Raw genomic sequence first — 100,236 nt, 5'->3', positions numbered from 1 at the left:
TGGTAGGCTTATTTGTTATGCCTTCAAGTACGATATTCAGACAACACACCAGATTAAACGCCGCAACTAATAAAACAACAAAAAAGATCTCCCACACAAGGAGATCTCCAAAGGATAGAAACTATCCTTCAACACCATTTGACAAACTTCCGATTATTTTTCGTCGCTCTTAAGCACACCGCCAACACTGTAACGGTTCGTTTCCATTTCACTCAGAATCACATGAACGTGTTCTGCGGGGGCCCCGGTGTTTTTCACAACGGCTGCGGTAACGTCTTCTACCAGGCCCTTTAATTGATCTTGAGAGCGGCCGGCAATTAAATGAATATCTACAATTGGCATCCTATAATTCCTCCATTTGCTTCGAATGGCAAAAGTATACCTTAAATCATTTCCCCCTGCAATGCCTTGATGTTTCATTAAACGTGTCAGAACCGTTTGTGGATCAAAGATGATACAATAATCGGAGTAACCTTTAACTGTGAATAGGAGATTTTAAAATGATACCTTACAAAACCTTTTCCGCCTGTACCAGTATGATTGTTGGCAAAAAAGCCAGCATCGACGGCTCAATCATGATTGCCAGAAATGAAGACAGCAAGTCTTCCTGGCCGAAAAATTACGTTATCCACGACTATCAGAAATTTGATAAGGCCCCTGTTTTTTCATCTAAAGACAACGGCTTCAAGCTAACCCTCCCGAAAGTGCGTTTTAAGTATTCCGCCACCCCTGAATGGACCGACAAATTCGGTGTGTTTGAAGAGAATGGTTTTAATGAGTTCGGTGTTGCGATGAGCGCGACCGAAAGTACTTATACCAATCAACTGGCTTTGGGTGCTGATCCACTTAACGAAGATGGTATCGGCGAAGAGACCATGATTACCGTTGTTCTTCCCTACGTTAAAACCGCGCGTCAGGGTATTGCCCGTTTGGGACAAATTGTGGAATATTTCGGGACGTCTGAATCCAACGGTATCTTATTTGCCGACAAGAACGAAGCTTGGTATATGGAAACCGGTGGCGTCCACAACTGGGTCGCTCAACGAATTCCGGATGACGCTTACGCCGTGATTGCCAACCAGAGTGCCATTCAAGAAGTCGACTTTGACGATCCGGACAACTTCATGTGGTCACCAAAAATTCGCCAGTTTGTCCTCGAAAATCACTTGAATCCGGATCCAACCGGTGAAACCTTCAACTTCCGTAAAATCTTTGGTACGGCTGACCTGTCGGATACGGTTTATAACACGCCGCGAGTGTGGTACGGCTTAAAAATGTTCTCACCAGAATTGAATTTTGCGCCCACCAGCCAGGAAATGCCGTTTATCAATCATGCTAACCGTAAGCTGAGCCTTTTCGATGTGGAAGACTTCTTAAGCTCCCATTATCAAGGCACCCCATTTGACCCCATTGGTGAGGGATCTGAGCACGATAAGCATCTCTATCGACCAATTAGTCTCGCTAAGACTCAGGAGGCTCACATCCTCCAAATTCGGCCAAATATGCCAACTCCTGCTGCCGGGATTCAATGGTTGGCAATGGGCGTTGCCGCACAAAGCAGCTTCGTACCGTTTTATGCCGGCGCAAACACGACACCCAAAGCCTATCAGAACGCTTCAGGCAACTATGCACCCGACCAAGCTTACTGGACCTATAAACTCGCTGGTGTTTTGGTGGACCCACACTACGTCAAATTTGGACCCAAGTTAAATGATACCAAATCAAAGCTGCGGGTTAATTTCCAACAAGCTGTCCAAAAAACTGATGCATCAATTCAAGGCTTATCCAACGTCGAACTCAGCAATTACCTGACTAAAGTCAACTTTGCCAATGCTAAGATGGGCTTAGATGCGTACAACCACTTGATTAGCGACATCATTACCAATTCAACTGATTTGTCACCAATTAATTTCACCCAGGATATGAATCTCTAGCCGCCATCGAATGATAGATTAAAAAAATACTGAATACTAAAACGAAGCTGACCCACACTTTTAAGTTTGTGAGCCAGCTTCGTTTTGTTTTTTGAGTTATTTAATTTAATAATGTTCCCGAGTGAATGAACCTGGAACATCCTGACTGGCTTTGACAACCAGTTTGGTCAATAAGTCCTCAGTGGCCTTCATGACGTGATCGGCCGTTCGGGCATTGGCCTGTCCAAGTGCCCGAACAACGTGTGAACCGGAAGCTTCTTTTTCGGCCATCTGCTTATCCACTTGGGCAATTCGTTCATGGGCATAACCCATTTCCTCAAGCTGATAGTCCTCAATGTCTTGCATCAAAGCCTGATAATGATCAGCTGCAATGAGTGAAATCAGTCGGTTTGCCCAATAAGCGTTGTGACTGTCCAAGGTCTCCGTCGTATCACGGTAACAATCCGGCGTGTTGACAACGTTGGTAAAGAACGGCGTCAAAGTATTAAATGGATTGGAAGCAAATGTCAGCCACTGGACAGCTGAATAAGCTGAAGGAATTCCTGGACGTAACTGCAAAATTGACAGTTCCTGGTTACGGTTGATGCCAATTGGGCGATATGGCACCGTCTTATAATCGGCTCCAGGGGCAAATGGATCATAGGGTGTGTCTTGATAATGGGAACTTAGAACATATTTGATATCTTCAATCGTAATCCTACGGTTAGCGTGACAAATAAACGGCAAGTTGTTGCTCATTGGCGTCTTGTCCTTGACTGACTCAGGATCGAAATATCGTTGCCCATACCAAGCCCGTGGCGTATTGTAATGACGATCCAGTTGGGTGTCTGAGCCAAAGACCTTTGTGAAATTGAAGTGAGTGGTTGGGTTGAGATGATGTTGCTGAGCAAATTTGCGGAGATCTTTTGAGAACATGAAGCTGTCCGGATCATCAAAATCAATCTCTTGAATCTCCGTCTGGTTTGGGGCAATGACATAGGCATCATCGGGAATCCGTTGGGCAACCCAGTGATGACCGCCGGCAGTTTCTATGTACCAAATTTCATTAACATCTGAGAACAGGATGCCATTGGATTCGTATGTGCCAAACTTCTCAAGGAGTTTACCAACTCGTTGAACTCCCTCTCGAGCAGAGTTAATGTATGGCAGCGTAATGGTCAACAGATCTTCTTCGCCAAGGCCATTCTTTTCAAATGGGTCAGCCCCGATCACCCGAGAATTGGTTGTAATAGTCTCTGTGGCACTCATTGCCACATTATGGGCATTGATGCCGGCTTCACCCCAAACACCATTGTCAGGGACAGCATCGGGCACTGAGGTATATCTCAGTGGATTGTCTGGCAGTTTAACAGTAAATTTGGTTAATTTTGATTGATAATTCCGTGGCTGGTCCTCTGGTTCAACAACCACAAACTTCTTTGGATTGACGGCATCCCCGGCATCTTCATTTCTAGCAATGATGGTTGACCCGTCATAGCTGGCCTTCTTGCCGACTAGAATCGTTGTACAACTACTGTGTTTTGATGAAAACATTTTAAAGCCTCCCCTTATCTTTTTATCAACTTGATTTTACACCCTTTTGTGCATTGTGGAACAAAAGACCGTTGGATGCAAAATTGGGGATTCTAGGGTGACTGGCTTTTGTGACGGGTAGTTTTTAGTGGAAGGATTGATGATGTGACAGATTTATCAACGATTAGGGTGTTGTCCGTTTCATTTGGCGTTTGAAGTGAGCGCCAACGACCTAGGAGCCTACTGCTGAAATGAGGAGCGTCCAACGATGAACAAACTGTTTCTGGAATTCATTCACAATTGCTTTTACAGGGTTCGAACGGTTGGTTTATTTTCCGCTCCCTTCGGCCTTTGAGCTGAGCTCCGGGTCCTAAACGGGGCTCGTCGCATGCTTATTTTTGTGCCGGTTCCTCATAGTCGCCGTTTGGACAAACAACTTGTGTGCCGCTCTTTACCCGCTTTTCAACTAAGAAGTGGCCATCCTTTGGGCAATCTCTGCCGATTGGCTTATCCCACGAAACAAAATCACAGTCCGGGTATCTTGAACAGCCGTAGAAAATCCGGTTCTTCCTTGACTTGCGTTCAATGACCTGTCCCTTATGACACTTCGGACAAATGACACCGATTTCCTTGACGATTGCCATGGTATTTCGGCAGTCGGGGAATCTTGAACAGGCATAAAATTTACCATAACGGCCCATTTTGATCACCATTGGGGCGCCACAGATTTCACAATTGATTCCTGCTGGTTCGTCTTTAATTTGGACCTTTTCCATGTTTTTAGTGGCAGCATCCACCTCGTTGGAAAATGGCTTATAGAACGTATCAACTAGCTTGATCCAGTTCTCCTTACCCTCTTCAACTTGATCCAGTTTGCCTTCCAGATTAGCGGTAAAGTCGATGTTAACAACGTCTGGGAAATATTCGACGATAATCTTGTTGACAATCTCCCCTAATTCGGTTGGCTCGAAGCGGCGTCCAACCTCCTTAACGTAATATCGACGCTGGATGGTATCGATCGTTGGTGAGTAAGTTGATGGCCGGCCCACGCCCTTTTCTTCAAGCGCTTTAATCAGCGTGGCTTCACTGTAACGTGCCGGTGGCTGCGTAAAATGTTGGTCTGGATTGTTCTTAACCAACTTAACAACGTCGCCATTCTCCAAGTCGGGTAACAAGTTGTCTTTTTCTTTACTGTCACCGTAAACCTTCAAGAAACCATCAAACTTCATCTTGGAACCGTTGGCCTTGAATACAACGTTATTTTGTTCAATTGTCACTGCCATGGTGTCCATAATTGCCGGCGTCATTTGACTGGCAAGAAATCTCGACCAAACCATTTGGTAAAGCCTGAATTGATCGCGGGTCAAATATTTCTTTAAACTTGCCGGCGTTCTGAAGACAGAGGTTGGTCGGATCGCCTCATGAGCATCTTGAGCCCCTTCAGGAAGCTTTCCTTTAATTGGTTTGGTTGCGGCATACTCGACGCCGTATTTTTCGTGCAAAAATTGAGAAGCTTCATGTTTAGCGATGACTGAGATTCGCGTTGAATCAGTCCGCATATAGGTAATCAGGCCTTGACTGCCCTCTTTACCAATATTAATCCCTTCATACAGCTGTTGAGCAGCCATCATCGTTTTTCGTGTTCTAAAGTTGAGCTTCCGGTTGGCTTCCTGCTGCATTGTACTAGTAGTAAACGGTGGCTGTGGCTGACGTTTGCGCTCACGCCGGGTCACTTTGGTAATGTCAAAATCACCCTTTGGATCCAGTTGCTGAAGAATCTTTTGAACCGCTTCATTATTTGGCAGTTCCTTCTTCTTGCCGTTCAAACCATAAAAAGAGGCTTTGAATTTACTGCGACCCTTTTTGAATTCCGAATCAATTGACCAATATTCTTCTGGCGTAAAGTCCTTGATGGCTTTTTCTCGTTCAATAATCAGCCAAAGGGCAATCGATTGGACTCGTCCAGCACTCAGGCCCTTCTTAACCTTCTGCCAGAGAAGCGGGGAAATTGAGTACCCCACCAAGCGGTCTAAAATTCGTCGGGCCTGCTGAGCGTCAACCAAGTTCATATCGATATTCCTGGGATGCTTGAACGACTCTTTAACGGCATCCTTGGTAATTTCATTAAATACCACGCGGTTATCTTCGTTTGGATCTAAATCCAAAATGTGCTGCAGATGCCAGGCAATCGATTCCCCTTCACGATCCGGATCGGCTGCCAGATAGACTTTCTTGGCTTTTTTGGCAGCTGACCGTAATTCTTTAATCGTGTCACCTTTACCCCGAATGGAAATATAATGGGGTTCATAATCATGGTCGATGTCGACACCCATCTTACTCTTAGGTAGATCACGGACGTGTCCTTTGCTGGCGATCACCTTATATGATCGGCCAAGATATTTTTCAATGGTCTTGGCTTTAGCAGGTGATTCAACAATGACGAGATTTTTTCTAGGCGATTTTCGCTTAGTTTTTGATTTTGCTTTGGCTTTTGGTTTTGCTTTTGTAGAAGTTGCCATATTTTCTCCCCTCAAAACTGCTTATTTTTAATTATATTATTGTAGGAATTTTTATTACAAACCTACCACATCATATTGCAGGAATTTTAAAGTGTCAACTCACGGCGCTTAAATACCTAGATGAAAGTAGTCTTCCAAAATATCTTCTTCACTTAAAACTGGCTTAGCTCCGGCAGCAATTAATTCGTTAGTCCCAACAGAAACTGGCATCGTAATGGGTCCGGGGACGGCTAAAACATTCCGATTGTTCTGCAGGGCCAAATTCGCCGTGATCAAACTTCCTGAGTGTTGTTTGGCCTCTGTAACCAGCACACTTTGCACGAGGCCGGCAATAATCCGGTTGCGCTCGGGAAAATGGTTGCGGTAGCCCTTGGTCTGATTTGGGTATTCACTGATCAGCAAATGATGAGCAGCAATTTGAGCTTGTAGTTCCTGATTGGCATAAGGATAACAAATGTCCAACCCGGTTCCAATCACCGCAATCGTCCTGCCATGGTTGGCAATCACACATTGGTGAGCCAACGTGTCGACTCCATTAGCCAGCCCCGACACAATAGCCATTGTATTGGAAACTCTTCCAGGAATCAAATTTTTTAAAACTTCCACAGAATATGACGTGCAGTCTCTTGCACCAACAATTCCCAAGAGTGGTCGTTTCAAAAGTGACAATTCACCACGGTAAAACAAAATTAACGGCGGGGCAAAAGATTCTCGCAGTTGAAGTGGATAATCGCTATCCACAATACTCAACCACTGTTCGCCGTCCACTAATTGCCTCACCCGATTTTCATCTTGCATTAACTGTTGGTAACTCGTTTTAAAGTTAGCCGCATTTTTGGCATTGAGTTGGGCAATTGTTGCCAGCAAGTTGGCAGTGGGCAGCTGGTCTTCTCGCCAAACAACCTGGTCAACCCAGGTAACAATTTTTGACTTGCCAATGATCCCAATTCCCTTACATAAATGTATTCGTAACAAAAAATCTCTTAAAAGCATTGTCATCATCCTTTTAAGAGTATCTACGATAAATATATTTATTTCTTGCTAAATTTGTCAACCGGAGAAAAGGTCATTCGATGAATCGGGGTGGGCCCCAACGCCTTGAGAGCAGCTAAATGCTTGGCAGTCCCATAGCCGGCATTATGCACGAAGTCATATTCCGGGTACTGCTTGGCATATTCGTCCATCAAATGGTCTCGATAAACTTTCGCAACAATGCTGGCTGCCGAAACACTGATACTCTTGGCGTCCCCTTTGATGAGCCGGGTTTGGCGAATTGGCACCGCAATCTGCATGGCATCAACGATGATTTCATCCGGCTGTGGGGTTAAAGAGGCAACGGCTTGTTTCATGGCCACTCGAGTCGCTTGGTAAATGTTTAATTCATCAATCCCATGGTTGTCAACTAACCCAATCCCTACACTGATTGCTTGAGCTTGAATTTTTGGTGCCAACTCAGCACGAATCCTCGGCGTCAACTGCTTGGAGTCGTTGACGGCCACCAAATCGAAATCCTGCGGTAAAATGACGGCTGCCGCCACTACCGGACCTGCCAGGGGGCCTCTACCAACCTCATCCACGCCGGCAACGTATTGTAATCCCTGATGCCAAAAAGAACGTTCATATTTAAAACGGGCTTCAAATTCAGCAAGTGCCTTTGCATGCTTATGTAATCGATTGGCCGTCGACTGAATCGCCAATTGAACCCCCTTTCGCGGATCCGCCTTTAACCCAACCAGCCTTGGATCGTCAAGATCAGTCATTTGGGCTAAGACCCGCTTAACCTCTTTAATCGTTCGCTTTGTCATCTGCCATCACCATTTCAGGATCATCCAAGGTAAACCGACCAATTTTACCAGCACGGAAATCCTGAATGATCCGATTGGAGCCACGTTCATAGTCATCGCGCATGCCAACCTTTTTGGTAATCTGTAAGAGCAGATCAACATCTGAAAGGCTTAAATCGTCATCATTCAAATGGTAACGCACTTTGAGCCCTTCTGGATGGAGCTGCCTAATCTGCTTTAAACCAAATAACGCAATGTCATCACTGGCAAAAACGCTCTCTTTAATTGCACCGGTAAATGCCAGCTTGTCAGCAACTTCCTGACTGGAAAATTTTGGCCACAGAATCCCTGGCGTATCCAGTAATTCCAACTTGTCGGTAGATTTAAGCCACTGCTGGCCCTTGGTTACGCCGGGACGATTACCAACCTGGGCAGCTCGACGGTTGACCAATCGGTTCAAAACAGTTGATTTACCAACATTAGGAACGCCAACACTAATGGCTCTGATTGGCCGCTTCTTCATGCCTTTATCCTGCTCTCGCTGTAATTTGTCCCGTAGGATCGGTGAAATCACGGAAATCAAATTATTAATGCCAAATTTAGTCTTGGCATCAATTGCAATGGCCGGCTGATTGTGTGCAGCAAAGTACTGCAGCCAAGCATTGGTCAATTGTGGATCAGCTAAATCCCGTTTGGTCATAATATAAAGGTGTGGCTTGTCGGCACTAATCCGCCGAATTTCTGGATTTTGAGAAGTCAGCGGAATTCTGGCGTCAATCACTTCAAATACAACGTCAACTAAAGAAAGATTTTCTTCAAACTGACGAATTGCTTTTGCCATATGTCCTGGGAACCATTGAATTGTTACTGGCATTATTTCACTTCCTAAAAACTTTCTTGATATTTTTTCCACACGGCGTCAAAAATTTCCATAGCGGGAAGGTAAGTTGCATTTTCTTCTAGATACTTGGATAATTCGTCAAATTCATCTTCCTGTTTGGGAAATGACTGGTCATAAAATGCGTTGTTGGCAAACTCGGCTTCCGGATCAGTGCTTCCCGGATTTCGTTTGGTCATTAAGTACTGGTAGAACGTTTTGTGCATATTAGTCCTCCTTGTCAGTGGTTGGCAAAAGAATTTCAAAGGCGAATTTTCCCTGGCCGTTCATATCAATCGTTCTTGCCCGATAATTAATCCCCTTGTTACCATTCATGTGAATAATATCAAGTTTGATGGTTTTATCTTTTGGATCAAGCTGAACCCACTTAGGCAACTTATAATGCTGTTTGACATACATCAAAACAAAACTGATCGGTACGGGAAACTTTCCCACCGCCAGTTTGTTGGCATGGAGCTCGATGTTACCATTCGGCATCACCTTGGGGTCAAAAGTCAGTGAATAATCGACATTGGATCCCAACAAGGCCAATGATCCGTATACAATTCCTTCGTTGGCAACCTCAAAATGATATTGTGAGGGGCGCCCCTTCTGCAGCTTATCCAAATAATAACTAGACAGCTGATTAAGTTGGGTCTTATTAATAGTTGCGGAAATTGGCTCGGTCTGGTTGGTCAATTTCTGATCCACTGACTTATTCGTTGACGACGATAACGAAACCGCCAAAAACATACCAGCCACTAAAACAACCAGTAGGCCGATTAAAGACATGAAAGCAATCTTCCAAGGGTTACGTTGTTTCGCCTGTTTGGGGGCTTTTCTCATAATGGATCACTCCTCTTTCAACCAGGATATATGTGCGGCCATTTGCTCATACAACCGATTAGTCATAATTTGATACCCCTTCAAGTTTGGATGGAAATGGTCGTCATTTGAGAGATATTTATTTGACTGAGCGGGTTGGCCACTCAACAGCTGCTCAATGTCAGCAGGAGAATCATGATTTTCGGCAATAATGCTGGCAGCCGCCTTTTCTTCCAAAGTTTTTCTGGATTTGGCGGTGGTAAATTGACCATCCGTCAGCTGTTTGTTAATCGACACAAAATACATGCCGTGCTGTTGTTGAATCACCTTATTTGTGATCTGGTTCGTATTGCTGACTGTGTCGTTAATATAGCTGACCTGAGGGAAATAGACGTAGACCGGATTGTAAATGCCAAAAACAAAGATGGGTGCCCGCCTGTTCAGATGACGGATGTTTCGAAATAAACGGGTGACTCGGGTCTGATAGGTTTGGCAATAGCCTGTTAATTTTTGATCCAACTGGTGTTTGCTCAAACCGACAACATTAGCCTTCCAAAATTTCAGCAGATCGTTCCCACCAGACGTGATGGTGATCATATCGGCTTCCCGCAAGCTGTGCGCCAGCCGTTTGGAATAAACCACCCGATGATTAATTTGATCGGTTGTTTCTCCTGAAATCCCATAGTTGGCAGTCGACAGGTGAACGTTGGGATTTGTTTGAGTGACTTTTTGCCGGATCAGATGCGTATAGCCACCTTTGTTGGTCGGGTCACCAACACCTTGGGTCAGTGAATCACCCACTGCGGTTAATTTAACTTCCCTTGGCAACGATTCTTTGGCCGAGTTGAAATAACGGTAGCCCACAAATGCAGCTGCCCCAATGACAATCAGTGAGGTTAATACGATAATCCAGCGAAAATGATGCTGAGTTATTTTGACTCACAGAATCAACCTCTCAAATGGCTATCAACTCTAAAAGGGGTGACAACAAAACATCCGCTTTGTCTCGCCCCTTTTAGTAATATTTTAGATCTGCAATTACTTGGGATCGCTGTAATAAATTAACGCAAATGCCCCTTTGCCAGTATGGGTGGAAATCGTCGGCGACGTCACCCGCTCAAGAAATGAAGCGTCAGGAAACTCAGTTTTAAGCTTTTGAACTGTGTCCTTCAAAACAGCAGTCTCAGTTACGTATGAAATGCCAATCGACTTAATCGCAGCAGCGTTCTTCATTTCATCAATGATACCATTGAAAAACTTTTTAAGGGATTTATCGCCACGACCTTTAGAAATAATTTTAAGTTTACCATCACTCACCTGAAGCCCCAGTTTGATGTTTAAAAAGTTGGTAATTGCCCCGGCAATTGGGTGCAAGCGTCCACCCTTAACGATGTTGTCCAAAGTCATCACACACAAATAAAGCTTGGTATTATTGCGAACCTGATTGACTCTATCTAAAATGGCGTCCATATCTGCGCCATCCTGTGCCAGTTTGGCAGCTTCGAGCACTTGAAAGCCCAAACCGCGGTCAGTACTTTGGCTGTCAACAACCGTCACATCGGATTTACTGATAGTGGCTGCCTGTTCAGCTGCATGAACGGTGCCACTAATGGCTGCCAGCATATTCAAACAGAGAATTTGACTACCGTCTTCACCCAATCGATCAAATGTTTCGACAAATTTACCAACTGGTGGCTGGCTGGTCTTCGGCAGATCGTGAGCCGCCAGCATTTGAGGAACAAAGGTTTCATTTGTAATCGTATCACGGTCAACATACACCGTATCGTCAATCATCACAGTTAATGGAACAATTGTAATTCCGTATTGTTTGAGTTCTTCATCTGTCAGTTGGGCGGATGAATCCGTCACAATTTTTACTTTTGCCATTTACGCCACTCGTTTCTTTACAAAATTAATCATTCATTGATTGTCCAACCACAATTATATCAAAGTTCTGCCAAAGATTCATAATCATTTATGACCGGAGAATTTCCGATCGAAAACCTCAAAGGTGTGTGGATATTGATTCTTGGCATCGACAACTCCAGCCACTGATTTGCTTCGTTCAAACAGCGAGTAATCAATGGTGGGCATGTAAGTGTCACCGGTAAATTCTGCTTCAATCTTCGTTCGATAAAGACGGTCGACTTTGGAACGCAACTGTGCAAATAGATTGGCCCCACCGGTCACGATGTACTGCTTGTCAGGATTTTGATCAATCAGCTGGCACAATCGTTCAATTGATGATACCACCTTAACCCCAGCCGGGAAATCAGTTTGGTGTGACACCACTACATTCTCACGGCCAGGCAGCGGTCGATTGTAGCTGCGGAAAGTCTTTGATCCGGAAATAATTGTGTTGCCCATCGTTGTTTGTTTGAAGTAATGCATGTCGTCAGGCAAATGCCAAGGTAATTGTCCGTTCGCACCAATCAAACCATTGGCATCCTCTGCCCAAATAAATGCTAACATCAACTGCCTCCTAAACTGCAACCGGGGCTTTAATAACTGGGTATGGGTCATAATTTTTGACCTTGATATCAGCCATTTCAAATTCATCTAAATGTTTCTTTTCCGGATTCAACCACAATTCGGGTGCCTGACGGGGGTTGCGAGAGAGCAGTTCCTCGACTTGATCGATATGGTTGAGATAAATGTGGGCATCCCCAAAGGTATGAACAAAGTCGCCCACTTCCAAGCCGCATTCTCTGGCAATCATGGAAGTCAAAAGCGCATAACTGGCAATGTTATACGGAACGCCAAGGAAGATATCCCCTGAACGTTGATACAGCTGGCAGCTTAACTTGCCATCGTTGACATAGAACTGAAATAAGGTATGGCAAGGAGGTAACGCCATGGTTGGCACGTCCTCGGGATTCCATGCTGAAACGATCATTCGCCTTGAATCGGGGTGAGTTTTGATCAGATCAATCACATTTTGAATTTGGTCAATTGTCCCACCAGTCGACGTCTTCCAAGCACGCCATTGACTGCCGTAAACCAGACCTAAATCACCATATTTTTTGGCAAAATCATCGTCATTAATAATCCGATCACAAAAAAGCTTCTTTTGTTCCTGATAAACTTTGTTAAACTCAGGATCTTTTTGAGCTCGGTGAGAAAAGTCGGTCATATCAGGACCGGTATAGTCATTGGAGGCAACAAATTTTTCAAAAGCCCATTCATCCCAAATGTGATTCTTATGCTTCAATAAAAATTGAATATTGGTGTCGCCCTTTAAGAACCATAAGAGTTCACTTTTGATTAACCCAAACGGCACTTTCTTAGTGGTTAATAAGGGAAAACCCTTTGATAAATCAAATCGCATCTGGTAGCCAAAGGTGCTGATGGTTCCGGTATGAGTCCGATCAGTCTTTTTATGGCCATTTTCCAAAACGTAACGTGCAAGATCTAAATAGGCATCTTCTAACATGGCAATTCTCCTTTTTCAGAACGGGACTGGTTTGATTATTCTGCGTACTCGCTCAAATATTCCCAACGCTTCATTTTTTTATCGGCTTCTTCAGACAACTGATCCTTCTGTTCTTGAAGGTCAGCCAACTTGTCGTAATCAGAGCCGTTATTTTGCATCTGCTTGTCAATGTCTTCAACTTGAGACTCAAGTTTTTCAATTTCATCTTCGATATGATCGTACTCAATTTTTTCAGAATAGGTCAGCTTTTTCTTAGTTTTGGCTGCTGAACCAGTTGTCTCCTGACTTGAATTTGCCGAATTCGATTGCGTGTTGCTTGCCTTGACAGCCGATTTTGGCGTCTTTTTGATTGATGCCAGGTAATCGGTGAACCGGCCGCGATGTTCTTCAATCACGCCATTCCCTTTAAAAATCAACAATCGATCGGCAACCTTATCCAAGAAGTAGCGGTCATGTGAAACCGTGATAACGGTGCCCTGGAATTTAGAAATGTAGTCCTCTAAGACCGTCAAAGTCGCAATATCCAAGTCATTGGTCGGTTCATCCAACAGCAGCACATTTGGCTGCTGCATGAGTAATTTTAACAAATACAATCGGCGTTTTTCACCACCGGAAAGCTTCCGGATTAAAGTGCCGTGCATGAAACGGGGAAACAGAAATTCTTCAAGTAATTCAGCAACACTGATCTTATTGCCCGTGTTATCGGTCACCTGCTGGCCGATTTCACTCAAATAACTAATCACCCGCTTATCTTCGGGGATCGGTTCGGTTAGCTGAGTGTAATAGGCAATTTTGACAGTTTCTCCGACCTTAATGATGCCTGAATCTAATTTCAAGCGCCCGGCAATCACGTTGAGGAGGCTCGTCTTTCCGGCACCGTTCTCGCCACTGATTCCAATTCGTTCATTCGGCTGGACAAGAATGTTGAAGTCCTTGAGGATCGTTTGGCCATCAATGGTCAAGTTGGCGTCCTTCATCTTAAGGACTTCCTTGCCTAATCGCGTCTGGCCCAAAGAAATGTTGACGTCTTGATCAAGCTGTAAGGTACCCACATTCTCTTTTAAATCATTAAATCGATTGATGCGGGCCTGCTGCTTGGTTGAACGGGCTTTGGCACCCGTTTTCATCCAAGCCAGTTCCTGCTTGTAAAGCTGCTGGGTCTTATGCTCCGCTTGAATTTCACCTTCAACCCGGGTCGCTTTTTGTTGCACATAGTCTTGATAATTACCGTCATATTGATAGAGTTTACCAAATGACAGCTCCCAGATTTTATTGGCAACGTGATCCAAGAAATAACGGTCATGGGTGACGACGATTAGGGAGCCCTTGTAGCCGGCAAGATAATTTTCCAGCCAATCAATGGAATCAAAGTCCAAGTGGTTGGTCGGTTCGTCAAGTAACAGCAGGTTCGGTGCTTGAATCAAAACTTGTGCCAGCCCGACCCGTCTTCTTTGACCACCTGACAATTCGGAGATTTTCTGGTTGTAATCAGTAATCTTCAATTGGGTTAAAATCGTTTTAACGTCACTCTGGGCATTCCAAGCGTCTTCTTCATTCATTCGCGCTTCCGCTTTGGTGTAGCGCTTTTCAGCGTCTGGGTCTTCAGGATGGGTTGAGTAATCCTTCAGGGCAGCTTCATAACGCCGAATTGTCCGATAAACGGTCTGTGATCCAGAAAACACCGCATCCATAATTGACAGTTGCTCGTCAAGTTCAGGATCCTGCTTTAAATAGCCAATGGTATAGGATTTGGAGGTAATAATATCTCCTGTCGAATCATGGTCAATCCCAGCGATGGCATTTAATAAAGACGTTTTCCCGGTTCCGTTGGTGCCAATTAAGCCGATTCGGTCATGTTCATTAATAATAAAGTTCAGATTATCAAAGAGTGTTTTTTCACCATAGGTTTTTGCTAAGTTCTCGACACGCATTGTTTCCATTCAATTATCAGTCCTCATTTAGAAAGTTAACGGCTGCTTTAACAAGCTCTTCTGTTTCATTTTTGATCTTGCCTGCAACCACATTTTGTTCAAGATAGTTCAAAACCTCGCCAAGCTGTGGACTGGGTTTTAGAATTCCCCGTTTGATGAGTTCGCCGCCGGTCATCTTCAACTGATGCTTGTTCTTGATCGCCAAGTGTTCATAACGTTCAACTAATCCAGCTGTCTTTGCCGTATCCGCAAGCACCGTCACCGCGTTAACGACATTTTCACTTCCGGCGCGATAGAGGGTTAAGTTGGCCACTTGACCACGTTGAATTGCGAAAAGTAATTCAACCGTAAGTATAACATCATTAATTATTTTATTGGCAGTCTTCCACTTTTTTAAAAAACTGGCCGTTTCTTGGCTGTTCAATCCAAATTTAAAAGCTAACAATGCCCAGATCTGCACTTCATTGGTGAGCGTAAAATCAGTTTCAGCAATTTGCTGAAGTTGGTTTAAGTAATGACTCAACACAGGGACGTGCTGGTACAAATCAGTTTGAATCATGATTTTTAAACCGTTATTGGCGTCAGTCCCCAGCATCATTTTGACAAATTCAGTGTGGGAACGTTCGACCGCAATTTTTTCCAATAACTGGCTGTGTCTAGCAATTCCAGCCAGCGTGGCGTCCTCAATCTGGAAGTCCAACTGACTGGCAAACCTGGTCGCCCGCATCATCCGCAAGGCATCTTCATTGAATCGTTCGTTTGGATCTCCAACCGCGCGAATAATGTGTTTTCGCATGTCGGAAAGGCCACCAAACAAATCGGTGATCTGGCCATTTTCAGCCAGTGCCAGCGCGTTAATCGTAAAATCCCGCCGTTTGAGATCTTCCTTTAAAGACCGCACAAAGGTAACGTGATCCGGCCGGCGATAATCCTGATAGCCGGACTCTGTCCGAAAAGTGGTCACTTCATACCCAGTCCCATGATCTAGAATCATCACCGTACCATGTTCAATTCCGGTATCAACTGTTCGTTTGAATAACGCCTTAACCTCGCTGGGATACGCACTGGTCGCAATATCGACATCGTGAATTGGCCGTTTTAAAATCGTGTCTCGAACCGAGCCGCCAACAAAATAAGCCTCATAGCCGGCTGATTCAATCTTTTGTAAAATTGGTAATGCTTCGTGGAATTCATTTGGAATTTCTACCATCCGCACAATAATCGCCATCCATTTAATATTTATCCTGTTGTAATTTTAACAGAATTTCCGTTTGAAACAAAAAGTTCGCCGAAATGATTGCCAATCATCAATTAGAATTGCTATGATGAATTGTCAGATCATTCGGGGAGGAAAAACGATGGCACAAAATCAAAGTCGCTTCAAATTGGATATTTCGTTGGTTGATTTATTGGTAATCGCGGCTGGAACCGCCATTTACTCATTTGGAATTGTCTTCTTTAACATTTACAATCATCTGGCTGATGGCGGCGTAACCGGGATTACGTTGATCTTAAGGGCACTGTTTCACATTGATCCGGCGTATTCGACCATTCTGGTCAACGTGCCGCTATTTGCGATCGGCTATCGGTATTTAGGTAAAAAAGATATGTTTTATACATTGTACGGAACAATTGCCCTGGCGATCTTTTTATGGATTTGGCAGCGGGTTCCCATCGTGATTAACATCGACCATGACCTGCTGCTCTCTGCGATTGGTGCCGGTTTATTTGGCGGATTTGGCTGCGGGATCGTTTATCGATTTGGCGGCACAACCGGTGGTGTCGATATCGTCGCCCGCTTATTTGAGCGGTTTAAGGGAGTCCAAATGGGCCAAACGCTGTTAACAATTGATGTCTTGGTTTTGCTGTCATCACTCATTTATTTGAATGTCCGCCAGATGGCATATACCTTAATTTACGTCTGGATTTTTTCCATGATTGTTAACTTTACGCAACGGGGCGCTTATACTGCCCGGGGAATTTTAATTATCAGTAACGAATCTGAAAAGATTTCCAATGCCATCCAAGATCAACTCAATCGTGGGGTTACTTTTCTCAATGCCGAGGGTGGTTATTCCCATCGTTCCAAGCAGATTGTCTATTGTGTGGTCTCGCCCAGCGAACTGCACACCTTAAAAAAACTGGTCGAGTCAATTGATGAAGAAGCTTTTATTTCGATCATTGAAGTTAACGAGGCGATTGGTGAAGGCTTTACTTATAAACGGCCGAAGCGTTTTAAACTGCTCTAGTTGTTGCCTGTCCTTATTAGAAAATATGTATGATAAAAGGTCACCAGTTTGAGGGAGACCGCCAAGGATTTTAGGTTACTTTTGGCGATATGGCCCATCTTACTGGTGGCCTTTTCTGTTATTAATTTGCGGGGATGTCAATTACATTTCATCCCACAGTGCTTCCATTTCCATATCATCAGGAACCAGATCCAAATACTTTTTCAGGTACTGTTTTTCAACGTCTGGTTGACCAATCTCGCGATAAAACAGTGTCGCGTGTTTTAAGAAATCCGGGTTATCTGAAAGTTCGTTGGCGGCGAGTTCGTAATTATTGGCTGCCTTTTTGCTCTCACCGGCATTTTGATATGATAATGCCAAATTGTAAGCAAGGTGGGCATCGACGACGTGGTCCTCAAAGACCCCCTCTAAAAGCGTCAAATTGTCGCTATAGCGTTCATGGGCAACGTACCAGTCTGATAGTAAGGTCAGAATTTCCATGTCATCAGGGGCGATTTCATGGCCCTTTTGGAAATAGGTCAAAGCTAAATCATCTTCGTTGGCCATTTCGGCAATTTGGCCGGCCTTCTGCCAGATTTTTTCATTGAACTGGTCGATCGAAATGCCCTCTTGGATTGCCTTTAAGGCTTCCTCAACCCGTTTGAGGTTGACGTAAGCATCTGCCAAATATGGATACAGCGAGCTGTACTGGGGATCGGAGTCACGTAAATCTTCGAAGGCTTTAATGGCCTTTTGATATTCTTTCAAATTAAAGTAGGTGAATGCCAGTTCAAATTTAACGTCCGCGTTCATGTTGATTGGTTTGATCTGTTCCAAGTAGCCCATTGCCTGTTCAAACTTACCAATCTCCGCGTAAGAAACTCCTAGGCGTTCAACCAAATTGACTGAAGACATTTCTAAAGTGCCCGATGTAATCAGCGCGAGATACAAATTAATGGCTTTGCGATAGTTTCTGGTAGTGAAATAGAACTCAGCCAAGGCAAACTGGATGACATCTTCATCAGGGGCCAATTTTTGGGCCTCTAAGAGCTTTTGTTCGCTAATCTCGAACATTCCCTGGGTTTGGTACAGATCAGCTGCTACCATCAAAGAACGGACGTATTCGTCTGACTGAGGTGCAACCTGTGATAAATAATTGAGTGCCTTGTCATCTTGATCGTCATCAATGGCAAGTTCGGCTAAATTGATTTTTAATCCATCATCTTTTGGATATTTTTTAAATAGTTTTTCGTAAATAGTATTTGAGTAAGTTGAAAATCCCAGTGAATACAGCTCTTCGGCCAATGAATACAGCAAATCATCCGAATCATGGGCCAAAGCTTGCTGAAATGATTTCTTAAAATCATCAATTTGGCCGCCTTCAAGTTGGTCTAAAGCCGTTTTTGAATAACTCATGTTTGTCCTCCAAAGTGTATAAAAAAAGCCAGCCCGACAAATGCCGTTCTGGCTTAACAGATGAATACTATTTAACAGCATCCTTGAGCGCCTTACCAGGTTTGAAAGCTGGTACCTTGCTTGCAGGAATTTGAATTTCTTGACCTGTTTGTGGGTTACGGCCCTTACGAGCGGCACGTTGACGTACTTCAAAGTTACCGAAACCGATTAATTGAACCTTGTCACCTTTTGCTAAACTAGCTTGGATTGATTCAAATACTGCATCCACAGCTGATGTAGCGTCTTTTTTAGTCAAACCAGTTGCTGCTGCAACATTGGTTACTAATTCTGCTTTATTTGCCATGAGTGTATTCACCTCCCTCAAAGATAGGTATGTAAACCAGTGCAATTCGAATTCTCACAAATCCGGAATGCTGAAACAACGCCGTTTGCCAACATCATTTCTTTTTCAAAGATAGCATAAGAATGCCGTCATTGCAATGGTTTTGCCTAATTTAGTGTCGATAAACGCCGAAAAATCAAGATTTTGTTAAGAATCACTGATTTTTGGGCTATTTTCGGCTTCGTTTGATGATTCTAATCGGGGTTCCGGTAAAGTCAAAATTATCACGAATTTGATTTTCAAGGAACCGGACATACGAAAAATGCATCAAATCTGGATTATTGACAAAGACCACGAACGTTGGCGGTCCGGTCACCACCTGAGTCGCATAGTAAATCCGCAGCCGTTTACCATTAACTGTCGGGGTAGGATGAACCGCCACTGCCCCCATAATAACGTCATTGAGAGCAGAGGATTGAACCCGCTTCTCATGATTGTCGTACACCTGTTTGATTAATGCCGGCAGCTTTTCGATTCGCTGTTTGGTAACGGCTGAGACGAAAATGATTGGCGAATACGACATATACTGGAATTCATTTCTGATCAAGGTTTCAAAATCCTGTTGCGTATGATTAGTCTTCTTCAGTGTATCCCACTTGTTAACCACCGTGATGATTGCTTTGCCGGCTTCATGGGCATACCCGGCAACCTTTTTATCCTGCTCACGAATGCCCTCTTCAGCGTTCATGACGAATAAGATGACATCACTTTGGTCAATGGCTTTCATTGCCCGCATAACACTGTATCTTTCAGTATTCTCGTAGACTTTTCCACGTTTTCGAATTCCAGCAGTGTCAACCATGGTGAATTTGATGTCGTCCGCCTCAAAGCGGGTATCAATCGCATCCCGGGTCGTACCTGCAATGTCTGAAACAATGACCCGATCCTCACCCAAAATGGCGTTCACGAGTGAAGATTTCCCCACGTTGGGGCGGCCAATGATACTAAACCGAATATCATCATTATCGGTCTTTTCGTCCATCCTCGGGAACTTTTCGACGACCTTATCCAGTAAGTCTCCCAGGCCCAGCCCATGGACACCAGAAATTGGCATTGGGTCGCCAAACCCCAGTGAATAAAACTCATAGATGTCTTCACGGCTCTCGGGGTTATCGACTTTGTTAACCGCCAAAACAACCGGTTTATCACTTCGATAAAGAATTTTTGCCACCTGTTCGTCCTCTGCGGTGACGCCTTCCTTGCCGCTGACGATAAAGACAATCACATCGGCTTCATCGATGGCAATTTCGGCCTGACTCTTAATCTGGGTTGCAAATGGCGCATCACTGATTTGGATTCCACCAGTGTCAATCATCGCGAACTTTGTTGCCAGCCATTCACCGTGTGAATAGATGCGATCGCGAGTCACTCCTGGCGTATCCTCGACGATTGAAATGCGATCACCGGCAATTCGATTGAAGATGGTCGATTTCCCCACGTTGGGGCGGCCAATAAAGGCCACTGTTGGCAATGCCATAAAAAATCCCTCCTTTGCTTGGTTAATTCAGAAAGAAAGGAGCTGGGACAAAACTTACGTTTTGTTTCCAGCCCCTTCTCATGATTAAAATAATTGATTATTTGTTATCATCATCGTCATTGTTGCCGGACTTCTTCAATTCGTCACCAATGATATCGCCCAAAGTAAAGCCGGTTTCTTCTTCCGGTGCATTACTGATTGAACGGTCGTTAGACTTACGTGAGCGGGATGGTCGGTTGTTTGACTTCTTTGGCTTTGCTTCTTCTTCGGGAGCATCCGTCAAAGCTTTGATTGATAATGCCAAACGCTTTCTGTCAGTATCAACATCAAGAACCTTAACCTGAATCTTCTCGCCAACCTTTAAAACATCAGCAGGTGTATCAATGTGCTCATGGGCAATTTGGGAAATGTGGACTAAGCCCTCAACACCTGGGAATACTTCAACAAAGGCACCGAAATCAACAAGGCGCTTAACTGTTCCTTCAAGAACACTGCCAACTGGAGCTTTTTCTTCGATTCCGTCCCAAGGTTCTGGAAGAGTTTGTTTGATGGAAAGTGAGATTCGGTTACGGTCGAAGTCAACAGACAATACCTTAACTTTGACTTGTTGGCCGACTTTCAAGACATCTGAAGGCTTGTCAACACGTTCGTAAGCGATTTGAGAAACATGGACCAATCCGTCCATGCCGCCAAGGTCTACGAAAGCACCAAAGTTGGTCAAACGAGCAACGGTCCCTTCAACAACATCACCTTCGTGAAGAGTTTCCATTAACTTTTCACGTTCCTCAGCTTTTTCAGCTTGAACGATGGCCTTATGAGATAAGATCAGGCGATTTTCAATTGGATCAATTTCAATAATCTTAAGTTCTAGTTCCTGACCCTTGAATTGATTCAAATCATCAACGTAATGGTCAGAGATCATTGAGGCTGGAACAAATCCACGAACGCCAGCGTCAACTACCAAGCCGCCTTTGACAGCTTGGCTGACCTTGGCAGTGATCGTTTCATCATTCTTTGACTTTTCAGCTAATTCATCCCAAACTTTGCGGGTTTCCAAACGCTTTGAAGAAAGCAGGAAGCTACCGCCCTCTTTGTCGCTGCCGATCCGAGAGGTAACAACTAGCTTAAGCTTGTCGCCCTGCTTAATCTCGTCAACATTTTGGTCAGATGAAAGTTCGCGTGGGGGAACAACTCCTTCGACACCGGAGCCTTCAATTCCCACGATCAATTGCTGGCTGTCGTCTTTGGCCAATACTTCACCGGTGACAACGTCGCCAACCTTTACTTCATCAACGCTGTTTAAAGCGTTTAATAAATCATTTTTATCATTATTTGCATTTTCACTCATCAAACAATTCCTCCTTGAAACAACTCTAATCATAATTTTATCTTAAATTGAACAATATTACCAGTCAATTGACTAATTAGTTGTTATTTCAGTGTTTTATTTATCACATTTGCAATCTTTGAAACAACTTGATCGATAGAAAGTGACGTTGTATCAATTTCCACAGCGTCTTTAGCTTTGGTTAACGGTGAAATCCTTCTATGAGAATCTTTATAATCTCTTGCCTCTATCTCCAATTGTAATTCATCTAAAGGTGTGTTGATCCCTTTTTGAATATTTTCTTTATACCGTCTTTGTGCACGCTCAGCAACACTGGCAATTAGAAAAATTTTAACTTCTGCATCAGGTAAGACGGATGTCCCAATATCTCGGCCATCCATCACAATTCCACCGTCTTTGGCGATCTCTTGCTGCTCCGCACTAAGCTGTTTTCGAACTTCACCCATCGCCGCAACTGCCGAAACCGAATTAGTCACATCCTCTTGCCGAATGGCCTCAGTAATTTCTTTGCCGTCAATGAAAACCTTTTGCCCATCATCATCAGGGGCAAAGGTAATTTTTGAGGCATGAACAATTTTGCTGATTGCCTCAACATCATCCAAAGAGACTCCTTGAGAAATTGCCTGTAGTGTGATTGCACGATACATTGCACCGGTATCACAGTAAACATAGTGAAATTGTTTGGCGACCAACTTGGCAACCGTGCTTTTACCAGCGGATGCCGGTCCATCAATTGCTACTTGTAATCCATTTTTTCGCATTCTAACATTCCTTACCTGACATTATTTTGATTGACACTCTAGAACTACCGTACTCGAAGTCTTTGTCCTGGATATAATTTTGAATTGGCACTCAGCCCATTCATCTGCATAAGTTGTTCAGTGGTTAAGCCGTTATTGTATGCCACTCGAAACATCCCCTGACCTGCTTTGACGGTTGCGTACTGATGACCGCCAGAAGTAGCCGTCGTTTTATTGGTCGTTGAATGACTGGCTGTCGACTGGGCAGCAGTATTGGATTGAGCAGTGGAAACAGATGACGTTGAGCTTGAAGCCGCTGGTCGGGTTGAAGAAACTTTACTGGCGGCTCTTGGTTTATCTTTCTTCACAGCCGGCTTGGCCTTAGCTGAACTTGATTTTGCCTGGGCAGCTGAAGTCGATTTTTTTTTTGCGTTATCCTGTCGCACGACCCTGACAGACGACGACTCGGCACTCTTGGAATCATTTCCCATCGCACTTTGGCGAACCAACCCATAAACCAGTGCAACAACAGCCACAATAATAATTAACGCTGCTAACACGACCGTAATCAAGTGATGATTTTGACTTTGTTTTCTAAGCTTGACTCGAGAAAGATTGCCGTTTTCATCACGATCTTCAGAAAATGTTTGGTTCCAAGGTTGATCCTCGTTATTTTTTTGATGTTCATCATTCGAATTCATATTGACCCCCCTCTTGATCAGAATATAGACAAACTTATTTTATCATTAATTCACTTAAATTTACTTTAATTTTTTGATAAAAACAGCTGGTCGATAACTTGCTGCCAACTTTTAGCTTCATTTTGACTGGATTGTGCCGGCTGATTTAAATATTGCCGACTAAAGTCGCGCCACCGATCCCAAAAATCAACATCATGGTCGCAACAGTATGAAGGATTCCGCTCGCCATCAGGGACTGCCTCATCAAAATATTTCAACAGTTCATCACGACGGCACTTTTCCGTGTAAACGTATTGGACCATTGCTCCCAACTCCTTCACCCGCCGAGTCCGGGCATGGTTAAAGATCGTCTTGGCCTGTTCGAGCGAATCGCCATTATCGTGGTAGAATTTGACCACTCGAAACTGATCGTCAGTCGAAAGCATTTTGGGATGGGCATACAAATAGTCCAGCAGACTTTCATCGGGAACCGTATGATCAATTAGCCCCATCTGTAAAGCGCGATCATTTGGCTCATACATCAAAATGGCTAACCCAGGCTTTCGATCACGCCCACAGCGACCGATTTCTTGAACATAACTTTGAATATTAGCCGGAAGATGATAATGAATCACAAAGCGGACATTGTTCTTATCGATCCCCATCCCAAAGGCACTAGTGGCACAGATAATGTCTAAATTTCCGGCCAGAAACTGCTGTTGAATGTGAAAGCGTGGTTGACTATCCATCCCGCCATGATAGGCCATCACCCGGCGGTCGGTTTCATTGGTTAAGGTGTTAGCGGTCTGTTCTGCTTTACTTTTGCTCGAAAAATAGATAATTCCCGGCCCGTTGAGTTGTTTAACCAGCTCAATCAGTGCATCATCTTTTTCGTGTTGATTGGCAAAAATTTTCGCGCTTAAAAAAATATTGGCTCGGTTAACCGGCAGAACAATTTGGTGAATATCACCGGGTGAAAAATTCATGTGCGCAATAATGTTTCTGCGCACTGGTTGAGTTGCAGTCGCCGTCATCATTAAGGTTAACGGACTGCCTAATCGTTCTCTCACCGTTCCTAGTTTGAGATAATCCGGTCGAAAATCTGGCCCCCATTCAGAAATACAGTGGGCCTCGTCGACAACAAACAGACCAATTTGTAACTGCATCAGGCGTTGTTGCACCTGCTGATTAGCCAGCATTTCAGGGGAAACATAGATAAATTGATAACGATTTAAATGAGTTAAAATTGCCGTCTTTTCTTGAAAATCTAAAGCCGAAGTCAAGGCAACCACTCGCTTTGACCCCAAATACTGGAGTCGACTGACTTGATCCTGCATCAAAGAAATCAGTGGTGACACGATAATCACCCGTTGGTGGGTCATTGCCCCATACATTTGGTAAAGCAAGGTTTTCCCACCGCCGGTCGGTAAAATCGCCAGCGTATTCCGGTTGGCAAGCAAGTTTTTCAAGATATCCTCTTGACCGGGCCGGAAGTCGTCAAAGCCAAAATATTTTTTTAATTCACGCTTGAGATCCATCGTCATCACTCATTTTACTCCTGTATATTTGAAAAAGTCGAAATTGGAAAAATGCCAGCTGACCAATTACCTGACTGGCGTCTTGAAAAGTCCACTCACCGACATTTTGCGGCTGATGAGCCAACAACTGGTTCATCAGATCATCAGAAATGAGTGCCCGATAAGGAAAAGCCGCTGTCTTCGACATGATTGCGACTTCCAGTAGATGCTCATAAACCGTTGTCAGTTTGATTTTCCGTTGAGTAGCGATTGCCTGCAGATTATGATTTTTTTGCTGCAAAAATAGTTTAAAGGTTGCTTGAGCACTACTAGAAACCGTTGATTTGGCCAAGCCGGAAACCAATGGAGAAAACAGGCTTGTCTTACCTGCTTGCATCAGCTTTTCTAGCAGCATCCCGTACAACTGCAGCCATTGGAGGGCCACCACCGTAGTTGACGTCCGGCGTTTAACTGCCACCTGTTCAGCGGTCAAGCCGGAAAAATTGTGGCCAACCAGGCTCTGGACAAAGACATCCGCCAGATCAGCCGGTTGCAGATCACCCAAAAAGTCACGCAGTAATTGTTGAAAATGTCTTGGCAGATCTTGATGTTTATTCATGACGAACCAGCGTTTCAGCAGTTGGTCTTCAAAATAATTAATTGATTGGGGATAGTACTGATTATTTCCATAGCTGAATTCCGAGACAATCTGGGAGGCGAAGCTGAACCGCCGCATGAACTTAGCGACATCATACCGGGATGAAACAGCTAAGTATTTAAGCGGCAGGAGCTGATTCAAGTAGCGCTGTTGCTGGTCAATTCCTTTGGCTGTTAATTGAATTCTGAAGGTATCATCAGCGCGCGCTAACCCACTCGATACCAACTGTGTCAAAACGAGCTGGTCTTCCCCGAAGTCCGTTCCGTGGAGAACATCAACAAAGTCGAGCAGGCCATATTCCAAGGCCCAATACAAATTGGAAACTGTTCGACGACCACGCAGAGTATTTTTAATGGCCTTTACCCGTCGAAATTGCTGACCACTTCCAAAAATTAACATGAGAACACGCAAATCCATGACCCACCTCCGAAACAAAAAGCCAGTCCAAACTCGCAAGTTTGTCCCAGCTTCAAGATTACTCACTATTCAATTATATACGAAAAGTATTAACTATCTCCAGCTAATTTTAACGTAGCTTCAACCGTGGTAGAAAACTATTCTTAATCAAGTAGAAGACTGTCCCAACCACAATTCCTTTGATAAAATCAAACGGAACCACACCCGCTAAAATCACGGTTGCCAATGGAAAGCCTAACTTCATGCCAATCAGGTTCATGTAAAGCGGGATGACACCCAGCCAGTTAGTCAGCGACATAATAATTGTCAAAGTAGTCGCCATCATCAAAACCACCAAGGCAGCTTTTTTCCAACCCTTGGCAAACGACAACAGTCGATCCGCCAGATAATAAGTCCAAATAAGTACTAGGGATGAAACAAGTGATGAACCCACACCGATGAAATTGATGACATCCGCACCAGTCGTTACCCAGTATAACAACGCCTTTAACCCAGCAATCGTCATACCACCAACTGGTCCGAACAAAACTGTTCCAAGTAAAATTGGCATGTCAGCCAAGTCTAAACGCATGTAAGGAACAATTGGAATGATCGGTACCGACAAAAACATCAACACATAAGAAAGCCCCGCAAAGACCGACATCTCCACCAAACGAGCCGTTGCAAACTGCGTATGCTTACCACTATTTTCCATTGAAAAAACCTCTCCTCCAATGGTCAATCTTCAAAATAATGCCCTGACAAAACGAATTTGTCAGGGCATTACAAAAAGCGTGTAAAATTTAATCTTCTACATACCAGACTTTACTGTCGGCACTGGAATTTCACCAGCTCAGCACGATCACTCGTGAGTCGCGGACTATCACCGCCGGTCGGGAATCACACCCTGCCCTGAAGATAAACCAATTTATTTACATTAAAAATAGCAGAACTAGACCAAATGTCAACGATTTGTCTTGTTCGTCAGTTCCTTTAATTCTTCAACTTCATGTGGCTTGAGCGGCCGGTAATCTCCCGGCTGCAAGCCTTTAAGGGTTAAGAAACCATAAGTTTCCCGGCTTAATTTTTCGACAGGATGACCAATTTTTTCAAACATGTTTTTGACCTGGTGATTGCGACCCTCATGAATCGTTAATTGCACAATTGATGAATCCTTATTGGTTCGAATCAGCTTGGTCTTAGCCTTGGCTGTCTTTCTATGATCAATCACGACACCGGTTCGCAAGTGTTTGAGGTCGTCATTGGTGACAATTCCCTTAACTTTGGCGACGTAAGTCTTTTCAACCTCATACTTTGGGTGGGTTAACTTATTATCCAAATCACCGTCGTTAGTCAGCAACAACAACCCAGACGTGTCATAATCCAGGCGGCCAACCGGATAAATCCGTTCGCTCACCTCTTCTAAAATATCGACCACAGTTTTACGATGCTTGTCATCGGTTACCGCCGTGATCACCCCTCTTGGCTTATAAAGAAGATAATACACCGGAACTTCTTTTGAGATAGGCACTTCATCGACCTTCACCTCATCACTGGCTGTAACTTTTGTGCCCAATTCCTTAACAACCTCGCCATTCACCTTGACATGACCCTTGACAATCAAATCTTCAGCCTTCCGTCGGGACGCAACTCCTGCGTGGGCAATTACTTTTTGTAAACGTTCTTCGTTCATACATCCACCTCCTAGTTTTCTGTATCAATTTCTTTGTTAAAACGGGTTAGTAATGAATCACTGGTATCGTCGTCCAAGACTTCATCCTTCGGCAGTGGCGGTAAGTCCTTCAACGATTCCAAGCCAAAATAATCCAAGCCAAAGTTGGTAATACCGTATTGTTTGGGATTACCAACCGCTTCTTTGACGCCAGTGACTTCAATTAAATCCTGATTGATCAGCCTGTGTAAAATAGCTGAACTATTGACGCCCCTTATCTGGTCAATCTCAATTCGCGTAATCGGCTGATTATACATGATGATTGAAATGGTTTCTAGGGCCGCCTCAGATAGTACCCGGGGCTTGGCATCGTTCACGTAATCGCCAACTAATTCTGACAATTCTTCCTTGGTCCCTAACCGATACACGTCATTGCTGACAAACACCTTGACACCGCTGTCTTGATCCTGTCTGTATTTTTTGACAATCTTTTCCAGCAGCTGACGGCAGGCAGCCACTGTTAGTGCGGTTCGTTGCGATATTTGCCGCAATGTGATCCCTTGGTCACCTGAAGCGTATAAGAGCGCCTCAATCTTTGCAATGTTACTGATCAACGTATCCAGGCCCCTTTCGAATTTCAATGGTCGAACGCACCGTTTTTTGGTTGAGGCGAACTTCGTTATACTTCGCCATTTCTAGAATTGCCAGAAAATCGGTAACGACCTCTTCAGTTTGAGTCGAGTCGGCAACCAATTTGTCAAAGGAAATATGGTTATTCGTCCGATTAAGCAGATCCCGAACCCGCTGACTTTGGCCTTCGATGGTAAAGGACCATTCGTGAATCACCGTTGACATCGGTTGATTATAGTTGAAGTGCTTTAACGCATCCACGTAACTGGCCATGATGTCACCGCTATTAAACGGAGACGGCTGAATCAGTTCAGCTTTGGTCGGCGGAACGCTTAACTCAGCTCGAGTAAAACTCTGTCGCCGTTTCAGTTCGCGGGTTTTCAGGTTAGCCGCCACCAATTTGTATCGTTTATAGTTCAGCAGCTGGGATACCAGCTCCTCTCGGGGATCTTCCTGCTGCTCATCCGGCTGATCATCAGTGCTTCTTGGCAGCAGCATCTTTGATTTGATAACCATTAGTTTCGCGGCCATCACAAAGTACTCACCGACAATTTCCAAGTTCAGCTGCTGCGCATCATAAATATACTGCATGTATTGCTCAGTAATCTTAGAAATCTGGATGTCGTAAATGTCCATTTTGGATTCCTGAATCAAATGTAACAGAACCTCCAGTGGTCCATCAAAATCATTCAAATGTAATTCAGGCTGCTTAACGTCAGGCATGATGAGTCACATTCTCCCATTTTTCCCAGGCCGATCGATGCTCAAAGCCGACCACAATTTGATATTTTGGATATAAATCCTGCAAATCATCAAAGATCCGGTTGTAGTTGCCCTGGCTAACACTTTGGGGAGTCAAGACTAATTGATGAACCAGCAGCTGATTTGCGTGAAGTTCAATTCCCACTAGTCCCGACCAATTGTTGGAAGGATCACGCCATAAATAAATCAGCCGGTCGTCTTTGGCGGCATACCAGCTCATTTCCTGAGCAACCAAATCCATGTTTTGGAGTTCGGAAACTAATGAAAAGAGGCCCATTGTAATTTTTTCATAATCTTTTCGGTATTGATATAACATTGATTCAACCTCTTTTCTTATGTGCGTGGATGATATTTATTATAAACTTCCGTTAAATGTTTATGGGAAACGTGGGTGTAAATTTGGGTCGTCGAAATATCGGAATGCCCCAGCAATTCCTGAACAATTCTCAAATCGGCGCCATTTTCCAGCAAGTGAGTTGCAAATGAATGCCGCAAAGTATGCGGCGTGACATGCCGCTTGATACCAGCCTGGTTGACATATTTTTTAATCATCTGCCAAATTGCCTGACGACTGAGCTGACGACCATGAGCATTTAAGAACAGAAATTCTGTGTTGGGCTTTCCTGACAGCAGTTGGGCACGGGTGGATCGAATGTATTGATTCAACCAATCAATCGCCACGTCACTGATCGGAATAATCCGCTCCTTATCACCCTTCCCGATCGTCTGCAGCAGGTTCATGGGCAAATGCAAATCACCCAACTTCAAATTAACCAGTTCACTGACACGCAGGCCGGTGGCGTACAAAGTTTCTAAAATTGCCCGATCCCGCAAACCTAATTTTTTATGAATATCCGGCATCGATAATAACCAATTGACCTGGTCAACTGTGAGCACGTCTGGCAGTGTTTGGGCCTTCTTGGGTGAGTCAACCTTTAACATTGGATCGTCTTCAATCACTTTAAACTGAACCAAATATTGGAAGAACCGTCGCAGAGTTGAAACCACCCTAATAACCGTGTTGCGGGCTTTATGCTGCTGTTGAAGCGTTTCTAAATAGTCTAAAATGACAAATTGATCAACTTTGGCAAGTGATTTGGCGTGTTTGTCAAAAAAAGCACCGGCCTCTTGCAGATCCTGCCGATAACTTTTAATCGTATTGTCTGACAGGCCGCGTTCGACCCGTAGGTAATGAAGATAGTCCTCAATTTGTTCGTGCATCATAAAAGCCTACTTTTTCAGGGAAATGTGTCCGTCTGCTTGTTCGATCAAGTTTTCTTTCAACAAATGCCCCAAGGCGCGTTTGAATGCGCCCTTGCTGATGCCAAAGTAATCCTTAATGGCATCCGGGGTGCTTTTATCACTAAATGCGAGTTGTTTGTCGTCGGTATGTTCGATCGCCGCCAAGATCATCTGGGCATCTTCGCCGATTTCTTGATAAGCTCGCGGCTTGGTGGAAATGTTAACACTGCCATCCCGGAGCATGCCGATCACTCTAGCCTCAACTTCTTGGCCCAATCGTGGTTCCATGAGGCGCTCATCAGGATGTAGGAACGCTAAGTTATAATCCTCAGTCAAAAGCCTTGTCCCCGAAATTTTAAGTCGATAGGCCCGCGCTTTGAGGTTTTTGTTCTGGAGATCATCCTTGGCGGGTTTGGAAATTGCCGCAAAGATTTCTTCATCAGCTAAATGGCCCCAAATGCGATTCTTGTTATCAACCGTCAAATCAATCAGTAATTTGTCCCCATCTTGCGGCCACAAAGACCGAACCGTTGGCAATTCATCAATTGAAACGACGACATCTTTATTCGGCAACCCAATATCAACAAAGACTCCCAGACCAAATTTTTCTTTTACAACGGTCGCAAACCCATAATGATCTCGGCGAATCTCCGGGATATTTCGGGTAATTTGCATTTTATGCTGTTCATTTTCATACGTAAAGCCAGTAAAAGTCGCACCAATCTTCAAAGGTTTCTTGACTTCAGTTTTATCAAGGAGAAACGTTTCTCCTTCAATTTGAACGTAGTAATCTTTGTCATTTTCATCGATGACCTTACCACTTACGACTTGTGTAATAATATTATTCATGCTTATCTCCGATCTAATCCAACTTAATCTTATTTTACACGTTTTCCAGCCAAAATTCGACTGCTCTCACAATAATATGAAACAGGGCTGAAACATCACTCTTTGCGTGTTTATGATGTTAACTTTGATCACCACTTTTATCTTGCAGAAAGCTGCGACAAACGGCAGATCCCTGCCATTTAACGAGAAAATGCAATCATCCCAAAACCAGGAATGATTGCATTTTCTCGTTAAATTCTGGGATCTAAACGCCTATCGTCCCAGTCTCGTCATAATTAATTGTGATCCACTCACAAGTTAAAGTTAGATTGATGATGAAGCACCATGGTAAATAACGCCACGATGTGAATCAACGGTAATCAATTCACCGTCAGAAATCTTGCTGGTAGCATCAGCTGCACCAACAAGAACGGGGATTCCCATTGAAATACCAACAACAGCTGCGTGTGAAGTCAAGCCGCCGGTTTCAACAACCACGGCGCTGGCTTTTTCGATAGCTGGGAGATATTCCTTGTCAGTTGACTTAGTAACCAAGATACTGCCTTCAGTTACTTTGCTCTTGGCATCAGCTGCGTTCTTAGCAACGACGGCTTTACCAATAACAGTCTTGTCACCAACACCTTGGCCTTGAACCAGCTTTGAACCGATGAGTTGAACTCTCATCAAGTTAGTTGTGCCGCTTTCGCCAACTGGAACGCCGGCAGTAACGATAATCAAATCGCCTTCCTTAGCCAAACCAGTTTCAAGTACCTTCTTTGAAGCTAATTCAAAGATTTCATCAGTGCTCTTAACTTCGTCAACCAAGATTGGGTGAACACCCCAGTTAACCATCAAGCCACGACGAGTACGTTCGTCGAAAGTAATGGCAAGGATGTCAGCATCTGGATGATACTTAGAAATCATTTTAGCAGTGTAACCTGAACGGGTTGCGGCAACGATACAGTGAACACCCAACTCTTCAGCAACACGGGCAACTGAATCGCCAATGGATTCAGTCACATCACTTGAGTCGAATTCTGGACGTGGGGTACCAAATTCGGTAAATGCGTTTTCAGCCTTAACGTCGATTCGAGCCATCGTTTGAACTGATTCAACAGGGTAATCACCATTAGCACTTTCGCCTGAAAGCATGGTTGCATCAGTACCATCAAAGACGGCATTGGCAACATCAGAAGCTTCAGCACGAGTAGGACGTGGGTTTTCCTGCATTGAATCAAGCATTTGAGTAGCGGTGATAACTGGCTTGCCAAGTTGGTTACACTTCTTGATCAAAGTCTTTTGTACCAACGGAACGTTTTCTGCTGGAATTTCAACACCCATGTCACCACGAGCAACCATCAAACCGTCAGATACCTTGATGATATCGTCAAAGTTGTTGATGCCTTCTTGTGATTCGATCTTAGGGAAGATTTGAACGTGTTCCATGTGCTTTTCTTCAAGCAATTCACGGATGTCCAAAACATCTTGGGCTTTACGAACAAATGATGCAGAAATGAAGTCGATGTCGTTATCCAAGCCGAAACGAATATCATCTGAATCTTTTTCAGTGATACCAGGCAGGTTGATTGAAACGCCAGGTGCGTTAACACCTTTACGTGAACCAAGGGTGCTGTCGTTTTGAACTGTGACAACTAATTCTTTGTTAGCATCGTCTTTTTTAGTAACAACCGTGTCCAACAAACCATCATCGAAAAGAACATGGCCGCCTTCGTGAACATCATCAAAGAGTCCAGGGTAAGTAACCGCAATCTTGTCTTTAGTACCCTCAAGACTTGCATCCATTGAAATACGGAAAACATCGCCGGTGTGGAATTCGATCTTGCCGTCTTTTTGAACGGTTGTCCGAATTTCAGCACCTTTGGTATCAAGCATAATTCCAACAGTCTTGCCAGTCTTCTTTTCAGCTTCGTGAACCTTGTTCATACGATCAAGATGTTCAGGGTGGTCACCATGTGAAAAGTTAAATCGGAAAACATTAGCTCCAGCTTCAATCAGCTTAGTAATTGTGTCTACATCAGTACTTGCTGGGCCTAATGTACTTACGATCTTAGTTTTCTTCATAAGTAAAATCTCTCCTTCGGTTTTTGGGCACTCAATACCTTATCAAAAAGTCGCAAAACCATTTAAATAACGCATCGGTATCCTTTTAGATTTCAACCGTATTTTATCACTTTTTAGGCGGGTTGTCGCCCACCATTTAGGCCTAAGTGAGATTAGTGGCCGTGGCTTTGGTCGGTAAAAGTTAGGCCCACCGCAAATGAAAGCCTTTACGTAATGAACCTGGGTTCTGAAAAATTATTCCAAAAATTTACTTATAAATCACATTATTCCTGCCAAAGATTGTGATTAATTGTTCTTTAACCTCGGAACTTTGATCTAACCAGAGGCTGGTCTCCAGCTGCCAAGTTTTTTTGGTTTCGGTTTCAAATACGATGACGGGAACTTGACCGTGATATTGACCGCTTAAATTGGCAAGATTGTGAAACATTTTGTTTTTGTCGTGGTCGCGGTCAATCCGCAAATACCATTTTGCTGATTGAGTGGATCGCTTGTGGTTCGTCATCACATTCGCAGCTGGCTGCATTTCATTGGCAACGACCTGAATCTCATTGACTTTCTCGACGTTGCCTTTAATTAAGATCACTAAGTCTTTATGCAGCCACGACTGAGTTTTGGCAAATAAATTTGGAAACACGGTCACCGATGTTTGCCCCACCTGGTCATTGCCATCCAAAAAAGCCATTTGTTTGCCAGTCTTAGTCCGGATCACCTTCACCTTGGTGATATATAGAATCAAGTAAATGTTTTTCATGCCGGCACTCAGCGTCGCAGTTGTCTCGGCATTTAATTGCTGTCCCAGGGATACAAATCTTTCTGTGGGGTGACCAGATAAGTAGGCACCTAAATAGGCGTTTTCCTTTTCTAGCTTATCCATCAGGGGCATCTCAGGCATCTTTGGCATCTTAGGCTCCAACGCTTTGAACAAACTCATGGAGTTACCGCTTAATTCAACCGAACTGATAAATTCGGGCGCTGCGGCAATTAATTCGGATCGATTGAACGGAAAAACATCTAGGGCACCGGCATAAATCAAGGCATCGACCAACTCAGCTTTCCGGTACTTACCTGCCAGACGACTTAAAAAGTCTGGAAACGACTTAAATTGGCCGTTCTTCTGCCGCTCAGCCAACAAATCAATCACCATATCGTGACGAACCCCTTTGATTGAATCAAGGCCAAAAACAATTTGCTGGTTTTGATAAGTAAATCGAGCCTGACTGGTATTGATATTGGGACCAACAACCTTGACGCCCATCGATTTGGCAGCCTGCAGATAGGCCTTCACCTTAACGGTGTTATTGTTGACCGAATTTAACAGGGCAACATGAAATTCGCCAGGGTAATACACTTTCAAGTAAGCCAATTCATAGGCCATCTTGGTATAGGCAACTGCATGCGACTTATTGAAGCCATAATTGGCAAACCGCTCAATATAGTCAAACACCTTGGTGGCAACCGATTCGGAGTACCCCCGCTGCTTGGCGCCGGTCATAAACTGGGCCTTCATTTGTTCCATGACGCCAAGTTTCTTCTTACTCATCGCCCGTCGCAAAATATCAGCCTGCCCCAATGAAAATCCGGCCATTTTGGCAGCCACCAACATGACTTGCTCCTGGTAGACAATCACGCCATAAGTTGGCTCCAAAATGTCTTTAAGGGAATCGTCCGGATAAGTTAGGGCCTCGCGATTAGCCTTTCTTTTTACCACTTCATCGATATTTTGCATCGGTCCGGGCCGGTAAAGGGCATTAACCAGCGCAATGTCTTCAAATTGTTCTGGATGAAGGCGTCTAAGGACGTTTCGAATCCCGTTTGACTCGAATTGAAAAATCCCTGTTGTATCCCCATCTGCAAACAACTGAATGGTTTTAGCATCAGCCAGCGGCACTGCAGAAATGTCAATGTCTTTGCCGGTTGTCAATTTGACCTGATAAAGCGCGTCAGCCAAGATTGACAGGTTCCGGAGTCCCAGAAAATCCATTTTAAGCAGGCCGACTGATTCAACGTAATCCTTAGAATACTGAGTCATCAATAAGCCTTCATTACCGTTTTGAAGCGGCACTAGGTTAACCAAGGGATCATCACTCAACACCAGTCCGGCGGCATGAGTCGAATAATGTCGCGGCAAGCCTTCCAGTGTCTTGGCCGTCTGATAAAGGGCTTCATTAAGCGGACTGTCAGCTACCAAGTTCTTTAATCGTTGGGAGTTGGCCAAAGCATCTGATAATGTTACATGAAAGGCACTGGGAATTGCTTTACTCCACTGATCTTGTTGAGTCGGATTGAGGCCAAACACTCGCCCAACATCTCTGATCGATTGTTTAGCCGCCAGCGTTCCGAAGGTGATAATCTGGGCAACACGTTTATGACCGTATTTTTGATGGACATACTGAATGACTTCATCACGCTTGTCATCAGGAATATCCAAATCAATATCAGGCATCTGGACCCGTTCCGGATTTAAAAAACGTTCAAACAGCAGATTATATTTGATGGGGTCAACGTCGGTAATGGTCAAGGTATAGGCAACTAATGACCCAGCTGCCGAACCGCGCCCCGGGCCGGTAATGATCTGTGTCTGGTGAGCAAAATTAATCACATCCCAGACAATTAAGAAGTAATTGTCAAAGCCCATCGAATGAATCACTGATAACTCTCGATCCAGCCGGTGATAATAGGGCGTCGCATCTTTAATCTGATTGTTCTTGAGTCGATCCGCCAATCCTTTTTCACAAAGTTGCCGGAGATAGGCGCCTGAGTCTATTGCGTTAGGCGTGTCGAACTGGGGTAATTTGGGCTGCTGCTTTTTAATTTGGACATTGCAGTCATCGACAATCCGATCGACTTGGGTCAAGGCATCGACGAGGTGAATCTGGCGATACTGAGCCTCAACCTGCTCGGCTGGACGCAGCCAGTACGGACCGACTTGTTTACTAAGCTGCGCCACGTTGGTAATTTTGTCACCAGCGGCGATATTTTTGAGAACCTGCATTGAAAAATAGTCGTCAGCATTCAGATAGTTAACTGGAGAATCGGCAACCAGGTCGACTTGTTTGTCAGCTGCCAGTTTGCCTAACATGTCATTCAGGCTGTCAGATGAATGATAATCAACACCGATTTTTAACGCATCGTGACCGATTCCAAGTGATTTAGCTTGATCAATTAAGTCGAAAGCCTCATCAGACCGCCCCTGTAACAGCAGGTCATTCATTTCTGCCGCGGGTGGTAAAATGACCACCAAATCGCTTAAATAGTCAGCCAGCTGAGAAAAAGTCAATTCCGACCGAGTCATCTTTAGGGTCGATAATTTAAGCAGGTTGTTATAACCACGCTGATTCTTGGCAATCAGCACCCAACCATATTCTTTGTCGTTCAAAATCAAACCGGGCAACTGCAAGGTTAAGCCAATGAGGGGCTTAATTCCCGCGCTTAAACAGGCGTCGTAAAATTCAACCGCCCCGTACATCACGTTAAGGTCAGTCAACGCCAGCGCTTGATAACCACGATCTTTGGCTTCGGTAACTAGGTCAGAAATCCGAATGGGACTTTGCAGCAAACTATATGAACTGATGACTTGCAGCGGAACGTAACTCACAGTGTGACCCTTCTTTCTAACTAAAATTATACCAAATTTATCAAGCCGACATTCAAATCGACCAATTAAATAAATGATGATTTTTCATAAAATATATGCTAAAATGCTATTGATTGTGAGGTGGCATTAGACATGAAACTTATTAGTTCAAATATTGTAGCTGTTTTGTGGGCATACATCTTTGGAGAAATCATTGGTTACATAGGTTCCGCCCTTGAAGTTCGAACATGGGAGCCTTCCCAAATCGGAATTGCTGCCGCAATTACCGCATTTATTGCCGTAAACGGTATCTATGTGATCAGCAAGGATTCCACAACATCAAGTAAATCAAACGATTAACTTTTTTTGAAACGTCAACAGGCTATGGCAAATTTTTGCCATAGCCTGTTTTGTCTTTTCAATTAAATTTTTAGTGATGGGTATCAAAGAACTTCAATAAGCGTTCGAAAACAAGGATCCGATTCGTTTCTTGGAGGACTTCATGCTTCATATGTGGCTCTTGAAGACTCACGACATTTTGATACCCAATCTTATGAAGGGTCAAAATTGTGTCTGCCAACCCCTTACGTCCACCACTGAATTTATCATCAGTGCCCACTAAACTCAGAATTGGCAGCTGCGGGTTGGCACACTCAAACTTGCGAATGCGTTTGAGCAGGAAATCACCCTGCCAAAGCGTCACCAAACTTTTAACCGGGTATTCATCCATCATTAGCGGATCCTCAGTGACCCGGCGAATGTTTTCCTGATCATAACTCAACCAAGCATGATCACCCGGGGTTAAGCCCGAAATTTTGGAAAGTAAAGACCATTTGGCACTTTCAGAATGGCCTTTCAAGAATGCCCAGCCAATGAACAATCCAAGCGGGACAACTGGGATATAGTTAGTCGTCCCGGTTAAGGCAACCGCATCAAGCTCAACATCATGATGCTGCAAATACAGCCGCGCCAAAATAGACCCAAAAGAATGGCCAAATAGGCTGATAGGCAGATTGGGGTGCTGTGCTTTGATAAACTGGGTGATCAAAAACTGATCGTGAATCAATTGTGGCAGACTGCGCATTATTCCGAAGGGGTCATCGTCAGAAATTGACTGGCCATGACCGCGATTATCCGAAATCACCGCAATATAACCGTGTTCACTCAAAAATTGAGCAAACTCATAATACCGTTCTTTATGTTCAAGGGCACCATGGATCAATTGAATGATGCCCTTGGGCTGATTAGCCGGAAATACAGCGACGGCCAGTTGAGTGTGATTTTCAGTTGGAAGCTTGTAATCATTAGGCACACCAAATTCCTCCCTAATCGGCTGGACTTAAATCTGCACGTCAGCTGGCAATTGTTCAGGGACAAAGCTTAAATGGTCATGATCAAGGTTAATGTGAACGACACTGTGAGCCTTAATTTGGTCGCCAACGATCATGCGCGCCAATGGTGTTTCCACCACGTTGGTGACATATCGCTGAAGCGGCCTAGCGCCATATTGCGGTTCATAGCCGTTATCAGCAATAAAGCGTTTAGCTTCATCAGAAATGGATAACCTGATATCCTGAGCTTTGGTGCGGCCAGATAACTGATTAATCAGCTTCTGGACAATCTTTTCAATGTCAGATTTGCTCAATGGTGTGAAGGTAATCACATCATCGATTCGGTTCAAAAATTCCGGCTTAAACGAGGCTTTTAACAGTTGATTGACTTGATCTTTTGCTTGTTGAGAAATAACGCCATTTTCGTCGGTGCCTTCAAGCAGGATGTCCGAACCCAAGTTGGACGTCATAATTAAAATTGTATTCTTAAAATCAATCGTCCGCCCCTGACTGTCGGTTAAACGACCATCATCCAAGACTTGAAGCAAAATATTAAAGACGTCTGGATGAGCCTTTTCAATTTCATCAAATAGGACAATCGTGTATGGGTTTCGGCGCACCGCTTCGGTCAACTGGCCGCCTTCTTCATAACCGATGTACCCAGGTGCCGCCCCCACTAATCGGGAAACGGATTCTTTTTCCATGTACTCGGACATGTCAATTCGAACCATGTGATTTTCAGAATCAAATAGATCTTCAGCCAGTGCCTTGGCTAATTCAGTCTTACCGACGCCTGTCGGGCCTAGAAACAGGAATGACCCCAGTGGCTTGCTTGGGTCTTGAAGGCCGGCACGCGAGCGAATAACCGCATCGGAGACAGCCGTAACAGCTGCGTCTTGGCCAATTACCCGTTTGTGCAGATTATCTGCCAAGTGCAGTAATTTCTTTCGTTCACCCTCAACGAGTTTAGTAACTGGAATGCCCGTCTCTCGACTAACCACAGCGGCAATCTCGTTGGCCGTGACCGATTCGCTGACCAGCCAATCAGAATGCTGATCATTATCTTCAAGCTTCTTCAAGTCGGCTTCCAACTGTGGAATCGTTCCGTGCTGCAAGACAGCAGCCTGGTTTAAATCATAAGTGTTTTCGGCCTGCTTTAAGTCATTTTTGGCCTGATCAAGCTGCTTCTTTTTGTCAGAAATTTTCTTGATGGCTTCTTTTTCCTGTGACCAGCGGGCATTTAACTGGTTAACCTTTTCTTTGATATTGGCGAGTTCTTCTTCAACTTCTTTAAGTCGTTTTTTGGAAGCCTCATCAGTTTCTTGTTTCAGAGCGGCTTCTTCGACTTCCAAACGCATCATCTGCCGCTTGGATTGATCGAGCTCAGTTGGGCTGGAGTTCATTTCAACCCGAATTTCTGCGGAGGCCTCATCCACCAAATCAATCGCCTTATCCGGTAAATAACGGTCAGTAATGTATCGATCGGATAATTTGGCGGCTGCTACAAGGGCGTTATCATGAATTCTAACGCCATGGTGAATCTCCAAACTTTCAGACAGGCCACGAAGAATTGTCACCGTATCTTCAACGGATGGTTCGTGAACCATCACTCGCTGGAAACGGCGTTCAAGTGCCTTGTCCTTTTCCATATACTTCCGGTATTCATCAATGGTTGTGGCGCCAATTAAATGAAGTTCGCCACGGGCGAGCATTGGCTTCAAAATATTACCGGCATCCATACTGCCTTCTGCCTTGCCGGCCCCAACAATGTTATGAATTTCATCAATAAACATGATGATTTGACCCTCGGCTTTTTTGACTTCTTTTAAAACGGCCTGCAGTCGCTCTTCAAATTCACCACGGTACTTGGTGCCGGCAATCAGTGAGCCCATATCCAGTTGAAAAATCGTTTTGTTCTTCAGGTTTTCCGGCACGTCATTAGAAGCAATCCGCATCGCCAAGCCTTCAACAACTGCCGTTTTGCCAACGCCGGGGGCGCCAATCAAAACCGGGTTATTCTTGGTCTTTCGAGAAAGAATGCGAATCACATCAAGAATTTCCTCATCCCGGCCAATAATCGGGCCTAATTTATTATCGCGAGCCGCTTGAACCAAATCAGTCCCGTATTTTTCCAGTGACTGATAGCTGTCTTCTTGATTCTTGGTTGTCACTTTTTGGCCGCCACGAATCTTTTCCACAACGTTTCGAACTTTCTGCTCGCTCAGTCCCTGTTGTGCGAGGTAATCGGCAAATTTATCGCCGTGTAGCTGCATCACAGCAATCGTTAAGGTATCAACGGCAATGTAGGTATCGCCAAACTCATTTTTGATTTGTTCCGCATTTTGCAGCAGCTCGTACAAGTTTGAGGAAAGCGACTGACCGTAATTAATGTTACTGCCTTCCACCGTCGCGATAGCATCAATCTCACTATCAAGCTCAGTATTCAAATCTGCCAGATTCAAGCCAAGTTGCGAATAAATTTCCCGTGCCAATTCACCAGGCTGAACCAAAAATTTGAATAAATGGGCCACCGTGATATTTTGTTGCTTTCTCGTTGCCGCAATTTGTTGAGCCTGAGAAATTGCTTGAGTAACAGCCTCTGTTAAATTATCAGGATTCATTAAATTATCACCTTATTAAAGTATTTTTGATTAATTGACTTTCAAGAATTCATTCTAATAAAAAGGTTCGAAACAAAAAGAACCTTTCATTTCAAACCACTAAAGCTATGGTATCAAATTTTGAATGCCCTGAACAATAATTTAACCTTTTTTGACCAATTACTTTTCGGCATATCCTTTGGCGATTTCGAGTACCACATCAACGGCTTTCTCCATGGCTTGCTCAGAAACGTATTCAAAGCGGCCATGCATGTTCTCGCCACCAGCAAAAATATTAGGAGTCGGCAGTCCCATGTAAGAAATCTTAGAGCCGTCCGTTCCGCCACGAACCGGGAACACATGCGGTTTTACGCCGACATTCTTCATGGCCTGTTCCGCGATCTTGACGGGGGTCGGATCTTTCTTAATGACCTCTCCCATGTTGTAATATTGATCCTTGAGGGTCACTTTAACCCGGTCTTCACCAAAGTCACTGTTCATTTGGTTGGCAATCCCCTTGAAGAGCCGTTTGCGGGCTTCAAAACGGTCACGATCATGATCTCGGATAATATAGCCCATTTCGGTGTGGTCGACCGTTCCCTGAAAATCATACAAATGAAAGAAACCTTCACGATCCTGAGTCTTTTCTGGACGGTCAAAGTCCGGTAAAGCGGCGTGAAAGTCCATACCAACTTGAATGGCATTGACCATAATCCCTTTGGCCTCTGCTGGATGAACGTCGGTCCCTTTAATGGTCACTTGAGCGTCGGCGGCGTTAAAAGTCTCATAGTTCAAATCACCAAGTGGGCCGCCGTCAACAGTGTAGGCAACATCAGCGCCGAAATCTTTAACGTCAAAATGGTCGGCACCGGTTCCAATTTCTTCATCAGGTCCAAAGGCAATCTTAATATCGCCGTGTTTAACGGCCGGATGACTCTGTAAATAGGTGACCGCAGAAATAATTTCAGCCACACCAGCTTTGTCATCGGCCCCCAACAGTGTTGAACCATCGGTGGTAATCAGCGTTTGACCTTCATACTTCTTTAAACTGGGAAAGACTTTCGGATCCAGTGTGTATTCACCCTTCTCGTCGAGTTTGATGACCGAATAGCCGTCGTAATTCTCAATGATTTGGGGGTTAATATTTTCAGCATTGAAATCGGCCGTATCAATGTGTGAAATAAAACCAACAGTTGGAACGGGCTTGTCAACATTCCCAGGAAGGGTCACAAAAACATAGGCACTCTGTTCATTGGTGTGGACATCCGTTAGGCCCATCTTGATCAGCCGGTCCTTGAGCTGATCCAAAAACTGCGTTTCTCTATCGGCCGAGGGGATGCTGGTTGAGTGCGGATCAGAACGGGTATTAATCTTTACAAACGTTAAAAAGTTAGGAATTAATTCGGCGTATTTTGCCATACTAGTGATCTCCTTTTTCTACATAAATGTGAATGGATCCGTATTGATTGTTGACTGATAAACAGCTAACTGCCAGTGATTCTGATCGGACCACCGTTTGAACAGATCAGCTAATTTCGGAATACAAATGCTTTCAATGTGGTGCCCCGGGTCAATTACCGGGAAATTAGCAGCCAGCATGTCGTGGCCGGTATGATAGTAAACATCCCCGGTTACATAAGCATCGGCACCTTTCTGTTGTGCTAGGCGGAAAAACTTCCCGCCATCACCACCAAGAATTGCCACTCGTTTGATTGGCTGTTCCAAGTTGTTGGCAATCACCCGTAGGCCCGAAACTGCGAAAGTTCGCTTGCAGTCTTCGGCGAACTCACGAACGGACATGCTGCGTGGCAAATTGCCAATTCGCCCCATCGTATAGTGATGTTTTTTATCCTCAAGCCGAATCAGATTGTAGAGCGGCTTTTCCAATGGGTGAACATCTGATAAGGTTTTTAACACATGGTGCAGGTTTCTTTGGGGAACTTCAAACTCCAAGCGGGAATCTTCAATTTCGTTTGGTTCGCCAGCCGCTCCCATGGTTGGATCGGCACCGGCCTTTGGAACATAGTAAACCGTTCCATCAATTTCATACGTATAGCCGCTATATTGACCGGCACTCGCTTGCGCACCAGCATTGACAAGCGACATTCGAACAGCTGTCGCGTACACTTTGGGAACTTGAACGGTTAATCGAAAAACCGACTCGTCGAATGCGGGCACTAAACCACTTAAATCACTCAGCTGTAGTGCCTCCGCCAACCAGTCATTCATCCCACCGTCAGCTGCATCCAAGTTGGTGTGGGCAGCGTAAACCGTGATGCGATTGGCAATAATTTTAGCATACATCTCGTTTTGAGGGTCATCCAGATCAAGATTGTGAGCCGGATGAAACATAACCGGATGATGGGCAAAAATAAAGTCAACCTGGTGATCAATTGCTTCATCGACAACCTCCGGGCGAACATCCAGGGTTGTCATGACTTTGTGGATTTCTTGATTGAGTGATCCAATCTGCAACCCAATGGGATCTTTTGCCATCGCCAACCTTTTGGGAGCAAATTGCTCGAACCTTTCAACTAACTGCTTAGCTTTCAACCTTAATCACCTCATTAATTAGATTAATTTCCGACTGGATAGCGGCTATTTTAGCCGTATCAGGGATGGTCGCCTGTTCCATATTCTTGATGACACGCGCCAAAAGGCCCATTTCTTCCCGCCATTTTTCGACAAAAACCGGTGATTTCTCTTTGAGTAAAAATGGCCCAAATTTTAAAGCTAACTCGGAATACTTAACGGGTTTAGCGGTTTTCTTGGCGGTAATGATTTCATAGATGTGGCCGTCTTCTTTCAGAATTTGTTCAGCAAGAATACGGTATTGATTGGCCATCAGCCAACTTCTGACAACCGGTTCCCCCACATTAGGCTGGAGGATTAATTTTTCTTTGCCGACTAGTCTTTCTTTACCGGCTTCCAAAATGTGCGTAATCAGATTGCCACCCATTCCGGCAATGGTAATCGCGTTAATATCATCTCCGGGTTCAATCGCCGCTAACCCATCTGCAAGGCGTGGGTGAAGGACACCCAGTAAATGGTCCTTGGTAATCTCTGAGGTCGCATTGGCAAGTGGCCCTTTGGCGACTTCGCCGACCACCCCAAAGTCAATCACATGAGTTTGGGCCAGATGAATCGGCAGGTAAGCGTGATCTGAGCCAATATCCGCCAGCCTGCTGCCGGGTTCGACGTGATCACTGACGGTTTGTAGTCGTTTTGATAAATGCGTGCTATTCATATTTCGCTCCTCGTTTTGTGTATAAATTCATTATAAATTATCCGATTGAAAAATGACAGATTTCGAGAAGCTTTTTAATTAGTAGGCAAAATTTGGGCGCAAAAAAAGAGGCCAAGACATAATGACACGTTGTCTCAACCTCTCGTTTAGGCAAGTTTTACATTGCGAAATTTCTATTTTGTGTTCTGACGGCCGTATGAAAACGGCCTAGCCTGCTTGGTGGGCCCACCCGGGTCTCGTCGCGCTCTGGTGCGTTTGTTATGCTTCTTTGAGTTCCCTTCGGCCTTGAAAACACGCTTCGACGACCCAGGACCCGGCCACATAAACAAAAACATTCAACGACGAACAAGGACCGTTCGTCATTGAATGTTTTCGCTTATGTTCTGGGCCCTAACCGGGTCTCGTCGCGCTCTTAATTAATCCAAGAAATCTTTCAGCTGCTTGCTTCTTGATGGATGACGCAGCTTTCTTAATGCCTTGGCTTCGATTTGTCGAATTCGTTCGCGAGTCACGCCAAAGACTTTTCCAACTTCTTCAAGCGTTCGGGTCCGGCCATCATCAAGGCCGAAGCGAAGTCGTAATACATTTTCCTCACGGTCAGTTAACGTATCGAGGACGCTCTCAAGTTGTTCTTTAAGCAACTCATAAGCAGCATGGTCAGCCGGAGAAGTGGCATCCTGATCTTCAATGAAATCACCAAGATGAGAGTCGTCCTCTTCACCAATTGGTGTTTCAAGTGAAACGGGTTCTTGAGCAATCTTCAGGATCTCTCGAACCTTTTCAGTCGGCATATCCATCTCGGCGCCAATTTCTTCAGGCAATGGCTCACGGCCAAGATCCTGCAGCAATTGTCGTTGAATTCGAATCAACTTATTAATTGTTTCAACCATATGAACGGGGATCCGAATCGTCCGAGCCTGATCAGCAATCGCACGGGTAATCGCCTGTCTAATCCACCAAGTTGCGTAAGTCGAGAACTTGAATCCTTTACGGTAGTCAAACTTCTCAACGGCTTTCATCAAGCCCATGTTACCTTCTTGAATTAGATCAAGGAATTGCATCCCTCGACCAACATACCGTTTGGCAATTGAAACCACCAATCGTAAGTTGGCTTCAGCCAGTTCTTGCTTAGCTTCTTCATCACCGGCTTCAATTCGCTTGGCTAACGAAATTTCCTGGTCGGCACTCAGAAGAGAGACGCGGCCAATTTCCTTCAGGTACATCCGGACGGGATCGTTGATCTTCACGCCAGTTGGTGCGGAAACATCCGACAATTCCTTCTTGGTGACTTTCTTGGCAGCACCGATGGCTCTTGGATCTGGGTCGCCATTTTCGTCGACAACACTGATCCCGGAGTCTTCAATACTCTCCAAAAGACTTTCCATGTCCTTTTCGCTCAGAGAATAAGGCTTTTCAATCTTCTTGGCCAATTCGTCATAGGTAATATGGCCAATTGGTTTATTGGCTTTAACAATAGCGTCAAATTCCTTTTTGTATGGCTTGTCAGCTTTTTTGGTAGTCTTTGCTTTTGTTGTCTTGGCTCTGGTTGATTTAGCCTTGGTACTGGTCTTTGATGCAGTCGTTTTCTTAGCTGCGGTAGCCTTCTTAGCTGTGGCAGTCTTTGTTTCTGTTACTTTATCGTCAGTTTTTTTAGTAGCCATCAAAACGCCTCCTGAAGTTATACTTGTTGCTTCATTCTCTTCTGTTGTTCAAGCTTAACAATCTCAATCGTTAAGGCACGTTGCTTGTCAACATCACCAATCTTAACGGCTTGCTTGAGTTCTGCCCGCTTTTTTTTTAACTTTTCCTCTACCGGGGCTCGATGCATTAAGATGTTTAGATAACTGTCAATTTCAGCATTGGTCGGATTATCCGGGAGCTCGAGCATATCGACATCAACTAAGAGACTTTGCAGTGAGTCTTCGGAAATCAGGTTGCTGAAAGTGGCGACATTATAATCATCGAATTTGGTAAAATACCCCTCGGCTAAAAGGTACAACATTTGGTACTGTTCATCAACAAATGAGAACCCCGAAACATTACTTACCTTTAACCAAATATCATGGTAGTGCAGCATGCGGTTCATCAGCTGCATTTCGGCTTTCTCGACTAACGAGAAATGCTTTTGCTGTTTAACAGTTTGAACCTGTTTATGGTACGGGTGCGTTTCAGCCGCTGGAGCAGATTGTTTGATCAGTGGTGCTAACTGCTGCTGCAGTAATTGCTTGGCCACTGAAAATTCATCCGCCAACCGGTTGAGGTAAAGATCCCGCGAAATGCTGGAATCAACTCTGCTAATCAGTTTTAAAGCTTCAGCAATGTAACTGCTCTGATCAACTTCAGAGTCCAAATTGTATTGTTTTTTGAGATAATTTAACTCAAACTCAATTGGGGCCTGAGCGTGGTCAATCAATTGTTTAAAATCTTCGGCGCCCTTTTTGCGAATGAATTCATCAGGATCCATCCCATCGGGTATCGAGATAATTTTCATGACCAAATGACTCTTTTGTTCATTGAATGAATCAATGGCCCGCTTGATTGCTTTTTGTCCAGGGGTGTCACCATCGTAGGAAATCACGACTTCGTGGGTGATTCGTTTAATGTCATAGATCTGTTGCTCGGTCAAGCTGGTTCCCATCGAGGCAATCCCGGATTTAACCCCTGCTTGAAATGCAGTAATCACATCCATGTAGCCTTCGAATAAAATGGCCGGTTCACCAGTACGAATATTTGACAGGGCCAAATCCAAATTGAATAAGACTTTTCGTTTGTTGAAAATGTCAGTCTCTGGACTGTTCAGGTACTTTGGCATATCTGAATCAGTCGTCAGCAGCCGGCCGGAAAAGGCAATCGTTTGACCCGTTCCATTTCGAATCGGGTACATCACCCGATCGACGAAGCGATCTCGTAGGTTACCGTCCTGGTCTTCAGAAAACAAACCGGACTTCCGGAGTAATTGAAAATCAACCTTGCGTTCATCGAAGAATGGTTTGAGCAGTCTCTGAGCCGGTGCGTATCCCAGTTGGTACGTCGTGATCGTCTCATCACTGACTCCCCGTTTGTGGAGATAGTCAAGCGCCGGCTGACCCATCTTAGTGTTGGTCAAAATGTGATGATACAGCTTAACGCTTTGTTCATGCAAATCAATGAGTTCTTTTTGCTGCGTATTTTCAGGACTTGACTGTGACGGACCGCTTTCACGGAAATACTTCTCCTCGACAGGAATGTTTTCCATCTCAGCGACCTTTTTAACCGCCTCAGGGAAGGAAACATTCTGCAGCTCCATGATAAATTTAAAGACGTTACCGCCCCGACCACAGCTAAAACAATGAAAAATCTGTTTGTCTTCCGAGACTGAAAAAGATGGGGTCCGCTCCTCATGAAACGGACAAAGACCAAATAAATTCTTTCCGGACTGTTTCAATTGAACAAACTGGGAAACAACGTCAACAATGTTAACCTGTGACCTGATTTCTTCAATCACATCTTCTGGGATCTTCGCCATTACTTCGCCTCCCATCTTTAAAACTGAATCAATACCTGTAAAGCAAGGTGGGACAAAAACAGATTTCGTCTCACCCCTACTTATAATTTCGAATATTGCCTTGCAGAAACGTGGGAAATAAAGCAGTTTCCGGCCATATAAGCAAGAAATCCAAATATCCAAACCCAGGATATTCGGATTTCTTGCTTATATTCTGGAAACTAACCGCTTTATGTCCCACTCTGTTTTACTGGCGATACGTATTTAAATAGTATCATAAAAGGCAAATTAGCACAAATATTAACCCTCAAACCTATCCTTTAACAACTAATTTATCGAGGTCGCCAAGATACATAATCATGTTGGCAATCATTGTGAGCTGACGCAGGTGATTATTCTTCAGTTTTTCATCTTTAGCCATCACCATCGTGGCGTCAAAATAGTCATTAATTTTATCCTTGAGCTGAGCCAAACGGCCGAAATCTTCTTCAGCACTTTGGTGGGTGTAATCCTTGGCAGCCGCTGTCACAGCCTGATTCAACTCTTTTTCAGAATCATTTTCAAACAAAGCCGGATCAACCGTCAAGTCATCCTGCTTGAAGGATCCCTTCTTGGCAATCCGCTGAACTCGAGTCAGTGATTCGATAACATCTTTGAAATCACCGTCGTCTTTATGATCCTGCAGTGTTTTAGCACTGACAATGTTAAATAAAATATTGGTGCGCGAGCCAGAGGTAACTGCATCGGCGATATCGTAACGAACTCCCAGATCATCCAAGTACTGTTTAATGCGGTCTTTAACGAAGTCACTCACAGCAGAAACTTGGGCTTTCATGTCCAATTTTGGTGCAACTGATGCCTGGTCTTCTCGATCAATCAGCAGATCCAAGGTTTGATCCAAATCAAAGTTTAACTGCTTGTCAGCCACAATTCGAACAACTCCGGTTGCTTGACGGCGCAGCGCATAAGGATCATTGGAGCCGCTTGGAATCATTCCGGCTGAGAAGAACGTCAAAATACTGTCCAGCTTATCGGCAATTGCCAAAATTGAACCAACGTTGGTCTTTGGCAGCTCGCCATTTGCCGAAATTGGCATGTAATGTTCAGAAATCGCAGTGGCAACTGCTTGATCCTCATCCTTTAATTGGGCATATTTGTTACCCATAACGCCCTGAAGTTCCGCAAATTCGCCAACCATCCCAGTGACCAGGTCAAATTTGTAAATAGAAGCAGCCCGGGCAAGATCTTTGAGTTCCTGCTCTGATAAGCCGGCAAGATTCCCAAGGTATTTGGCAATCACTTGGACCCGCTGCATCTTCTCATACATCGTTGAAATCTTGTCGTGGAAACTGACTTTCTTGAGTCGCTCAACGTAATCGGCAATCGATTTCTTCTGATCTTCTTGATAGAAGAACATTGCGTCATCTAGTCGGGCAGTCAACACCTTTTCGTTTCCGGCAACCACGTTTTGAATGTCATAATCGTTACCATTACGAACTGAGATAAAGTGCGGTAAAAGCTTACCGTCTTGATCAGTCACGTAGAAAAAGCGTTGGTGGTCCTTCATAGACGTAATTAAGACTTCATCAGGAATCGCAAGGTATTTTTCATCAAAGTTGCCAAAGAACGCGGTTGGCCATTCAACTAAGTTGTTGACCTCTTCCAGCAAATCAGGATCAAGATTGATCTTCCAGTTGTTATCAGCCGCAATCTTGTTAATTTGCTTGGAAATTAATTCTTTGCGTTTGGCGGCGTCGGCAATTACAAACTGTTCAGTCAGTTTTTCTTCGTATTCGTCGGCGGAGGAAAGCTCAATGTCCTTCCCTAAGAAACGGTGGCCGGAGGTAATCCGATCGGTATCGACATCCAGGATTTTGAAGGGGATGACCTCATCGTTTAATAATGCCACCAGCCATTTGATTGGACGGACATATTCAAATGAATACGTCCCCCATTTCATCATAGTTGGGAAAGTCATTGCAGTAATGACATCCTTCATGCCTGGTAAGATTTCCTTGAGCGATTTTCCTGCAATATGCTTTTCAACGAAGACGTATTCAACGCCCTTGACATCCTTAAAGGTAATATCATCAGGAGTTGCACCTTGACCACGTGAGAAGCCAATTGCGGCTTTGGTCCAATTGCCATCACTATCCTGGGCAATCTTTTTGGCAGGCCCCTTAACTGATTTATCAATATCGGGCTGTTTATCAGCCAAATCGGTAATGTAAAGTGCCAAACGACGGGGAGTACTGAATGTTTTGATTTCAGAAAAGGAAATCCGTTGTTCTTTCAAGAAATCACTGGCACGTTTCTTCAATTGGTTAATACTTGGTGTGACCACGTGCGCAGGGATTTCTTCCAATCCGATTTCTAATAAGAAATGATTAGCCATTATTTCTCCTCCTTGTCGTCTTTTAATAATGCTTGGCGTTTCTTTTCGTCCTTAATCAGCGGGAAGCCGAGACGTTTTCGGGCTTCAACAAATTCTTTGGCAACCGAGCGAGCCAAGTTCCGAATTCTGGACAGGTATCCGGCTCGTTCAGTCACTGAAACAGCTCCTCTGGCATCTAACAAATTAAAGGTATGGCTGCACTTAAGAATGTAGTCATAAGCCGGATGAACCAAATCTTGGTCTAAGAGCCGTTTAGCTTCACGTTCATAGTCATTGAATAAGTTCAACAGCATTTCCTGGTCAGAAACCTCAAAACTATATTTGGAATGCTCGTATTCAGGCTCCTTGAAAATGTCACCATACTTAACGTCGTCAGACCAGTTTAGGTCAAAGACGGAGTTAACATCCTGAACATATGAGGATAATCGTTCCAATCCATAAGTGATCTCTGAAGCAACCGGATCCATTTCCAAACCACCAACAATTTGGAAGTAGGTGAATTGGGTAATTTCCATTCCGTCAAGCCAGACTTCCCAACCAACACCGGCACAGCCCATTGATGGGTTCTCCCAGTTATCTTCGACAAATCGAATATCGTGCTCAAGTGGGTTGATCCCTAATTCTTTTAAACTGTTGAGATATAATTCTTGAATGTTTTCAGGAGAAGGCTTCATGATCACTTGGAATTGATGGTGTTGGTACAAACGGTTAGGGTTCTCGCCGTAGCGGCCATCGGCTGGGCGACGGGAAGGTTCCACGTAAGCCGCATTCCAAGGCTCTGGCCCAATTGCCCGCAAGAACGTGTATGGGCTCATGGTACCGGCCCCTTTTTCGGTATCGTATGCCTGCATTAACATACATCCCTGGGCTGACCAATATTGCTGCAGCCGCAGGATAATCTCTTGAACTGATAATTTTTCAGTCATAAATGTTCCTCCTAATTATTAAAACGCATAAAAAAGTCCCTATGTTCAACGACTTATAGACTAAGCCACTCAACATAGGGACGATGAAATCGCGGTTCCACCCTACTTCTGGTATTGCTACCAGCACTTAATTGTTCAACTCAAAAAGCGCCATTGCCAGCATCGACGGTGATCAGCTCCCACTATCCTGATCTCGCTTGCAGCGTCTATCCTGCCATTTCTTTTGTCACAGTTGAATTATTTATTTCAAAATAATCATAGTTGACAATCAAACGATTGTCAACGCCGTTATCAATCACAATTTGAATTTGCCCAACTGATCAATAAAGTGTTTACTTTTCGGAACGACCCCGACGCTTCGTGAATAAATCTGGTCGAGAACTTCCCGCAACGCCTTTTTAGTCCGATCATTCACCTTAATATGGGTTAACTTAGACAGGTCAACCACAGAAAATAACCGAAGATAGTAAATCGTGCGGGCATCCAAATGCATTCGGTATGGATCCTTATTCCAATGATTCTGGCATAGCAACCCACCATAGGCTTCAGAATAATCAAATGGCAGATCGGTGCGGTGGCAGATCGTACAGTCTACCCAGTTTGGCGCCACCCCATAAGCATTAAGCAGCTGAACCTCAAAGATATTAGTGATGATTTGCTCATCAAATCCTTCATCAATCAACCTCAGGCCGACTAACAGCTTATCGTACCAGGAAGCAATCTGCTGACCATCTGGATAAGCCAGATCAATCAGGGACATGATGTAAGTGGCATAGGCATTCTTGGTGATATCTTCACTGATATTTTGAAAATGTTCCAAGTGCTTGTCATTAAGGATATACGACAGTCCAGACTCCTTAACGTCGCCCCCGTAAAGCCCATAGGTAAACGGTAGAATTGCTGAACGCATCTTAAAGCGTGGCCGTTTGGCGCCTCTCACCAGGAACATCTTTTTGCCAAATTCCCTCGTCAGAAATTTTATCAGCAGGTCATGTTCCCGATAGGCTTTTGTATACAGCAAAATGCCATTAAAATCCGTTCGCTGACCTTTTGACAAAGTGATTCACCTCTAGTAGTTGTCTTTGCGGTAACCGTAAGAATTAAGCAAATTGGCCTTGTCGCGCCAGTGAGGCTCGACCTTAACCCAAAGCTCTAGAAAGACTTTGTTGCCCATCATATTTTCGATGTCTTTTCTGGCGAGTGTTCCAATCTTCTTCAACATTGAACCACCCTTACCAATGACAATCCCCTTTTGACCGTCACGCTCAACGATGATCGTTGCCCGGATTCTCAAGAGGCTGTCTTCGGTCTTAATGCTCTCAATGACCACCGCCGTTGAATGGGGAATTTCTTGACGGGTTAATTCCAATACTTTTTCCCGGATCAGTTCTGAAATGACAAACCGCTCGGGATGATCGGTTACTTCATCAGCTGGATAATACTGGGGCCCGTTCGGCAATTCTTTGATGAGCGTGTCGATCAACTCTGGCACATTATTTCCCTGAAGCGCTGAAATTGGGTAAACGTCTTTGAACGTCAAAGCGTTCTTGTATTGTTCAATAATTGGCATAATGTCATCGGGTGAGATCTCATCGATCTTGTTGATTAGCAGGTAAATTGGTTTATCAACGTTTTTTAATTGATCGATAATGAAATTATCCCCGGCACCGCGATGTTTAGTTGCGTTGACCATAAACAGTACTGCATCAACCTCTTTTAGAGCAGACAAAGCCGATTCCATCATAAAGTCACCAAGTTTGTTCTGTGGCTTATGAATTCCGGGGGTGTCAATGAAGACAATTTGAGCTTCTTTAGTCGTATAAACCCCCTGAATCTTATTTCGTGTGGTTTGCGGCTTGTCGCTCATAATCGCAATTTTTTGACCAATGACCCGGTTTAAAAATGTTGATTTGCCAACGTTTGGGCGACCTACAATGGCGATAAAGCCTGAATGAAAATCTGGATTATCCATTTTCTACTCCTCTTAATTTAGTAATGCAATGAATCTTGGGATAAAAATCAGCATCCCAATGATCACCGCAAAAAGGGCTGATAGCAAAACACCACCAGCCGCAACATCCTTGGCTCTTTTTGCCAGGGAGTCAAAGTGGTGGCCGACAATTAAGTCAACCACGTTTTCAACCACTGTGTTTAAGACTTCCGACCCAATGACCGAGAAAGAAGCGGCAAACAGCCAAAGCCATTCGTTAATGCTGATTTTCATGATGACGGCAAAAGTCAACACAATGATCGCCACAACTAAATCAATCCGAAAGTTCCGCTCTTCCAAAAGAAGCCGCTTGATGCCTTCCAAAGCATGACCGACTGATTGAAAAAACGACTTGTTTTTATCCAATTGTGGCGTTTGTTTACCTTTTGAGTCCATAAGCATTTAAAATCTCTTTTTGAAGCGGAAACATGACATCCGCATCAGCTTTCTTCATATGATCGTAACCATTGAGGTGCAAGAAACCGTGAACACACAAGAAACCCAGCTCTCGTTCAAACGAGTGACCAAGGTAGTCCGCCTGTTCATCCACTTTATCAACCGAAACGAAGATGTCGCCAATATTTTCCGGAATAGATTCCTTTAACGCTTCGTCCATCACGATTGGAAAATCATCATCGTCACCATCTTCAATCGCAAAACTAATGACGTCGGTTGCGCGGTCGACACCACGATATTTTTTGTTAATCTGGTGAATTTCATCGTTATTGACTAGGGTAACTGACATTTCAGTGTTGTCAGCCAAATGAATGTAAGATCCGGCAAATTCCAAGACATCCCGGATCAATTTTTGGTCTTTTTCTGAAACCCCTTTTTCAGTCTTATCGTAAATTTCTAAATCCATTAAATTAGTTCCTCAAGTCTATTCGAGATTAATTACCGCTTTTTTCATAGGCAGTAATGATTTTGGCAACAACTGGGTGACGGACAACATCTTTAGCAGTGAAGGTCACAAATTCAATTTGATCAATATCCTTCAAGATCTTTTGGGCGGTAATCAACCCACTTGTTGAGTGTTTTGGCAAATCTATCTGTGAAATATCACCATTCACAATCATCTCGGAGCCAAAGCCCAAACGGGTCAAAAACATCTTCATCTGCATGTTGGTCGTGTTTTGGGCCTCATCCAAAATGACAAAGGCGTTGTCCAAGGTTCGACCACGCATATAGGCCAAAGGAGCGATCTCAATCGTTCCGCGATCCATCAACCGCTCAGTGTGCTCAGCACCTAAAATGGCGTGCAGAGCGTCATAGATTGGTCGTAAATAAGGATCAACCTTTTCTTTCAGATCACCAGGCAAAAAGCCCAAGCTTTCGCCTGCTTCAACTGCAGGACGGGTCAAAACAATTTTGTCAACCGTGCCTTTTTTCAAAGCAGCGATCGCCATGACGACGGCCAGATAAGTCTTACCAGTACCGGCTGGACCAATGCCAAAGGCGACATCATGATGTTTAATTGCCTGAATATATTGACGCTGCCCAAAGGTCTTAACACGGACCGCCTTGCCTTTTGCGTCCTTAATGAGTACTTCATTATATAAATCTTTAAAGTACTCCAGCGTGCCGTTTTGAGCCATATTCATCGCACTGATGAAGTCGCTGCTGTTAATATTAATCCCCTTTTGAATTAAAGAAAGAATATTCTCCAAAATGTGTAGGGTCACATTAACGGGTTCATCCTGCCCGGTCACTCTCAGTGAATTACCGAAAACATTGATCGAAACCGCCATGCCTTCTTCAATAATTGTAATGAACTCATCCTGAGCTCCGACAATTTGTAATAATTCATTGGGGTCGGAGATAATAAACTCTCTTGTAACTTGTTGAGTATCAGCCAAGTAAGTGAGCTCCTTTTTTATTAGTCATATTGATCCAGATAATACCACAAAGTTGTGGTTATCTAAAGCATACTAGCTTTGCAGCTGCTGCTTAACCAACTTGTTAATTATGCTGCCATCAGCTTGGCCTTTAACCTTTGGCATGATGGCACCCATCACTTTTCCAAAGTCAGCCATTGATTCTGCACCAATCTGTGAAATGGTTTCTTGAACGACTTTTTCAACTTCGGCTTCGGAGAGCTGCTTTGGTGCGTATTCCTCGGCAATTTTTAATTTGGCTTGCTGCTCTTCCACCAAATCTTGTCGATCAGCTTTTTGGAATTCTTCTAAAGATTCCTTCTGCTGTTTGATCTCTTTCATGATGATATCGTTAATTTGATCTTCAGTTAAATCATGATTGCCATCCGCAACTTTAGCGTTCATCACTTGGGCTTTAATGCCGCGAATCACACCCAGTCGAACTTTGTCACGAGCCTTCATGGCGTCCTTCATGTCAGAAAGCAATTTATCATATACACTCATCAAAGTAACCTCTTTTCAATTAATACTTAAATTTTAACATTAAAAAAGATCAGAGACTAATAAACATTAGCTCCGACCTTTAACCATCATTTATTAAAAACGACGTTTCTTCTTGCTGTTACGCTTACGTGCTGCTTCAGACTTTAATTTACGCTTAACACTTGGTTTTTCATAAAACTCTCGTTTACGATATTCCTGTAATGTACCGCTTTTAGAAACTGTACGTTTGAAGCGTCGAAGAGCATCATCAAGAGACTCGTTTTTACGAACGACTGTCTTTGCCATATGAAATTCCCTCCCTCCGAGCTTAAATGTAACTGTTTAATCAACACTTTGCGTGCCTTCTAAAACGGTTCGAAGTAAATTATACATATTAATCAATCCATCGTCAATGATTTAGGATAAAATTGATGTGGCATGTTAATATTTACTTAACAAATATAATTTTAGGAGTTATTTATCATGGAGACTCAAAACATTTTTATTATATCCGATTCGAGTGGCGCAACCGCTCAAACAATTGCCCAGACTGCTTTATCGCAATTTCCAGATGTCAAAGCAGAAATTCGCCGATTTCCGTTCATTCAAACCGACTCGATTCTCAAAGGCATTTTAAAAATTGCTCTCAACAAGCAGGCCATGATTTTTCACACACTGGTGAGTACCGAACTCAGCCAGATGGTGCAGGACTTTTGCCGCCAAAATGGCATTTACGATTTTGACTGTGTTCAAACGCCAATGGCGATGCTTAGTAAAGTCACCGGAAAAGCCCCTGCGCATGTGCCCGGGTTAATTCATGATCTAAATCAAAATTATTTCGAACGCATTTCGGCCATCGAATTTGCCGTAGAAAATGACGACGGCAAAAATCCCAAGGGCCTGCTTGAAGCTGACATTGTGTTGCTTGGCGTTTCCAGGACATCAAAGACCCCGTTATCCCTTTATTTGGCCAACCAAAATCAACGGGTCGCCAATTTACCAATTGGACCGGATCTCCAACTTCCAGAAGAAATTAAGGATATCGATAAAGATAAAATGTTTGGCCTACTGAATACGCCCGAGAAATTGAGCAAGATCAGAAAGCAGCGAATGATTTCGTATGGGTTGGATGCTGATACACCCTATTCAGACCCAGCCCATATCAAAACTGAATTAGCGTATGCTAAAAAACTGTACCGTCAAATTGGCTGCTTAACGATTAACGTCGCCAACAAGTCAATTGAAGAAACCGCCACAATCATCTTGGAAAGCCTCAATTTAGATACTACCGAATTTGAAGATTAACCACCCCGACTAATAAGGTCTGCCGGCTTTCATATCTTCGATAATATTGGGATTAAATTGCTGTTTCTTCAGCATCGCAACTTCATAACCGTGCGGATTCCACTTGATATTTTTATTATCAGGATCCTTTAAAATTGGCGTTTCCATGATTTTGGGAACGCTTTTTAATTGGTCATGGTGGGCAACGTAGTTCAAAGTATCAAATCCAATCGTACCCAACCCCAGAATTTGATGGCGATCTTTATGGCTCCCCTGAGGATTTTTAGAATCGTTCAGATGAATGACCTTAAGCCGATCAATGCCAATAATGTGGTCAAACTGGTCTAGAACCCCATCAAAATCGTTTTTGATATCATAGCCGGCATCACTGGTATGACAGGTATCAAACGTGACGGAAAGTTTGTCATTCTCGCTAACCCTACCGATAATTTCGGCCAACTGCTCAAAGGTTGTTCCGACCTCAGTCCCCTTGCCAGCCATTGTTTCCAAGGCAATTTGGACGTGCTGGTCATTATCAATCACTTCATTTAGGCCCTTAGCAATCTGGTCAATCGCTTTTTGCGGACCAGCACCAACATGAGCCCCCGGATGCAAGACAATTTCTTTAGCACCAATTGCTTCGGCACGCTGAATTTCCTGGCGCAAGAAATCGACGCCAAAACTGAAGTTTTCCGGTTTGAAGGTGTTACCAAGGTTAATAATGTAAGGTGCATGGACGACAACCGCTTTGAGACCATGATCAGCCATGAACTGCTTGCCGGCATCTGCATTCAACTTTTCAATTGGTTTACGAACTGTATTTTGTGGCGCACCGGTATAAACCATAAAGACGGTTTCACCGTAGGAAGCCGCTTCTTTGGCAGAACCTAGGAACATGTCCTTGCCATTCATGCTGACGTGAGATCCGATTAAAAATGGTACTTCACTCATTTATTTGTCCCCCTTGTAAAATTAATTGACTCACTTTTTCGGAAGCCTGTCCGTTTTCCCAAGCACAGAATTTACGGTTAAACTGAGTCAAGCCAGCCGAATATTCTGCAAAAGTGCCTGTTTGACGGTACTCACCTAATTTTTGGTAAAAATCAGTTTGATTGCTAACCATCGGCCCAGGCAGGTTTTCTTGATCATATTGAAAATAAAACCCCCTCAGCTCATCACGATAATGTGCTAGGTCATAAGGATAAAAGAGCATCGGCCGTTTTAGATTGGCAAAATCAAACATGACTGATGAATAATCAGTAATCAGTAAGTCTGTTACCAAGTATAGTTGATTAATATCCACATCAGCGAGGATTTTGACCCGCTTTTCAAAATCAGTGATATCAATCTTATCCTTCACCAAGTAATGAGGTCGAATAACCAAGATTGTCTGTGAGTCAACATTTTTAAAGAACTGCGCCAAATCAAAGGGCAGCGTGAATTGGTACTTTCCCTTCTCAGAAAAATCGTCATCACGCCAAGTTGGCGCATACATAATCACTTGCTTAGGCTGATAACCAAATAACGTTTGCTTAATTGTTTGAATATCGTCAGCATTATTTTCAGTATACAAAATATCATTTCTGGGATAGCCAATGTCCAGGAATCGGCCGGAATAGCCAAAAGCAGATTTAAAAATATCGTGTGAATATTGGTTCGGCGCAATTAAATAATCCCACCGGGCGGACTCATCGATAAAAGCCTGATGATACTCAGCCGTTTGACTGCCGGGAATCTCGACATTATCAATATCAATCCCAAGCTTTTTCAGTGGCGTGCCGTGCCAGGTTTGGATGAACGTGGTTTGCTGATTTTTGTGCCACCACTTTGGCATTCGTGAGTTCATCACCCAATAATCGGCCCTGGCAATGTACTGGACCCAGCCAGGCGTGAACCGCTTTACGAACCGGATATTGGGATACTGTTTGGACAGCCGAGCATACTCACTGGGTTTGACACTGAAATAACACCCTTGTTTCGCACTCGGATCATCTTTTATTAGTTGCTTGTATATAGCAAATGGGTTATCACTGACATCCTTGCCATTAAAACTCTCAAAGATAACGGTCCCTTTTTTAACCGGCATACAAATAAACCCATCGTTCATCACGATGAGTACAATGCGGGCTATCAGTTTTATAAAATTGATGATTGAACGTTTCAAAAACTCACCCTCAAAACTAGATTAAATCAACAAATCGAGACCGGAACTTGTAGTGCAGATGAGAACCGACCAGCAGGAAGAAGAGGATCATGCCCCAAAAAACAATTGTCAAAGTCGGTTTCTGCCAGAACCAGGCACTCCCAAGCATGCCATCACGGAAGCCTGAAACGACGTAGAAAAATGGGTTCAGTTGTAAAATGTGGACAAATGGTGCTGGAAAGGCATCCGTCTGGAAGTTAAAGAGAACGCCTGACATGTAAAACAACATCCGCATGAGTGACTGTAATAAGATTCGGTAATCTCTCACCAGCACGGAAATGGTGGAGTTAAAAATCCCGAAAGCAATCAGCCAGGCAATCATACAAATAAAGTAATAGATCCATTGAATCCAGTAGATTGACGGTGTGACCCCGTACAAGAAGCCAATTACAATTGAAAAGACCAACATGGTCCAAAAGGCACTCAAGTTACTGACAATCTTAATGGTCGGCAAAATGCTGACCGGGAATTTCATTTTGGAAACCATTCCAACTCGTTGGTAAATACTCTTAGAAGCGTCTAGACTAGCCCGGTTCATAAAGAACCAGGGCGTAATCCCAATGACCATCCAAACCAGGTAATCGACCCCATGGGTGGAATTGCCGTGTTTTAGGCCGATACCAAACACCAGCCAGTAAATACCGATTTGAATCAGTGGATATAAGTATTCCCAAACCAAGCCCAAATAGTGGCTTTGGTACTCAGCTTTATCTTCGTACTTTGAGATACGGAAAATAATGCCAATATTTTGAAATTGTTCTTTAATTAAAGTACTGACTTCTTTCAATTTGAGGCACTCCTTAATTAGACCCTAAGAATTTGACATAACGTGCAATCACCCTGTCAGTTGCCTGACCATCGTTATAGGTGTTCCAACGGGCGTTAAATTTGTCAAAACTAACGCTTGTTGATGCCAGAATTTCGTTTCTGAGCTGCTCGACCTTATAAACCGGCTCTACCGGTAGCCAGTCGAGAAAATCATCTTGAATTCCTGGATCCTTCTGGTAATGATCAAGATCAAACATAAAGAAAATGATCGATTTTGCATTGGGTAACAGACTGTAATCAAATGCGACCGATGAATAATCGGTGACCAATGTGTCAGCCACAGCAAGCAAATCGCTGGTTTCCAATTCGTGATAAAACTTGATCTTGGGATTGCCAATTCGGCGCATCGGCACTTCCTTATCCCGCAAAACCGGGTGCAGCTTGACAACCACCAATGCATTGGGATCAGCTGCCAGCGCACTACCGAGACCCTTGGGCAGCTTAAAATCCTGGTGCTCTCGATACGTAGGCGCGTACAAAATAACCCGGTGATTTTTCAATTCAGGAGCTGACCGATAAATCCGCTCACGGGCCTTTTGCTGCCAATCAAGGCTTAAATACTGGTCGGATCGCGGATAACCAAGTAACTGAACCTTATCAAAAGGCTCGTGATAACTATTCACAAACACCTGTCCCATCGCTTTAGAAGCAACAATATATTCGTCAAAGTGATCATAAACTTTTTGAAAGCGGTGCTTATCCGAACTGCTGCGTCTTTTTGTGGTGGGATCTTCCCAGCCAAACTTCTTGATTGCCCCATCAGCGTGCCAGATTTGGACAATTTTGACAAATGGCAGCTTGACCAGACCGCCCAAAAAAGCATAGTAATTATCGCAAATGATCAGTTTTGCCGACATCAAAATTGAAACGTCGTTCATCACAAACTTAATCCCGTCGCGAAACGGTCGCGTCTTGATACCAAAGGCGGCCAAATCTGTCGCAGCGGCTTCAGTATTGGCGTGATAAAGAACGTATAAAACGTATTTCTGAGGCAGTCGTTGTGCTAATTGCTTGATGAAAACAACGTTATCATCAAAACTCATCACATAAACGACTCTGTTCTTTGGCCGCCAAATATTCAGGACTGAGAATAATTTGATTAACCATAAATATACAACTTTCAAAATTTTCACCGTATTTCAGTATATTGTGATCACACACAAAAAATATTATAACATAATCCCCTCGGAGAACTTATTTATTAGGAAATCTTTAAAAATGAGCTCAAGGTTTGGGTTCGTAAAATCGGCCCAAAATCTTGACCGAATCCGAAATGCTGGCAAAGGCGTTTGGATCCGATTCCAACAAGGCTTCTTCCAACTCCCCCATTTCATAACGGGAAATGACGGTAAACAAAATGGTCTTAGCATCATGCTGATAAGCGCCCTCAGCGTTATGAACAATTGTGATGCCCCGTCGGAGATGATTTTGAACACTATCAATCACCGTGTTCGGCCGGGTGGTAATAATCATCACCTGCATTCGCTGCTGTCTGGTATAGGTCATGTCCATGATTCGAGCATTGACGATCAAACTAAGGACAGAATAAAAGGCGTACGGCCAACCATACATGACGGCCGCAGAAACGATGATTAGCGAGTTAAAGGCAATGTTGATTGTCCCAATTGAATTACCGGTTCGATGACGAATGACGATGCCTAAAATATCCAGACCGCCGGTTGAAATCCCATTTCGAAGTGCCAACCCGGTCCCAAATCCGTTGACCGCACCGCCAAAGATCGCGCAGATAATCGGATCATGGGTCAATGGAATTGGTTTGAGTAATTGAATCATAAAACTGGATAAAAAGACGGTAATAATCGTAAATATCGTGAATTCGTGGCCAATTGCCCGCCACGATAACACGAATAATGGCAAATTCAATAGGAATAAAGCCAAACCAGTGGAAATTTCAAACGGAAACGCCCGCATACTAATCGTATTCAGCAACTGTGCAAACCCAGTAATCCCTGATGAATAAATGTGCCCAGGTGTCCAGAAAAAATTAACCGCAATCGACACTAAAATCGCGTAAATAAATGAAGTTGAAATTTTGGTGACGTAGGTGTGCCTACGCATTAATTTTGAAACGTCATCCATAAAATAAATCCCCTTCGAAAACTTTTTGAACGTCTTGCCTAATGATAAACGTTAATGATAAAAATTACACTAAAAAAAGTGGAAAATAAAGCGGTTAGTTTCCAGAATATAAGCAAGCAATCCGAATATCCCGGGTTGGGATATTTGGATTGCTTGCTTATATGGCCGGAAACTGCTTTATTTTCCACGTCTCTGCAATGAAATATTTATAGTTATAAAAGAGCCAATGAAACAGTCAATTCCTTTTGTCTAATCCTCACTTGGCACCAGTTAATTTAAAAACTGAAACTACTTTTCATCATCCGATTTGGCAACAAACAAGCCAAGATCTTCAAGCTGCTTGGTAGCGACGGGTTGTGGTGCGCTGGTCAGTGGTTCAACTGCTTTAGAGTTCTTAGGGAACGCAATCACATCACGGATATTATCGCGATCAGCAAGCAATCGGACAAAGCGATCCAAACCAATGGCCAGACCACCATGAGGCGGGAACCCGTAATCTAAGGCATTCAGGAAGTAACCAAATTGGGCTTCGGCGCTCTCTTTGGTGAAGCCCAAAGCTTCAAACATTTTTTCTTGAAGGGCTCGGGTGTGGATACGAATTGAACCGCCGCCTAATTCAAGGCCGTTTAAAATAATATCATAACTTTGTGCATAGGCTTTATGTGGATCTTCGCCTTCATTCATCAGATAATGAACGTCGTTTTCATTTGGCATTGTGAATGGATGATGGGCAGCAACGTAACGTTTCAAGTCAACATCCCAGTCAAACAATGGCCAGTTCACGATCCACAAGAAGGCAAATTTGGATTCGTCAATCATGTTTTGTTCTTTGGCAATCTCAACTCGCAAGTATGCCAATGTGTTGGCGACTACTCGGCTGTTATCTGCAGCAAACAATAAGAGATCACCGGGCTTTGCTTCGGCCTTGGCCAAAATCTTCTCACGAAGGTCTTGATCCTTGAAGAACTTGGCGATTGGGCCGTTAAAGCCATCATCGGTTACCTTCAACCATGCCAGGCCCTTGGCACCAAATCGTTCAACATAATCAGCAAATTTGTCTAAATCTTTCCGAGAATACTTCTCGGCCCCACCAGGAACAGCAATTGCCTTGACTTGACCGCCATCTTTGACAGCACCAGAGAAGACCTTGAAATCAACATCCTTCATAATATCTGAAAGGTCTTTTAATTCCATGCCAAATCGAACATCGGGTTGATCGGTTCCATATCGGGCCATCGACTCATCCCAATCCATTCGCTTGAATGGCAGTTGAACATCAATGCCCATTGCGTCCTTCATGACTTTGGCAATGAACCCTTCAGTGACGTCTTCAATCTCTTCTTGGTCAGCAAATGACATTTCCATATCGATTTGGGTAAATTCAGGCTGACGGTCACCACGCAAATCTTCATCACGATAACAACGGGCGATTTGGTAGTATTTGTCAAAACCGGCACCCATCAACAGTTGTTTGAATTGCTGTGGTGACTGTGGTAACGCGTAAAAAGATCCAGGATAGACCCGTGAAGGGACCAAATAGTCACGAGCACCTTCAGGGGTTGACTTGGTCAGCGTTGGCGTTTCGATATCGATGAAATCATTTTGGTCGAAATAGCTGTGGATCGATTGAATAATCCGGTTCCGAAGTAAAATATTCTTTTGCATTTCAGGACGGCGAAGATCCAAATAACGATACTTGAGCTTCAAGTCTTCTGAAACGTTAATCCCATCTTGGATGTAAAATGGCGGCGTTTTTGCGGTGGCCAAAATCTTGGCGTCGGTAATGTCAACCTCAATTTTACCGGTCTTCATCTTGGAATTAATCTCTTTTTGGTCACGAGCAACAACTCGACCCTTTGCTTCCACAACGTACTCGCTGCGAAGCTTATCAGCAACGGCCAAAGCATCTTGACCAAATTCTTCACTGAATACTAACTGAACAATTCCTTCGCGATCGCGCAGTTCAATAAAAATCAAGCCGCCAAGATCACGCCGCTTTTGGACCCAACCTTTCAGGACAACTTCCTTGCCAATGAGCTGTTCATCAACAAGACCAGCATAAGTGGTTCTCTTCATGTCTAATCAATCTCCTCATCATCTGTAAAATATTTGGTAATGATATCATCAAAATCTTTAAAAATGTCAGCCAGTGGCACTGAAACTTCGGTACCGGTCCGCATCTGTTTGACGTTAGCGGTCTTGTTTGCCAATTCACTTTCGCCAATGGTGATCGTGTATTGCGCGTTAAGCTTATTCGCCGTCTTAAATTGCGCTTTTGGTTTGCGGTCAAGGTAATCCCTATCAGCAGCAAAGCCGTCTGCCCGCAATGCTTGAACAATTTGAAGGGTCAAAGCACTGGTCGAATCGCCAATTCCAACGACGTAGGCATCTAATTGGTCAAGCACTGGGAATTTGACTCCTTGGGCTTCCATCAAAAGCATCAGTCGTTCCATCCCGAGGCCAAAACCGATACCGGGCATTTCAGGTCCGCCAAGCTGTTCAACCAAGCCATTGTATCGACCCCCGGCACAAATAGTCGTGTAACCCTCGCCCAGCGCTTTAGAATCAACCATGATTTCAAAAATCGTGTGGTTATAGTAATCCAAGCCTCGAACCATATCAGGATCAACAACATACGGAATATTGAGAGATTCCAGGAGGTGTTTAACCTTGTCAAAGTGTTTTTGGGAGTCGGCATTCAAATAATCCAAAATGGATGGGGCATCCTTGACAATTTCTTGATCCCGTTTGTCTTTACTGTCCAATACCCGCAGCGGGTTCTTATGCAGGCGAACCTTAGAATCATCACTTAATTCATCAAAGTGCGGGTCAAGGTAGTCAATCAAGGCTTGGCGATATGCATCGCGGGATGCCTGATCGCCCAGACTGTTAATTTCCAATCTGAGGCCGGATAAACCAAAGTGCTTCAGTAAATCCATGCCCATGGCAATGACTTCAACATCCAATTCAGGCTCGTTACTGCCAAAAGCCTCAACCCCAATTTGATGAAATTCACGTTGACGACCGGACTGTGGCCGCTCATAACGAAACATCGATCCCATATAAAAGACTTTGACTGGACGCGGGTGCTCGGGCCCATAAAGCTTATTTTCAACAAAGGCTCGGACAACGCCAGCAGTCCCTTCAGGGCGCAAACTCATGTGGCGGTCGCCCTTATCATTAAAATCGTACATTTCTTTTGTCACAACGTCTGAAGTATCCCCAGATGTTCTGGAAAAGACGTCAAAATTTTCAAACATTGGTGTCCGAATCTCCTGATAACGATAATCGTCAAACAGCATCCGGGCAGTCTCTTCAACGTAATTCCACTTTTGAGCTTCACCTGGCAAAATATCAGCCGTTCCTTTTGGTCGTTGATATCGCATAATTATTTCCTCCCACTTAAATTCCGAAAAAAAAGACCCCTGTCCAAAGACAAGGGTGCATTCGCACGGTACCACCTTAATTACTTCTCAAGGATAACGCTCGCGCGAATAGCATTTCGCTATTAACCATCATTAGCAAAAAGTGTCACTTCAAAATAACCGACGCAACCTTCCACCAAATGGCTGCTCTCTTTATGCCGTTTATCTCGATTCTTCTTTTTATCGGTTGGATATTTAACTGTCTATAAGATTAGTGTACCAGCCGAAAAATGTCAAGGGAACATCGGCGTTATTTTTGATCAGACTGGCCTCTTGAAGTGATTTCAACTATAATATGATTATTTGAGTGAGGGATCGATTGAACTGTGAAAAAAATTTGGGAAAATAAAAGCTGGATTGTGGCAACCCTGACGATCATCATCACATTTGTGGTATTGATCGTTTCCTTGGAATCTAATTCAGTCACCGTCAAGGTCAATCAATTAAATATTCGCAGTGGCCCGGACGTCACCTACTCTGTGAAGGCCAAGGTTAAGCATGGACAGCGGCTGCAGGTGATAAGTCGCAAAAGTAATTGGATTAAGGTCATCTATAAGCATCGAACAATCGGCTGGGTGGCATCTTGGTTGGTTCAAAACAGCAATGTTCAAACTGTGACTCGTTTATCCGAAGCAACAATCGTTCTAGATCCCGGCCACGGGGGCTCAGACACCGGTGCCCTATCGATGACTGGCCAACCCGAAAAGCGATACACTTTGGAAGTTGCCAAACGAGTCGAACGTAAACTCCAAGAAAGAGGCGCTCGGGTTGTCATGACGCGCAGTTCCGATAAAACCGTTCCTTTAGCCGCTCGACCTGAAATTGCCAATTCATCATCAGCAAACCTCTTCGTCAGTTTCCACTTTGACTCTTCTGATGAGAATAACGTTGCCTCTGGTTACACGTGTTACTTCTACCATACCGGAGATTCCAAACGCTTGGCGGAATCGGTTAACCAGCAGATGAAAAATCTGCCGTTAAGTTCACGGGGCGTTGAATTTGGCAACTTCCTTGTGATTCGTGACAATTCGGTTCCCGCCATTTTGATTGAGGGCGGCTATATCAACACCAAAAAAGATTTTAACCAAATTCAAAAACCGGCCTATCAAAAAAAGCTCGCAAGTGACGTCGTTGACGGCATTGCAAACTATTTTAAAAATAATCAATAACTTATTTGTTGGTCAACCACGGGACTAATTCGTTAATTTCGGTTACCCGAATCTCGGGATTACCGGAATCGACGATCGTGCCGTCGGGATCAAACAAACACGAAGCGATATTTGCATTGTGTCCTGCAGCAACATCTAGCTTGCGGTCACCAATCATGATCGCTTTTTTTCTGTCCACCTGATTGGTTTCAATTAACCAGTTAATCGAATCGGGCTGCGGTTTGCGGGGGAAGTTCTGATCAGACGTGACAAAGCCACTGAAATCATCCAGCAGGTCAAAGCCTTGCAACATGGTCTTAGCCTGATCATCTCGGTGCGTCAGCAAAAAGTTACGCCCCTTCATTGATTGGGCCAATTCTAAAACTTCTTTAACCCCTGGAAATGGCAGCGCATTTTCGACCAATTTAGTTTGATGGGTTCGGTTTAACTTCCGTAGTTGTTTTTCATCAATTCCATAAAAAGCCGAAAATTTTCGAATTGCGGTCCCAACATCGTGTTGGCGCATGGTGGTGTAGATCTGATCTTGATCGATTTCAACATCGTCAATTCCTAAATCATCGAGCGCTTGAACAAACGCAGAAACCATCTTCAGGTAGGTATCAAACAAAGTGCCATCAAAATCCCAGAATAGTTGATTAATCATTTCGTTACTCCTTAAGGGGGTGGACAAAAATATTTATCGTCTAACCCGTACTTTGTAATTTCGAATATTTCCTAATAAAAACGTGGGAAATAAAGCAGTTTCCGGCCATATAAGCCAGCAATCCAAATATCCCAACCCCAGGATATTTGGATTGCTGGCTTATATTCTGGAAACTAACCGCTTTATTTCCCACTCTTTTACTTATTATCCGTATCAAAAATAATCGTCACCGGACCATCATTTTGAATATTGACCAGCATGTCAGCCCCGAAGACGCCGGTTTGAACGTCTAAACCGGCCTGTCTCAGATGCTCGTTAAGCTGTTCATAAACCTGATCGGCATGCTTGGGTTCGCCAGCTTTGGTAAAGCTGGGGCGGTTGCCCTTCTTGGTATCTGCGTAAAGCGTAAACTGCGAAATAGATAAAATCGCACCGTTAACGGCGTTGATATCCAAATTAAGCTTACCGGCTTCGTCTTCAAACACCCGCAGCTTACTGATCTTGTGGGTTAAGTAATCAACTTCTGCCTCACCATCAGTATCACTGACGCCAACCAGCAAGATAAATCCCTTGCCAATTTTACCGTGAAGTTGACCATCAATACTGACTGAAGCTTCTTTCACCCGTTGTAAAACCACTCTCATCCAGCAAAACTCCTATCTGAATTTTCGTTCAACTAAATAAACGTCGTGAACGTTCTTAATTGCACCAATCAACCGTTCCAATTGTACCAAGTCGCGAACGCCGACGGACAGTGAAATGGTTGCCATCTTATTATTGTCAACCTGACCATTAACAGACGAAACGTTTTTAGTCACGCTGTTAACGGCAGTTAGCACGTTAGTCAGCAGACCAGCCCGATTGTACCCCTGAACGGCCAAACTGGCGTCGTAAATCGTCCGTTCCTCAGAGTTGTCAGCCCAAGCCACCTCGATTAGTCGTTCGCCATTTTCTTCAGCGGTTTTGATGTTGGGGCAGTCAACCCGGTGAATGGAAACCCCACGGCCCTTCGTAATATAACCGACAATTTCATCACCTGGAACCGGCGTACAGCAGTGACTCAATCGAACTAAGAGGTTATCGACCCCTTCAATCACGATACCGTTTGACGATTTGCGTTTCTTCTGTTTTTTTGCGCTGTCCGAATCTTCCGAGATGGTCTGATGACCTTCCAGAACTTCTCTTTCAGCTTGATCTTGACGCTCTTTCTTCAGTTGAGCGCGAGCATCTTCAGTTAATCGGTTGACCACCCCGGTCGGCTGCAAATCACCAAACCCAACGGCGGCCAACAAATCTTCAGCGTGCTGATAATGCATATTAACAGCCGCTTTTGTTAATTTATCGGGCACCATAATCCGGTTTGGTTCAAATCCAGCTTCGCGAAGTTTTCGTGAAATCAGATTCTTGCCGTCTTCAATATTTTTCTCACGATCTTCAAGTCTAAAATACTGTTTAATCTTATTTCGTGCCCGTCTAGTATGAACCAGCTTCAACCAATCACGGCTGGGTCCGGCAGAGCCAGTGGCCGTAATAATATCGACGATGTCCCCGTTTTTAACCTGGTGATCCAATGGGACAATCTTACCGTTAACCCGCGCTCCGGTGGTATGGTTACCAACCTCTGTGTGAATCATATAGGCCATATCAAGCGGCCCGGCGCCCTTAGGCAGTTCGTAAACATCGCCTTTCGGGGTAAAGACATAAACGTGGTCACCAAATAATTCACCTTTGACACTATCCATAAAATCGGCTGCGTCATCAGTATCTTCCTGGAGTTCAATAATTTGCTTGAACCAGTTCAGTTTATTGTTATCCTGAGAGGTCTTAACACCGTTTGTGATCCCCTCTTTATAGGCCCAGTGAGCAGCAATACCAAATTCAGCGACTCGGTGCATCTCTTCGGTTCGAATCTGCACTTCAAGTGGTTTACCTTCCGGCCCAATGACGGTCGTATGCAGTGATTGATACATGTTAGCTTTTGGCATAGCAATATAGTCTTTAAATCGACCGGGCATTGGTTTCCACTCTGAATGAATGGCCCCCAAAACGGCGTAACAGTCTTTAATCGAATCAACGATTACCCGGATGGCCAGCAGATCATAAATTTGACTAAACTGTTTGTGCTTTTCAACCATTTTCCGGTAGACGGAATAAATGTGCTTCGGCCGGCCGTATATTTCAGCCTTGACACCCAGAGCAGAGATTGCTTTCTTAACTTCATTGATTGCTTTTTCAATGTAATCCACCCGTTGATCACGTCGCGAATTCATCAAATGAACAATGCGGTAATATTGCTGGGGATTAAGATACCGGAGTGAAATATCTTCCAGCTCCCATTTAATGGTTCCAATACCTAATCGGTCGGCAATTGGGGCGTAAATCTCCAAAGTTTCACTGGCAATCCGCCGCTGTTTGTCAGGCCGCAGTGATTTTAGTGTCCGCATGTTGTGCAGCCGATCAGCGAGCTTGACAATCATGACTCTGATATCTTTACACATTGCCAACAACAGCTTGCGGTGATTCTCTGCAAGCCGTTCTTCGCTAGATTTGTACTTAATCTTGGACAGTTTGGTAACCCCGTCGACAATCAAGGCGATATCGTGGCCAAATAGCTCCTGAATGTCGCCTAAAGTGGCACCGGTGTCTTCCACTACATCATGAAGAAACCCGGCTGAAACGGTCTCGGGATCCATGTGCAGGTCTGCTAAAATCCCAGCTACCTGAGTCGGGTGTGTAATGTATGGTTCACCAGATTGCCGTTTTTGGTATTGGTGTGCAATTTTTGCGAATTGGTAGGCCTTTTGAATCTCATCAACGTGTTCTTTATTCATGTATTCAGAAACTTTGTTAATGACATCGTCCGGTGTCCAAATTTTAGTCGCCATTGTATCAACTCTTCTCTCATTTGCCCGAAGGCATCATCAAATCATCTTTATCATAATAATATCATTGTTGTCAAAGTTATTCAGTAAACTAAATCAATTCGGTTAGGGTCGAAATGGCACTCAGAAAATACAGCGGTGCCGTTTCAGTCCGCATAATCCGTGGCCCCAGGCCGGCTAACACAAAGCCATGATCGACTAACCCGCTAATCTCTACCGGACTAACCCCGCCTTCTGGACCAAACACGGCCACCATTGAGCTGCCGGTTGTGGTTTGCCTGACCGCCTTAACCAAGTTGGTTTCTTCTCCGCGTTTTGCTGATTCCTCATAAGCGACCAGCCGAACATCAAAATCTCGGTGATACAGTTCTGTCAAGCCACTTAAATACTCAACCGTTGGGACAACGTTTCGATGAGACTGCTCGGCCGCACTCAACGCGACTTCACTTAGCCGAGTAATCTTTTTGGCGGCTTTTTGATCCCATTTAACAATCGACCAGTCCATCGGCAGGAAAATGACGTGTAAGACACCAAGTTCGGTGGCTTTTTGAACAATCCATTCGGGTTTGTTGCCCTTGGATAGCCCACTGACGATCGTCACGTTAACCGGCAGTTCGACATTTTTATCAAGTGATTTAATAATGTCGGCAGCCACCTGGTTTCCTAACAGTCGACTAATTTGAGCTTCGTACACGTGGTGATTTTGGCCAACCAACTCGAAATGATCACCGACTTCGGCCCGCAACACCTTACCTAAATGACGTGAAATGTTCTGGGGTAAATCAATTGATTGGCCGATCGTTAAAGGTTGATCCACAAAATAATGCTGCATTATTCATCCTCGTTCTTTGGCTTTTGGGCAATGATCCCATACCAATCTTTCATTTTTAAAGTCTGAATGATCTGAAACCCTTGGGAAGACATGGCATCTTGAACCACTTCAAATTTATCCTTAATGATCCCTGACGTGAGGAAATAACCCCCTGGTAAAAGGTTGTCCCAGGCTTGTGGAACCAGCGGCACAATAATCTCGGCTAAAATGTTGGCAACGACAATATCAACTTGTGTATGGATACCAGCTAGCAGATCGTTGGCGGCAACATGGATGCCTTTAGCATCTGGATTGAGTTGAATATTCTTTTCGGCCGATTCAACGGCAATGTCATCAACATCGAATGCATTGATTTGACCTGCTCCCATCAACTTGGCAGCGATGCTTAAGACACCTGAACCGGTACCAACATCAAGAATCGACTCACCGCCCCGCATAACAATTTCCAGAGCCTCTAGTGACAAACGGGTGGTTGGATGCGTTCCGGTCCCAAAGGCCATTCCCGGATCCAGCCGAACAATTTTTTCCTGGTCTGATTTCGGCTGATAATTTTCCCAACTGGGAACAATCGTGATGAACCGTGATATGGCCACCGAGCGATAATACTTCTCCCACGCGGTTTGCCAGTCTTGATTCACCACTGGCGTTAGATGGACTTCAGCTGGCCCAGGGTTTAAATCAAACTTCACTAAATCGCGAACCTTAGTCGCAATCTGGTCAGCTTTATCATCAATGTGTTGACTATTCGGATAATAAGCAGATATGATGGCCCCTTTTTTAATGTGGGTCAGGTCTTTGGGGTCAACAATTTCACCATGATTGCCATAACGACCCGGCTTTAACTTTTCAAAATCCTTGGCATCTTCAATTGAGACACCAGTTGCCCCGTATGCCATCAAAATGTTGGCGACCGCTTCAACCGCTTCGCTCGTCGTCATAATTGATAATTCAGTCCAGTCCATGGAATTCTCCTTTAATTGGCTGATTCTAAAATCAAAGCTGGCTTTAGCCAAAATTCAGGCAAAAACCAGCTTTGATTTCGAATCCGTATCACTTAGATGCACTATCTGATATTTCATGTTGTTTTTCTTTCTCACGGGCACGAACCTTTGCCTCGTGCTTCAACAGGTGCCCTTCCAAGTAGTTCAATAGTTCGGATTCATTTTCGAAAATCCGAGGATGCTTTTGCTTATGCAGCCGCAAATCAATTTCGTTGATTCGCTGTCTGCCAGTCCACTTATGACTGTAACGAATAATAAGCCGGTTATCCAAGCGGTCACGGCCAAATCTAAAAATATAAATATTATCCGGTGTCAATAAGGGCCGAATATATTCCTTTTTATAGAAGTAGCCATTTTTCCTTAAATATTGTTTTGTTCGACTTAGAATAATTAACACCTCCCAGCTTATTAAACTTTAATTTTTCAAATCAAATAAAAAACGAATTAATATATATAATAATTGAATGTGAGAAGAAACGCAAATATTTTCTCATAATGAATCAAAGTTGCACTCCTTAACAAGTTTAGCATATGATGTAGGAAAGGAGCTGAAAATAATGGAATTATTCCGCATTCGATTCATCAATAAGATTCGACCCGATACGATCGAGATTCGCTACCGGGCTGTGTTGGAATCACATTCAAGTGATACTGTCTTTGAGGGTCATCAGCTATTCCTAAGAAGTTATTTGGATACCACCATTTTGAAATCAGGAGAAGTGGCACTCAAGGCAATCTATAATATTTTTTCCGCAACGCCAAAGGACCTGGTACTCGATCAGGTGGCTTTTGAGCAGTCACACGACCGCAGTCTCTTACAAGTCCCAACAAAGCAATTTTTTGACCAGTATGTGATTGATAATGACATGTTAGACCGGGGTGTCCATCACCAGGGTGAAGATGGCAAGCCAATGATCGACACTAAATTAGTGACAGAATTGCGGATTGGCTAACCTGTCAACTAATAAGCACCACAGTAGAAATTTCGGCCATTATATGTCACTTGTCATATAGTCAATGTGACACGATCTACATACGTCAAAGCAACCTTTTTATCATTAAATTCTAAATTTTCGGGAGGGGAAATGACTATGGATGCCAGACAAAAGGTTCAGGCTGTCCTTAAGAGTGAAGACAGCGCCTATCAGATCCAAAAGTTAACGAATGTGAATTCATCAATTATCATCCGCCTGAGGAATCATACTCGATCGGTGGATAACCTATCACTAGGAACCGTTGAAAAACTGGAACGGTACTTTGATTACCACGTCAAGCATGAGAATCAGAACATGCCGAGTTCGGCCCAACTATCACACTTTCGCCATCGATTAATTAACCTTCTGCAGGAATTATACCAGCTGCAGCAGGCCAAGTCTGAGGCGGTAGATGCTTTGCCAGATGAAAAAGCCATGACGGCTGCGATTGAACAGCTGTTCAACGATGTCATTGCCAATAAGCTGGAATTGGAACACTTGGAGACCCTCTACAGCAGTTTGTTATCTAATCATGAGGAATTGACTGGTGAAGCTAAATAGTTTAACGATTTCTGACCGCGACGAGCGCTTTCGTTGCGGTCTTTCGTTATGGCATCAATCTCTTCTTAATAGAAAGGGCGCCTAGACAGGCGTCCTTTTAATATCAACATGATGACGCATTTTTGAGTTAGGTAGGAAGATGGTAGAAATTTACCAATTTTTAGTAAGTTACCACCCACTCTAAATGGCTATTTATCGCCTTTTTCTTCCTCATCAGTCTGCAAAACCGCCATGAACGCTTCCTGAGGAATATCAACTTTTCCAACAGCCTTCATTCGCTTCTTACCAACCTTCTGCTTCTCTAGCAACTTCATCCGCCGGGTTCGATCACCACCATAAAGCTTAGCAGTCACATCCTTGCGATAGGCCTTAATATTGGTTCTGGCAATAATTTTCGCGCCAATGGCTGCTTGGACAGGAATTTCAAAGTTTTGTCGAGGGATAATGTTCTTCAACTTGCCAACAATATCCCGTGCTCGTGGTGCAGCAAACTGACGGTGTGAGATGAAGCTCAGGGCATCAACTTTTTCACCGTTTAGCAAAATATCAATTTTAACCAAGTCGCTGGGTTTATAATCTTCTAGTTCATAGTCCAGGGATGCGTAACCCTTGGTGCTTGATTTTAATTTATCAAAGAAATCAAAGATAATTTCAGACAGTGGCATGTGGTAAATCACGTTGACCCGGTACTCGTCAAGATATTCCATCGTCTCAAATTCACCCCGTCGTCTTTGGCAGAGTTCCATGACTGGGCCGACGTAATCATTTGGCACCATAATTGTTGCCTTGACATAGGGTTCAGATATTTGCTTAATTGCAGAAACATCGGGCATTTCAGACGGGTTCTCAACTTCTTTTGACTCACCGTCAGTCAACTTCACCTCATAGGTTACCGATGGCGCGGTGGTAATCAGTTCGAGGTTAAATTCCCGCTCTAGGCGTTCTTGAACCACATCCATGTGAAGTAAGCCCAAGAAGCCGCAACGAAAACCAAAGCCCAGGGCCTTGGAAATTTCTGGTTCAAACTCCAATGCGGCATCATTCAACTTTAATTTCTCCAATGCTTCGCGCAGGTCATCAAACTTGGCGTTGTCAGTTGGATAAAGTCCGGCGTAGACCATCGGATGCATTTCACGGTAGCCTGGAAGAGCCTCATCTGCTGGATCAAGCGCATTGGTCACCGTATCACCAACTCGGGTTTGAGTGATATCTTTAATGCTGGCAGTGATGTACCCAACGTCCCCGGACATCAAATAATCACGTTTAACCGGCTTAGGGGAGTTGACACCCACTTCGGTAACTTCGTATTCACTGCCGCTGTTCATCATCTTAATCTTGTCACCCGGTTTGACGGTTCCCTCAAATAATCGAACACTCAAAACCACACCGCGGTAGTCGTCGTACACGGAATCAAACACCAAGGCTTTTAAAGGACCTTCAACGTCCCCGTCCGGTGCCGGTATTTTGTGAACGATTTGCTCCAAAAGTTCTGGGACACCGATTCCCTTTTTGGCACTAGCCAAGACGGCATCAGAGGCATCCAAGCCGATGACGTTTTCAATTTCTTTTCTAACCTTTTCAGGTTCGGCGGATGGTAAATCAATCTTGTTAATCACTGGCACAATTTCCAGATTATCATCAATGGCCAAATAAACATTCGCTAATGTCTGAGCTTCAACTCCCTGGGCAGCATCGACAACCAAGACCGCGCCCTCACAAGCCGCCAGACTTCGAGACACTTCATACGAAAAGTCGACGTGTCCCGGGGTGTCAATCAGATGAAACTCATAGTCATGGCCGTCTTTAGCATGATAAGTCAATTCCACGGCGTTTAACTTGATCGTAATGCCCCGCTCACGTTCGAGATCCATGTTGTCCAATAGTTGATCTTTCATGTCACGCTTGGCAACGGTATCCGTCATTTCCAGAATTCGATCTGCTAAGGTCGATTTCCCATGGTCGATGTGAGCAACGATGGAAAAGTTTCGAATATATTTTTGGTGGTCCTTCATTTTATCTAAATCCATGTTGTATTCTCACTTTCATTTGTTTACTGTTAATAATTATACCAGCCATTCTGCTTTATCCAAAGGTAAACTAGGCGAACAAAATGTCTCTTACATAAAAAGAGGCCAAGCAACGGCAAAATAGCCGGCTGACCCCTCCACATGATCATGTTATTTATCGAAAGCATCTTTCATTTTGTCAAAAAAATTACTGCCGCCCTTACCAGCAATGTTATCACCACTGGCCTTAGCGAATGCTTCCAACGCAATCTTTTGATTCTTATTAAGTGATTTCGGAGTGACGACATTGACAGTCACCCGCTCGTCCCCATTACCGTTGCCACGAAGCCGTGGTGCACCCTTTCCTTTGAGACGGAAAGTGGTCCCGGTCTGTGTTCCGGCTGGTACCTTCAACTCGACATCACCATGAACGGTTTTGACTTTAATCTTGCCGCCAAGCGCTGCTCTGGCAAAGGTGATTGGTTGGTCAACATAGATTGTTGCCCCATCACGAGTAAAGTCTTTGCTTGGCTTGACTCGAAAGACAATGTATAGGTCACCGTAAGGGCCACCGTTGTCGCCAGCTTCACCTTGGCCCTGAAGACGCATCTGCTGACCATCATCGATACCGGCTGGTACATTGACTTCAAGTTCGTGACGCTCGTCAGTTTTGCCGCTGCCGCCACAAGTTGGGCACTTCTCTTTAATTTCTTTACCAGTTCCATGACAAACTGGGCAAACTTGACGAGATTGCATTCGGCCTAAGGGTGTATTGGTTTCAGTCGTAACATAACCACGGCCGCCACAGTTCGAACAAGTGACTGGTGAGGTTCCTGGTTTGGCACCCGTCCCGCCACAAGTCTGACATTGGGCTTCACGATTATACTTAATTACCGTCTTCTTACCGAAAATGGCTTCCTCAAATTCGAGGGTCATTTGGTACTGAAGATCACGGCCTTGCTGTGGTGCGGACGGATCAGCCCGTTGCTGACCGCCGCCGAAGAACTGGCTGAAAATGTCATCAAAGCCAAAACCACCGGCGCTGCCACCAAAGTTACCAAAGCCACCACCTTGGCCACCGCTGCCAAAGCCGGCACCAGCACCATCGGCTGACCCATATTGGTCGTAGTTAGCACGTTTTTGTGGGTCGCTTAACGTCTCATATGCTTCATTGATTTCCTTAAATTTTGCTTCAGCATCCGGTGCTTTATTGATATCTGGATGCCACTTTTTAGAAAGCTTACGATAGGCGTGTTTGATTTCGTCATCGCTGGCGTCCTTGGAAACTCCAAGAATATCATAATAATCTTTTTCTGCCATTAGAAACTCCCATCCTCATTCAATTCATTAACCATGATAATATACCATATTTTAACAAAAAGCCAAAGCCAGCCGGCCTTGACTTCTCATTACAAATATCTGATTACAAATTACTTTTTATCATCATCGTGAACTTCGTGGAAGTCGCCGTCAACGGTGCCATCGTCACTCTTGCCGTCTGATTTGCCATCAGTTGAATCACCCTTTGCACCTTCGCCGGCAGCTGCACCGCCGTCTTTGGGAGCTTGTTGTTGATACAACTTAACAGCCAAGTCTTGAACAATCTTGTTCAAATCATCCTTCTTAGACTTCATCTCGTCAACGTTGTTATCTTTCTTGGCTTTCTTGAGGGCATCACGAGCATCTTCAGCCTTCTTGATTTCGTCATCGGAAACCTTGCCCTTGACATCTTTAAGGGTCTTATCAGTTTGGAAAATCAACTGGTCGACTTCATTGTTCAAATCAGCCGATTCCTTACGTTGCTTATCGGCGTCTTCGTTTTCTTTAGCTTCCTTCATCATCTTTTGAATCTCATCATCTGAAAGGCCTGACGAATCCTTGATGGTGATCTTTTGCTCTTTACCAGTTCCCTTATCCTTGGCAGAAACGTTTACAATCCCGTTCTTGTCAATATCAAACTTAACTTCGATTTGAGGAACCCCACGAGGAGCAGCTGGAATGTCAGTCAACTGGAATTGACCCAATGTCTTGTCATCGGCAGCCATTGGCCGTTCACCTTGCAGCACGTGAATATCTACTGCAGGCTGGTTATCAGCAGCCGTTGAGAAGACTTGTGACTTGCTGGTAGGAATGGTCGTGTTCCGATCGATCAGCTTGGTGAAAACACCACCCATGGTTTCAATCCCCAAAGACAATGGCGTAACATCAAGTAAGACGACGTCTTTAACATCACCGGTAATCACACCACCTTGAACGGCAGCACCCAAAGCTACGGCTTCATCAGGGTTGATTGAGTGGTTTGAATCTTTGCCGGTCCATGACTTAACAGCTTCTTGAACAGCAGGAATTCGAGTGGAGCCACCATTTAAGATGACTTGATCAATATCTGAAGTACTTAATTTGGCGTCTTTCAAGGCGTTATCAAATGGTACCTTCGTCTTAGCAACCAAGTCGGCAGTCAATTCGTTGAACTTGGCACGCGTCAATGTCGTTTGCAGATGCAAGGGACCATTGTCACCAGCAGAAATAAATGGCAAACTGATTTCAGATTCAGTGACTCCTGAAAGGTCCTTCTTAGCTTTTTCAGCCGCATCCTTCAAGCGTTGTAATGCCATCTTATCTTTGGATAAGTCAACACCGTTATCTTTCTTGAAACCGTCAACCAACCAGTCAATAATGCGTTGGTCAAAATCATCTCCACCTAAGTGGGTATCACCATTGGTTGAGAGAACTTGGAAGACACCGTCACCTAATTCAAGGATCGAAACATCAAACGTTCCACCACCCAAATCGTAAACCAGAATCTTTTCATCTTTATCTTGCTTATCCAAACCATATGCCAACGCAGCGGCAGTTGGTTCGTTGATAATTCGCTTAACATTTAAGCCGGCAATTTTACCAGCATCTTTAGTAGCTTGACGTTGAGCATCATTAAAGTAGGCAGGGACAGTGATAACAGCATTTTCAACCTTGTCACCTAAATAATCTTCAGCAAAATCCTTGATGTATTGCAAAATCATCGCAGAAATTTGTTGAGGGGTGTACTTTTTGCCTTCGATGTCAACTGTGTAGCCTTGTTCACCCATGTGACTCTTGATTGAGCGAACAGTGTTTGGGTTGGTGATTTCTTGTCGTTTGGCAACTTCACCGACCTGTGGCTGACCATCTTTAAACGCTACAACTGAGGGTGTCGTACGGGCACCTTCTGGGTTTGGAATAATTTTAGGCGCGCTGCCTTCAAGAACGGCAACGGCAGAGTTAGTAGTTCCTAAATCAATACCAATAATTTTATTACTTGCCATAAATAATCCTCTTTTTCTATTAAAGTTTTATTTTGCTACAACAACCATCGCTGGTCGAAGTACTCGGTCCTTCAAGCGATAGCCATCCTGGAGAACCTGAACAACTGTGTCGGCCGGATGATCATCATCAACCTGTGCAGTTTGAACAGCTTGATCGAACTTGGGATCAAATGGTTTATTCAGCGCATCAATCACTTCGACCCCATTATCAGACAAAGCCTTGGTGAAATGCTCATAAACCATTGAAACGCCCTGCTTAAGTTGCTTGCCGCTTTCGTCAGTGACATCAACTTTAAGTGCTCGCTGTAAGTTATCAACAATTGGAAGAATATCATGAGCCAGCTGTTGGCCGTCATACTTAATCAAATCAGCCTGTTCTTTCTTAGCGTGAGTTTCAATATTTCGCATATCCGCCTCTGCGCGAAGAAATTTATCTTCCATCGCATCAAGTTTCTTTTGTAAATCGACTACCGTTTGTTTTAACTTTTTAATATCATTTACATCCGGACTTTTGGCCGTGTCAGCCTTTTTTGCCGACTTAGTGGCCTTTTTTTCCGTCTCAGCCGGTTGAGTTGATTGGTCCTTCGTTGGCTCACTTGGATTCTTCTTAACTGAATCATCTTTACTGTCTGCCAAACAATTGCCTCCTTAAATTATTGATTATCGTCATCGTAATAGCCAAGTAACTTCTTGGTCAATTCTTCCCGCAAAGCACCCACAATTCCAATGACCTTGGAGTAAGGCATCCTGGTGGGTCCAATCACTGCAATCACGCCATGGCCATATTCTTTCAAATCATAAGTTCCTGTGATAATACTATAATCTTTTAGCAGGTCGTTGCGCAGCTCAACGCCAATCCTAACTTGGACATCCTTGGAATTAGGATCAATGATTTTTGAAACCGAATCTTCAGTGCCCAATAAGTTATACAGTGGTTTTAGTCGGTCAATATTCTGTCGTTCGGCGAATTTTAATAAATTCAATTCACCATCAACATGAACCTTATCACGACTCGCTTCGTTCAACATATCTCCAAAAATTTTCAAGAATCCCTCTGGCGTTTGAATATACTTTGTCATCAAAGTGGGAATATCGAATTGCAGCTTTGCCATGACATCTTTCAGCGGTTTACCGACCAGCTCCGTATTGATAATATTGACAATCGTCTCAAGTTGTTCGGACGAAACGTTCGCCAACCTGAAAATCTTGTCGATGACGTGACCAGTATTGGTAACGATGATCGCCATGACTTGCCGGTCATCCAATTTAACCAGTCGAAAGCCCCCCAGCTTCACATTCTCGCCAGATTCGGGGTTGAACGTCAACGCCATGTAATTAGTTAAATCCGATAATACTTTTGCAGATTCCTGGACAATTTCGTCGATACGGTTGAACTCGCTGTTAAAAGACGTTTTGATTAAATCTTCCGCGCCTTCATCCAACGGGTCCGGTTGAACAAGGTTATCCACATAATACCGGTAACCCTCAATCGATGGAACCCGTCCGGATGAAAAATGCGTTTTACTAATTAAGCCCTCTGATTCAAGTGCAGCCATATCATTTCTGACCGTCGCGGAACTAACGTGGGTCGGAAACTCCTCGGCCAATGCCTTGGAACCAACTGGCATGCCCGTTCTTGTGTAATCACGAATGATTATTTGAAGAATATCTTTTTGCCTTTCCGTTAGCACCCAAATCACCTCTTTTTAGCACTCAATATAATCGAGTGCTAAGGCACATTTATAATTTAACAAACCGTTTGTTATAAGTCAAGGGAATATAGCCTTATTTTAGCATTATTTTGCGGAGAGTGCTAATAGTGCTAATCCATGATTTCAGGATGACGTTGTAAGTATTCGCGAGTCGCTGTTTTGTCTTGATCTAACTGATCAATCAAATCGGCTGGTGTTTGAAACTTAATTTCATTTCTCAAGTAAGAAAGCCAGTTCACATTGACCACCTCACCATAGATATTACTGTCAAAGTCCATCAAATTGATTTCGACGGTCATCGGATGAACATCTGAGAAGGTCACATTTTTGCCAATCGAGGCCATCCCCAAATACTTTTTCCCGGCAATTTCAACCGTCACGACATAAATGCCAATTGCCGGCAGCCATTGATACTCTGAATGCTCAACGTTCGCGGTTGGATAGCCAAGAAGTCGGCCCCGTTCCTCACCGTGAACAATGACCCCGCGCGTTTGAAATGGCCTCCCCAACAACTTGTTAACGCCGTCAACATCACCTGAATCCAGCTCAATCCGAATGCGGGTTGAACTAACTTTTTTATCGTCTAAATTCACAGATGGAACCGTAATGACGTCAAAGGCCCCTTTGACAAACTTGGGGAAATTAGCCATCGTAGCAATGTTCTTATTTCCGTAAGTGTGATCAAAGCCGGCAACGACCGCCACCGCCTTGAAGCGTTTGAGAAAGTTGTTGATGAAGTCTTCAGGCGTTTGACTTTGAAAATTGTACGAATAGTTGACCAGAAAGACTTGTTTGACACCAAAGTCGGCCAGCAGCCGCATTTTATAATCATTCAGTGTCAAGTATCGCTGTTCGTGGGGAGACATTTTTCGATAGACAATTGCCGGATGATGATCGTACGTCAGGACCGCCAACTTGGCTCCCCGCTTTTCAGCTTCCGTTTTTGCCCGCTGTAAAACTGCTTGGTGACCTTTATGAAAGCCATCAAAAAATCCCATTGCAACGACTGTCGGTCCCCCAACCTCGAAGTCATCGGGCAATGGATAATGTAGTCTGGAAATTTTCATTGTTATCAACCACCTTCATTAAACTAAAAACATTCTAAACGGCCGGTATTGGCCGACTTGTTCATCAAATCGATATAGCGCCTTCACCTGTTGTTGATAATCCAGTCGAACAACTGGTGCGTGCTCTGGACAGATTGATTGGTCCAGAAATCCGCCATGGGAAATAATCGCCCAGCGACTATCGTCCAATTGATAACTGGGATATTCCGCCAGCGCTTCAGATAACGGATGCAAGACAGCGTTCAAATTCTCCGACGCAACCGCCGCTTTCACTTGGTCCAAGGTTGATGTCTGTGAAATATCAAAACCGCCGCTTTTAATTCTCGTCAGATCGGACATAACCGATGGCAAGCCAACCTGTTTACCAAAATCCACCGCCAATGTCCTGACATAAGTGCCTTTAGAACAACCCACTTCAAAGTAGATCGTTTGAGTGTGAGCAGCAGCGTCATAAGTTGCTGGCTGAATTTGTTTAAAATAATCAATATGGATCGGCCGTGGATCACGTTTTATCGTCATCCCCTTGCGCGCATATTCATAGAGTTTGTGGCCATTGACTTTAACTGCTGAATACATCGGCGGTGTTTGCATAATATCCCCCGTCAGCTTAGTCAAAGCGGCATCAATCTGCGGGGGGGTCAACGGTGTCTTTACGGAAACCTGTTCAATCAAATTGCCATCAAGATCCTCACTATCATAAGCAACCCCCAAGGTAATGGCACCTCGATAGATTTTTCCTGACTGCATTAACAATTCGCTGATTTTAGTTGCCTGCCCAATACAAATTGGCAATACCCCATCGACATTTGGGTCCAGAGTACCAGTATGGCCAACCTTTTTGGTGTGCAAAATTTTTCTTAACTTGCTGATGCAGTCGTGACTTGTCATGCCACGCTCTTTATATAATGCAATTACGCCATCCATTCGAATTCTCCTATTTTTTCATGTAATAAAATTATATCACAAAAAAACTGCCCAGCCATTTAGGCGTGGGCAGTCGAGGTGATTAGTCACCATCTTGGTTTAATTTATTAATTAAGCGGTCAATCTTGTCACCATACTGAACTGAGGTGTCCAGCTCGAACTTGATTTCTGGCGTTTTGTAAATACTTAAACGATGTCCAAGTTCGCCGCGGATCAGTCCGCTGGCCTTATCCAATCCCTTTGCAGTTGTCTCTTCATCCTCTTTTTTATCGGACAAAATACTGTAGTAGATGGTTGCCTGCTGAAGATCTCCTGTGACTTCGACACCCGTTAAGGTCACACCCTGAACTCGAGGATCACGGATCCGTTTTAACAGAATGTCGTTGACTTCTTTTTGAATTTCCTGTTCCAATCGGCCAACCCGATAATGAGCCATGAAAACACCTCCAAATTACTTGACAGGCACTTGTTTCATTACATATGCCTCAATCACATCGCCGACTTTGATGTCATTATAGTCTTTGATGGTCAAGCCTAATTCAAATCCTTGCTTGACTTCATTGACATCATCTTTGAATCGTTTCAAGCTGTTCAATTCGCCGGTATAAACAACGACACCATCACGAATCAAACGAACCTTACTATTCTTCTCAACAACACCGTCAACCACCATACCACCAGCAATTGTGCCGACTTTGGAAGCCTTGAAGATGTCTCTGACTTCGACTTCACCGGTTACCTGCTCAGTGTAGGTAGGGGCAAGCATCCCCTTCATAGCTGATTCAACCTCATCAATGGCGTTATAAATAACTTGGTGAAGACGAATGTCAACGTGATCGCTGTCAGCCTGTGACTTGACCTGTGGCGTCGGTCGGACGTTAAAGCCAATGATAATGGCGTTGCTGGCTTCCGCCAACGCAACATCACTTTCATTAATCGCGCCAACACCAGAATGAATGATGTTGACCTTGACGCCTTCAACTTCAATCTTTTGTAGACTGTTAGCCAAAGCTTCAACAGAGCCTTGAACATCAGCCTTGATCACAATGTCAACTTCCTTCATTTCGCCTTCTTTAAGCGAATCAAACAAGCTGTCCAAAGTAACCCGGGTTGTCTTTCGTCGTTCCTCAACTTGGGCTTCCTTGGCACGTTCTTCACCAACGGCACGAGCAGTCTTTTCATCGTCAAAGACAACGTAACGGTCACCAGCTTCAGGAACCTCATTTAGTCCGGTAATGGACACTGGACTTGATGGTGTGGCTTTCTTGACATCTCGGCCACGTTCGTTGGTCATGGTCCGCACTCGACCAAATGTATGGCCGGCAACGATTGGGTCACCAACGTGTAATGTCCCTTGTTGGACCAACAAAGTAGCAACTGGGCCCTTACCTTGATCCAAACGGGCTTCGATAACCGAACCGGCAGCTGGTTGATCAGGATCAGCCTTTAATTCCATCACTTCGGCTTCCAAGATAATCATATCGAGCAATTCATCAATGTTCTTACCAAATTTGGCTGAGATATCAACAAAGATCGTATCCCCACCGAGTTTTTCAGGAACTAAGCCATACTGCATCAATTGATCAGTGACATGCTGTGGATTAGCATCCGGCTTATCAATCTTGTTAATAGCAACGATAATTGGTGTTTTAGCAGCCTTGGCATGGTTGATGGCCTCAATGGTTTGAGGCATGACACCATCATCTGCAGCAACCACCAAAATGGTAATATCAGTGATATTGGCACCACGAGCACGCATTTCGGTAAAGGCAGCGTGTCCAGGGGTATCCAAGAAAGTAATCAAGTTGTCGCCGTGACGAACTTGATAAGCACCAATCGCTTGGGTGATCCCACCTGCTTCACCCGCGGTAATGTGGGAATGTCGCAAGTGATCCAGCAAAGTCGTTTTACCATGGTCAACGTGTCCCATGATCGTGACAACTGGTGGACGGGATACCAAATGGTCGGTATTCTTCATTTCTTTTTCAAAAATCTTATCCAAATCGGATAAATCTTCGTGAACTTTTTCCTTTGCTTCAATGCCGTAATCGGCAGCCAAAATCTCAATGGTATCTTTATCAAGAGATTGGTTTTGGTTCACCATTACGCCCAGCATAAATAATTTTTTGACAATTTCAGCCGGCTCACGATGCAAGAGTTTACCTAATTCTTGAGCGTTCATGCCGTCTTGATATTCAAGCACTTTTGGTAATGGCCGACTCTTGCGTTCAGGCGCACCATGATGCTCGACTTCACGCAAGCGTTGATTCTTTTGTTTACGCTGCTTCTTGTTACGCTTCTTATTAGCTTTACGGGAACCGCCACGCGTATTATTCCGATTCAAGCTGCCGCCAAATCGTCCACTGCCGGTATTGTGATTGGAGAAGTTATTGGAACTACGGCTCGTGTTACTGTGGTTGGAATTGTTATTCGAGCTGTAACGATTACTTGAAGTCGTATTATTCCCAGTTGAATGGCTGTTTGTATTGCGAGACGACGCGGTGTTTGAAGCTTGGTTATTGTGCCGCTCATTGTTTTGGTTGGCACGATTGTGGTTGGCCTGATTCGAACTTGTCACTTGATTATGATTATTCGAATGGCTGTGATTATTTGACTGATTTCTTTGAGCCGTACTATTCGTGTTGCGGGAAACACTTGAGCGACTACTACTATTTGAACGATTACTATTATTAGAACGGTTACTGTCCGCGTTTCTGGTTGTCTGCTGTGTATTTCGACTTACCGGATGTGACGGGTTACTGTCATGGTGGGCAGCTGGGCGACTTTGTGCATGAGCAACTGCATGTTCTTTCGGCTTTGCATTAGTTGAATGAATGCTGTTTGGTCGACTGTTATGGCTTGATTGACTGTTTCCAGTCGACTTGTTGCCACCCTTGCTAAACATCGCCCGAATCTGGCGCTCTTGATTAGCGTCAACGGTTGACATGTGATTTTTAATATCGAAGCCCTGCTTATTACCACGGTCAACGATTTGCTTACTGGAGACATTCAGTTCTTTAGCTAATTCGTAAATTCGCTTTTTCCCCATATAATCACTCTCCTTTATTGTTATCGGTTAATTCAACCAATTTTTTTGCCATACCCCGATCAGAAATACCAATAATGGTTCGTTTCATTCCAATTGCTTCACTAAGTACTGCTTTAGTGTAACTGTTATTCACGGGTATATGATAGTAATTTGACTTATCGTTAAACTTCTTTTGGGTTGCTTTACCGGTGTCTTCCGCAATAAACAAGAAGAAAATCTTACCACTACGGATTTTTGACAACAGCATATCCTGGCCGGAAATAATTTTACTTGCTCGCCGTGCCAGACCCAAGAAATTCAAAATTGCCTGATTATTGTCCATCTTCGAACAACTCTTTTCGGGCTTGCTTATGGTCAACATAGGCAATCAGATCGTCATAAAAGTTGTCATCCAAAGTTGTTGAAAATACTTTTTCAAAGGTGTGTTCAGCTTTGGCTTTGCGGGCAATATCAACGTTAATTGAAATATAAGCGCCACGGCCGGATTTCTTCCCAGTTTCATCGATTGAAACGTGGCCGTCTGAGTCACGGACAATTCTAACTAATTCTTTTTTGGGCGCCATTTCACCAGTTACGATATCTTTACGCATTGGAATTTTTCGCTTTTTCAAAAAATCGCCTCCTAAAAATTAGTCCTGCGTATCCTCGTTCGACTCATCAGGGTTGGAATTGACATCCGCACTATCTGCAGAAGCATCCTCCGTGGGCTCATCTGTTTGATCACCCTCATCGGATGCGGTTTCAGCATCATCATCTTTGGCAGCGGCCTTATTGGCAAGGAATTCTTTGGCTTCGGTTTCTGATTTAATATCAATCTTAAAGCCAGTCAATTTGGCTGCCAGGCGGGCATTTTGACCCTTTTTACCAATGGCCAGTGACAACTGATAATCCGGAACAATCACCGTGCAGGCACGTTCATTGTCGTCATCGAAGATAACATCGATTACCTCAGCTGGATTCAGTGAGTTAGCGATGTAAGAAGCATCATCTTCATCCCATTCCACAATATCCATGTTTTCGCCGTGGAGTTCGTTAACAATGGTCTGAACCCGCTGCCCCCTTGGTCCAACCGCAGTTCCGACTGGATCGATATCGGTGTTATTTGAACGAACGGCAACTTTGGCCCGGTCACCGGCTTCTCTGGCAATTGAGACGATCTCCACAGTTCCATCATAAATCTCGGGAACTTCTTGTTCAAATAACCGTTTGAGCATCCCGGTCGCTGTTCGGCTGACAAAGACCTGGGGTCCTTTAGTAGCATTTTCAACCTTAGTGACATAAACCTTAATGCGATCCTGTGGGCGATAGACCTCGTTAGGCATCTGGTCTTTGGAACCCATAACGGCTTCAACTTTTCCCAGATTAACGTAAACAAAACGGGTATCCTGGCGCTCAACGGTTCCGGTCACCAATTCATCTTCATACTTAGAATATTCATCAAAGACGTTTTCTCGTTCGGCTTCACGAACCCGCTGCATGATCACTTGCTTAGCGGTTTGAGCAGCAATTCGCCCAAAGTTCTGTGGAGTCACTTCGAATTTGATTTCGTCCCCTAATTCATAACCTTTGTTAATTTCAAGGGCATCATCAAGAGACACCTGAAGTTGATCATCAACAACATCGTCAACCACCGTCTTGACAGCGTAAACGTGCATCTCACCCTTTTTGTCGTCAAATGAAACTTCGACATTTTGAGCTTGACCGTAATTTCGTTTGTATGCCGAAACTAACGCGGCTTCCAAGGCTTCAATGACAACCTCTTTTTTGATGCCCTTTTCTTCTTCCAGAGCAGACAGCGCTCCTAAAAGTTCTTTACTCATTATTGTGTCTCCTTTGACTAAAATTGAATTGCAAGCCGCGCTTTAGCAATTAAGTTCCGCGGTATTTCTAACGTATCCTGCTTGCCCCACTTATCATTTTGAAGCACCAAGTTGTCATCATCGACTGACTTGAGAGTGCCCTCAAATGTTTTATTACCATTAAGGTTTTGATAGAGGGAAACATGAATGTACTCACCCGTTGCTTGTTTGAGTTCCTCATCGTTTCTAAGTGGTCGCTCCGCTCCGGGAGATGAAACCTCCAGGAAATAAGCTTGGGGGATTGGATCGGGATCCATCGCATCCAGTTTTTCGCTTAACTCATCGCTAACCAAGACACAATCGTCAATGGTAATGCCACCTTTTTTATCAATATAAACCCGCAAATACCAGCTTTTGTTCTCTTTTACAAATTCAACATCGAATAAGTAAAACGAGTGGTTTTCTAAGATTGGTTCAACAACTTGTTTGACCGTTTCAACAACATTGCTCAAAAATAGGCCTCCTAAAAATTATCCATTAAAAAGAGCGAGCATTTCTGCTCACTCCCTTACAAGTTATTTAGTAAACTAACTATAACATATCCGTCGATTCATTACAAGGCGAGCACGTTTTGACCAACAACTGAGAATTTTTTGGGCGGCTTTTACATTATGTCAAACAAACTTAACTGATTTTCATCAGGCAAGCCGGCCAAAACTTTATTCTCGGTCATGAAGTCGATCAAAGTCTTGGAAACTTTGCCACGTTTGGCTAGGTCTTCCTTAGAAATAAACGGCTTGTCTTCTCTGGCAGCCACAATTTGTTTGGCGACGTTCAGTCCTAATCCTGGCACAGAATTAAACGGCGCAATCAATTTATCACCGTCAATCAACCATTGACTAGCGTCAGATTTGTCCAAATCAACCATTTGGAACTGGTAGCCGCGTTCGAGCATCTCGTTGGCCAATTCCAAAACGGTCAGCAAATTCTTCTCCTTGGTGGAAGCTTCCATTCCCTTATCATTAATCATCCGCATGGCATTTTTCACGGCCTCTTTGCCCCTGCACATCGAGACAATATCAAAATCATCAGCTCGAACGGAGAAGTATGAAGCGTAGTAGACCATTGGGAAGTAGACTTTGAAATAGGCAATTCGAAGCGCCATCAGAATATAAGCGGCCGCATGGGCACGAGGAAACATGTACTTAATCTTCAAACATGACTGAATATACCAATCAGGGATCTTAGCTTTCTTCATTTCAGCTTGCCAATCATCGGGAATCCCACGACCATGTCGAACACTTTCCATAATCTGGAAGGATAATTCGGAATCAAGTCCCCAATTGATCAAGTCGGTCATAATGTTATCACGGCACCCAATCACATTGGCGATGGTGGCCGTTCCATTCTTAATCAATTCATCGGCATTCCCGATCCAAACATCGGTCCCATGGGAGAGACCAGAAATTTGAAGGAGTTCGGAATAATTACTTGGATGAGTCTGCTCAAGCATGCCGCGGACAAATCGAGTTCCAAACTCCGGTACGCCTAACGTGCCTGTCTTGGATTGAATCTGATCTTCAGTAACTCCCAAGATTTTTGGACTGGAGAAAATCGACATCACACCAGGATCATCCATCGGAATCGTTTTCGGATCAATTCCGGATAAATCTTGGAGCATCCGAATCATCGTTGGATCATCATGACCCAGAATATCGATTTTTAAAATATTATCATGAATCGAGTGGAAATCGAAGTGGGTCGTTTGCCAAGCTGCATCCTGATCATCGGCTGGGTACTGAATCGGTGTGAAATCATAGATATCCATATAATCCGGGACAACAATGATTCCAGCTGGATGTTGACCGGTAGTTCGTTTGACACCGGTCGCACCTTTCGCCAGCCGATCTTCTTCAGCTTGCCGGTACACTTCACCCTTGTCACGTTCGTACGCCTTGACGTAGCCATAGGCCGTCTTGTCGGCCACGGTGCCAATCGTTCCGGCACGAAAAACATTCTTCTCGCCAAATAACACCTTGGTGTAATTATGAGCGATTGGCTGGTAATCCCCAGAAAAGTTTAAATCAATATCAGGAACCTTATTTCCAGTAAAGCCCAAGAACGTTTCGAACGGAATGTTGTGACCGTCTCCGATCATCATCGTGCCACATTCAGGACACTTTTTATGGGGCAAATCATAGCCGGAACTGTATTCACCTTTAGTGAAGAATTCGGTGTGCTGACAATTCGGACAACGATAATGTGGGGGTAGTGGATTGACCTCCGTAATTCCGGTGAGTGTTGCTACCAAACTGGATCCAACAGACCCACGGGAACCTACCAAGTACCCGTCCTTGTTACTTTTGGCAACCAATCGTTGAGCAATTAAGTAAATCACTGAGAAGCCATTACCGATAATACTTTTTAGCTCTTTGTCCAACCGATCAGAGACAATTTTTGGCAGTGGATCGCCATACCAAGCGTGGGCGGTGTCCATTGTCCGGGACTTGATCTCATCCTCAGCCCCTTCCATTCGTGGGGTATACAATTTATCCTTCAAAGGATGGACATCTTCAATTTCGTCGGCAATCCTATTCGTATTATCAACAACGATTTCTTCGGCCTTCTCTTTGCCTAAAAAGTTGAAATCATTCAGCATTTCATCCGTCGTTAAGAAGTGTAGGTCCGGTAATTCCTGGCGGTTCAAAGGATTGGCCCCACCCTGTGAGTTAATCAAAATTTTCCGGTAAATGTAATCCTGTGGATTAAGATAATGCACGTCTCCGGTCGCGACGACCGGTTTTTTCAATTCATCACCAAGTTTGACCATATTGCCGATAATTTGCTCGAGGTTTTCATTATCTGCGATCAAACCAGATTCGATTAACGGCGCATAAGCGCGTTTGGGCTGCACTTCAAGATAGTCATAGAAACCTGCCTTTTGGCGAGCTTCATCCAGGCCTTTTTGCATCATGGCCGTAAAGACCTCTCCTGATGAACAGGCAGAACCAACAATCAAGCCATCTCGATACTTTTTCAATTGTGTACGGGGAACCCGCGGCACCCGGTAGAAATAGTCAACATTTGATAATGAAACGATTTTAAACATATTTTTGAGGCCGGCCTGAGTTTTGGCCAACAAAATTGCGTGAGAGGGCCGGGCATGTCGGTAGGCGTCATTATCAGTCATGTGGTCATTTAGTTCATCATGATAGGCAATCCCATAACGATCTTCAGCATCCTTTAAAAAGAGATAGTTTAAGTGACCAGTGGTTTCAGCATCATAAATTGCCCGGTGATGGTGTTCCAGACTAACGTCAAACTTTTTAGCTAAAGTATTCAGTCGGTAGCCTCGTAAATTGGGATACAGAAATCTGGCTAACGTCAACGTATCAATGATTGGATTTTGCATCTCGTGCATGCCGTGACGAACGTAGCCGGTATTCATGAATCCCATATCAAACGTGACGTTATGACCAACCACAATCGCATCACCGCAAAATTCCCGGAATAGTTTGAATACTTCTTCCTCGGATTTCGAGCCATGAACCATTTCATCGGTAATTGAGGTCAGATTCGTCGTTCGTTCGGACAAATGAAAGCCCGGATCGATGAACTCTTCAAATTGCGCGATAACGTTGCTATTCTGCATCTTGACCGCTGAAAGCTCGATAACCCGATCATAAATGGCTGATAGGCCGGTCGTTTCAGTATCAAAAACAACGTAGGTCGCGTCCTTGAGGGGAACATGTTTGTCATTATAGGTAATTGGCACACCATCATCGACCAAATTGATTTCGACACCGTAGAGCATTTTAATGTCATTCTTCTGGCCGGCATGAAAAGCGTCTGGAAATCCCTGGACACCCGCATGGTCAGTAATTGCCAGCGCCTTTTGCCCGAAATGCTTGGCCTGTTTGGCAAAATCGGCAATATTATTGGTTGCATCCATTTGGCTCATGGTTGTATGCAGATGCAGCTCAACGCGTTTCTTGTCATCATCGGCTGTATCTTGACGGCTAACGGTTTTAACTGGCTTAATGTCGTAGGCATTTAAAGTAAGTTCATGGGAGTAATTATCCTCTTGAACGCTTCCGCGAACCTTCACCCAGTCGCCTTCGTTAATGCCCTCAAATAAAGCCTCCTCGCCTTTATTTGAAAATTTCTTCACCTGAATCGATGACGTGTAGTCCGTGATCTTCAGCATCAACAGTTGGCGCCCAGATCGTAATGCTCTGATTTCTTTATCGAAAATGTAGCCAGAAACAACGACTGACCGCTCCTCTTCAACAATTTCTTCCATCTTCATGACGGGTAAATCGTCTTTGATTCGTCGACCAATGGTTGATTTGCCGCCACCAGAGCTGCTCTTGGGGTGGGTTTGGGCATTTTCCTTGATCGCTTCATTGGCCTTTTTGACCAGTTCTGCGTTGGCCGCTTCATTCTTCTTTTTTAAGGCTTGGATATTTTGCTGAGAAGAACTTTCATCGACAATCGTGTGAATCGTAAAATCAGGGAATCCCGCCCGCTGAAAGGCCTCTTCAATAGGCCCCAAGGCCGTATTGGTCATGAAGTCTTTGACAATATCATTTTCAGCGACAAACTCTACCCGTGAATCAACAATGGATGGGAACTTATCCGCGCACAACTCCTTCATTAAGGGCGACGTAACACCACTATGTGGCACGACCCACTGCCAGTATTGTCGAAGCAACTGTTCTGTAAAGGTGTCATTTTCCGCCGAAATATTCAGCGAAACGTCAGCAATTTCCTTAAACGCCGACTGCAGTCTGGCATTAAAATCGTTGAAAACCTCAAATGGTAGGATTCGTGGAAGTGAAATATCGAACTGCCACCGCTGACTTTGTTTGTGAACTTCCAAGCGATCAATTTTAGCATCCTTAAAATAAGGCAGTTGATTTGCCTGTGTCCATTGAAGCTGTTCAAGCAACTTTTCAAATAATTGGTTTCGATCCAAACTCATCACAATACCTCTTCCAAAAAATAACGGTTTTACAACAACTGGCTGGACACAAAACCCAAGTTTTGGTCCAACCAGTTTAGAAGTGACGAAAACATACGTCTATATTAATTAGTTACGACATCATTAGTCAAGATTCTTCAACATCTTTTTGATTGTCCCACTTAACTCGGCAACATTAACCTCAACAGTTTCGCCATTCTTTCGAGTTTTGATTTCCACAATGCCATCTTCAGCTTTTTTCCCAATCGTCACTCTCAGTGGAATTCCCATTAGATCCGAGTCGGCAAATTTAACCCCTGCCCGCTCCTTACGGTCATCAACTAGTACCTGCAAGTGATCAGAAGTTAATTGAGCTTCAATTTGATTGGCTAAATCCATCTGAACAGCCTTTTTGGCATTGATTGGAATAATATGAACATCAAATGGCGCAACGGACGTTGGCCATACCAATCCGTTTTCATCAGCATTTTGTTCCGAGATTGCGGAAAGCAATCGACTGACACCAATGCCGTAGGATCCCATAATAACCGGCACTGACCGACCATTTTCGTCCAGCACATTGGCTTTGAGACTCTTAGAGTAGCGGGTGCCTAATTTAAAGATGTGGCCAATTTCAATTCCACGGGTAAATTTCAGCGTTCCTTTACCATCAGGCGTTTTTTCGCCTTCTTTGACAACAACGAAATCGTCCAGGTCATCAATCCGGAAATCGCGGCCAGAATTGGCATTGACGTAATGGTAACCATCCTCATTAGCACCAACGATAGCGTTCTTCATGTTGGCGACCCTTTGATCGGCAACGATTCGAACGTCTTCGCCAACCCCAACTGGCCCTAAGGAACCAAAGTCAGCTCCCAAATAGGTCTTGGCTTGTTCGTCAGTCGCCAAATCGAGGAAATCTGCGCCCAAATAGTTTTTTAGTTTAACATCATTCACATCGTAATCACCACGGACAAGTACCATCACTGGTTTCTCATCAGCAATGTATAACATTGATTTAATGGTCTGCTCAGCCGATACTTTCAAGAAAGCAGCCACTTCGGCAATGGTCTTAGCGTTGGGTGTTTCAACTTTCTTAATATCTTCTTCAGGTTCATCTGATGGCAGATCGTCTACCTTTGATTTGGCCATTTCCAAATTGGCAAAGTAGTCACTTTGATCTGAATAAACAATCGTATCCTCACCAACGGCAGCCATAGCAGAGAATTCTTTAGAATCAGATCCCCCCATTGCACCACCATCACCAATAATCACTTTGTACTTCAAACCAATTCGATCAAAGATATTTCGGTAGGCTTGTTCCATTGCCTGATATGTCTTATCTAAGTCGTCATCGTTAGTGGCAAATGAGTAGGCATCTTTCATAATAAATTCACGACTTCGCAGCAGCCCGTATCTGGGACGGTTCTCATCGCGGTATTTATTTTGGATTTGATAAAGAACCAGCGGCAGCTGCTTGTATGATTTGATGGAATCTCGAATTAACGCGGTAAACGTTTCCTCGTGGGTGGGCCCCAAAATAAAATCAGTCTCGTGACGATTCTTAAATTTGAAGAGCTCCGGACCATATGTATCATAACGCCCTGACTCTTTCCAGAGATCAGCCGGCAAAATGTCTGGCATCAACATTTCGTGGGCGGAGGTTTTTACCATTTCCTGGCGAATGATCGTTTCAATTTTGTTTAAAACCCGGTATGCCAATGGCAAGTATGCGTACATGCCAGCTGAAATCTGGCGGATATAACCACCGCGAACCAGCATTTGATGGCTTAAAGCTTCCGCGCCTTTTGGAGTTTCTTTTAGTGTGGGGATCAGCATCTGTGATTGTTTCATTTATAAGGTTCTCCTTCGAAGTTAACTTACTTAATGTAAAAAGTATCTCTCAATATCATTCCAGGTAACCAAAATCATAAGCAGCATCAAGAATGCAAAACCAATCAAAGTGATAATCGTTTCGGTGGTTTGAGAAACGGGCTTTCTTCTGATTGCTTCTAAAATGTTCAAGATGAGCTTACCCCCGTCAAGCCCTGGGATTGGAATCAGGTTGATGATTGCCAGGTTTAACGAGAGGAAGGCCAGGAAGTTCAATACCCCTGAAAGCCCCATCTTGGCAGCCTGTGAAGTGGTGGCAAAAATTGCAACCGGCCCACCCAAATCATTTAAACTAAAGTGACCGCTGACCATGCTCCAAAGGGCGCCAAACAGCTGTTTGGCAACTGTCCAAGTCGTCGTAAATCCAGAAAGAATTTTGGCTTTAAAACTGGTATCCATCGTCTGAGTGATACCAATGAAACCTGACTTTTGGCCACCAGAGGTCTGAGATTTTGGTTTCATGGATAAAACTTTATCCTGACCTTCTCGCTGAATCTTCACAGAAATTTGTTTGTCTGCTTTGGAGCGAATCTGAACGGTCAAATCTTGCCAGTCAGTCGTCTTATGACCATCAACAGCGACAATTCGGTCGCCGGATTTAACACCCGCACTCCGAGCAACAGAGTCAGTGGGTAACACGTTAATTTTATTGGTATTTGAGGCAACGCCACCTTGGACAAAGCCTAAAATTGTGTAGACCAAAATCGCAAGCAGTAAATTGTTAAACACCCCAGCGACATTTGTTAACATTCGATTAGGTAACGAGGCCGACTGAAATTGAACATCCCTCGGTGCGATCTGAAGCTCGGTCCCATCTTTTTCAATAATCGTTGCGTCGTGATCAACTGGATATGATTTAATCTGAGATTCATCACCATTTTCATATCCTTTGACATACAAATTGTCGTCAAGGTTGGTATCGGTGATTGTCAGCGGAATCCCCTGGAAAAGTGAATGCTTATTGCTGGTGTTGATTGAAGTGACAACCCCGCCATCATTTAGTTGGAGGGTAACCGGAGTTCCGGGTTTTAATTCATCTTCACCATCGTCAGCTTCTCCTGCCATCCGAACGTAACCACCCAAAGGTAGCAGTCTCAGGGTAAACGTTGTACTGTTTTTCCGATAATAAAACACTTTTGGCCCCATTCCGACAGAAAACTCCCGGACCAAAATGCCCGAGCGCTGAGCGGTGATATAGTGGCCAAACTCATGAAAGATCACAAGAATACCGAAGACGATTATGAAAACAATAATTGTAGTTATCAAGTGACACTTTCCTCCTAAGAACTAAATAACGCTCAGTAAATGAAGCATTGGTAAAACGAAAAGCAAACTGTCGAACCGGTCCAAGATACCGCCATGCCCTGGTAAAATCTTACCTGAATCTTTAACACCATAATAACGTTTTAATGCAGACTCAATGAGGTCACCGAATTGACCAGCTATAGAGAGAATAATCGTGAAGATGAACATTTGCAAGAGTGAATGCCCAGTTATTGGGTAGAATGCAACAAATGCGGTACACAAAATGGTTGCTGCAAGCGAGCCGCCAATTGATCCTTCCCAAGTCTTGTTGGGACTGATCCTCGGTGCCAGCTTGTGTTTACCAAACATCCGGCCAAAAATATATGCCCCGCTGTCGGTTACCCAAACAATAAATAACGCGTACAGCAAGACTGTCAGTGAAACTCCCCGAGCAGCGACAAAATAGTGAAATCCCATACCAATGTACAGCATCCCCAAGGCAATGACACCCGCATCATCAAACGAAAATAGGTTCCTACTCAAAACGGTTTGCAGCAAAAGCATCAGGACAAACAAAAAGAAAACAAAGTTTTGATTGATGTATCCGGGTAACACCCTCGTCCAGGCATCTGGAAGAATAAGTGAACAGACACCTAAATAGGCAATGATTGATTCCGGAGAAATCAACAATTTTTTCTTCATCACTAATATTTCAGAGATGGCCACAATTCCAAGTGCCAAAGCGGCAATGTCAACCCAAATTCCGCCCATCACGATGATTGGAATAAAGATTAATAAAGCCACAACTGCTGTTATCACACGTTGTCTCAATTTGTTTCTCCCCTATTTACTAGTTTTAATTCCGCCAAAGCGACGATCACGTTGCTGATATTCCAAGATCATCTGTTCAAAAACGGATCGATCAAAATCAGGCCATAAAACGTCGGTAAAAACAAGCTCGCTGTAAGCAATCTGCCACAGCAAGAAATTTGATATACGTTCTTCGCCGCTGGTTCGGATTAAAAGATCCGGATCGGCTAAATCACCGAGAAATCCGGTCATTAAATTGGCATCAATGGTTTGATCCGTAATCTTCTCCGGATCCAACTGACCGTTTGCAACCTGGCGGCCAATTTCTTGTACTGCCAGCCTGATATCCAAGCGACTGCCATAATTCAAAGCAAAGTTTAAGATCATGCCCGTACACTCGGCGGTATCTTTAATAGCGTCATTAACGGCCTTTTGCGTTTGAACAGGCAACTGATCTTTGACACCCATCACACGAACTTGAACGTTATTTTTAACTAAATCTGGAACGAAATCGTTGAAGAACTTAACCGGCAAGCCCATTAAATAACTGACTTCATCGTGAGGCCGTTTCCAATTTTCGGTCGAAAATGCGTATAACGTCAGAACCTTGACACCAAGATCACTTGCAACTTTGGTAATTGTTTTAACTGTTTCCATCCCGCGCTTGTGACCGGCAATCCTCGGTAAATGGCGCTTTTGTGCCCAACGTCCATTGCCATCCATAATAATCGCAACGTGTGCCGGAATATTGTCGTCTTTGAGCTGCGGGGCTGCTTCTTGCTTATCTTGTGTGTTCTTAAACATTATACGCTCCTTAAAAACTGAATATTTACTTGGCTTTGGATCGAAAGTGGATTAACACGGATATCTTCAAAAATACGACGAACACCAAATGAGGGTGGGACAAAAACATTTATCGTCTCACCCGTCTTTCATCATTTGAAATATTTTCATGTGGAAGCGTCGGAAATGAAGCAATTTTCGTCCATACAAGCAAGCAATCCAAATATCCAAGTCCAGGATATTCGGATTGCTTGCTTGTATTCTGGAAACGAACCGCGTTATGTTTCACCGATAAGATACGATTCGTACTAATCAGATTCACCGTCTGGACGTTCAACCATTCGCCATTCACCGCGATTTGCCTCAGCCAATGTATTGAAATACTTCAACAACTTATTGGCATCTTCTGGGCTCTTCTGTCCCAACAGGTTCAATCCCTTACCAGTTGTATAGGGTTCCGAAAGATCCGTAATTTCGTTGTCATTCTCAATTGTTGCAGTGGAAAAAGCAATGACCCAATCGTTTTCAACCAGTTGTGAAACGATGAAGAACAAATTAAATCCATCTGTTACGTAAGCGGGCATTGCATATAGCCCATCCTGAACGGGCTGCAAATGGCCGCCATTATAATCCAAAACTCCCAGGTTATCTTCCGTAACGGGTGTATTTAGTTTGAAAAGCATCTTGCCAAATTCATCGGTTCCAGGCACAACTGCAATTTCGTCGTTATCTGTATTATTGTCATTATGATTATCTGCCATCGTATTGCCTCCTTCTAGCCGTTCATGACTTCTTGTTCTTTATCGGCCACAATTCCGTCGACACCTTTAATCGAATCGTCAGTCAGTTTTTGAACCTGATCTTCATAACGGTGTAGTTCATCATCAGTGATATCTTCACTTTTATTACTGCGTTTGAGGGTATCCATTGCCTCTCTACGGACGTTTCGAATCGCAACCTTGCTCTTCTCACCCGTTGCTTTGACTTGCTTGGCAATTTCTTTACGGCGATCTTCAGTTAACGCAGGAACTGCCAAGCGGATCGCAGTCCCATCATTAGCTGGACTAATGCCTAAATCGGCTTCATAAATTCCTTTTTCGATGCCTTCCAAGGCGCTCTTATCATAAGGTGTGATCAAGATCACCCGTGCCTCTGGGATGGTAATTGAAGCAATCTGATTTAAAGGAGTTGGGGCACCATAATAATCTACCATCACGCCACTCAATAAACTCGCATTGGCATGACCGGCACGAATGCTACCCATCTCATGTTCCAATACCTCGCGGGTGCTTTTCATTTTTTCTTTTGCTTCGTTTAATACTGATTGTGCATCTGCCATAAATTATTTCTCCTTCACAGTTGTTCCGATATTGTCACCTGTCACGACCTTACGGATATTGCCGGGTTTGTTCAAATTGAAGACGACCAACGGAATGTGATTATCCATCGACAGCGAACTAGCCGTTGAGTCCATCACCTTAAGACCCTTTTCCAAAATATCCATGTATGAAAGTGTATCAAATTTGACGGCATCCTTGTGCGTTCGCGGATCGGATGAATAAATACCATCAACACCGTTCTTCGCCATTAAAATTGCATCAGCACCAATTTCAGCAGCTCTTAAGGCTGCAGTGGTATCCGTCGAAAAATATGGATTACCGGTGCCGGCAGCAAAGATAACCACCCGGCCTTTTTCAAGATGACGAACAGCCTTTCGACGAATGTAAGGTTCAGCAATTTGTCGCATTTCAATTGAAGTTTGAACTCTGGTAGGAACTCCCAGATGCTCAAGGTTGTCTTGAAGGGCCAGCCCGTTCATTGTTGTTCCGAGCATGCCAATATAGTCGGCTTGGGCACGTTCCATACCCATCTCAGCGCCAGCTTCACCGCGCCACATATTGCCGCCGCCAACAACGATTCCGATCTGAACACCCAGCTTAAAAATATCTTTTATTTCTTGGGCGACGTTTTTAATGACAGGTGGATTAATCCCAAAGCCACGATCTCCGGCTAATGCTTCTCCACTCAATTTTAAAATGATTCGATTGTATTTCACTTCAGACATCTAAGTGCCTCCCATAGTTAATCATTACTACTAATTTTAGCATATTACCATTGCAATCAACAAGAAAACAGGGATATTCAAGAATTCTTATCAAATATTCTCAGTTGGTTCACAGAGATATTTCAGAAAACAGTTGTTTGGTGTTGATGACTGTAAACAAAAAGGTTAGGAAAGCTGAATGCTTTATCCTAACCCCTGTTGTTTCGCTGTGCCAATTGTCTTTAACAGCTTGGCAGTTAAACTGAGATGAAAACTTTTTACTTCAACTGATCGCGAACTTCATCTTCGAAACTTTGTGTTTTCTGTTCGATTCCTTCACCAACTTCGTAACGAACGAATTTGACAATCGAACCACCCTTAGAAGCAACGTATTTAGAAACCGTTACGTCTGGATCTTTGACGAAATCTTGATCTTCAAGGCAGATTTCTGCCAGGAATTTGTGCAGGCGGCCTTCGACCATCTTTTCAACGATCTTTTCGGGCTTACCTTCGTTCAATGCTTCTTGAGTCAAAATTTCTTTTTCATGGGCCAAACGATCAGCAGGAACCTCTGCTTGATTCAAGTATTCAGGATTAGTTGCTGCAACGTGCATTGCAATATCCTTAGCGGTTTCTTCATCGGCACCCTTTAATTGTACCAAGGCACCAATTAAGCCACCGTTGTGCAGATATGAGCCAAATACCTCATCATCATTCTTTTCAACAACTTCAAAACGGCGTAACGTCACTTTTTCACCAGTTACTTGGGTTGTTTCAATGAGATCATCTTTAACGGTGCCTTTATCAGTCTGCAAAGCCATTGCTGCATCAACGTCAGCTGGCTTGTTGGCAACGATTGCGTCGCTAACCCGTTTAACCAATTTCTTGAATGGATCACTTGATGCAACAAAGTCGGTTTCTGAATTGATTTCAACGATCGCAGCAGTGTTACCCTTGATAGCGATTGTTGCCAAACCATTAGCAGCAACTCGATCGCTCTTCTTCTCAGCTTTGGCAACACCTTTCTCGCGCAAAACTTCAATTGCCTTGTCGAAATCACCTTCAGTGGCGACTAATGCCTTCTTAGCATCCATCATACCGACACCGGTCTTTTTACGTAAATCCATTACTTGAGATGCTGAAATTTTTGCCATCTTAGTGGCCTCCCTTTAATTGTGACTAAAAACTGACTCCACACCAAGGCCAAATTGGTCCAAAGCGGTAGAGTCAGCCTGAGTGCTAATATTTATTTGTTAGAATCGTTGCTGCCTTCTACGGCGTCTGCAATGTCTTCAATTGAATCTTCTTTTTTATCTGCTTTGGCGCCATCTTTACCTTCAAAGGTCTTTTCGTTAACGTCATCTTCACCCTGACGGCCTTCGATAATTGCATCAGCCATCTTAGAAGTAATCAAACGAACGGCACGAATGGCATCATCATTTGATGGAATGACAACGTCGATTTGATCTGGGTCAGTGTTGGTATCAACCATCGCCACGATCGGAATGTTCAACTTCATTGCTTCGTGAACAGCAATCTGTTCCTTACGAGGATCAACGATAAACATTACGTCTGGGATCTTAGGCATGTCTTCGATCCCGCCCAAGAATCGTTCCAACTTCTGTTCCTGCTTGATTAAAAGTGAAACTTCCTTCTTAGGAAGAATGTCAAAAGTACCATCAGTTGACATCTTCTTCAAGTCCTTCAACCGCTTAACACGTGATTGAATGGTTTCCCAGTTGGTTAAAGTACCACCAAGCCAACGGTTGTTGACGTAGTATTGACCGGCACGAGTTGCTTCTTCAGCAATTGAATCCTGCGCCTGCTTCTTAGTACCAACGAACAGAACCACGGCACCCTTAGCAGCTTCGTCCTTCATGAAGTTGTAAGCAACATCAATTAACTTGACAGTCTTTTGTAAGTCAATGATGTAAATCCCATTACGTTCAGTAAAGATATA

Annotated in this window: 90 protein-coding genes and 1 riboswitch (1 of these 91 cut by a window edge); of the genes, 7 read left to right on the top strand and 83 right to left on the bottom strand. The window is 44.0% G+C overall.

Annotated features, from left to right (window positions below; translation table 11 throughout):
- Nucleotides 1-153 precede the first annotated feature (153 nt).
- Nucleotides 154-342, bottom strand: a complete 189-nt coding sequence (gene thmT / locus LPKJCM_RS09220) for a 2-hydroxymuconate tautomerase (protein WP_057961564.1) — start codon at nt 340-342, stop codon at nt 154-156.
- Between the two features lie 158 nt (nt 343-500).
- Between thmT and LPKJCM_RS09215 the strand changes: the two genes are divergently transcribed.
- Entirely contained in the window at nt 501-1,934 is a 1,434-nt protein-coding gene (locus tag LPKJCM_RS09215) for a C69 family dipeptidase (protein ID WP_057961565.1), read from the top strand.
- 105 nt (nt 1,935-2,039) lie between these two features.
- Here the strand turns inward: LPKJCM_RS09215 and LPKJCM_RS09210 are convergent, their stop codons facing one another.
- The 13 genes from LPKJCM_RS09210 to LPKJCM_RS09150 form a co-directional block, all read right to left on the bottom strand.
- A complete protein-coding gene (locus LPKJCM_RS09210) occupies nt 2,040-3,467 on the bottom strand; it encodes a C69 family dipeptidase (protein WP_057961566.1) in 1,428 nt (475 codons plus the stop codon).
- A 371-nt stretch (nt 3,468-3,838) separates the two neighbouring features.
- Nucleotides 3,839-5,965 carry a type I DNA topoisomerase gene (gene topA / locus LPKJCM_RS09205; RefSeq protein WP_057961567.1) on the bottom strand — a complete coding sequence of 709 codons (2,127 nt, stop codon included), beginning with the start codon at nt 5,963-5,965 and terminating at the stop codon, nt 3,839-3,841.
- Between the two features lie 108 nt (nt 5,966-6,073).
- Nucleotides 6,074-6,958, bottom strand: a complete 885-nt coding sequence (gene dprA / locus LPKJCM_RS09200) for a DNA-processing protein DprA (RefSeq protein ID WP_057961568.1) — start codon at nt 6,956-6,958, stop codon at nt 6,074-6,076.
- Between the two features lie 38 nt (nt 6,959-6,996).
- Entirely contained in the window at nt 6,997-7,770 is a 774-nt protein-coding gene (rnhB, locus tag LPKJCM_RS09195; protein WP_057961569.1) for a ribonuclease HII, read from the bottom strand.
- Complete coding sequence (ylqF, locus tag LPKJCM_RS09190; RefSeq protein ID WP_057961570.1) at nt 7,751-8,623, bottom strand: ribosome biogenesis GTPase YlqF; 873 nt, start codon at nt 8,621-8,623, stop codon at nt 7,751-7,753. Before ylqF ends, rnhB begins: the two co-directional genes overlap by 20 nt.
- Nucleotides 8,624-8,634: 11 nt before the next feature.
- Nucleotides 8,635-8,853, bottom strand: a complete 219-nt coding sequence (locus tag LPKJCM_RS09185) for a YozE family protein (RefSeq protein ID WP_057961571.1) — start codon at nt 8,851-8,853, stop codon at nt 8,635-8,637.
- Between the two features lies 1 nt (nt 8,854).
- Nucleotides 8,855-9,472 (bottom strand): YpmS family protein, encoded by a 618-nt coding sequence (locus LPKJCM_RS09180; protein ID WP_057961572.1) that lies wholly within the window; start codon nt 9,470-9,472, stop codon nt 8,855-8,857.
- Nucleotides 9,473-9,478: 6 nt separating this feature from the next.
- The gene (locus LPKJCM_RS09175) at nt 9,479-10,315 is read right to left on the bottom strand and encodes a GDSL-type esterase/lipase family protein (RefSeq protein WP_225364166.1); all 837 of its coding nucleotides are present in this window, start codon (nt 10,313-10,315) and stop codon (nt 9,479-9,481) included.
- Between the two features lie 174 nt (nt 10,316-10,489).
- Nucleotides 10,490-11,338 carry a DegV family protein gene (locus LPKJCM_RS09170; protein WP_057961574.1) on the bottom strand — a complete coding sequence of 283 codons (849 nt, stop codon included), beginning with the start codon at nt 11,336-11,338 and terminating at the stop codon, nt 10,490-10,492.
- Between the two features lie 84 nt (nt 11,339-11,422).
- Nucleotides 11,423-11,923 carry a dihydrofolate reductase gene (locus LPKJCM_RS09165; RefSeq protein WP_057961575.1) on the bottom strand — a complete coding sequence of 167 codons (501 nt, stop codon included), beginning with the start codon at nt 11,921-11,923 and terminating at the stop codon, nt 11,423-11,425.
- 10 nt (nt 11,924-11,933) lie between these two features.
- The gene (locus tag LPKJCM_RS09160; RefSeq protein WP_057961576.1) at nt 11,934-12,884 is read right to left on the bottom strand and encodes a thymidylate synthase; all 951 of its coding nucleotides are present in this window, start codon (nt 12,882-12,884) and stop codon (nt 11,934-11,936) included.
- Nucleotides 12,885-12,919: 35 nt separating this feature from the next.
- A complete protein-coding gene (locus LPKJCM_RS09155; protein WP_057961577.1) occupies nt 12,920-14,824 on the bottom strand; it encodes an ABC-F family ATP-binding cassette domain-containing protein in 1,905 nt (634 codons plus the stop codon).
- A 7-nt stretch (nt 14,825-14,831) separates the two neighbouring features.
- Nucleotides 14,832-16,043: a CCA tRNA nucleotidyltransferase gene (locus LPKJCM_RS09150; RefSeq protein WP_057961578.1), complete on the bottom strand. Its 1,212-nt coding sequence runs from the start codon at nt 16,041-16,043 to the stop codon at nt 14,832-14,834.
- Between the two features lie 130 nt (nt 16,044-16,173).
- On the opposite strand from LPKJCM_RS09150, the gene LPKJCM_RS09145 reads away from it, so the two are divergent.
- Nucleotides 16,174-17,064 carry a YitT family protein gene (locus LPKJCM_RS09145; RefSeq protein ID WP_057961579.1) on the top strand — a complete coding sequence of 297 codons (891 nt, stop codon included), beginning with the start codon at nt 16,174-16,176 and terminating at the stop codon, nt 17,062-17,064.
- A gap of 141 nt (nt 17,065-17,205) precedes the next feature.
- Here the strand turns inward: LPKJCM_RS09145 and LPKJCM_RS09140 are convergent, their stop codons facing one another.
- The 17 genes from LPKJCM_RS09140 to dnaE all read right to left on the bottom strand — a co-directional run bounded on the left by LPKJCM_RS09140 (nt 17,206) and on the right by dnaE (nt 36,468).
- Nucleotides 17,206-18,459, bottom strand: coding sequence for a tetratricopeptide repeat protein (locus LPKJCM_RS09140; RefSeq protein ID WP_087069614.1), 1,254 nt, complete (start codon nt 18,457-18,459; stop codon nt 17,206-17,208).
- 67 nt (nt 18,460-18,526) lie between these two features.
- The gene (gene hbs, locus LPKJCM_RS09135) at nt 18,527-18,802 is read right to left on the bottom strand and encodes a non-specific DNA-binding protein Hbs (protein WP_013727856.1); all 276 of its coding nucleotides are present in this window, start codon (nt 18,800-18,802) and stop codon (nt 18,527-18,529) included.
- Between the two features lie 208 nt (nt 18,803-19,010).
- Complete coding sequence (der, locus tag LPKJCM_RS09130; RefSeq protein ID WP_057962082.1) at nt 19,011-20,318, bottom strand: ribosome biogenesis GTPase Der; 1,308 nt, start codon at nt 20,316-20,318, stop codon at nt 19,011-19,013.
- Between the two features lie 97 nt (nt 20,319-20,415).
- A complete protein-coding gene (gene rpsA, locus LPKJCM_RS09125) occupies nt 20,416-21,666 on the bottom strand; it encodes a 30S ribosomal protein S1 (RefSeq protein ID WP_087069613.1) in 1,251 nt (416 codons plus the stop codon).
- A gap of 83 nt (nt 21,667-21,749) precedes the next feature.
- Nucleotides 21,750-22,427 (bottom strand): (d)CMP kinase, encoded by a 678-nt coding sequence (gene cmk, locus LPKJCM_RS09120; protein WP_057962081.1) that lies wholly within the window; start codon nt 22,425-22,427, stop codon nt 21,750-21,752.
- A gap of 44 nt (nt 22,428-22,471) precedes the next feature.
- Complete coding sequence (locus LPKJCM_RS09115; protein ID WP_057962080.1) at nt 22,472-23,107, bottom strand: LysM peptidoglycan-binding domain-containing protein; 636 nt, start codon at nt 23,105-23,107, stop codon at nt 22,472-22,474.
- Between the two features lie 65 nt (nt 23,108-23,172).
- Nucleotides 23,173-24,630 (bottom strand): RecQ family ATP-dependent DNA helicase, encoded by a 1,458-nt coding sequence (locus LPKJCM_RS09110; protein WP_057962079.1) that lies wholly within the window; start codon nt 24,628-24,630, stop codon nt 23,173-23,175.
- Nucleotides 24,608-25,678 carry a helix-turn-helix domain-containing protein gene (locus LPKJCM_RS09105; protein WP_057962078.1) on the bottom strand — a complete coding sequence of 357 codons (1,071 nt, stop codon included), beginning with the start codon at nt 25,676-25,678 and terminating at the stop codon, nt 24,608-24,610. Before LPKJCM_RS09105 ends, LPKJCM_RS09110 begins: the two co-directional genes overlap by 23 nt.
- A 109-nt stretch (nt 25,679-25,787) precedes the next feature.
- Nucleotides 25,788-26,372: an ECF transporter S component gene (locus LPKJCM_RS09100; RefSeq protein ID WP_057962077.1), complete on the bottom strand. Its 585-nt coding sequence runs from the start codon at nt 26,370-26,372 to the stop codon at nt 25,788-25,790.
- Nucleotides 26,373-26,459: 87 nt separating this feature from the next.
- Nucleotides 26,460-26,581, bottom strand: a riboswitch (FMN riboswitch).
- 40 nt (nt 26,582-26,621) lie between these two features.
- Nucleotides 26,622-27,350: a pseudouridine synthase gene (locus tag LPKJCM_RS09095; RefSeq protein WP_057962076.1), complete on the bottom strand. Its 729-nt coding sequence runs from the start codon at nt 27,348-27,350 to the stop codon at nt 26,622-26,624.
- Nucleotides 27,351-27,361: 11 nt separating this feature from the next.
- Complete coding sequence (gene scpB, locus LPKJCM_RS09090; protein WP_057962075.1) at nt 27,362-27,943, bottom strand: SMC-Scp complex subunit ScpB; 582 nt, start codon at nt 27,941-27,943, stop codon at nt 27,362-27,364.
- Complete coding sequence (locus LPKJCM_RS09085; protein ID WP_057962074.1) at nt 27,933-28,682, bottom strand: segregation and condensation protein A; 750 nt, start codon at nt 28,680-28,682, stop codon at nt 27,933-27,935. The genes scpB and LPKJCM_RS09085 overlap by 11 nt, the downstream gene beginning before the upstream one ends.
- Nucleotides 28,675-29,037 (bottom strand): hypothetical protein, encoded by a 363-nt coding sequence (locus tag LPKJCM_RS09080; RefSeq protein WP_057962073.1) that lies wholly within the window; start codon nt 29,035-29,037, stop codon nt 28,675-28,677. The genes LPKJCM_RS09085 and LPKJCM_RS09080 overlap by 8 nt, the downstream gene beginning before the upstream one ends.
- Before the next feature lie 17 nt (nt 29,038-29,054).
- Nucleotides 29,055-29,942, bottom strand: a complete 888-nt coding sequence (xerD, locus tag LPKJCM_RS09075; RefSeq protein WP_057962072.1) for a site-specific tyrosine recombinase XerD — start codon at nt 29,940-29,942, stop codon at nt 29,055-29,057.
- Nucleotides 29,943-29,951: 9 nt separating this feature from the next.
- A complete protein-coding gene (locus LPKJCM_RS09070; RefSeq protein ID WP_057962071.1) occupies nt 29,952-30,812 on the bottom strand; it encodes a CvfB family protein in 861 nt (286 codons plus the stop codon).
- 303 nt (nt 30,813-31,115) lie between these two features.
- Complete coding sequence (gene pyk, locus LPKJCM_RS09065; protein WP_057962070.1) at nt 31,116-32,873, bottom strand: pyruvate kinase; 1,758 nt, start codon at nt 32,871-32,873, stop codon at nt 31,116-31,118.
- Between the two features lie 247 nt (nt 32,874-33,120).
- The gene (gene dnaE, locus LPKJCM_RS09060; protein ID WP_057962069.1) at nt 33,121-36,468 is read right to left on the bottom strand and encodes a DNA polymerase III subunit alpha; all 3,348 of its coding nucleotides are present in this window, start codon (nt 36,466-36,468) and stop codon (nt 33,121-33,123) included.
- Between the two features lie 132 nt (nt 36,469-36,600).
- Here dnaE and LPKJCM_RS09055 point away from each other — a divergent pair, with 132 nt between their 5' ends.
- Nucleotides 36,601-36,807: a DUF2929 family protein gene (locus tag LPKJCM_RS09055; RefSeq protein WP_057962068.1), complete on the top strand. Its 207-nt coding sequence runs from the start codon at nt 36,601-36,603 to the stop codon at nt 36,805-36,807.
- A gap of 70 nt (nt 36,808-36,877) precedes the next feature.
- Here LPKJCM_RS09055 and LPKJCM_RS09050 read toward each other — a convergent pair whose 3' ends face one another.
- The 16 genes from LPKJCM_RS09050 to rpsU all read right to left on the bottom strand — a co-directional run bounded on the left by LPKJCM_RS09050 (nt 36,878) and on the right by rpsU (nt 55,083).
- Nucleotides 36,878-37,759, bottom strand: coding sequence for an alpha/beta fold hydrolase (locus LPKJCM_RS09050; RefSeq protein ID WP_057962067.1), 882 nt, complete (start codon nt 37,757-37,759; stop codon nt 36,878-36,880).
- 27 nt (nt 37,760-37,786) lie between these two features.
- Nucleotides 37,787-40,399: an ATP-dependent chaperone ClpB gene (gene clpB / locus LPKJCM_RS09045; protein WP_057962066.1), complete on the bottom strand. Its 2,613-nt coding sequence runs from the start codon at nt 40,397-40,399 to the stop codon at nt 37,787-37,789.
- A gap of 159 nt (nt 40,400-40,558) precedes the next feature.
- Nucleotides 40,559-41,797, bottom strand: a complete 1,239-nt coding sequence (gene pepT, locus LPKJCM_RS09040; protein WP_057962065.1) for a peptidase T — start codon at nt 41,795-41,797, stop codon at nt 40,559-40,561.
- A gap of 18 nt (nt 41,798-41,815) precedes the next feature.
- Nucleotides 41,816-42,931, bottom strand: coding sequence for a Nif3-like dinuclear metal center hexameric protein (locus tag LPKJCM_RS09035; RefSeq protein WP_057962064.1), 1,116 nt, complete (start codon nt 42,929-42,931; stop codon nt 41,816-41,818).
- Nucleotides 42,921-43,625, bottom strand: coding sequence for a tRNA (adenine(22)-N(1))-methyltransferase (locus LPKJCM_RS09030; RefSeq protein ID WP_057962063.1), 705 nt, complete (start codon nt 43,623-43,625; stop codon nt 42,921-42,923). Before LPKJCM_RS09030 ends, LPKJCM_RS09035 begins: the two co-directional genes overlap by 11 nt.
- A gap of 416 nt (nt 43,626-44,041) precedes the next feature.
- The gene (gene rpoD / locus LPKJCM_RS09025) at nt 44,042-45,286 is read right to left on the bottom strand and encodes an RNA polymerase sigma factor RpoD (RefSeq protein ID WP_087069611.1); all 1,245 of its coding nucleotides are present in this window, start codon (nt 45,284-45,286) and stop codon (nt 44,042-44,044) included.
- A 17-nt stretch (nt 45,287-45,303) separates the two neighbouring features.
- The gene (dnaG, locus tag LPKJCM_RS09020; RefSeq protein ID WP_057962062.1) at nt 45,304-47,130 is read right to left on the bottom strand and encodes a DNA primase; all 1,827 of its coding nucleotides are present in this window, start codon (nt 47,128-47,130) and stop codon (nt 45,304-45,306) included.
- 292 nt (nt 47,131-47,422) lie between these two features.
- Nucleotides 47,423-49,504: a glycine--tRNA ligase subunit beta gene (gene glyS, locus LPKJCM_RS09015; RefSeq protein ID WP_057962061.1), complete on the bottom strand. Its 2,082-nt coding sequence runs from the start codon at nt 49,502-49,504 to the stop codon at nt 47,423-47,425.
- Nucleotides 49,504-50,430: a glycine--tRNA ligase subunit alpha gene (glyQ, locus tag LPKJCM_RS09010; RefSeq protein ID WP_057962060.1), complete on the bottom strand. Its 927-nt coding sequence runs from the start codon at nt 50,428-50,430 to the stop codon at nt 49,504-49,506. The genes glyS and glyQ overlap by 1 nt, the downstream gene beginning before the upstream one ends.
- A 295-nt stretch (nt 50,431-50,725) precedes the next feature.
- Nucleotides 50,726-51,487, bottom strand: a complete 762-nt coding sequence (gene recO, locus LPKJCM_RS09005) for a DNA repair protein RecO (RefSeq protein ID WP_057962059.1) — start codon at nt 51,485-51,487, stop codon at nt 50,726-50,728.
- Nucleotides 51,488-51,499: 12 nt separating this feature from the next.
- Entirely contained in the window at nt 51,500-52,402 is a 903-nt protein-coding gene (gene era, locus LPKJCM_RS09000) for a GTPase Era (protein ID WP_057962058.1), read from the bottom strand.
- 12 nt (nt 52,403-52,414) lie between these two features.
- A complete protein-coding gene (locus LPKJCM_RS08995; protein WP_057962057.1) occupies nt 52,415-52,822 on the bottom strand; it encodes a diacylglycerol kinase family protein in 408 nt (135 codons plus the stop codon).
- Complete coding sequence (ybeY, locus tag LPKJCM_RS08990) at nt 52,800-53,282, bottom strand: rRNA maturation RNase YbeY (protein ID WP_057962056.1); 483 nt, start codon at nt 53,280-53,282, stop codon at nt 52,800-52,802. Before ybeY ends, LPKJCM_RS08995 begins: the two co-directional genes overlap by 23 nt.
- A gap of 28 nt (nt 53,283-53,310) precedes the next feature.
- On the bottom strand, nt 53,311-54,276 hold the full coding sequence (locus tag LPKJCM_RS08985; protein WP_057962055.1) for a PhoH family protein: 966 nt from the start codon (nt 54,274-54,276) through the stop codon (nt 53,311-53,313).
- Nucleotides 54,277-54,348: 72 nt separating this feature from the next.
- Entirely contained in the window at nt 54,349-54,798 is a 450-nt protein-coding gene (locus tag LPKJCM_RS08980) for a GatB/YqeY domain-containing protein (protein WP_057962054.1), read from the bottom strand.
- Between the two features lie 93 nt (nt 54,799-54,891).
- Nucleotides 54,892-55,083, bottom strand: coding sequence for a 30S ribosomal protein S21 (gene rpsU, locus LPKJCM_RS08975; RefSeq protein ID WP_087069610.1), 192 nt, complete (start codon nt 55,081-55,083; stop codon nt 54,892-54,894).
- A 177-nt stretch (nt 55,084-55,260) separates the two neighbouring features.
- Between rpsU and LPKJCM_RS08970 the strand changes: the two genes are divergently transcribed.
- Entirely contained in the window at nt 55,261-56,082 is an 822-nt protein-coding gene (locus tag LPKJCM_RS08970) for a pyruvate, water dikinase regulatory protein (protein WP_057962053.1), read from the top strand.
- Between the two features lie 9 nt (nt 56,083-56,091).
- Here LPKJCM_RS08970 and LPKJCM_RS08965 read toward each other — a convergent pair whose 3' ends face one another.
- The 7 genes from LPKJCM_RS08965 to hisS form a co-directional block, all read right to left on the bottom strand.
- Nucleotides 56,092-57,012 (bottom strand): deoxyribonuclease IV, encoded by a 921-nt coding sequence (locus LPKJCM_RS08965; RefSeq protein WP_087069609.1) that lies wholly within the window; start codon nt 57,010-57,012, stop codon nt 56,092-56,094.
- A complete protein-coding gene (locus LPKJCM_RS08960; protein ID WP_057962052.1) occupies nt 57,005-58,225 on the bottom strand; it encodes a CDP-glycerol glycerophosphotransferase family protein in 1,221 nt (406 codons plus the stop codon). The genes LPKJCM_RS08965 and LPKJCM_RS08960 overlap by 8 nt, the downstream gene beginning before the upstream one ends.
- Before the next feature lie 16 nt (nt 58,226-58,241).
- Nucleotides 58,242-59,051 carry an ABC transporter permease gene (locus LPKJCM_RS08955; protein WP_057962051.1) on the bottom strand — a complete coding sequence of 270 codons (810 nt, stop codon included), beginning with the start codon at nt 59,049-59,051 and terminating at the stop codon, nt 58,242-58,244.
- Nucleotides 59,052-59,064: 13 nt separating this feature from the next.
- The gene (locus LPKJCM_RS08950; RefSeq protein WP_057962050.1) at nt 59,065-60,216 is read right to left on the bottom strand and encodes a CDP-glycerol glycerophosphotransferase family protein; all 1,152 of its coding nucleotides are present in this window, start codon (nt 60,214-60,216) and stop codon (nt 59,065-59,067) included.
- Nucleotides 60,217-60,316: 100 nt separating this feature from the next.
- Entirely contained in the window at nt 60,317-61,192 is an 876-nt protein-coding gene (locus LPKJCM_RS08945; RefSeq protein WP_057962049.1) for a YitT family protein, read from the bottom strand.
- Between the two features lie 288 nt (nt 61,193-61,480).
- Nucleotides 61,481-63,268, bottom strand: coding sequence for an aspartate--tRNA ligase (gene aspS / locus LPKJCM_RS08940; protein WP_057962048.1), 1,788 nt, complete (start codon nt 63,266-63,268; stop codon nt 61,481-61,483).
- A 2-nt stretch (nt 63,269-63,270) separates the two neighbouring features.
- Nucleotides 63,271-64,578 carry a histidine--tRNA ligase gene (hisS, locus tag LPKJCM_RS08935; RefSeq protein ID WP_057962047.1) on the bottom strand — a complete coding sequence of 436 codons (1,308 nt, stop codon included), beginning with the start codon at nt 64,576-64,578 and terminating at the stop codon, nt 63,271-63,273.
- 365 nt (nt 64,579-64,943) lie between these two features.
- Here hisS and LPKJCM_RS08930 point away from each other — a divergent pair, with 365 nt between their 5' ends.
- Nucleotides 64,944-65,786 (top strand): N-acetylmuramoyl-L-alanine amidase family protein, encoded by an 843-nt coding sequence (locus tag LPKJCM_RS08930; RefSeq protein ID WP_057962046.1) that lies wholly within the window; start codon nt 64,944-64,946, stop codon nt 65,784-65,786.
- Between the two features lies 1 nt (nt 65,787).
- Here LPKJCM_RS08930 and LPKJCM_RS08925 read toward each other — a convergent pair whose 3' ends face one another.
- The 6 genes from LPKJCM_RS08925 to LPKJCM_RS08900 form a co-directional block, all read right to left on the bottom strand.
- The gene (locus LPKJCM_RS08925) at nt 65,788-66,429 is read right to left on the bottom strand and encodes an HAD-IA family hydrolase (protein ID WP_057962045.1); all 642 of its coding nucleotides are present in this window, start codon (nt 66,427-66,429) and stop codon (nt 65,788-65,790) included.
- A gap of 197 nt (nt 66,430-66,626) precedes the next feature.
- A complete protein-coding gene (gene dtd, locus LPKJCM_RS08920; RefSeq protein ID WP_057962044.1) occupies nt 66,627-67,073 on the bottom strand; it encodes a D-aminoacyl-tRNA deacylase in 447 nt (148 codons plus the stop codon).
- A gap of 12 nt (nt 67,074-67,085) precedes the next feature.
- Nucleotides 67,086-69,314: a RelA/SpoT family protein gene (locus LPKJCM_RS08915; RefSeq protein ID WP_057962043.1), complete on the bottom strand. Its 2,229-nt coding sequence runs from the start codon at nt 69,312-69,314 to the stop codon at nt 67,086-67,088.
- An 88-nt stretch (nt 69,315-69,402) separates the two neighbouring features.
- Nucleotides 69,403-70,143, bottom strand: coding sequence for a 16S rRNA (uracil(1498)-N(3))-methyltransferase (locus LPKJCM_RS08910; RefSeq protein ID WP_057962042.1), 741 nt, complete (start codon nt 70,141-70,143; stop codon nt 69,403-69,405).
- Complete coding sequence (gene prmA / locus LPKJCM_RS08905) at nt 70,143-71,105, bottom strand: 50S ribosomal protein L11 methyltransferase (protein WP_057962041.1); 963 nt, start codon at nt 71,103-71,105, stop codon at nt 70,143-70,145. Before prmA ends, LPKJCM_RS08910 begins: the two co-directional genes overlap by 1 nt.
- Before the next feature lie 88 nt (nt 71,106-71,193).
- Nucleotides 71,194-71,541: a hypothetical protein gene (locus LPKJCM_RS08900; protein ID WP_057962040.1), complete on the bottom strand. Its 348-nt coding sequence runs from the start codon at nt 71,539-71,541 to the stop codon at nt 71,194-71,196.
- Between the two features lie 160 nt (nt 71,542-71,701).
- On the opposite strand from LPKJCM_RS08900, the gene LPKJCM_RS08895 reads away from it, so the two are divergent.
- On the top strand, nt 71,702-72,097 hold the full coding sequence (locus tag LPKJCM_RS08895; RefSeq protein ID WP_057962039.1) for a hypothetical protein: 396 nt from the start codon (nt 71,702-71,704) through the stop codon (nt 72,095-72,097).
- A gap of 138 nt (nt 72,098-72,235) precedes the next feature.
- Entirely contained in the window at nt 72,236-72,679 is a 444-nt protein-coding gene (locus tag LPKJCM_RS08890) for a hypothetical protein (protein ID WP_057962038.1), read from the top strand.
- Between the two features lie 188 nt (nt 72,680-72,867).
- Here the strand turns inward: LPKJCM_RS08890 and lepA are convergent, their stop codons facing one another.
- From lepA to rpsB, 23 genes are all read right to left on the bottom strand, one after another.
- On the bottom strand, nt 72,868-74,706 hold the full coding sequence (lepA, locus tag LPKJCM_RS08885) for a translation elongation factor 4 (protein ID WP_057962037.1): 1,839 nt from the start codon (nt 74,704-74,706) through the stop codon (nt 72,868-72,870).
- A 150-nt stretch (nt 74,707-74,856) separates the two neighbouring features.
- Complete coding sequence (gene dnaJ / locus LPKJCM_RS08880; protein ID WP_087069608.1) at nt 74,857-76,005, bottom strand: molecular chaperone DnaJ; 1,149 nt, start codon at nt 76,003-76,005, stop codon at nt 74,857-74,859.
- A gap of 110 nt (nt 76,006-76,115) precedes the next feature.
- Nucleotides 76,116-77,987 carry a molecular chaperone DnaK gene (gene dnaK / locus LPKJCM_RS08875; protein ID WP_057962035.1) on the bottom strand — a complete coding sequence of 624 codons (1,872 nt, stop codon included), beginning with the start codon at nt 77,985-77,987 and terminating at the stop codon, nt 76,116-76,118.
- A 27-nt stretch (nt 77,988-78,014) separates the two neighbouring features.
- The gene (grpE, locus tag LPKJCM_RS08870; RefSeq protein ID WP_057962034.1) at nt 78,015-78,623 is read right to left on the bottom strand and encodes a nucleotide exchange factor GrpE; all 609 of its coding nucleotides are present in this window, start codon (nt 78,621-78,623) and stop codon (nt 78,015-78,017) included.
- A gap of 17 nt (nt 78,624-78,640) precedes the next feature.
- The gene (hrcA, locus tag LPKJCM_RS08865) at nt 78,641-79,684 is read right to left on the bottom strand and encodes a heat-inducible transcriptional repressor HrcA (RefSeq protein ID WP_057962087.1); all 1,044 of its coding nucleotides are present in this window, start codon (nt 79,682-79,684) and stop codon (nt 78,641-78,643) included.
- Nucleotides 79,685-79,809: 125 nt separating this feature from the next.
- Nucleotides 79,810-80,766, bottom strand: coding sequence for a riboflavin biosynthesis protein RibF (ribF, locus tag LPKJCM_RS08860; RefSeq protein ID WP_057962033.1), 957 nt, complete (start codon nt 80,764-80,766; stop codon nt 79,810-79,812).
- Between the two features lie 18 nt (nt 80,767-80,784).
- Nucleotides 80,785-81,690: a tRNA pseudouridine(55) synthase TruB gene (gene truB, locus LPKJCM_RS08855; RefSeq protein ID WP_057962032.1), complete on the bottom strand. Its 906-nt coding sequence runs from the start codon at nt 81,688-81,690 to the stop codon at nt 80,785-80,787.
- An 82-nt stretch (nt 81,691-81,772) separates the two neighbouring features.
- Nucleotides 81,773-82,126 (bottom strand): 30S ribosome-binding factor RbfA, encoded by a 354-nt coding sequence (gene rbfA / locus LPKJCM_RS08850; RefSeq protein ID WP_057962031.1) that lies wholly within the window; start codon nt 82,124-82,126, stop codon nt 81,773-81,775.
- Between the two features lie 15 nt (nt 82,127-82,141).
- A complete protein-coding gene (infB, locus tag LPKJCM_RS08845) occupies nt 82,142-84,739 on the bottom strand; it encodes a translation initiation factor IF-2 (RefSeq protein WP_057962030.1) in 2,598 nt (865 codons plus the stop codon).
- Nucleotides 84,740-84,743: 4 nt separating this feature from the next.
- Entirely contained in the window at nt 84,744-85,061 is a 318-nt protein-coding gene (locus tag LPKJCM_RS08840; protein ID WP_057962029.1) for a L7Ae/L30e/S12e/Gadd45 family ribosomal protein, read from the bottom strand.
- Entirely contained in the window at nt 85,051-85,350 is a 300-nt protein-coding gene (rnpM, locus tag LPKJCM_RS08835; RefSeq protein WP_057962028.1) for an RNase P modulator RnpM, read from the bottom strand. The genes LPKJCM_RS08840 and rnpM overlap by 11 nt, the downstream gene beginning before the upstream one ends.
- An 18-nt stretch (nt 85,351-85,368) precedes the next feature.
- Nucleotides 85,369-86,559 (bottom strand): transcription termination factor NusA, encoded by a 1,191-nt coding sequence (gene nusA, locus LPKJCM_RS08830; protein WP_057962027.1) that lies wholly within the window; start codon nt 86,557-86,559, stop codon nt 85,369-85,371.
- A gap of 17 nt (nt 86,560-86,576) precedes the next feature.
- Nucleotides 86,577-87,050: a ribosome maturation factor RimP gene (rimP, locus tag LPKJCM_RS08825; protein WP_057962026.1), complete on the bottom strand. Its 474-nt coding sequence runs from the start codon at nt 87,048-87,050 to the stop codon at nt 86,577-86,579.
- Nucleotides 87,051-87,202: 152 nt separating this feature from the next.
- The gene (locus LPKJCM_RS08820) at nt 87,203-91,522 is read right to left on the bottom strand and encodes a PolC-type DNA polymerase III (RefSeq protein ID WP_057962025.1); all 4,320 of its coding nucleotides are present in this window, start codon (nt 91,520-91,522) and stop codon (nt 87,203-87,205) included.
- A gap of 123 nt (nt 91,523-91,645) precedes the next feature.
- Nucleotides 91,646-93,355 carry a proline--tRNA ligase gene (locus LPKJCM_RS08815; protein WP_057962024.1) on the bottom strand — a complete coding sequence of 570 codons (1,710 nt, stop codon included), beginning with the start codon at nt 93,353-93,355 and terminating at the stop codon, nt 91,646-91,648.
- 30 nt (nt 93,356-93,385) lie between these two features.
- The gene (gene rseP, locus LPKJCM_RS08810) at nt 93,386-94,660 is read right to left on the bottom strand and encodes an RIP metalloprotease RseP (protein ID WP_057962023.1); all 1,275 of its coding nucleotides are present in this window, start codon (nt 94,658-94,660) and stop codon (nt 93,386-93,388) included.
- Between the two features lie 21 nt (nt 94,661-94,681).
- Complete coding sequence (locus tag LPKJCM_RS08805) at nt 94,682-95,470, bottom strand: phosphatidate cytidylyltransferase (RefSeq protein WP_057962022.1); 789 nt, start codon at nt 95,468-95,470, stop codon at nt 94,682-94,684.
- A 12-nt stretch (nt 95,471-95,482) separates the two neighbouring features.
- Nucleotides 95,483-96,253 (bottom strand): undecaprenyl pyrophosphate synthase, encoded by a 771-nt coding sequence (uppS, locus tag LPKJCM_RS08800; protein ID WP_057962021.1) that lies wholly within the window; start codon nt 96,251-96,253, stop codon nt 95,483-95,485.
- Between the two features lie 287 nt (nt 96,254-96,540).
- Entirely contained in the window at nt 96,541-96,993 is a 453-nt protein-coding gene (locus LPKJCM_RS08795) for a hypothetical protein (protein WP_057962020.1), read from the bottom strand.
- A gap of 14 nt (nt 96,994-97,007) precedes the next feature.
- Nucleotides 97,008-97,571, bottom strand: coding sequence for a ribosome recycling factor (frr, locus tag LPKJCM_RS08790; protein ID WP_057962019.1), 564 nt, complete (start codon nt 97,569-97,571; stop codon nt 97,008-97,010).
- A gap of 3 nt (nt 97,572-97,574) precedes the next feature.
- The gene (gene pyrH / locus LPKJCM_RS08785) at nt 97,575-98,297 is read right to left on the bottom strand and encodes a UMP kinase (RefSeq protein ID WP_057962018.1); all 723 of its coding nucleotides are present in this window, start codon (nt 98,295-98,297) and stop codon (nt 97,575-97,577) included.
- 257 nt (nt 98,298-98,554) lie between these two features.
- On the bottom strand, nt 98,555-99,430 hold the full coding sequence (tsf, locus tag LPKJCM_RS08780; protein ID WP_057962017.1) for a translation elongation factor Ts: 876 nt from the start codon (nt 99,428-99,430) through the stop codon (nt 98,555-98,557).
- A 92-nt stretch (nt 99,431-99,522) separates the two neighbouring features.
- Nucleotides 99,523-100,236 carry the 3' portion of a 30S ribosomal protein S2 gene (rpsB, locus tag LPKJCM_RS08775; protein WP_013727785.1) on the bottom strand. 87 nt of this gene lie beyond the right edge of the window, so the window shows 714 of its 801 coding nt (coding positions 88-801); the start codon falls outside the window, past its right edge; it ends in the stop codon at nt 99,523-99,525.

This window comes from Lentilactobacillus parakefiri (assembly GCF_002157585.1).
GTDB classification, from domain to species: domain Bacteria; phylum Bacillota; class Bacilli; order Lactobacillales; family Lactobacillaceae; genus Lentilactobacillus; species Lentilactobacillus parakefiri.
The sequence above is the reverse complement of the archived record's forward strand: the minus strand, read 5'-3'. Positions and strand labels throughout refer to the sequence as shown.

Excerpts from the sequence above, each read along its gene's own strand:
- thmT (WP_057961564.1), bottom strand. The coding sequence starts at position 342 with ATGCCAATTGTAGATATTCATTTAATTGCCGGCCGCTCTCAAGATCAA.
- LPKJCM_RS09215 (WP_057961565.1), top strand. The coding sequence starts at position 501 with ATGATACCTTACAAAACCTTTTCCGCCTGTACCAGTATGATTGTTGGC.
- LPKJCM_RS09210 (WP_057961566.1), bottom strand. The coding sequence starts at position 3,467 with ATGTTTTCATCAAAACACAGTAGTTGTACAACGATTCTAGTCGGCAAG.
- topA (WP_057961567.1), bottom strand. The coding sequence starts at position 5,965 with ATGGCAACTTCTACAAAAGCAAAACCAAAAGCCAAAGCAAAATCAAAA.
- dprA (WP_057961568.1), bottom strand. The coding sequence starts at position 6,958 with ATGCTTTTAAGAGATTTTTTGTTACGAATACATTTATGTAAGGGAATT.
- rnhB (WP_057961569.1), bottom strand. The coding sequence starts at position 7,770 with ATGACAAAGCGAACGATTAAAGAGGTTAAGCGGGTCTTAGCCCAAATG.
- ylqF (WP_057961570.1), bottom strand. The coding sequence starts at position 8,623 with ATGCCAGTAACAATTCAATGGTTCCCAGGACATATGGCAAAAGCAATT.
- LPKJCM_RS09185 (WP_057961571.1), bottom strand. The coding sequence starts at position 8,853 with ATGCACAAAACGTTCTACCAGTACTTAATGACCAAACGAAATCCGGGA.
- LPKJCM_RS09180 (WP_057961572.1), bottom strand. The coding sequence starts at position 9,472 with ATGAGAAAAGCCCCCAAACAGGCGAAACAACGTAACCCTTGGAAGATT.
- LPKJCM_RS09170 (WP_057961574.1), bottom strand. The coding sequence starts at position 11,338 with ATGGCAAAAGTAAAAATTGTGACGGATTCATCCGCCCAACTGACAGAT.
- LPKJCM_RS09165 (WP_057961575.1), bottom strand. The coding sequence starts at position 11,923 with ATGTTAGCATTTATTTGGGCAGAGGATGCCAATGGTTTGATTGGTGCG.
- LPKJCM_RS09160 (WP_057961576.1), bottom strand. The coding sequence starts at position 12,884 with ATGTTAGAAGATGCCTATTTAGATCTTGCACGTTACGTTTTGGAAAAT.
- LPKJCM_RS09155 (WP_057961577.1), bottom strand. The coding sequence starts at position 14,824 with ATGGAAACAATGCGTGTCGAGAACTTAGCAAAAACCTATGGTGAAAAA.
- LPKJCM_RS09150 (WP_057961578.1), bottom strand. The coding sequence starts at position 16,043 with ATGGCGATTATTGTGCGGATGGTAGAAATTCCAAATGAATTCCACGAA.
- LPKJCM_RS09145 (WP_057961579.1), top strand. The coding sequence starts at position 16,174 with ATGGCACAAAATCAAAGTCGCTTCAAATTGGATATTTCGTTGGTTGAT.
- LPKJCM_RS09140 (WP_087069614.1), bottom strand. The coding sequence starts at position 18,459 with ATGAGTTATTCAAAAACGGCTTTAGACCAACTTGAAGGCGGCCAAATT.
- hbs (WP_013727856.1), bottom strand. The coding sequence starts at position 18,802 with ATGGCAAATAAAGCAGAATTAGTAACCAATGTTGCAGCAGCAACTGGT.
- der (WP_057962082.1), bottom strand. The coding sequence starts at position 20,318 with ATGGCATTGCCAACAGTGGCCTTTATTGGCCGCCCCAACGTGGGGAAA.
- rpsA (WP_087069613.1), bottom strand. The coding sequence starts at position 21,666 with ATGAGTGAAAATGCAAATAATGATAAAAATGATTTATTAAACGCTTTA.
- cmk (WP_057962081.1), bottom strand. The coding sequence starts at position 22,427 with ATGCGAAAAAATGGATTACAAGTAGCAATTGATGGACCGGCATCCGCT.
- LPKJCM_RS09115 (WP_057962080.1), bottom strand. The coding sequence starts at position 23,107 with ATGAATTCGAATGATGAACATCAAAAAAATAACGAGGATCAACCTTGG.
- LPKJCM_RS09110 (WP_057962079.1), bottom strand. The coding sequence starts at position 24,630 with ATGACGATGGATCTCAAGCGTGAATTAAAAAAATATTTTGGCTTTGAC.
- LPKJCM_RS09105 (WP_057962078.1), bottom strand. The coding sequence starts at position 25,678 with ATGGATTTGCGTGTTCTCATGTTAATTTTTGGAAGTGGTCAGCAATTT.
- LPKJCM_RS09100 (WP_057962077.1), bottom strand. The coding sequence starts at position 26,372 with ATGGAAAATAGTGGTAAGCATACGCAGTTTGCAACGGCTCGTTTGGTG.
- LPKJCM_RS09095 (WP_057962076.1), bottom strand. The coding sequence starts at position 27,350 with ATGAACGAAGAACGTTTACAAAAAGTAATTGCCCACGCAGGAGTTGCG.
- LPKJCM_RS09085 (WP_057962074.1), bottom strand. The coding sequence starts at position 28,682 with ATGCCTGACGTTAAGCAGCCTGAATTACATTTGAATGATTTTGATGGA.
- LPKJCM_RS09080 (WP_057962073.1), bottom strand. The coding sequence starts at position 29,037 with ATGTTATATCAATACCGAAAAGATTATGAAAAAATTACAATGGGCCTC.
- xerD (WP_057962072.1), bottom strand. The coding sequence starts at position 29,942 with ATGCACGAACAAATTGAGGACTATCTTCATTACCTACGGGTCGAACGC.
- LPKJCM_RS09070 (WP_057962071.1), bottom strand. The coding sequence starts at position 30,812 with ATGAATAATATTATTACACAAGTCGTAAGTGGTAAGGTCATCGATGAA.
- pyk (WP_057962070.1), bottom strand. The coding sequence starts at position 32,873 with ATGAAGAAAACTAAGATCGTAAGTACATTAGGCCCAGCAAGTACTGAT.
- LPKJCM_RS09055 (WP_057962068.1), top strand. The coding sequence starts at position 36,601 with ATGAAACTTATTAGTTCAAATATTGTAGCTGTTTTGTGGGCATACATC.
- clpB (WP_057962066.1), bottom strand. The coding sequence starts at position 40,399 with ATGAATCCTGATAATTTAACAGAGGCTGTTACTCAAGCAATTTCTCAG.
- pepT (WP_057962065.1), bottom strand. The coding sequence starts at position 41,797 with ATGGCAAAATACGCCGAATTAATTCCTAACTTTTTAACGTTTGTAAAG.
- LPKJCM_RS09030 (WP_057962063.1), bottom strand. The coding sequence starts at position 43,625 with ATGAATAGCACGCATTTATCAAAACGACTACAAACCGTCAGTGATCAC.
- rpoD (WP_087069611.1), bottom strand. The coding sequence starts at position 45,286 with ATGGCTACTAAAAAAACTGACGATAAAGTAACAGAAACAAAGACTGCC.
- dnaG (WP_057962062.1), bottom strand. The coding sequence starts at position 47,130 with ATGGCGAAGATCCCAGAAGATGTGATTGAAGAAATCAGGTCACAGGTT.
- glyS (WP_057962061.1), bottom strand. The coding sequence starts at position 49,504 with ATGGCTAATCATTTCTTATTAGAAATCGGATTGGAAGAAATCCCTGCG.
- glyQ (WP_057962060.1), bottom strand. The coding sequence starts at position 50,430 with ATGACTGAAAAATTATCAGTTCAAGAGATTATCCTGCGGCTGCAGCAA.
- era (WP_057962058.1), bottom strand. The coding sequence starts at position 52,402 with ATGGATAATCCAGATTTTCATTCAGGCTTTATCGCCATTGTAGGTCGC.
- LPKJCM_RS08995 (WP_057962057.1), bottom strand. The coding sequence starts at position 52,822 with ATGCTTATGGACTCAAAAGGTAAACAAACGCCACAATTGGATAAAAAC.
- ybeY (WP_057962056.1), bottom strand. The coding sequence starts at position 53,282 with ATGGATTTAGAAATTTACGATAAGACTGAAAAAGGGGTTTCAGAAAAA.
- LPKJCM_RS08980 (WP_057962054.1), bottom strand. The coding sequence starts at position 54,798 with ATGAGTGTATATGATAAATTGCTTTCTGACATGAAGGACGCCATGAAG.
- rpsU (WP_087069610.1), bottom strand. The coding sequence starts at position 55,083 with ATGGCAAAGACAGTCGTTCGTAAAAACGAGTCTCTTGATGATGCTCTT.
- LPKJCM_RS08970 (WP_057962053.1), top strand. The coding sequence starts at position 55,261 with ATGGAGACTCAAAACATTTTTATTATATCCGATTCGAGTGGCGCAACC.
- LPKJCM_RS08965 (WP_087069609.1), bottom strand. The coding sequence starts at position 57,012 with ATGAGTGAAGTACCATTTTTAATCGGATCTCACGTCAGCATGAATGGC.
- LPKJCM_RS08945 (WP_057962049.1), bottom strand. The coding sequence starts at position 61,192 with ATGGATGACGTTTCAAAATTAATGCGTAGGCACACCTACGTCACCAAA.
- aspS (WP_057962048.1), bottom strand. The coding sequence starts at position 63,268 with ATGAAGAGAACCACTTATGCTGGTCTTGTTGATGAACAGCTCATTGGC.
- hisS (WP_057962047.1), bottom strand. The coding sequence starts at position 64,578 with ATGCGATATCAACGACCAAAAGGAACGGCTGATATTTTGCCAGGTGAA.
- LPKJCM_RS08925 (WP_057962045.1), bottom strand. The coding sequence starts at position 66,429 with ATGATTAATCAACTATTCTGGGATTTTGATGGCACTTTGTTTGATACC.
- dtd (WP_057962044.1), bottom strand. The coding sequence starts at position 67,073 with ATGAGAGTGGTTTTACAACGGGTGAAAGAAGCTTCAGTCAGTATTGAT.
- LPKJCM_RS08915 (WP_057962043.1), bottom strand. The coding sequence starts at position 69,314 with ATGGCGACTAAAATTTGGACACCGGACGATGTCATTAACAAAGTTTCT.
- LPKJCM_RS08910 (WP_057962042.1), bottom strand. The coding sequence starts at position 70,143 with ATGCAGCATTATTTTGTGGATCAACCTTTAACGATCGGCCAATCAATT.
- prmA (WP_057962041.1), bottom strand. The coding sequence starts at position 71,105 with ATGGACTGGACTGAATTATCAATTATGACGACGAGCGAAGCGGTTGAA.
- LPKJCM_RS08895 (WP_057962039.1), top strand. The coding sequence starts at position 71,702 with ATGGAATTATTCCGCATTCGATTCATCAATAAGATTCGACCCGATACG.
- LPKJCM_RS08890 (WP_057962038.1), top strand. The coding sequence starts at position 72,236 with ATGGATGCCAGACAAAAGGTTCAGGCTGTCCTTAAGAGTGAAGACAGC.
- lepA (WP_057962037.1), bottom strand. The coding sequence starts at position 74,706 with ATGGATTTAGATAAAATGAAGGACCACCAAAAATATATTCGAAACTTT.
- dnaJ (WP_087069608.1), bottom strand. The coding sequence starts at position 76,005 with ATGGCAGAAAAAGATTATTATGATATTCTTGGAGTTTCCAAGGACGCC.
- dnaK (WP_057962035.1), bottom strand. The coding sequence starts at position 77,987 with ATGGCAAGTAATAAAATTATTGGTATTGATTTAGGAACTACTAACTCT.
- ribF (WP_057962033.1), bottom strand. The coding sequence starts at position 80,766 with ATGAAAATTTCCAGACTACATTATCCATTGCCCGATGACTTCGAGGTT.
- truB (WP_057962032.1), bottom strand. The coding sequence starts at position 81,690 with ATGGATGGCGTAATTGCATTATATAAAGAGCGTGGCATGACAAGTCAC.
- rbfA (WP_057962031.1), bottom strand. The coding sequence starts at position 82,126 with ATGGCTCATTATCGGGTTGGCCGATTGGAACAGGAAATTCAAAAAGAA.
- infB (WP_057962030.1), bottom strand. The coding sequence starts at position 84,739 with ATGGGGAAAAAGCGAATTTACGAATTAGCTAAAGAACTGAATGTCTCC.
- LPKJCM_RS08840 (WP_057962029.1), bottom strand. The coding sequence starts at position 85,061 with ATGGACAATAATCAGGCAATTTTGAATTTCTTGGGTCTGGCACGGCGA.
- nusA (WP_057962027.1), bottom strand. The coding sequence starts at position 86,559 with ATGAGTAAAGAACTTTTAGGAGCGCTGTCTGCTCTGGAAGAAGAAAAG.
- LPKJCM_RS08820 (WP_057962025.1), bottom strand. The coding sequence starts at position 91,522 with ATGAGTTTGGATCGAAACCAATTATTTGAAAAGTTGCTTGAACAGCTT.
- LPKJCM_RS08815 (WP_057962024.1), bottom strand. The coding sequence starts at position 93,355 with ATGAAACAATCACAGATGCTGATCCCCACACTAAAAGAAACTCCAAAA.
- uppS (WP_057962021.1), bottom strand. The coding sequence starts at position 96,253 with ATGTTTAAGAACACACAAGATAAGCAAGAAGCAGCCCCGCAGCTCAAA.
- LPKJCM_RS08795 (WP_057962020.1), bottom strand. The coding sequence starts at position 96,993 with ATGGCAGATAATCATAATGACAATAATACAGATAACGACGAAATTGCA.
- frr (WP_057962019.1), bottom strand. The coding sequence starts at position 97,571 with ATGGCAGATGCACAATCAGTATTAAACGAAGCAAAAGAAAAAATGAAA.
- pyrH (WP_057962018.1), bottom strand. The coding sequence starts at position 98,297 with ATGTCTGAAGTGAAATACAATCGAATCATTTTAAAATTGAGTGGAGAA.
- tsf (WP_057962017.1), bottom strand. The coding sequence starts at position 99,430 with ATGGCAAAAATTTCAGCATCTCAAGTAATGGATTTACGTAAAAAGACC.